Genomic DNA, 115,343 nt, shown 5'->3' with positions numbered 1-115,343 from the left:
CGAAGGTTTCAAAGACACCGCTGACTTCGTATTCGCTCAGGCTGTCATTCACAATATCGCCCACCAGTTCGCGGACAAATTTATCAGCAATCACCAACGTTTTTTCCGCTAATGGTCTGATGTATTTACCCACATGGTAAAGCGCGTCCGGACCCTGAATGTATTTGGCCGGGGATTGGATCACTTTTAACATACTCAAACTCCTGAATGCATTCGCGTTATGGTGTCAGTGAGGGATATTCCGTCTGAATCAGACTAACAGTTACAGTAACGGATATGTGAGAGCTGACGCACTGTACGGGCCGGGAGCACGGGGGCAGATCGGGAAAATGTGATACAGACGACAGCGCAGAGGCAGGATAGCGCCTCTGCGTGTCAGAAAAATGAACAATCAGTGATGCGCGGGCAGGGAGCCGTCAGCGCGTTGCGCAAAAAAAGAGCGCAGGATCAGATTAAGCAGTACGCCGTAAGCCGGCAGGAAGAACAGCATGCAGATAGTGACTTTGAAACTGTAATCCACCAGGGCGATTTCCACCCAGTTTGCCGCCATAAACGGATCGGTACTGCGCCAGAAGGCGATAAAGAAGAAGGCCAGGGTATCGATCAGGTTACCGACAAACATCGCGGCAGCCGGTGCCACATACCAGCGGCGGTTCTGACGCAGGCGGTTAAAGACATTCACATCCAGAATCTGTCCGAGGGCATAGGCCATAAAGCTGGCGGCGGCAATCCGCGCCACAAACAGGTTGAAGTGTGACAGTGCCTCAAAACCGGCCCATTCCCCCTGAAAGAACAGGGCGGAGACCACATAGGAAATCGCCAGAGCCGGGATCATCACCGAGGTAATAATCCGCCGTGCCAGCGGTGCGCCGTAGATACGGACGGTCAGGTCAGTCGCCAGGAAAATAAACGGAAACGTGAAAGCCCCCCAGGTGGTATGGAAGCCGAAAATGGTGATCGGCAACTGCACCAGGTAGTTACTGGAGGTAATGATCAGAACATGAAAAAGTGATAACCAGATAAGCGCAGTGCGCCGCTGGCGGGCAGATAAATCAAACATATTGTACCTTTTTGGTGGTTGGGGTGAGGGAACCCAATAATCTCAGCGCGCAATAATACGCCGTTTGCGCAACAAAAGCAAAGGACTCTCCCGGAGGGAAAACGGCCCGGAAGATTAAAAACACAGAAGCGGCGCCGGGCTTTTATTTCCGGTATAATTCCCGGATTCGTTACTTAACAGGACAATCATGATGTCTGATACTTTTTCCTGTGCCGATAAAACACTCGACACACTCGGGCTGCGCTGCCCGGAGCCGGTGATGCTGGTGCGTAAAACCATCCGCGGGATGAATACCGGTGAAGTTTTGCTGGTGGTGGCGGATGATCCGGCAACCACGCGGGACATTCCGGGGTTCTGCCGTTTTATGGAGCATGAGCTGGTGGCCCAGGAGGCTGAAACCGCGCCGTACCGCTATCTGATCCGCAAAAAAGAGAGTGCGCTGTAATCCATCTTTCAGGGACTGAACCATGCTTGACCGCTTTGATACCTTTCTGCTGGCGCAGAAACGCTCGTCTCTGACCGGCTGGCGCCGGTTTATCCTTGAATTCTGGTTTTTTGGTCTGAAAGAGGCACGGGCGTGCCTGTTTGCCGCCTTCTTTTTCCTCGCCCTGTTTCTGGTGCCTGCCGCCGGTGTCGCCGGGATCCCCCGTTATGATTTTCTGCTGATCCTGGCGGTCCTGTTTCAGGCTGCTATGGTGTGGAAAAAGCTGGAAACCACGGATGAACTGAAAGCCATCTGTATTTTCCATGTGGTCGGTTTTGTCATGGAGTTGTTTAAAACCTCATCCGCTATCGGTTCGTGGAGTTATCCTGATGAGGCGTATACCAAATTATGGAATGTGCCGTTATTCACCGGGTTTATGTATGCGGCTGTCGGCAGTTATGTGATTCAGGCGTGGCGCTTCCTGAACGTCCGGATTGAAAACTTCCCGCCGTACTGGCTGGCGACCCTGATTGCGCTGGCGATTTATGTGAATTTCTTTGCTCATCACTTCACCGGCGATTACCGCTGGTATCTCACCGCCTTTATTCTCGGGCTGTATGCGCGGACCATGGTTTATTACACGCCGTATGATAAAGAGCGCAAAATGCCGTTGTTACTGAGTTTTGTGCTGATCGGCTTTTTTATCTGGCTGGCGGAAAACTTCGGTACCTTTTTCGGTGTCTGGCAGTATCCGAACCAGATCGGGGCGTGGGCGACCGTGCATGCCGGAAAATGGGCATCCTGGTCGCTGCTGGTGATTGTCACCTTCACGATTGTGGCCTATCTCAAGCATATTAAAGCCACGATCCTGGTGGTGAGATAAAAAAAGGGATGCCGCAGCATCCCTTTTCAGTCAGTAACCCGTGGTTATTTTTTCATGACCCGCAGCAGGCGGACAGCGTTGGCGGTCACCAGTGCGGTCGCACCGGAGTCAGCCAGAACCGCAACCCACAGGCCGGTCAGCCCCATCAGGGTGGTGACCAGGAACACGGCTTTCAGACCCAGAGCGATAGTAATGTTCTCGCGGATAATCTTACGGGTGGCCCGCGACAGCGTGATCACTTCGGCAATGCCGGTCAGGCGGTTGTGAGTCAGTGCGGCATCGGCAGTTTCCAGTGCCACATCGGTCCCGCTGCCCATGGCAACCCCGATACTGGCTGCTTTCATTGCCGGGGCATCATTGATACCGTCGCCGACCATCATGGTGTGATGTTCATTATTCAGCGCCATCACCGCTTTGACTTTATCTTCCGGCATCAGTCCGGCACGGAAATCCATGCCGATGGTACCGGCGATAGCAGCGGCTGCACGCGGGTTATCCCCGGTCAGCATCACGGCGCTGACACCCATCGCTTTCAGCTGGCTGATGGCTTCAATGGCATCACTGCGCAGCGTATCCTGCATGGCGATAAGTCCGGTTAGCCGGTTACCTGCAACCACAGCAACGACCGTTTTCCCTTCATTTTCCAGCCGGGTCACTTCTGCTGCAGCGGCATCGGTCAGCAGGCCGTCTGCCAGTTTACCCGGTGCGCTGACCAGGATGGTCACACCGCTGAGTTCACCTTCAACCCCTTTACCGGCATGGGCTTTACGGTTTTCCGCTTCGGTGATAGTCAGCCCCAGAGCTTCAGTGCGCTCCAGAATCGCTTTGGCTAACGGGTGATGTGACCCGCTTTCCACGGCGGAGGCAAACGTCAGCACATCCGCATCACTGTGGTTATTCAGGGCAACAATATCAGTCACCTGCGGTTTACCCTCTGTCAGCGTACCGGTTTTATCCAGCGCGACAGTGGTCACGGTACCCAGCTGCTCCAGTGCGGCACCGCCTTTGATCAGCGCACCACGGCGGGTGGCGGCGGCCAGCGCGGAGGTGATAGCCGCAGGGGTGGAAATTACCAGTGCACACGGACAACCAATCAGCAGCAGTGTCAGACCACGGTAGATCCACGGATACCATTCCTGGCCCATAAACAGCGGCGGAATAACAATCACCAGGGCGGAGAACAGCATAATCATCGGCGTATAGTAGCGGCTGAAACGGTCGATAAAGCGCTCGATTGGTGCACGGCGCTCTTCCGCTTCCTCAATCAGTGTCAGAATACGGTCGATGGCGTTCTGACCCTGCTCGGAGACCACTTTCATCTGCACTGCGCGATCCACTGACAGCGAACCGGCAGCCACTTTTTCACCCTGTGCCCGCTCAACCGGGACGGATTCCCCGGTCAGGGCGCTTTCGTCAAAGCTGGCAAACTCACTGAGAAGTTCGGCATCTGTCGGCAGGCGTCCGCCAGGTGCGATTTCAATAATGTCGCCGGGACGCAGCTGTGCAACCGGCACGGATACTTTCTGCCCGTCCTTAATCACCACCGCATCTTCCGGCACCAGCGCCATCAGCGCGCTGACTCCCCGCCGTGCACGGCCTGCCGCATAGGATTCCAGCATTTCGCCCAGCAGGAACAGCAGGATAACCATGGCCGCTTCTTCAGTGGCGCCGATAATTATGGCGCCGACTGCCGCGACCGTCATCAGCGTTTCAATCGCAAACGGGGTGCCGGAGCGGATAAGACGCAGCGAGCTTTTGGCGATCGGGAACAGCCCGATCAGCGTTGAGGCGATAAAGGCGTATTTGCCGAACTCCGGGTTCACAAACTCCAGCGCGTAGCTGAGGGCAATCAGCACCGCCAGAATCAGCATCGGCGTTGCCTGTTTCAGCAGGCTCTGCTCTTCTTTTTTCTTCGGTGCGGCACTGCTGCCGTTCAGATCCCAGAGGACAAATCCGGCCTGCTGAACAGCACTGGTCACATCCGCGCGGACATCCCCGGCGGCATCCACCACCAGTTTTTCGGTGGCAAACATCACTTTTGCCTGGGTGACCGCCGCAATTTTCAGAACGGCAGTTTCAATCTTGCGCGCACAGCTCGGGCAGTCCATCCCTTCCACCTGCCAGTTGTAACGCTGGCTGCCGCTTAATTCAGGCAGTGCGGTATCATCCGGGGCGGCGTGATCGTGTGAACAGCAGCTGCCGTGTGCGTGTTCATGACCGGCGTGGTCATGGTCATGTTCAGAATGCGCATGATCGTGCGGGGCATGACCATGCGCACGGGACTCATCGTCGTCGTGTTCCGGATGTTCATGCTCACTGTGATCGTGTGCGGTATGGTCGTGTGACTGATGAGCCTGTGACTCACTTTTTCCGCCGGTGGTGCAGGCAGATTTGCTGCCGCAGCAGTTGCTGGTATGAGTATGCTCATGATGTTCTTTGTTCGGGTGCATAAACACCTCCCTGTTCAACGGTGAGTTGATGTTAATTTTTCTCATTAACAGGAAGTGTACACATTGGAGTCTACTCCAGAGTCAACAACAGGGGCGCATAATTATTGGCAAATTGTGCGCTCCTGTTGTCAGGGGCAGAATTACATCAGCGTGATAGCGCGGACAATCAGGAAATGCCCGAGGAAATAGAAGGTGGAATACACCGCTTTGGCCAGTTTAAAGGTAAACAGGAAGCGGTTAATCAGCCACAGGATCAGGTTCAGCACCAGACAGAATGCCCCGATCATCAGGGAGAAGTTGTAATCGGTACCCAGCCCGAAGAACTGCTCTCCGGCAAGCCAGCCCATCACCAGCGCACTGAGCAGCGCCGTCAGCACCGGTACTTTATGATCGCCGAGTTTGTACCAGAGCAGCGCGAGTACCGCGATGGCAATCACCGGCACGGCAATCATCAGCGGAATATAGAAGGTGAAATTATTGAGCAGGGCGAAGCTCAGGGCATAGAGCAGATAAAACACGGCACTGGTATACAGTGACAGGTCGATTTTATTATCAGCAACCAGGCGGATGGTATCGGAGACAATGGCCACTAACAGCCCGACACACACCAGATACCCGGAGATATCCAGCCCGTAATCCCCGCTCCACGCCCACAGCAGCAACAGCAGCAGGGTGACGGGACGGAAAACCCAGCGCTGCCAGTTTGGTCCCCGGTAGGCGGCGTCGATATAGAGCCAGCCGGAAAAAAGTACAGCAATAAATGGCCAATTCATAGGGTGTCCTTGAGGTATGTTGATGGCGATTAACACCTGAATATTTGATAATATCCCGTATTTACAGAACACGATCAACCAGATTGCAGGAAAACAACCATACTCATGAACAAATTCGGTTTGTTAGGTTTTATTGTCGCCGCTTTGATTATTATCCTGGCGACCCGCCGCTTCTTTGAACAGCGCAAACAAAATGAGATAAACGATCATTCTGCGGTGGTGACATATCAGGTCACGGTGACAGAGAAAAAGGATTATCCGTACCCGAATATGCGTTCCCGTGAGCGGGATGTGGTTTTCCCGGAAACCTTCCGTTATGAGGTGCATTTCACGCCGCTGTCGGGGAAAACCATTGTGGTGTACATCAAAGAGGATGAATATAAAGAGATTACCCTGCATTCACGCGGAACGCTGTCAATGCAGGGGACGCGGTTTATCCGTTATGAGCCGCTGCGCTGATCAGGGTTTATCCTGATCTTTCAGTTCTGCCTGCTGGCGGCGCAGCAGGGCGAGCAGTTCAAACACACCGAATAAAAAGACACGTACTTTACCGGCGGCTGTCAGTTTCTTATCCTGCGGCTGACCGGCATTGAACAGCGACATCAGCAGCCCGTGCATCACCACCATAAAAAAGGTGGCGATATGCATAAAGATATTCAGCGGTTTCGGGAACGGATGCACCAGGCTGAAAATCAGAAAACCCCAGACGGCCAGCATCAGTATGCGGCCAATATTAATCAGGAACATACGGACTCCTGTTCAGTCGTCTGCGTCTGACGCAGATAAAGACGATACGCAACCTGGCCGGCCACCTTCTCCCGGTGGCACACCCAGTTACCCGGAACAACCAGTGTGTCTGATTCCGCCTCGGCTTCAATGTAGATCATTGCTTCCGGGCTGAGCCAGTTATTCTGCTCCAGTAAATCAACGGTTTCCTGAAGCAGCCCTTTACGGAACGGCGGGTCGAGAAACACCACATCAAACGGTGTTCCCGGCTGTGCCAGAAACTGCAGGGCGCTCTGATTAACGACAGTCGCCTGTTCACATTTGAGCAGACGCGCATTGGCGCTGATCTGAGCCGCAACAGCGCGGTTGAGTTCCGTAAATGTCACGGCGGAGGCATAGCGGGAAAGCGCCTCAAAACCGAGTGCGCCGCTGCCTGCAAACGCATCAAGACAGCGTGCGCCGTTAATCACCGGCATCAGCCAGTTAAACAGGGTTTCGCGCACGCGATCAGTGGTCGGGCGCAGGCCGTCATGTGTCAGAACCGGCAGTTTACGTCCGCGCCAGAGACCGGCGATAATGCGGATCTGCCCTTGTGGTGCGGTTTGAGCTTTTTTAACCATAACCTTCGTAACTTATTAATTCTGAAATTATTAATTCAGAAATATGAATAACAGACGGGAAAACAGCGGAATATTATACGCAGGTTTTGTAAAAATTCGTTTAAATTTAATATGAAATTACGGAAAGCCGATGCGCAACCATCCTGTGAAATGATAGACTGCGTCTGATTTGCAACTAATGATGATAAAGACGCCATATCTGCTCAGGATTTTCCGGACATACCGTGCCGGAAGGTGACGGGTGGCAGTATGCAAGGAGTATAGTGGCTGTGGCAAAAGAGAAGAAAAAAGGTTTTTTTTCCTGGCTGGGTTTTGGCCGTAAAGAAGAAGATGAACAGGCGCAGCAGGAACAGGCGGCTCAGGAAGAACAGGCACGTTTAGCCGAAGAGCAGACTCGTCGTGATGCAGAGGCGGCTGAACAGGCGCGTTTAGCCGAAGAACAGGCCCGTCGTGATGAAGAAGCGGCTGAACAGGCGCGTTTAGCCGAAGAGCAGGCCCGCCGTGATGCGGAAGCGGCTGAACAGGCGCGTTTAGCCGAAGAGCAGGCCCGCCGTGATGCAGAGGCAGCGGAACAGGCTCGTCAGGCAGAAGAACAGGCCCGTCGTGATGCGGAAGCCGCGAAACAGCAGCGTCTGGCAGAAGAAAGACGTCAGGCGGAAGCCGCGAAGCAACAGCGTATCGCGGAAGAAAAACGGCTGGCCGAAGAACAGGCTACAGAGCAGCAGCGCGCCGAAGAAGAACAGCGCCGTCTGAAAGAGCAGGCACTGCGTGACGCGGAAGCCGCGAAACAGCAGCGTATCGCGGAAGAAAAACGTCTGGCCGAAGAGCAGGCCGCAGAGCAGCAGCGTGCGGAAGAAGAACAGCGCCGGGCTGAAGAGCAGGCACTGCGTGATGCGGAAGCGGCAAAACAGCAGCGCATCGCGGAAGATAAACGCCGTGCGGAAGAAGAAGCCGCAGAACAGCAGCGTTTAGCACAAGAGCAGAAACAGCGTGATGCCGAAGCCGCTGAACAGGCGCGTCTGGCCGAAGAACAGCGTCTTGCGCAGGAGGAAGAAGCCCGCCGTCTCGCGGAAGCCGAAGCGGAAGCACAGGACGCGGCACTGGTTGAAAATGAATCCCCGGCACCGGCGGACACGCAGGAAAGACCGGCAAAAGAAGGGTTCTTTGCCCGTCTGAAACGCAGCCTGGTGCGCACCCGTGAGAATATCGGCTCCGGTTTCTTCGGGATCTTCCGTGGCAAAAAGATCGATGACGATCTGTTTGAAGAGCTGGAAGAACAATTGCTGGTGGCCGATGTCGGTGTGGAAACCACCCGCAAGATCATCACCAGTCTGACTCAGCATGCCAGCCGCCGTGATCTGAAAGATGCGGAAGCCTTATTCGTTAAACTGCGCGAAGAGATGGGCGAGATCCTGGCAACAGTCGATAAGCCGCTGGAAATTGAAGATAAAAAACCGTATGTGATCCTGATGGTCGGCGTCAATGGTGTCGGTAAAACCACCACCATCGGTAAAATGGCGCGTCAGTATCAGGCTCAGGGTAAATCTGTCATGCTGGCTGCCGGAGATACCTTCCGTGCAGCTGCGGTGGAACAGCTCCAGGTCTGGGGCGAGCGCAACAATATCCCGGTGGTGGCACAGCACACCGGCGCGGATCCGGCCTCGGTGATTTTTGATGCCATTCAGTCCGCCAAAGCCAAAGGGGTGGATGTGCTGATTGCGGACACCGCAGGGCGTCTGCAGAACAAAGCACACCTGATGGAAGAGCTCAAGAAAATCGTGCGGGTGATGAAGAAACTTGATGAAGATGCCCCGCATGAGATTATGCTGACATTAGATGCCAGTACCGGACAGAACGCTGTCAGCCAGGCGCGTCTCTTTAATGAAGCGGTCGGCCTGACCGGGCTGACTCTGACCAAACTTGACGGAACGGCGAAAGGCGGTGTGATCTTTGCCATTGCAGACCAGTTCGGTATTCCTATCCGGTATATCGGGGTGGGTGAAGGTATTGAAGATCTGCGTCCTTTCAAAGCCGGTGATTTTATTGAGGCACTTTTTGCCCGGGAGGATTAATCATCCATGATTCGCTTTGAACACGTCAGTAAAGCCTATTTAGGCGGCCGTCAGGCGCTCCAGGGGGTGGATTTCCATATCCGCCCGGCGGAGATGGTCTTCCTGACCGGCCATTCCGGCGCAGGAAAGAGTACCCTGCTGAAACTGATTTGTGGGATTGAGCGACCCAGTGACGGCACCATTTTATTTGACGGCCACAACATCAGCCGTCTGAAAAACCGTGAAGTGCCTTTCCTGCGCCGCCAAATCGGCATGATTTTTCAGGATCACCATCTGCTGCTGGATCGCACGGTATATGACAATGTGGCGATGCCGCTGATCATTGCCGGTGCCAGCCCGGAAGATATCCGCCGCCGCGTCAGTGCCGCGCTGGATAAAGTCGGTCTGCTGGATAAGGCCCGTAACTTCCCGGTCCAGCTCTCCGGCGGTGAACAGCAGCGCGTGGGCATTGCCCGTGCGGTGGTCAATAAACCGATGGTGCTGCTGGCGGATGAACCGACCGGTAACCTGGACAGTGAGCTGTCAGAAGGCATTTTACGGCTGTTTGAAGAGTTTAACCGTGTGGGTGTCACCGTACTGATGGCAACACACGATATCATGCTGATTGAACGGCGTAATTACCGCGTGCTGACGCTGAGTCAGGGACGCATGGCGGGAGGTCATCATGGCTAAACAACCGCGTAAACCCGTAAAAAAAATGCCGTCCAAAGCCAAAGCGCTGAAAGGCGGCTGGCGGGAACAGTGGCGGCATGCGTGGGTAAACACGCTGGGCGATATGCTGCGCCAGCCGCTGTCAACACTGCTGACAGTGATGGTGATTGCAATCTCCCTGACACTGCCGAGTGTCTTTTATATCGTCTGGAAAAACGTCAGCCATGCGGCGGAACAGTGGTATCCGACCCCGCAACTGACCGTTTATCTGGATAAAGGTCTGGATGAACAGGGCGGTCAGAAACTGGCGGACGAGCTGAAAGCGCTCGACGGCGTGGAGAGCGTTAATTATCTCTCCCGCGACCAGGCGATAACCGAATTCCGCGCCTGGTCCGGATTCAGTACCGCGCTGGATATGCTGGAAGAAAACCCGCTGCCGGCAGTGGCTATCGTCACACCGAAAGTGGATATGCAGAGCAGCGAAACGCTCTCCACCCTGCGTGATCGTGTCACGGCACTGTCCGGGATTGATGAGGTGCGGATGGATGACAGCTGGTTTGCCCGGCTGGCAGCACTGACCGGCCTGGTGGGGCAGATTGCCTCGCTGATTGGCGTGCTGATGGTTGTGGCCCTGTTCCTGGTGATTGGCAACAGCGTGCGGCTCAATATTTTCAGCCGCCGCGAAACCATCAATGTGATGAAACTGATCGGCGCGACAGACGGCTTTATTCTGCGTCCGTTCCTCAACGGCGGCATGCTGCTCGGGGCGTTCGGCGCAATATTGTCACTGGTGTTATCCTCTCTGCTGGTCTGGAAACTGGGTGATGTTGTGACCGATGTGTCCAAAATTTTCGGCACCACATTTGCACTGACCGGGCTGGACTGGGACGAAGCACTGCTGATTGTGCTGGTGTCAGGTATGATTGGCTGGGTTGCCGCCTGGCTGGCAACGGTCCGCCATTTACGGAATTTTATGCCGCAGTAACTGTCTCACTATCCGGCGGGGCATTATCCCGCCGGGTATCCCGCATCACCGGTTTACATTCAACCAAATGACAACGCCGGCACTAAGTGATAGGCGTAACTCTGTCCTGTGTTGTACACTATTCACCATTACCGTCTGCCGACGTCATTTTTATTTGTACTGAGGACTGAATGACTAAAGATACGCAATTCCCTGTTTTAGTTCCGCAAGGGAGCATTGAGGCCTATATCCGGGCAGCTAACCAGTATCCGATGCTGACAGCCGAAGAAGAAAAAGAGCTGGCTGAGCGTCTGTATTATGACGGCGACCTTGAGGCCGCGAAAAAACTGATCATGTCGCATCTGCGGTTTGTTATCCATGTCGCCCGCAGTTATTCAGGTTATGGCCTGCCTCAGGCGGATCTTATCCAGGAAGGCAATATCGGGCTGATGAAAGCGGTGCGCCGTTTTAACCCGGAAATGGGTGTGCGCCTGGTGTCGTTTGCGGTTCACTGGATCAAAGCTGAAATTCATGAGTATGTGCTGCGCAACTGGCGCATCGTTAAAATCGCCACCACCAAAGCACAGCGCAAACTGTTTTTTAATCTGCGCAAATCCAAAAAACGTCTGGGCTGGTTTAACCAGGACGAAGTGGAAATGGTGGCGAAAGAGCTGGGGGTAACCAGCAAAGATGTGCTGGAAATGGAATCCCGTATGGCGGCGCAGGACATGGCATTTGATATGTCCGATGACGACGACGGCGATCACCCGGTGGTGGCACCGGCACTGTTCCTGGAAGATAAATCCTCTGATTTCGCGGATGAAATCGAGGAAGATAACTGGGATAACCATGCCACGGACAAACTCACCCTGGCGATTGATTCACTGGATGAGCGCAGCCGTGACATTATCCGTGCCCGCTGGCTGGATGATGACAGCAAAACCACCCTCCAGGAACTGGCGGATAAATACGGCGTTTCTGCAGAGCGCGTCCGTCAGCTGGAAAAAAATGCCATGAAAAAACTGCGCGAGGCGATTGAGGGCTGATAACAATGCTCCCGTTTCCGCCGCAATCTGTTATGGTAGCCATAGTATTTTCTGATAATCACTGACGGGGATATTATGGCTTTTTCGTCTGAAGACAAGGCAGTTTTACTGGCGGTAAAGGGCGTGGGCACGAAAGTTATCGAACGCCTTGAACAAATGGGTTTTTCTGATCTTAATCAGCTTGCTGCCGCAGATGCCCAATCCCTGCTGAGTGCCGGTGCGGCACTCACCGGCTCCACCTGCTGGCGCAACAGTCCGCTGGCCAGAAAAGCCATTGAGTCTGCCATTGCGGCAGCACGCCAGGCACAGAATCCGTCCTGATATGACACCGGTTCAGCTTGATCAGCGCACTGCTCGGCTGATTGTTCAGCGGGCGATGCAAATCCTCAGTTACTCCGTGAATGTGATGAATGCGCAGGGAGTGATTATTGCGTCCGGTGACCCGCAGCGGGTCAATCAGCGTCACGAGGGCGCGGTGCTGGCGCTGACAGAAAACCGGATTGTGGAAATTGATGAAGCCACCGCTGCCACGCTGAAAGGCGTGAAACCGGGCATTAATCTGCCGGTGATTTTCCGCGATACCATGGTGGGTGTGGTCGGGATTTCCGGCAAACCGGATGAAGTGCGCAACTACGCCGAACTGGTGCGCATGGCGGCGGAGCTGGTGCTGGAGCAGGCCGATCTGCTGGAGAAATCCCAGTGGGATCGCCGTTACCGTGATGAGCTGGTCAGCCAGCTGATAAGCCCGGAGCAGCAGCCGCAGTCAGTAAAATCCATCGCCGCCTATCTCGGGATCTCCCCCGATAAACCCCGTATTGCCCTGATCCTCGCACTGCCAGCGCCTGATCACGAGCAGTTTCACCGTCTGGTGGACTATATTGATAATCTGAAAATGGATCTGCTGGTCAGTATCCGGGGAATAAATTCCCTGGTGGTACTGAAACCGGTGGCCTGTGATGCGGATTTTCAGCCGCTCTCTCCGGTGCAGAAGCAGTTACAGGCACTGCGCCGCCAGCTGCCGGATCTGCTGATGTATGTCGGCGGTTTTTTTCACGGACACAATGGCCTGCACCGCTCCTGGCAGAGTGCCTGCGCTGTGCAGCAACTGGGGCAGACCCCGGCGTACAGCCGCCAGAAAACCATTTTTTATGATGAAGTCAAATTACCCGCGCTGTTACAGGGATTTCAGGATAGCTGGCAGGCCGCTGAACTGGCTTCTGCCTGGCAGAAACTGAAAGCGGCGGACAGCCGCCGTGTGTTGTGTCATACCCTGAAGACCTATTTTGATCAGAATTGTGATCTGTCTCAAACCACAAAAACGCTGCATATTCACACAAATACCCTCCGTTACCGCCTTCAGCGTGTTGAATCGATTACTGGCTTAAATATCAATAGATTAGAATCAATGATTCAGCTTTATTTCGGTATTCTGACTGATCTGTGATTTGTACGTTTGTACAAAATACGCGGTTTCAGCCCGTTCTTTTTTGTCGGAACCTCTCAAGCTTAAGCTGATGGCTGCCGCCATAATGCATCCTGTTCTGTCCGAATAATCATAACTACAGCAGGAGTCTGCACATGGTGACTGTTTCAGCTTTGGGCGCAATGGTTGCGCTGGTCGTGGCGATAGGGTTAATACTGAAAAAAGTACCGCCGGTATACGGGATGATGGCGGGGGCACTGGCCGGAGGATTGGTCGGCGGCGCGGATCTGGTGCAGACGGTGACACTGATGGTGACCGGTGCCCAGGGGATCACTAACGCGGTGCTGCGTATTCTGGCGGCGGGTGTGCTGGCGGGGGTACTGATTGAGTCCGGTGCGGCAAATACTATTGCGGAAACCATTGTCCGCAAAGTGGGTGAGAAGCGGGCGCTGCTGGCGCTGGCGGTAGCCACTCTGTTACTGACAGCCGTCGGTGTGTTTATCGACGTAGCGGTTATTACGGTTTCACCGATTGCACTGGCGATTGCGCACCGCGCGGATCTGTCCAAAATGGCGATTCTGCTGGCGATGATCGGCGGCGGTAAAGCGGGTAACGTGATGTCACCGAACCCGAACACCATTGCGGCGGCAGATAACTTTAACGTGCCGCTGACATCACTGATGGCGGCGGGGATTATCCCGGGTATTTTCGGGCTGATCGTGGCATATTTTCTGGCGAAACGTCTGGTTCACCGTGGTTCAAAAGTGACACAGGAAGAGCTGATTGCGGCTCACCATGACGGCAGATTGCCGGGATTTTGGGCAGCGATGAGTGCACCGCTGGTAGCTATTTTTCTGCTGTCACTGCGTCCGATCGCCGGTATCAGCATTGACCCGCTGATCGCGCTGCCAGTCGGCGGCCTGGCCGGTGCGCTGATTATGGGGCGTATCCGTCAGTCCAACCACTTTATTACCTCCGGGCTGAGCCGGATGGCACCGGTGGCGATTATGCTGCTGGGGACCGGAACCCTGGCGGGGATTATCGCCAACTCCGGCCTGAAAGATGTGTTAATTAACGGCCTGACGGCGTCCGGTCTGCCATCCTATCTGCTGGCACCGATTTCCGGGGCACTGATGTCAATGGCAACCGCGTCCACCACAGCAGGTACGGCGGTGGCGTCTGCGGTATTCAGCTCCACGCTGCTTGATCTGGGTGTGAGTGCGCTGGCCGGGGCGGCGATGATCCACGCCGGTGCGGTGGTGCTCGACCAGATGCCGCACGGCAGCTTCTTCCATGCGACCGGCGGCAGTGTCAATATGCAGGTTCATGAGCGTCTGAAATTACTGCCTTACGAAACCATGGTGGGTCTGGTGATCGCTATTGTCTCCACACTGATTTTCGGTGTCTTCGGGTTTGGCGGGTAAAAGGAATTAAGTATGAAAATAGTGATTGCTCCGGATTCATTTAAAGAGAGTCTGACCGCCCTTCAGGTCGCCGATGCGGTGGAAGCGGGTTTCAGAACCGTTTTCCCGGATGCGCAGTACATCAAGTTGCCGATGGCGGACGGTGGCGAGGGCACAGTGGTCTCCATTATTGAAGCCACACAGGGAACACTGAAAGAAACCGAAGTTACGGCCCCGCTGGGGAATAAAGTGACCGGGTTTTACGGGCTGTCCGGTGACGGTAAAACGGCCATTATTGAGATGGCCGCAGCTTCCGGGTTACATCTGGTACCTCCTGCACAGCGGGATCCGCGTGTGACCACCACCTTCGGCACCGGGGAACTTATCCTGGCAGCACTGGATGACGGTGCGGAGAAAATAATCCTCGGCATCGGCGGCAGTGCCACCAATGACGGTGGTGCCGGGATGATGCAGGCGCTGGGGGTGGTATTCCGCGATGAACAGGGGAATTCACTGCCGTTCGGCGGCAGTGCGCTGGCAAAACTGGCTTCCGCGGATCTATCCGGGCTGGATCCGCGTCTGGCGAAAACAGAGTTTGTGGTGGCCTGTGATGTGAATAATCCGCTGTGCGGGCCGAAAGGAGCATCCGCCACCTTCGGGCCGCAGAAAGGCGCGACACCGGCGATTGTCAGCGAGCTGGATGCGGCGCTGCGTCATTACGGGGAAGTGATTGAATCCCTGACCGGTAAATCACTGAGTGATGTCGCGGGGGCCGGAGCAGCCGGCGGCATGGGCGTTCCTTTGATGGCATGGCTTGATGCGCGGATGCAGCCGGGAATTGAGATGGTGATCGAAACACTGGATCTGAATTCAGTGGTGAAAGATGCCGACCTGGTGATCACCGGGGAAGGACGGATGGACAGCCAGACGATTCAGGGAAAAACCCCGGCGGGTGTGGCGAAAGCCGCAAAAGCGCGGGGAATTCCGGTTATTGCGCTGGCAGGCGGGATGAGCGAGGACTATGCGGTCGTGCATGAGCACGGTATTGATGCCGTGTTCTCCGTGATCCCGCGGATTTGCTCTCTGGATGAGGCACTGGCACAGGCGGCGGTTAATATTGAAGTGGCCGCCCGCAATATCGCTGCTGTACTGGCGATGAAAATAGGATAAATCAGTAATATTCGTAGCGGGATTCCGGCGTGATCCCGCTGCTTTGAATGGCGGCGGAGCCTTCCAGCTGAATGGCCTTGATCATGGTTTGTAATTCACAGTTTCCGTACAGATCCCATTTATAGCAGGTGTAGGCGAAACCAGCCGGTTATTCTGATAGCGGTAGCGGGTTTCTGATTGCCGGGATTGGTTATCCGGTATTGTTTTATAGGATTCTGTCAGGCTGACGATCCGGTTTTTCCGGCACGATCTGCGTGGTTTGCGTAATCGTAATCGGCACCTGACCTTCTTCTATCGCCATTTCCCGGTATTCATAATCATATTGTGTCAGATTGCTGCACGGACCGAAGTGCAGTTTTTCTTTCACCCACAGGATAAGCCCCATCGGGTGGTAAGACGTGATAGTGATTTATTTTACCGGCCCGTAATATTTCGCGCCGGTAATAATAAATGTATTTTGCCGGTTAATATCCTGTGCCGCATCATCACAGCGGCCGGGGGGCGGCCGCAGCGGTCAGCGGCAGCGTAAAAGTGAGCAGGAGCATGCCCGTTAGTTTATTCATGTCGCGGACCATTCCATCAGTCATAGTGAACAGAAAACCCGGATCAGGATAAATCAATCAGTAAACTGAATCAGATAACGGGTTAATACTTCGCCGGATGAATCTAATAATAAAGAGAGATAATTGCTATCGGAATAGTGGGGAAAACTATTTTTCCGGCGGTGAATTTCCGCATTAAGTTATCCTTAACGAATCATTAACCAGTTTATAACACTGTTTTTTGCCGAAAAAACACCCGATTGCAACCGGATATTATCCTGTTAATGATGCAATAATCTCCTTTTCTGATTTGCTTTTCAGAATAAAAATCCTGTTTAATGAACTGAAAATAAAGAATTAATTAATGTAATACGACTCATTATAACGGAATTCCGAAAATACCGCACATGCTGACCGTCCGGTCACTGCAAAGCTAACCGATGGGGATGTTCTGATGAAAAAAACAATGAAAATGGCAATCATTGCCGGAGCTGTATCCTGTGCATTAAGTGCAGCGGCGTACGCTGAAGATATTAAAGTTGCGGTGGTGGGCGCTATGTCCGGACCGGTCGCACAATACGGTGATATGGAATTTACCGGAGCCCGCCAGGCGGTTGAGGACATCAACGCCAAAGGCGGGATTAACGGCAATAAACTGGTGATCACCGAATACGATGACGCCTGTGACCCGAAACAGGCGGTGGCGGTGGCCAACAAAGTTATCAATGACGGCATGCGCTATGTGATCGGGCACCTCTGCTCCTCCTCCACACAACCTGCGTCAGATATTTATGAGGATGAAGGGATCCTGATGATCACCCCGGCGGCAACCAATGCGGATTTAACCACGCGCGGTTACAACCTGATCATGCGTACCACCGGCCTGGATTCTGACCAGGGCCCGACCGCAGCAAAATATATCCTCGAAAAAGTGAAACCGCAGCGCATTGCCGTGGTGCATGACAAACAGCAGTACGGTGAAGGCCTGGCGCGTTCCGTGAAAGACAATCTGAACAAAGCCGGGGTGAAAGAAGTGCTGTTTGAAGGGGTGACGGCGGGTGATAAAGATTTCTCCGCGCTGGTGGCGCGCCTGAAGAAAGATAATGTCGATTTTGTCTATTTCGGCGGCTACTACCCGGAAATGGGACAGATTTTACGCCAGGCAAAACAGGCGGGGCTGAATATCCGCTTTATGGGACCGGAAGGCGTGGGTAACTCCTCACTCTCCAACATTGCCGGTGACGCATCCGAAGGCATGCTGGTGACGCTGCCGAAACGCTATGACCAGGTTCCTGCCAACAAACCGGTGGTGGATGCCCTGGCGGCGAAGAAACTGGATTCCACCGGGCCGTTCGTCTGGACAACCTATGCGGCATTACAGTCCCTGACTACCGCGATGCAGCGCAGCGGCAGCATGGAACCAGCGGATCTGGCCGCTGATCTGAAAGGCAAACCGGTTGACACCGTAATGGGCGAACTGAGCTGGACACCAAACGGGGATCTGAAAGGTTTCGAGTTCGGCGTATTTGAATGGCACAAAGACGGAACCTCATCACCGCTGAACTGATCCGCAGCGGTGACTGATGCGGGCAGTGTGTTTCAGGGGAGTGCGCTATGTCAGAACAATTATTATATTTTACGCAGCAATTGCTGAACGGATTAACGCTGGGAAGCACCTATGCCCTGATCGCCATCGGTTACACCATGGTGTACGGCATTATCGGTATGATTAACTTTGCCCACGGCGAAGTGTATATGATCGGCAGTTACGTCTCGTTTATTGTGATTGCCGGGCTGATGATGCTGGGGATTGATGTCGGCTGGTTGTTAATTACCGCTGCATTTATTACAGCGATAATTATTGCCAGTGCCTATGGCTGGAGTATCGAACGGGTCGCTTACCGGCCCGTCCGTCACTCAAAACGGCTGATTGCCCTGATTTCGGCGATCGGGATGTCCATTTTTCTGCAAAACTTTGTCAGTCTTTCCCAGGGCTCCCGCGATCTCGCGCTGCCCGGGCTGATTAACGGCCGCTGGACCTTCGGGGAGAGCGGTGGTTTCTCCGCCACGGTTTCTGCCATGCAGATCACTATCTGGGTGGTGACGGTGCTGGCAATGCTGGCGCTGACCCTCTTTATCCGTTACTCACGGATGGGACGCGCCTGCCGTGCCTGTGCGGAAGATCTGAAAATGGCCGGTTTACTCGGGATCAACACCGATCGCGTGATTGCACTGACCTTTGTGATCGGTGCGGCGATGGCGGCGGTGGCCGGGGTGCTGCTGGGGCAGTTTTACGGCGTGATCAACCCGTACATCGGCTTTATGGCCGGGATGAAAGCCTTTACCGCAGCGGTTCTCGGCGGGATCGGCAGTATTCCGGGGGCGATGATCGGCGGGGTGATCCTCGGCGTATCAGAAGCCATGACCTCCGCCTATTTCAGTACGGAATATAAAGATGTGGTTTCATTCGGCTTGCTTATCCTTGTGTTACTGGTGATGCCGACCGGGATCCTCGGGCGTCCGGAGGTTGAAAAGGTATGACTAAATCTCACTGGATCAACGCCATTGTCGCCACCGCAACGCTGTTTGTGCTGGCCTCCGTGATGATGGGGCTGCAATTGTCCCTCGATGGCACCCGTCTGATTGTCCGCAACGCCGATGCTGTCCGCTGGGAGTGGATCGGTACCGGCTGTGTGATTGTCTTTATTTTTCAGCTGGTGCGCCCGTCACTGAAAAAACTGACGGCGCGTCTGCCGAAAAGCAGCTGCTCATTGCCGGGTTTTGACGGTTCCACCAATACGCAGAAAATTATTGCCGGGCTGATTATTCTCGCTGCCATTATCTGGCCGTTTATGGTGTCACGCGGCAGTGTGGATATCGCCACCTTAACCCTTATCTATGTGATGCTCGGCCTCGGGCTGAATGTGGTGGTCGGGCTGTCCGGCCTTCTGGTGCTGGGCTACGCCGGATTCTACGCCATCGGTGCCTACACTTACGGGCTGATGAACCACTATTTCGGCTGGGGGTTCTGGCAGAGTCTGCCGCTGGCCGGTATTGCCGCGGCGCTGTCCGGGCTGCTGCTCGGCTTCCCGGTGCTGCGGTTGCGCGGGGATTATCTGGCGATTGTGACGCTCGGTTTCGGGGAAATTGTCCGTATTCTGCTGCTGAATAATACGGAGTTTACCGGCGGGCCGAACGGCATCAGTCAGATCCCGAAACCGACCCTGTTCGGGCTGGAGTTCAGCCGGACCGCCAAAGAGGGCGGCTGGGATACGTTCCATAATTTCTTCGGCCTGGCGTATGATCCGGGCGATCGTATTATTTTCCTGTATTTGGTCGCATTGCTGCTGGTACTGGCAACACTGTTTATTATCAGCCGGTTACTGAGGATGCCGCTGGGCAGGGCCTGGGAAGCGCTGCGTGAGGATGAAATCGCCTGCCGTTCGCTGGGACTCAGCCCGACACGTATCAAACTGACGGCATTTACCATCAGTGCCGCCTTTGCCGGGGTGGCGGGCACTTTATTTGCCGCCCGTCAGGGCTTTATCAGCCCGGAATCCTTTACCTTTACGGAATCAGCCTTTGTGCTGGCTGTTGTGGTGCTGGGAGGGATGGGCTCACAAACCTCGGTGATTCTGGCCGCCGTTATCCTGGTGGTTTCCCGGGAAATGATGCGCGATCTGAATGCTTACAGCATGCTGTTGCTCGGGGCGCTGATGGTGCTGATGATGGTCTGGCGGCCGCAGGGATTACTGCCGGTGTCGCGCCCGCACCTGAAAGTCAGCACAACGGATGCGGAAAAAACCGGAGGTGCGCAATGACCGATACCTTATTGCAGGTCTCCGGCCTGACCATGCGTTTCGGCGGGTTGCTGGCGGTGAACAATGTGTCGCTGGAACTGAACCGGGGCGAGATAGTCTCTCTGATCGGACCCAACGGCGCGGGAAAAACCACGATCTTCAACTGTCTGACCGGCTTCTACAAACCGGCGGACGGGCAGATCCTGCTGCGCGGAAAACCGGTGCAGGGATTATCCGGACAGGCGATTGCCCGTCTCGGCATGATCCGCACTTTCCAGCATGTACGTTTATTCCGGGAAATGACGGTGATTGAAAACCTGCTGGTGGCACAGCATCAGCATCATAAAAGCGGATTACTCGCCGGGCTGCTGACGCTGCCCTCGTTCCGCCGTGATCAGCGTGAAGCCACGGAACGCGCGGTGATGTGGCTGGACAGAATCGGGCTGACGGCACTGGCGAACCGGCAGGCAGGTAATCTGGCGTACGGTCAGCAGCGGCGGCTGGAAATCGCCCGCTGTATGGTGACCCGGCCGGATATTCTGATGCTGGATGAACCGGCGGCCGGGCTGAACCCGAAAGAAACGGACGATCTGGATGCACTGATCGCGGAACTGCGGGCGGAGCACGGCGTGTCTGTCCTGCTGATCGAACATGATATGAAACTGGTGATGGGAATTTCAGACCGGATCTATGTGGTGAACCAGGGAACGCCGCTGGCAAGCGGCACCCCGGCGGCGATCCGCAATCATCCGGATGTGATCCGCGCGTATTTGGGGGAGGCATACTGATGCTGGAATTTATAAATGTCTCCGCGCAGTACGGCAAAATTCAGGCACTGCATGAAGTCAGCCTGTCGGTGCGCAAAGGGGAAATAGTCACTCTGATCGGCGCGAACGGTGCGGGGAAAACCACACTGCTGAGCACGCTGTGCGGGGAACCGCGGGCGACCACCGGCGAGATCCGCTATCTCGGGGAAAACATCACTGCACTGCCGACGGCGCAGATCATGCGCAAAGACATTGCACTGGTGCCGGAAGGGCGGCGCGTGTTCGGGCGGATGACGGTGGAAGAGAATCTGGCCATGGGCGGATTTTTTGCATCCAAAACGCAGTATCAGGCACGGATTGCTCAGGTATATGAGCTTTTCCCTAGGCTTCAGGAGCGGCGTCATCAGCGGGCGGGAACAATGTCCGGCGGTGAACAGCAGATGCTGGCTATCGGCCGTGCGCTGATGAGCAGCCCTCAGCTGTTACTGCTGGATGAACCGTCCCTCGGGCTGGCGCCGATTATCATCATGCAGATTTTCGATACCATCCGTGAACTGCGTGATGTGGGTATGACTATCTTCCTGGTCGAACAGAATGCCAACCAGGCGCTGAAACTGGCAGACAGAGGTTATGTGCTTGAAAACGGGCGGGTCGTACTGGAGGATACCGGTCAGGCACTGCTGGTGAATGAAGCGGTCAGGAGTGCCTATCTGGGCGGCTGATCGGATGACGGTTTTCCGGAAAAAATCTGACGGAATTTGTCCTCATTTTCTGTCAGATTTCTGACCCACGGGCAGGCTTCCGGCTCACCGTTTTCACAGGAGGCTTTCATCAGTGCCACACCTTTTTCGTAATCCTGCGCCACGCCGTGTCCCCGGAGATACATCATCGCGAGGTAAAACTGAGCGGAGCCGTGTGACTGTGCTGCCGCTCTCTCATAAAAACTCCGGGCAATGGCGCAATCACCGCGTTCACAACCTTTTCCGCGATAATACATCACCCCCGGCTGATAAAGCGCATCCGGCTGATTCTGTGATGCGGCTTTCTCGAACCAGACTCTGGCTTCCTGTAATGCTGTCACGGAGTGATTGCTGAGCAGGATCAGTTTTCCCGGCTCATTCTGGGCATAAGGATTGTTCTGTTCCGCCGCTTTCCGGTACCAGTATTTGGCCTGCACAATATCCTGTTTTGTGCGGAAGGTATCGGCCAGCGTTATCTGCGCGGTAATATTGCCGCTCAGTGCTCTGGCTTCGGTCTGCTGTATTGCTGCCTGTTTTGCCTGAAGCGGGGCGGCGGCAAACAGTACAGCAAACAGGAGTCCTGCGGTTATAGCGGTTTTTATTACACATCCTGTTATTGATTTTCCTGCGGATATTACGCCCTGAACGTGATCAGTGTAAGGGGCGGATAAGTCCGGGTAAATCAGTCCGGGACTACGTATTTATGGGCGGATGCTCTCTGATGGTGCACTGCAATGGTGCAGGGCGGTATTTTCCGCAACGGAAACCGGCGGATCCGGCGGGCAGCAAAAGCGGAATGATTATTGCAGCAATGATAACTGACAGCCGGGGCTTTCCCGTTTGCAGCGATAAGAGGCACTGATGACTGAATATGATTTTGTAATAAAAACGGATGATTTATCCTCACCACAAACCGGCGCACTGATTACTCTGCATTTACAGGGAATGGCACAGAATACACCGCAGGAACATGTTTATGCCCTGGATAAAAGCGGCCTGCGGGCGGATAACATCCGTGTCTGGAGTGTATGGGCCGGTGACCGTATCGCAGCGGTCGGGGCGCTGAAACAAATTTCCGCCGCACAGGGAGAAATAAAATCAATGCGGGCTCACCCGGATTTTCGCGGCAAAGGAGCGGGTAAACTGCTGTTGCTACATATTATTGCACAGGCAAAACAGAGCGGCATGACGTGCCTGAGCCTGGAGACCGGCTGCCATCCGGATTTTGAACCGGCACTGGCACTGTACCGGCGCTGCGGTTTTCAGGCCGGATCGGCGTTTGGTGATTATCAGACCGGTGAACATAATCAGTTTTTCCATCTGGATCTTTGATAACAGGGCGGGTTTACGGAAACCCGCATTTTTATACTTTTTTTATACCTTTCCCGCCGAATTTTGCGACATCTTTGCACCCGCTTTTCTAGACTCAATGATGAATACCTCACACATGTAAGGACAAGTTATGAGTCTGGCTCTTATTGCAGGCATCGCCGGTACATTACTGCTGCTGGCATACCTCCTTTATGCCCTGATTAATGCGGAGAAATTCTGATGGCCGCGAATGCCTTTTTACTTATCGCCGGGTTTCTGATTGTTTTGCTGATTGCGGCAAAACTGCTCAGTAACCTGCTGGTCTGCTTTATTGACGGTACACCGCTGCCGGTTCTGCGCCGTGTGGAAGGTGTGCTGTGGCGCTTTGCGGGGATTGGCCGCGACGAGATGCGCTGGCAGGGATATCTGACAGCACTGCTGCTGTTTAATGCGCTGGGACTGATTTTCCTGACGGCGATCCTGATGCTGCAGGCGGATTTACCGCTCAATCCGCGTCACTTCCCGGGGATGTCATGGGATCTGGCGCTGAATACAGCGGTCAGTTTTGTCACTAATACCAACTGGCAGTCTTACAGCGGAGAATCCGCAGTCAGCTATTTCAGTCAGATGGCCGGACTGACAGTACAGAACTTCCTGTCTGCCGCCACCGGTATTGCTGTGGCGTTTGCCCTGATCCGCGCTCTGTGCCGCCGTTCTGTGCAGACACTCGGCAATGCGTGGGCGGATCTGACCCGCATCACGCTGTGGCTGCTGCTGCCGCTCTCCGTGATTATTGCGCTGTTCTTTATTTCGCAGGGCGTGATTCAGAACTTCCATGACTACCAGACCATTATCACCCCGGAAGGCGTGCAGCAGGTGCTGCCGATGGGGCCTGTGGCCTCCCAGGAAGCGATTAAACTGCTCGGTACCAACGGCGGCGGCTTCTTCGGTGCCAACTCAGCGCATCCGTTTGAAAACCCGACCGCACTGACCAACTTTGTGCAGATGCTGGCGATTTTCCTGATCCCGGCGGCACTCTGTTTTGCATTCGGGCGCTGTGCCGGTAACCCGGGCCAGGGCAGTGCACTGCTGGCCGCGATGACCATTGTCTTTGTTGCCGCCGCTGTGGCGGTGATGTGGAGCGAAACTCACGGTAATCCGGCTTTTGCGGGGATGGGGATCGACAGCACCTTCAATATGGAAGGGAAAGAGAGCCGCTTCGGTATCCTTGCCACCGGGCTGTTTGTGGCCGTGACCACCGCCGCCTCCTGTGGTGCGGTAAACAGTATGCATGACTCCCTGACTCCGCTGGGCGGTCTTGTGCCGCTGTGGCTGATGCAGATCGGTGAAGTGATCTTCGGCGGTGTGGGTGCCGGTTTCTACGGAATGATGCTGTTTGTTTTCCTCGCCGTTTTTATCGCCGGACTGATGATTGGCCGCACGCCGGAATACCTCAGCAAAAAAATCGAGGTGCGGGAGATGAAACTGACCGCGCTGGCGATTCTGGTCACCCCGGCGCTGGTTCTCGGCGGCACGGCGCTGGCTATGATGACGGAGGCCGGACGCGGCGCGATGCTCAATCCGGGCGCTCACGGCTTCAGTGAAGTGCTGTATGCCCTCTCATCCGCTTCAAACAATAACGGCAGTGCCTTTGCCGGGCTGAGTACCAACACCCCGTTCTGGAACCTGCTGCTGGCATTCTGCATGCTCGCGGGCCGCTTCGTGGTGATTGCGCTGGTGATGATGCTGGCAGGCTCGCTGGTCAGCAAAACCATCCGGACCGCCGGGGCAGGCACACTGCCGACAACCGGGCCGCTGTTTACCGGGCTGCTGATCGCCGCAATATTGCTGATCGGCGCACTGACCTTTGTTCCTGCACTGGCACTGGGGCCGGTGGCGGAATTTCTTGATTTACTTAAGTGATTGACGGGAGAACACCATGAGTCGTCAGACACAGCGATTATTTGAACCCGCACTGGTGCGCCGCGCACTGCCGGATGCATTCCGCAAGCTCTCGCCGGTAGTGCAGTGGCAGAACCCGGTGATGTTTATTGTCTGGTGCGGCAGCCTGCTGACCACACTGCTGGCCGCCGGGATGTTCAGCGGATTTATCAGCGGTAACGGCGGATTTACCCTCACCGTCGCCCTGTGGCTGTGGTTTACCGTGCTGTTTGCCAACTTCGCCGAAGCGCTGGCGGAAGGGCGCAGCAAAGCGCAGGCCGACAGCCTGAAAGGAATGAAAAAAACCAGCCGCGCACGGCGTCTGCATGCGGCACAGCGCGACAGCGGTTTTGATATGGTCTCCGCTGATACCCTGCGCAAAGGGGATTTGGTACTGGTGGAAGCAGGGGATCTGATCCCGTGTGACGGTACCGTGCTGGAAGGCGGTGCATCTGTGGATGAGAGCGCCATTACCGGTGAATCCGCGCCGGTGATCCGCGAATCCGGCGGCGATTTTGCTTCTGTTACCGGCGGTACCCGGATTCTGTCCGACTGGCTGATTATTGAGTGCAGTGCCAACCCGGGTGACAGCTTCCTTGACCGCATGATCAGCATGGTCGAAGGTGCGAAACGCAGCAAAACGCCGAATGAGATTGCCCTGACCATCCTGCTGGCCGCACTGAGTATTGTGTTCCTGCTGGCGGTGGCGACACTCTGGCCGTTTACCGCCTATACCGGCCATCCGGTCACTCTGACAGTGATGATTGCCCTGCTGGTCTGTCTGATCCCGACTACCATCAGCGGCCTGCTTTCAGCTATTGGTGTGGCAGGGATGAGCCGTATGCTGGCCGCCAATGTCATCGCCACCAGCGGCCGTGCAGTGGAAGCTGCCGGGGATGTGGACGTGCTGTTGCTGGACAAAACCGGCACCATCACACTGGGTAACCGCCAGGCCTCTGCTTTCCTGGCTGCACCCGGTGTGGATGAAAGAACGCTGGCAGATGCAGCTCAGTTGTCATCACTGGCGGATGAAACCCCGGAAGGACGCAGTATCGTGGTGCTGGCAAAACAGCGTTTCAGCCTGCGGGCGCGTGATCTGGAAAGCCTGAATGCGACTTTTATCCCGTTTACCGCCCAGACCCGCATGAGCGGCATCAATGTGGACGGGCGCACTATCCGTAAAGGTTCCGTCGATGCTATCCGCCGCTATATTGAGGCTAACCACGGTCATTTTCCGGCACAGGTCGACAAACTGGTGGAAGAGGTTGCACGCAGCGGCGGAACCCCGCTGGTAGTGGCCGAAGAACATCGTGTACTCGGGGTGATCGCCCTGAAAGATATCGTAAAAGGCGGGATCCGCGAACGCTTTGCACAACTGCGCCAGATGGGGATCAAAACCGTGATGATCACGGGGGATAACCGGCTGACCGCCGCTGCCATTGCTGCCGAAGCCGGGGTGGATGATTTCCTGGCAGAAGCTACACCGGAAGCCAAACTGGCGCTGATCCGTCAGTATCAGAAAGAAGGGCGGCTGGTGGCAATGACCGGCGACGGCACCAATGATGCCCCGGCTCTGGCACAGGCGGATGTCGCGGTGGCGATGAACTCGGGCACCCAGGCGGCGAAAGAGGCGGGGAATATGGTCGATCTGGACTCCAACCCGACCAAGCTGATTGAGGTGGTGCATATCGGTAAACAGATGCTGATGACACGCGGCTCGCTGACCACGTTCAGTATCTCCAATGATATCGCCAAGTATTTTGCCATTATCCCGGCGGCGTTTGCGGTGACCTATCCGCAGCTGGATGCACTCAATATCATGCGTCTGCACTCGCCGGATTCCGCCATGTTAAGTGCGGTTATCTTCAACGCCCTGATTATTGTCTTTCTGATCCCGCTGGCGCTGAAAGGGGTGCCGTACCATGCCCTGAGCGCCGCACAGATGTTACGCCGTAATCTGTGGATCTACGGACTGGGTGGCCTGGTTGTACCGTTTATCGGTATAAAATTGATAGATATGTTACTGACCCTGACAGGGTTAGTATAAGGATAAACAATGAGTCAGATACGTCCCGCAATCATAATATTTCTGGTTCTGGCACTGGTAACAGGGGTATTTTATCCTCTGCTGACCACCTCGCTCGGGGAGTGGTGGTTTGCCCGCCAGGCCAACGGCTCACTGATTGAAGTGAATAACGAAGTCAAAGGCTCGGCGCTGATCGGCCAGCAGTTCACACAGCCCGGTTATTTTCACGGACGCCCGTCAGAAACAGCAGAGCATCCGTATAACGCCCTGAGTTCCGGCGGCAGCAACCTGAGCACCGGCAACCCGGAACTGTTACAGCGGGTGGCGCAGCGGGCAGAAACATTAAGGGCGGAAAACCCGGATGCTTCCCGCCCGGTGCCGGTTGACCTGGTGACCGCCTCTGCCAGCGGGCTGGATCCGGATATCTCTCCGGATGCCGCTTACTGGCAGGCCGCGCGGGTGGCCAAAGCGCGTAATATGACACAGGCGGAGGTGGAGAAACTGATCCGCGAACATATCACCACTCCGGTGCCTGCGTTTACCGGTGTGCCGGTCGTGAATGTGCTGGCACTGAATCTGGCGCTGGATGCACATGCGGCGGACAAAACCAGCCTGAACTAACGGAAGGACAGCATTATGTATGATGAGCCACTGCGTCCCGATCCTGACCAGTTACTGGCACAGGTCACAGAGCGCCCGCGCGGGAAACTGAAGATTTTCTTCGGTGCCTGTGCGGGTGTCGGGAAAACCTACGCCATGCTGAAAGAGGCGCAGCGGCTGCGTGAGCAGGGCATTGATGTGCTGGCCGGGGTGGTGGAAACCCACGGCCGCAGTGAAACCGCTGCCTTGCTGGAAGGGCTGCGCATCCTGCCGCTGAAAAAGCATAACTACCGGGGGCGGCAGGTGGCGGGGTTTGATCTCGACCGCGCGCTGGCGATCCATCCGGCGGTGATCCTGATGGACGAACTGGCGCACACCAACATCCCCGGCGCCCGCCACCCGAAACGCTGGCAGGATGTGGAAGAGCTGCTCAATGCCGGGATCGATGTCCTCACCACCATCAATGTGCAGCACCTGGAAAGCCTGAACGACATTGTCGGCGGCGTGACCGGTGTTCGTGTGCGCGAAACCGTACCGGACCCGGTGTTTGATGCCGCCGATGAAATCGTACTGGTGGATTTAACGCCGGACGACCTGCTCGACAGACTGCGTGAGGGAAAAGTGTATCTCCCTGCTCAGGCGGAGCGGGCGATCGAGCACTTTTTCCGCAAAGGCAATCTGCTGGCACTGCGTGAACTGGCGCTGCGGCGGACCACTGACCGTGTCGATGAACAAATGCGTGCCTGGCGGGAGCGGAAAGGTCAGGAGAAAGTCTGGCACACCCGGGATGCGATTCTGGTCTGTCTGCGTCCGGACGGCGGCAATGAAAAACTGGTGCGTGCCGCAGCCCGGCTGGCGGCACGGCTCGGCAGTGACTGGCATGCCATTTTTGTCGAAACCCCCGCACGGCATAAGCTGCCGTCACCGCAGCGGCGTACTATCCTCACCACCCTGTCGCTGGCGCAGCAACTGGGGGCCACCACGGCAACGCTGGCGGAGCCGGAAGAGAGCCGCGCGGTGATCCGCTATGCGCGTGAAAATAACCTCGGCAAAATTATGATTGTCCGCCATGAGCGGACATCCTGGTGGCGGCGCGACAAATTACAGGAACAGCTCAGCCGCAGTGCCGCTGATCTGGATGTGGTGATGATCGCCCCGCAGGACCGGCAGCCGGAAAACCGTGAGAAATTCAGCGACAACCGGCCGTTCCTGGATAAACACAAAACCGATTTACAGGGTTGTGTTGTCGCGGCACTGATTTGCGCCGTCACTACCCTTATGGCGCATCACTGGCTGATGGCCTTTGATAACGCCAACCTGGTAATGCTCTATATCCTGGGCGTGGTGGTGGTGGCGCGGTTTTACGGGCGCTGGCCTTCTGTGTTTGCCACCATTATTAACGTTATCAGCTTTGATATCTTTCTTATCAACCCGAAAGGCACGCTGGCCGTTTCGGATATGCAGTATCTGCTCACCTTCGCGGTGATGATGACCGTCGGGCTGGTGATCGGCAGCCTGACTGCCGGTGTCCGCTATCAGGCCAGGGTGGCACGTTACCGCGAGCAGCGCACCTGGCATCTGTATGAAATGTCGAAAGCGCTGGCGGTGGCGCGGGAATCTGATGATATTGCCTCTGTCAGTTGCCACTTTATCAGCCACAGCCTGCATGCCCGCTGTGAAATGCTGCTGCCGGATGAGCAGGGTAACCTGATCCCGGCAGGGGGCGGGGTGGCGGATAACGGCCGTGACGATGCCATCATCCGCTGGAGTTATGACAAAGGCCAGCCCGCCGGGTTCGGCACCGGTACTCTGCCCGGTGTGCCGTATCAGATCCTGCCGGTCTGCACGACAGAAAAAGTATACGGCGTGGTGATTGTGGAGCCGTATAACCGCCGTCAGCTGCTGATCCCCGAACAGCAGCGGCTGCTGGAAACCCTGATCCTGCTGGCAGCGGGGGCGCTGGAACGCCGCACGCTGACAGAACGCGAGGCGCAGTCGCGGCTGGTCAGTGAACGCGAGCAGGTGCGCAACTCGCTGCTGGCGGCGCTGTCCCATGATCTGCGCACGCCGCTGACTGTACTGTTTGGTCAGGCGGAGATCCTGACGCTGGATCTGACCAGCGAAGGTTCACCGTATGCCGCGCAGGCCAATGAGATCCGCCAGCATATCCTCAGCACCACGCGGCTGGTCAATAACCTGCTGGATATGGCGCGGATCCAGTCCGGCGGCTTTAATCTCAATAAAGAGTGGCTACCGCTGGAAGAGGTGATCGGCAGTGCCCTGCAAATGCTGAAACCGCGTTTTGATACGGATTCGGTGCAGATTGACCTCAATGACCCGATGCAGCTGATTTGCGCGGATGGCCCGCTGTTTGAACGGGTGTTGATCAATCTGCTGGAAAACGCGATAAAATACGCCGGGCCGCAGGCGCAGATTGGCATCCGCTCGCGGTTGTCGGACAATATGATTGATATTGAAGTGTGGGATAACGGCCCGGGCATCCCGGCCGGACAGGAAGCACAGATATTTGAGAAATTTTCGCGCGGCCAGAAAGAATCCGCCATTCCGGGGATCGGCCTCGGGCTGGCTATCTGCCGGGCGATTGCGGAAGTGCACGGCGGCACTATTTTAGCCGGAAACCGTGACGGGGGTGGCGCAAGCTTCCATATCCGTCTACCCTGTGAAGACCCGCCCGTGATTGATGAAGATGATAACCCGTTGTGACCACTGTACTGATTATTGAAGATGAAAAAGGGATCCGCCGCCTTCTGCGCACTGCGCTGGAAGGGGATTCTGTGCGTGTGTTTGAAGCGGAAGACCTGGCTCGCGGGCTGGTGGAAGCGGCGACCCGCAAACCGGATCTGGTGATCCTTGATCTGGGTCTGCCGGACGGTGACGGCATCACCTTTGTGCAGGAATTCCGTCAGTGGAGTTCCGTGCCGGTGCTGGTGCTTTCCGCCCGTGACAGTGAGCATGACAAAATTGCCGCCCTGGATGCCGGGGCGGATGACTATATGACCAAACCCTTTGGTGTCGGGGAGTTACAGGCGCGGCTGCGGGTGCTGATGCGCCGCTATCCCGGCAGTGAAAAAAATGATCCCGTTTATGAGTTCGGGGATATCTGTGTGGATATTGCCGGGCGTCAGGTCAGGAAAGGCGGGGAGGAAGTGCATCTCACACCGATTGAATTCCGCCTGCTGACCATTCTTATCGGCCACAGCGGCAAAGTACTGACTCAGCGGCAGCTGCTCAATGAAGTGTGGGGGCCGAATGCCGTCGAACACGCCCACTACCTGCGTATTTACATGGGACATCTGCGCCAGAAACTGGAAACGGATCCGGCTCGTCCTCAGCATTTCATCACCGAAACCGGTATTGGTTACCGGTTTGTATCCATCCCCTGAATACCTCCCCGGCGATTTTTTTACCCCCGTCACTGTTATAGAAAAACTGTTCTGTTTTCCGGCAGTTTTTATTGTTTACATCAAAAAATTGTTATTTTGTGCGCTTTATAGTGAAACCAGGTGATACAGACCCACGGATTTTTAAGTACCTAAAAGGAGTTAGTTATGGATTTTGCTATCCAGCTTGTCGTGGTATTGATCTGTCTGTTTTACGGGGCGCGTAAAGGCGGGATTGCCCTGGGTTTGCTGGGCGGGATAGGCCTGGTGGTGCTGGTTTTTGTCTTCCACTTAAAGCCCGGAAAGCCGCCGGTGGATGTGATGCTGGTGATTATTGCGGTCGTGGCGGCATCGGCTACGCTGCAGGCTTCCGGGGGACTGGATGTGATGCTTCAGATAGCAGAACGTCTGCTGCGGCGTAACCCGAAATATGTCTCGATTGTGGCGCCGTTTGTGACCTGTCTGCTGACTATTCTGTGCGGTACCGGGCACGTCGTCTACACCATCTTACCTATCATTTATGATGTCGCGATTAAAAATAATATCCGCCCGGAAAGGCCGATGGCGGCCAGTACAATAGGCTCCCAGATGGGGATAATCGCCAGCCCAGTGTCGGTTGCGGTGGTCTCCCTGGTCGCCATGCTGGGGGATGTGACCATCAACGGCAAACATCTGAGCTTTGTTGACCTGCTGGCGATCACCATTCCATCCACCCTGATCGGGATACTGTGCATCGGTATCTTCAGCTGGTATCGCGGTAAAGACCTGGATAAGGATCCGGAATTTCAGTCATTTATCGCAAAACCGGAGAACCGGAAATACGTCTACGGCGATACCGCCACCCTGCTCAATAAAAAATTACCGGCCAGTAACTGGCTGGCAATGTGGATCTTTCTGGCCTCTATCGCGGTCGTTGCATCACTGGGGGCATTTTCGTGGCTGCGGCCGGTTTTTGACGGCAAGCCGCTGTCGATGGTTTTGGTGATTCAGATCTTTATGCTGCTGGCAGGGGCATTAATTATTATCTTTACCGATACCAAACCGGCATCTATTTCGAAGAATGAAGTATTCCGCTCGGGGATGATCGCGATTGTGGCGGTTTACGGTATCGCGTGGATGGCGGAAACCATGTTCGGTGCTCACCTTGAGCAGATTGAGGGTGTGCTGGGATCGCTGGTCAAAGAGTATCCGTGGGCTTACGCAGTGGTGCTGCTGCTGGTGTCCAAGTTTGTCAACTCGCAGGCGGCAGCTCTGGCGGCAGTGGTTCCGCTCGCGCTGATGATCGGGGTCAATCCGGCTTATATTGTGGCATCCGCACCGGCCTGCTACGGCTACTATATTCTGCCGACCTACCCGAGTGACCTGGCGGCTATCCAGTTCGACCGCTCAGGTACCACCAAAATCGGGCGCTTTGTGATTAACCACAGCTTTATTGCGCCGGGACTGATCGGTGTCGGGGTTTCCTGTGTGTGCGGCTGGTTCTTTTCCGCCATGTACGGTTTTCTCTGACAGCCGTCCGGAACAGTGATAACGGGCAGTCATGCCCGTTATCTGCCCGTTAATCATTAAGATACTGAAGACGGCGTTCCGGCAAGCTGAAAGACACCAACCATCTCATTGAGTGTACCGGCCTGCTCATTCAGGGAGGAGGCTGCGGCAACAGACTGTTCCACCAGGGTGGCATTCTGCTGGGTAGCGGAATCAATCAGCCCGATAGCACTGTTGATCTGAGTGATCCCGTCAGTCTGTTCATGACTGGCGTGGCCTATCTCATGCAGTAAATCAGCCATCTGGCTGACGTTACTGACAATACCGCGCAGTGATTCAGCGGCTTCCTCCACCAGTTGCAGCCCCTCGCGGGTCTGACCGGCAGAGTTTTCAATCAGGGTGCGGATCTCACCGGCTGAATCGGCACTGCGCTGTGCCAGCAGGCGGACTTCACCGGCCACCACCGCAAAACCGCGTCCGTGCTCACCGGCTCTGGCGGCTTCCACAGCGGCATTCAGCGCCAGAATATTGGTCTGGAACGCAATAGAATCAATCAGATTGATAATATCTGACATCCGGGTGGCCGTCGTGTTGATCATACGGATTTTATCCGTCACCTGCTCCATCATTTCGCCGTTGTGTTTCACCACCCCGGCGGTATCCGCCGACAGTGCGGTTGCCTTAAGGGTATTGGCGGCGGTATTTTTCACTGTCGCGGTGATCTGCTCCATTGAGGCGGCAGTTTCCTCCACTGACGCGGCCTGTTCTTCCGTGCGGGCGGCCAGGTTCTGGTTACCGGCAACAATCTGCTCTGCGGTGGCAGACAGGCTGACTGCACCGTTTTTCACCTCTGTTACGATATCCTGCAAATGAACCTGCATTTCAGCCAGGGCATTAAGCAGCACCCCGGTTTCATCATGATGTGTGACATTGACCTGCTGTGTCAGATCCCCCTGTGCAATGGCGCGGGCAAGCGTGACGGCTTTATCCAGCGGACGGGTGATACTGACCACAATAATCCGCGCCAGTACGGCACTGATGATGGCACTGATGATAGTCAGAGCGATCAGCAGGAGGCGGTTGGTTTTGAAATTACTTTCCACCTGATTTCCCGCCTCTTTCATATGCGTATCCTGAATGGCGATTAACTGCATCACATTGTCGCGGTAAGCGCGCTGAATACCGGCGGTGGTATTCACCATCTCATTGATTGCAGAGGCTTCATCTCCGTTTTGTGAAAACTGAACCATGCGGCGCTGTGAGGTGAGGTACTGCTGGCGGACTGAGCGGATCTCTTTCAGGATGTTCTGAGATGCCTCATCCTTCAGCGTCTCATTAAATTCATCCAGAATCAGGGTGATTTTTTTACTGGTTTCAGAAGCACCGGCGGCCAGCTGACGAATCTGAGGATTTTTATCATCCAGCAGCAGGAGTTGCTGAATGCCGACAAAATCATGAAAATAATCAATCAGTAAGTTTGCTTTTACCGTGATCGGATAATCCTCATCCAGGATATCGCGAATACCGTCATTGGCGTTATTCAGGCTGACAACCGACAGTGTGGCGCTGATGACCATCAGCAGAATGGAAAAGCCAAAAGCCACGAAGAGTTTCGTACTGATTTTAATGCTGCGCAGAAGCATCATTCCTCCGGATACTCAGTAAATGACTGGTTATCGGAAACTATAGAGAAAACTTTATCAATTAATTAAATTAATTTATAAGCACATGACAATAACAGCAGAGATAACAACGGGTTGGTTTGGTTATTTTTCTTCGGGAGTGATCTTTCCGGGGGATTATTTCAGTGCTTAAGACCTTTGTTTTACGCTTTGTTGATGTTTTGTGCTGAGTTTTTATGTCAGTACGGCGCAAAAAATGAGGTAAAAACGCGCGGATTTCTTATTTTTTCCTGTCAGAAATCACGGGATATTTTGCTGAAAAATAAGAATTATTTTCTTTTTTATCCCGGAAGGGAGAATAAACGTGTTTTTTTCCCGGAAAATGAGATGGATTTTATGCTGCCGATTTACAGGTTGATTTTATAATCAGATTATAATGTACTGTATAGTACATTTTTGATATTAACCAGAGAGGCCTGCATGGAAAAGAATAAAAAAATCATTCGCGGCGGCACAATCATCACAATGGATGATGCCACCGGCGATATTATCAACGGCGCGATACTGATCGAGGGCAACCGGATCAGCGCAATCAGTGCGGATATACAGGCATTTGATCACCACACCGATGCGCAGGTGATTGATGCACAAGGGGCGATTGTCACTCCGGGCATGATCGATGCGCACCGCCATAACTGGATGGCACTGTTCCGTGGTGTTTCGGCGGAAGAGTCGTTACCGGCATTTCTTATCAATACCTTCCATGCATTCGGCGCAATGATGACGGCAGACAATATGTATGCGGCGGTTCTGAACGGTAATATCAGCGCTCTGAATGCCGGTACGACAACGGTTTATGAGGTGAATGACTGTGTTAACTCACCGGAACATGCCGCTAATGCTGTTGCTGCTATGAAGGACAGCGGCATCCGTGGTGTCTACGGCTATGGTATGCAGGTGTATGATTTTAAACCCGCCGGTTTTGCTTCCATGGATGCACGGCGTGATTGTGCCCGTGAGATCTCTGAAACCCTGTTCCGCGACCAGGATCGGCTGACAGCCGGGATGCTGATTTCCGATCCCGGTACGGTGCCGTTTGCTGAATCGGCAAAACAGATCCGTCTGGCGGATGGTCTCGGCCTGAAACACGCCTCACACACCGGGGCGGCCAAAACCTCGGTTCTGCTGCGTGGTTTGCGTGAACTGGACGACCACGGTTTACTGCTGCCGGGACATATCCACGCCCACAGTAACGGGCTGACCGGCGAAGACTGGAAACTGATCGCCAAAAGCGGCGGCCATGTGGCGAGCACGCCGTCCAGCGAGTTACAGATGGGGATGGGGTTCCTGCCTTATCAGCCTTGTGCGGAGTATGGGATCCCGTTTGCACTCGGAACGGATTTCACCGGTGTGACAACAGATGATCTGTTCACACAGATGAATATGGCACTGCAGATTGAACGTGCACTGGCGAATGAAAAAGTACATCAGCGCGATACTATGCCGTTTGAAATTACCCCGACTGTCCGCGAGGCTCTGCACTGGGCGACTCTCGGCGCAGCACAGGTGCTGGGCATGGAAAACGAGATCGGCTCGCTGGTGGCCGGGAAAAAAGCGGACATCATTATTATCCGCCACAGAGATGGTTTTGTGGCACCGGTGCACGCCGCAGGCAGTGTGGTGCAGATGACACATACCGGTGATATCGATACTGTGCTGGCCGACGGTGTGATCCGCAAACAAAACGGCATGCTGACCGGTTTTGATCTTCCGGAAGTGACCCGGTTATCCCGTAACGCTCTGGCTGAGCTGGAAACACGCATCCGCGACCGGAAAATCCTCAATGCACAGGAAGTGGAAGCGTTCTTCCGTCTGGCTGAGCGGATGGCCTCCTTCCACTTCGCACAGGCTTACAGTGATGAATTTTTTACTCAGGCGATGAATAAGGCCTGATGTGCAGTGCGCTGCGGCGGGCAGCGGTCTCTCTTAGTGATCCCGCCTTTTCGGGGATTCCGGTTTATTGCGGAATCCCCCTTTTTTATCTGTTTTACCAGTGAAGGGTCAGTGTGGTGGTTATCTGCCGGTCATTGCCCCAACTGCATGCTGCATCCGTAAAGCAGGCAGATACATAGTGTTTATTGAACAGGTTATTGATATTTAGCGCGATCTCCGCATCTTCAAGAGCCGGGAGGTTATCAAGCCGGTAGCGCAGCATCATATCCGCCACGGTATAGGCGGGAACAGTGAAGCTGTTGGCATCATCCCCCTGTGTTTTGCCGTTATAGCGTACGCCGCCGCCGATAGTCAGGCCGCTGAGCGGCGTGGTGTCAAAGGTATAATCTGTCCACAGAGAGGCGGTATGCGCCGGTACCATCGCGGGGTGATGATTGGTATTCTCCGCCTGCTGACGGAAACGGGTATCGGTATAAGCATAGCCGGCGATCAGGTTCCAGTTGTAGGTCAGCGCCGCTTTGGTTTCCAGCTCAATCCCCCGCGAACGGATTTTTCCGCCCTGCACACTGAAAAACGGATTCAGCGGGTCACGGTGCAGGTTATTGTCTTTGGTCAGCTCATAAACGGCGAGTGTGGCAGACAGCGCGGCATTTTCCGGCAGGTATTTCAGCCCGGCTTCATACTGTTTACCCCGTGACGGATCCAGCGGTTTGCCGCTGACCGTGGCCGCAGTACTTGGCTCAAAGGATTCGCTGTAGCTGAAATACGGAGCGAAACCATAAGGCAGCTGATAGTTCACACCGCCGCGCCAGGTAAACTCGTGGTCAGTCTGGTGATGAGTGGTATCACCGCTGATGTTATCGCGGCCGCGGGATTTGCTGGTGTTTTCGTCATAACGGCCGCCGAGGGTGAATGTCCAGTCCTTCAGAAAGAGCTGATCCTGGGCGTAGATCCCGATTTGGTGGTTTTTATTTATTGCTTTCGAATTTATCCCCGGGATGATTGTCAGATTGCCGTATTGCGGGGATCGCAGATCCAGCGGGGCAGCAACACCGACCTCATTAACCATCCGGTTGCGCAGCTGTGAGTAATCCACACCTGTCATCAGGGTATTGCGCCAGCCGTGGCCGCTGATGTTGTGGATGACATGGGTATCAGTGACCAGACCGGACAGCCGCTCGTCATTATGTATATGGCTGCGGGCAAGCGTTGATGAGAGATCCTGCTGCGGTACGCCGTAACAGGCCGCCGGATTGCTGCTGCATAGTCCGCTGCCGTAAATAGTGCGCCAGTTGGTGCTGATCTGCTGGTAACGCACGCCCTGATGCAGTGACCAGTTATCATTGAATGTATGATCAAACTGCCAGCCGATCAGCCGCTGCTGCCGTTCAAAGCGGTTATAGCCCGGCTCGCCTTCGTTAAAACCGGTCGGCAATTTCCCGGCAGCGCCGCCGTCAACGGTACCTTCACGCGGCAGCCAGCCGTAATAGCCGTTACGCGGCGCATTCATGGCCTGGGCGGTAAGCAGTAAAGAAGTGGCATCATCCGGCTGCCAGAGATAAGAACCCTGTAAAGCATAATACCGTTCCCGCTCCCCCTGTTGCTGTTGGTGCTGGTCATGCAGTGTGCCGGTCAGGCGGTAAGCCTGTGTTTCCTCATCATTCAGGGCATCACTGAGATCAAACCCGGTCTGCCACAGGTGGTGATTCCCCGCCTGTAAGCGGATTTCCCGCAGCGGGTTCATCTGCGGCCGTTTGGAGGTCATGGTGACCACGCCGCCCGGATTGGATTGCCCGTAAAGCACAGAAGCCGGGCCTTTCAGCACATCAATCCGCTGCATAAATTCCGGCAGCATCCTGCTTTCCGCATACATATCCCCCTGAACTTTTAATCCGTCCAGATAGATATTCTGGCTGACATTATGGAAGCCGCGCATCATCACACTGTCGAAAACGGATGAACTGCCGGAGGTGCCGGTCACTACGCCGGGTGTGTATCCCAGTGCCTGTTTCAGTGTGGCAGGATTGCGGGCGGTGATTTCCTCCTCACTGATCACGGAGACCGAGGAAGGGACTTTATTCAGCGGCGTGGCCGTTTTGGTGGCGCTGTCGCTGTGTGTGGCGCGGTATGTGCCGTTATTTTCCAGCGGACTGACGGCAGGCGGCGCGGCGGTGACCACGATTTCATCTTCAGCGGCGTGGCAGACACCGGCAACCAGTAAAGCCGCCAGCGAAAGCCGGAACAGGGAAGTGCGGTAAAGTGCAGTCATACATCTTATCTCATTGAATGATAATTATTACCGTCACAAAAGGCATGTGTGCGGATGACGGCTGTGATAAATAATGAAAAAGGCTGCCGGAGCAGCCATCAGGGTTAATACAGGTGATTACGCCGCATCATTCTGCGGATGCGGTTTCTTCAGGAAGAAGGCGAAAACCAGTGATAACAGACCGAGCAGCAGGCTCAGCCAGAATACGGCATGGATCCCCGACGCCAGTGCCGCGGTTGCTGTCTGCTGTGTTGCTGCCGCATCACGGTAAAAAGACATCAGAGAGATGGCCGATGCGGTACCGACGGCGCCGGCTACCTGATAAAAGGTATTCCAGACAGCAGAGCCATCAGCATATAACCGGGCGGGTAAAGCACTCATCGCGGTAGTCTGCGCGGGCATAATCACACAGGTGACACCCAGACACAGGAGCATAAAGGCGGCGACAATCTGCCACACCGGTGCATTCTCCCCGACGGCATACAGAAACAGCGCAGAACTCATCAGCATAAACAGGGAGCCGCAGACCACAAACGGGCGCGAGTCAAACCGGTTATAGAGAAAACCGATAAGTGGTGAGAACAGTACGTTGATAATATTGCCCGGCAGCAGCAGGATCCCGGCCATTGCCGCGCTCAGCATCAGCACATCTTTCAGGAATACCGGAAGAATAATCGCGGCGGAGAGCACACTCATCATGCTCAGGATCATCATGATCAGGCCAATAATAAACAGCGGATTACGGAACACATCCGGGTGGATCATCGGCATCGCCATGTGCGTCTGACGGCGGGCAAATACGGCAAGGCAGAGAACCCCCGCCAGCAGGGAACCCCAGACAGCGGGATCACGCAGGCTGTGTTCCGCCAGGATAGCCAGCCCGTAGATGATGCCGCTGAATCCGGCGGAGGAAAGCAGGAGAGACAAAATATCAATACGCGGTCTGGTGATATCACCAATCGGCGCAATAGACTTCACGGCAAGTAAAATGATGGCGGCATAGACCAGCGCACTGAGCCAGAAAATGGCATGCCAGCTGAACAAGGTGATAATAAAGCCGGAAATTGTCGGCCCCAGCGCCGGTGCCAGGGTAATGGCAATCCCCACCATTCCCATCACCATCCCGCGCTGATAGACCGGGAAAATGAGCAGTGCGGCACTCATCATCACAGGCAATATCACCCCGGTACCGACGGCCTGAATAACCCGCCCCAGAAGCAGTACCGCAAAACCGGGGGCCAGTGCGGCAATCAGACAACCGGCGAGCGACACACACAGCGCCGTGAGGATCAGTACCCTGGTATTAAACCAGCGCACCAGAAACGCCGACACCGGCACAAACACCGCCAGGGTCAGCAGATAGCCGGTCACCAGCCACTGTGCCTGACCGGCGGAGAGAGAGAACTGGCTCATCAGATTGGTGAGCGCCATATTTAATGCGGTTTCCCCGAACAGACCGGTAAATGTCCCGGCCATCAGTACGCTCAGCATCATTTTCGGGTAGCGTACCTGTATTGCTGCCTCTGTAGTCACATTCTTATCCTATTATTTCATCAACCAGGTTGACGAAAAGGAAAGTAACGCACTTTGCGACAATGGTCAACTTAGTTGACGAAGTGTTTTTGGTATACTGCACAAAAAGGAAAGGGGGAGCGCGTGAAAATTGCATTAAACGACCTGGATTTTATTGACCTTATCAGTGAGCGGCACACACTGCTCCGTGAGCGGATTGATGCGCTCTGGAATGTCCGGAGCGAAATTCACATGAGTAATTCGGAGTGGTACATTTTATCGAGGGTGTATGACCAGCCGGTATCCATAGCCGATATTTCCGCGACAGTGACCATCTCCCGTCAGGCGATTCATAAATTCATCCGACAGATGGAAGAGAAGGGATTAATCACCATCTTTGATGTTCAGGGCAGTAAAAAGCTCAAGGGGGTGAAAATGACACCGCACGGGCAGCAATGCTATGACGCTTATGAGGCCATCAAAACCGGATTGTGTGATGAAATTGGTGCTGCTGTCGGACAAGACAATCTCGCGCTGATCGTCCGGTTATTTCAGCAGCCCTGGTTTGATGAGAAACAGTAACGCCTTTTCTGCTGCCCGGAAAAGGCGTTTTCGTTCAGGTATGGTCTGCGGCAGAGAGGCGGGTGAACAGCCAGCGGAGCAGCACATCGGTCAGTGCGGCATCATCCGCCGGGTTCAGCTTTGCGGCTTCTTTCCGGAAATGCTGCCACAACACCCCATTCTGCCCGGGAATTTGCCGGTGCAGTCGCTGTGCTGCTTCCAGCTTGCCGCTGATATCCTGCGGATCCGGAAAAAGCGGCAGCGGCTGCCCGTACAGGCACAACAGGTCATCCTGCAGCTGTGAAATTTGTGACGGTACAAAATTCAGTAATTTCCCGCTGTGTATCAATGCCGGGGAATTCTCCGCCTGAACTGCCTGTAATGATTGATGTAATGCCTGTTGCAGTGCGTTCATTTCTCTCTCCTGATATCCGGGCTGCTGTACCGGGGATAGTAGCGGACAGGAAAATCAATGCTTCGCTGCCCGGCGAAATATCTGCGGTTATCATGGAAGAGGAAAAGAAACAGAACACTCCGGTTGTTGCTTTTTAATTGTGCTTATCCCGGGGAGAGGAAAAGGGGGGATTAAAATTTCTCATATAATCATGCATATAAGAAGCTTCCATATAATAATAGATACTGATTATCCATATATAACTCCCTTTATATTCTGAACAGCGGTGCGTACAGAATCCTGTCCGCTGCGCAAGCCGTTACAGTATTATTAAACACAGCGGGGAAGTGAAAAACAATGAGGTGGAATTACTTATGATAAAGGCAACAAAAAAGCCCTTTCAGTTATCCTGAAAAGGCTTTTCGATTCAATGCATTAAACGGTATTACTTAGTTCATGCCGTATTTTTTCAGTTTTTTACGCAGAGTACCGCGGTTGATACCCATCATCAGGGCAGCGCGGGTCTGGTTACCACGGGTGTATTGCATCACCATGTCCAACAATGGCTGTTCAACTTCAGCCAGTACCAGCTCATACAGTTCATTAACATCCTGACCGTTTAATTGAGCAAAATAGTTCTTCAGTGCTTGCTTAACTGAGTCACGTAACGGCTTTTGAGTTACCTGATCTTGTGAATTTACAGTAGCAACGGTTAGTACGTCAGAATTTACGCGTTGTTCGAACATAGTTCTGTCAGCTCTTTTCTTTATTTACGCAAAAAATTTTCAAAATATGCCTCCAACGCCTCCAGCTGTTCGCCGGCATCCTCAATGGCGTTGAATGTGCGCCGAAACTGAACATCAGGTGCATGTTCCTGCATATACCAGGAAACGTGCTTGCGGGCTATGCGGGCTCCCTTGCTTTGACCGTAAAAGTCGTGCAATTCCCGCACATGCTCACACATTATGCGTTTCACCTCTGCACCGGGCAGGGGCGGCAACAGTTCGCCTGTGTCCAGATAGTGCTGGATTTCCCGGAAGATCCAGGGTCTTCCCTGAGCAGCACGACCAATCATCAGCGCGTCTGCGCCGGTGTAGTCCAGTACTGCTCTGGCTTTAAGCGGGTCAGTAATGTCGCCATTGGCAATAACCGGGATGGCAACAGTCTGCTTAACTGTCCGGATGTTGTCGTATTCGGCTTCACCATTAAACAGACAGGCGCGGGTCCTGCCATGGATCGTAAGAGCCTGAATACCGCAACGCTCGGCCAATTGGGCAATCGTGACACAGTTCCGTTCTTCCGGTGACCAGCCGGTGCGAATTTTCAGTGTGACGGGCACGTCCACCGCATTAACCACCGCTTTCAGAATCTCTTCCACCAGCGCCGGATAACGCAGCAGGGCGGAGCCTGCCAGCTTACGGTTCACTTTTTTTGCCGGACACCCCATATTGATATCGATGACCTGCGCACCACCGGCAACATTAATCTTTGCCGCGGCCGCCATTTCACCGGGATCATTACCGGCTATCTGCACAGAACGGATACCTGGCTCATCACTGTGTACCATGCGTAATCTCGATTTGTCCGTCTTCCAGACCTGAGGGTTGGAAGAGAGCATCTCTGAGACGGCCATACCCGCGCCCATTTCATAGCACAACGACCGGAAAGGCCGATCGGTGATGCCTGCCATAGGGGCCGCGATAAGGCGGTTTTTCAACTGGTATTGTCCGATACGCATAGACGAAGAAGTGTGGCCATACTGTGACTGCAAGGGCGCGTATATTACGCATTTTTTCAAAGATATGAAAGGACAAACTTTGAGCAAATCGACCTTTACGGCGAAATTTTTTTTATTGCTTTTTTCAGATTTTATTAATTAATGTTTTGTAACAATAAGTTAGCGTAAAATAGCATACAGTGCGGTTTTCTGATTTAATTTTCAGAATAAAATGCGTTTGCGTGAAACTGCTTAAAATATATTCACTGAATCACGCAAATGCACGATTTATATACCAAAAAGTAAGAATATCAGCCGCGTTTTGTCGCGGTAATCCGGCACCATTCTTCTTTTTCGGCAATCTCATCAATCTCAAAGACGTCACGGTAAGCATCTGCCACACCTTCTGCCTGAGTGGCGAGCACACCGGATAACCCGAGTAATCCGCCGGCCTGCGGCAGTGCGCCGATCACCGGCGCCAGTTCACGCAGCGGACCGGCCAGGATATTGGCCACCACAACGTCCGCAGAGAGCGTCTGAGGCTTTTTATCAGAGAGGTAAAGGGTCAGCCTGTCTGAAACGCCGTTGCGCTCTGCGTTGTCCCTGCTGGCCTGAATCGCCTGCGGATCGATATCGATACCGATAGCTTCTTTCGCACCCAGTTTCAGGGCGGCGATCGCCAGGATCCCGGAGCCGCAGCCGAAATCGATCACGGTTTTACCGTTCAGATCCAGCCCGTCGAGCCATTCCAGGCACAGAGAGGTGGTAGGGTGGGTACCGGTGCCGAATGCAAGGCCGGGATCGAGCATAACATTGACCGCATCCGGGTCAGGGATTTCACGCCAGCTCGGGCAGATCCACAGGCGCTGACCGAAACGCATCGGGTGGAAGTTATCCATCCACTCGCGTTCCCAGTCTTTGTCTTCAATCTGTTCGATCTTATGGACAAAGTTTTCGCCGAGCAGCGGGTGCTGCTGTAATTGCGCAACAACGGCTTTCATGTCCGTTTCAGCGTCATACAGGCCGATCACGTCGGTGTCGCCCCACAGGCGGGTTTCCCCCGGCAGCGGTTCAAAAATCGGGGTGTCGTGGCTGTCCTGAAAGGTAACGGAGACCGCACCGGTTTCAGTCAGTTCATCACCGATAACTTCGGCATCAGCACCGGTGGAATTTAATCGTATTTGGATCCAGGGCATAACATACTCTTTATAAAAAGCTCTTTATAAAAAAGCCCCTGTTTGACAGGGGCCTGAGAAAGAAAAGCGACAGAAAATCAGACCTCGTGCAGGCCGAGTTTCTTCTCCAGATAATGGATGTTGGTGCCGCCTTTACAGAAGTTCTCATCATTCATAATCAGCTGGTGCAGCTCGATATTGGTTTTGATACCGTCGATAATCAGTTCCGCCAGCGCATTCTTCATACGGGCGATAGCAATTTCGCGGGTTTCACCATAGGTGATGAGCTTACCGATCATTGAATCATAATACGGCGGTACAGTATAACCGGCGTAAATATGAGACTCCCAGCGGACACCGAAACCACCCGGAGAGTGGAAGCGGGTAATTTTGCCCGGGCTCGGTAAGAAGGTGTGCGGATCTTCGGCATTGATACGGCATTCGATCGCGTGACCTTTTACTTTGATATCTTCCTGTTTCACAGAGAGCGGCAGGCCGGATGCGACACGCAGCTGCTCTTTGATCAGGTCAACACCGGTGATCATTTCAGTAACCGGGTGCTCTACCTGAATACGGGTGTTCATTTCGATGAAATAGAACTCGCCGTTTTCAAACAGGAACTCAAAGGTACCGGCACCACGGTAGCCGATATCGATACAGGCTTTGGCACAGCGTTCGCCGATGCTTTTGCGCAGCGCCGGAGTGATACCCGGTGCAGGGGCTTCTTCCACCACTTTCTGGTGACGGCGCTGCATGGAGCAGTCGCGTTCCGCCAGATAAACAGCATGGCCCTGACCATCCGCCATAACCTGGATTTCAACGTGACGCGGGTTCTCAAGGAATTTTTCCATGTAAACCATGTCGTTGTTGAAAGCCGCTTTGGCTTCGGCTTTGGTCATTGCAATCGCTTCTTCCAGATCTTCATCATTGCGGACAACGCGCATACCGCGTCCGCCGCCGCCGCCGGAGGCTTTGATGATGACCGGGAAACCGATACGTTTGGCAATGGTGTGGTTCAGCGGCATATCGTCGCTGAGCGGGCCGTCAGAGCCCGGCACACACGGAACACCGGTTTCTTTCATCGCGCGGATAGCAGAAACTTTGTCGCCCATCAGGCGGATGGTTTCAGCTTTCGGGCCGATAAAAGCGAAGCCGGAGCGTTCAACCTGCTCGGCAAAATCAGCGTTTTCAGATAAGAATCCGTACCCCGGGTGGATGGCCTGTGCGCCGGAAATTTCAGCAGCAGAGATAATGGCCGGGATATTCAGATAACTTTTCGCAGAGGCTGCCGGACCGATGCAGATGGTCTCGTCAGCCAGCAGAACGTGTTTTAAATCACGATCCGCAGAAGAGTGAACAGCAACCGCTTTGATCCCGAGCTCTTTACAGGCCCGCAGGATCCGCAGTGCAATTTCACCCCGGTTGGCAATAAGGATTTTTTCCAGCATGATTCGCCCCGTTATTCGATGACGACCAGTGGCTCGTCAAATTCGACAGCATCGCCGTCTTTTAACAGAATTGCTTTAACCACACCGGCTTTGTCAGCTTCGATCTGGTTCATCATTTTCATGGCTTCGACGATGCACAGGGTGTCACCGACATTGACCTGTTTACCGACTTCAATAAAGGCTTTCGCATCCGGGCTTGGTGAACGGTAGAACGTACCCACCATCGGAGAGCGGACCACATGGCCGGCAATCTCTTTTTCCGGCGCCGGATCAGCAAGACCTGCGGATGGTGCAACAGCGGCTGCCAGGGCAGGCTGCTGAACAGGTGCGCTGTATTGCTGTGGTACGGCCATAGCCTGAACCGGTAAAGCGCGGCTGATGCGTACTGACTCTTCGCCTTCAGAAATTTCCAGCTCAGAAATACCGGACTCTTCGACCAGCTCGATCAGTTTTTTTATTTTACGAATATCCATGAGATGATTCCGTACTCTTAGTGTTGAGTTAATTGTGACAGACGGTGAACCGCTGCCTGTAAAGCATAACGGTAGCCTTCCGCACCCAGCCCGCAGATAACGCCGGTGGCGATATCAGAAAGATAAGAGTGGTGACGGAACGGCTCCCGTGCGTGTACATTCGACAGATGGATCTCGATAAACGGGATGCTGACGGCCAGCAGGGCATCACGCAGAGCCACACTGGTGTGAGTGAATGCGGCCGGGTTTATCAGAATAAAATCGGTGTTTCCCCGTGCAGCATGAATTCTGTCGATGAGTTCGTGCTCGGCGTTGGATTGCAGGTGGCTTAGTGTAACGCCACACTGACCGGCATCGCGGGTCAGCGTTGTAACGATATCCGCGAGAGTGAGCGTCCCGTATTTATCGGGTTCCCGCGTGCCCAGCAGGTTAAGATTCGGGCCGTTCAGTAACAATATATGATAACTTTCGGTCATCCTGCTGCCATCTCCTGCAATCTAACGTAAACGCACAAGATAACGCGATGTTAATGTGTTGTCACCTTTTTCTCACCACCGGTAATATTAATTATTACGGAGGAAGGGCGACATTATAAACATTTCATTGCAGTTCGCAGCAAAATACTGGTCTGAACAGACCGGAACCGGCACAAGGCTGACCAGTTAATCATACGTATTATCTGTCTGCATCCTGTATCCGTTTGCTGATAGTAGTCTGCCTGCCGGTCTTTTAACAGGTACGCCCGGAGGTCAGGATGCTTTTCTGCCGGTGTGCTCACATAACCGGCATTCCGGAGGCGGATCTTACGTAAGATGAACAGCGCAGGAATAAGCCGTTGTGAATAGTTGTCTGCCGTTGTGGTGCGTTATAGTGCATCCGCACCGGCAGATTGGCAAGTCCCGGAAATATTATGGCGCTGAATACGGACAGAACGGGATATAACGGGTCTGTATCCGGGATACGGATATTTATATTTCAGGTTATTTTGAGATTATTCTGAGTAAAGGGTGCTGCTGATTCATCATAATCCGGTGAATAACCCGGTATTTTTGCCGTCTTATCTGTGATTAAGCGGATGGTTTTAATGCGAAGATAGAGGTAGCGGGCGTCAGGCCGATTGTAAGATTGCGTATATTATATAGAATCCGGTTGAACTTGATGCATAGTTACAGGTCAACTGTTCGGAAGTTTGCAGGAATTAATGAAAAAAGAGGGCAACTGCCGGATTTTTTACATTAATTTTAATCTGCCTGCGCGTATTTCCTCAAATATGTGAAAAAGTCTGCGTTTTTATGCAGCTTTATACTGCGCAGTATATAAAAATTATCTAGAATAGACCGCTCCCTGATGTGATGTGGACACGCTGTTGGCAAGGTGCAATCTGTGGCTTGTCGCAAAGAAACGTGGTTGGTAAAGTAGACGGGTTTTTCCCCGTCCCCGGCTTGCAGGATTATCCTTTTGTATGTTTAAAAAAATTCGTGGCATGTTTTCCAACGACCTGTCGATTGACCTGGGTACAGCCAATACCCTGATTTATGTCAAAGGACAAGGCATTGTTCTGGATGAACCGTCTGTCGTGGCTATCCGCCAGGATCGTCCGGGTTCAACCAAAAGTGTTGCTGCTGTTGGTCATGAGGCCAAACGCATGCTGGGTCGTACCCCCGGCAATATCGCAGCAATCCGTCCGATGAAAGACGGTGTTATCGCTGACTTTTTTGTGACCGAGAAAATGCTCCAGCATTTTATCAAACAGGTTCACAGTAACAGTTTTATGCGCCCGAGCCCGCGTGTTCTGGTGTGTGTGCCGGTCGGTGCAACCCAGGTTGAACGCCGTGCCATCCGTGAATCCGCGCTCAGCGCCGGTGCACGTGAAGTTTATCTGATTGAAGAGCCGGTTTCGGCGGCTATCGGTGCCGGTTTACCGGTATCAGAAGCGACCGGTTCCATGGTGGTGGATATCGGCGGCGGTACTACCGAAGTGGCGGTTATCTCCCTGAACGGTGTGGTTTATTCCTCCTCTGTCCGCATCGGCGGCGACCGTTTCGACGAAGCTATCATTAACTATGTGCGCCGTAACTATGGTTCACTGATTGGTGAAGCAACCGCAGAACGCATCAAACACGAAATCGGTTCGGCTTACCCGACTGACGAAGTGCTTGAGATTGAAGTCCGCGGCCGTAACCTGGCTGAAGGGGTTCCGCGCGGTTTCACCCTGAACTCCAACGAAATTCTGGAAGCTCTCCAGGAGCCGCTGACCGGTATTGTCAGTGCTGTCATGCTGGCGCTGGAACAGTGTCCGCCGGAGCTGGCATCCGATATCTCCGAACGCGGAATGGTGCTGACCGGTGGCGGCGCTCTGCTGCGTAACCTGGATCGCCTGCTGATGGAAGAAACCGGGATTCCGGTGATCGTCGCGGAAGATCCGCTGACCTGTGTCGCCCGCGGCGGCGGCAAAGCACTTGAGATGATCGACATGCACGGCAGCGATCTTCTCAGTGAAGAATAAGCGGACTCCCGTCCGTTCAATACTGCAGGCCGGGGGAGTCCGCTCCCCCAGCTCGCCGGATACACACTCTGTCTTCCCGGACGGAATTACTGTAGTGCCTGATATCGCATCCTATGAAGCCGATTTTTAGCCGGGGGCCTTCCCTTCAGATTCGCATTGTTGTTGCGGTTATTTTTGCCATCGGACTGATTGTGGTTGATAACCGGATTGATGCTTTTACCAAAATCCGTAACTATCTGGATACGGCGGTTAGCCCGTTCTATTTTTTAGCCAACGGCCCGCGTCAGTTACTGGACGGTATCTCTGATAACTTTGCCACCCGCGAGCAGCTGGAATTTGAAAACCGCGCTCTGCGCCAGGAATTGCTGGTTAAAAGCAGTCAGAATCAGCTGCTTGAACAATTTAAGCAGGAAAATGCCCGGCTGCGTGAACTGCTCGGTTCACCGCTGCGTCAGGATGAGCACATGATGGTCACTCAGGTGATGGCGGGAGCCAACACCCCGTACCGTGACCAGGTGGTGATCGACAAAGGCAGCCGTGACGGCGTGTATGACGGCCAGCCGGTGATCAGTGATAAAGGCGTGGTGGGACAGGTGATTGCCGTGTCTCAGTTAACCAGCCGTGTTCTGCTGATCTGCGATACCACCCACGCACTGCCGATTCAGGTGCTGCGTAACGACATTCGCGTCATTGCATCCGGCACCGGATGTACTGACGATTTACAGCTTGAACCACTGCCGAACAATATTGATATCCGCGTGGGGGATGTGCTGGTCACCTCCGGCCTAGGCGGCCGTTTCCCGGAAGGTTACCCGGTCGGGATTGTCTCTTCGGTAAAAGTGGATAATCAGCGCGCTTATACCATTATCAGTGCCAAACCGACGGCTGACCTTCAGCGTCTGCGTTATCTGCTCTTATTATGGGGCGGAGACAGCAACCCGCGTGAGCCTTCCGGCCCGTCTGAGGTGTACCGCGCGGCCAACGAACGTATCATGCAGGTTATGCCGCAGGTGATCCCGTCTGTTCAGACGCCGGAAACTGACCCGGCTGCGGCAGCCCCGGACGCACCTGCCGCTCCGGCACCTTCCGCCGGTACGACTCCGCCGAAACCGGCCGGGCCGAAGCCTGCACAGCCAAAACCGGCAGACACACCGGCCACTGCCGCACCGGCCGCTCAGGATCCGGCTGCTGATTCCGCACCGGCCCGGCCGCTGAGGATGAGGCCGCAACAATGAATACCTACCGGGGACAAAACCGGATTATTGTCTGGCTCTCCTTTCTGATAGCACTGGTATTGCAAATCATGCCCTGGCCGGAGCAGATTCAGTTTTACCGTCCGTCGTGGGCGATGCTGTTTCTTATCTACTGGGTGATGGCGCTGCCGCACCGGGTCAGTGTCGGCTCCGCTTTCTTTCTCGGCATGATCATTGACCTGATTGAAGGTTCCACGCTCGGCGTGCATGCCCTGAGCCTGTCTATCGTCACCTATCTGGTCTCATTCAGACATCAGCTGCTGCGCAATATGGCGCTGTGGCAGCAGTCGCTGGTCATTATGGTGCTGTCAGTGCTGATGCAGTTCTTTGTTTTCTGGTCAGAATTTTTATTGTCCGATATTGTGTTTCATCCGGAAGTCTTCTGGAACAGTCTGGTCAATGGTATCTTATGGCCATGGATTTTTTTATTACTGCGTAAGACCCGCCGTCACTTTTCTGTTCATTAATCAGGGAACGGCGGCGTGATACGTTAACAAAACGTCAGGACCCCTGAATGCTGCCGATTTACCTTGCTTCAACCTCTCCCCGCCGCCGGGAACTTATCCGGCTGCTGAATGTTCAGTGTGAAACACTCTCCCCCTGTATCGATGAAATCCGCCGTGACGGTGAACCCGCTGCGGATTACGTGGAGCGCCTGGCGCGGGAGAAAGCACAGGCCGGGGTGGCGCTGGCAGCGGAAGAGAGGCCGGTTATCGGCTCTGATACCATTGTGGTGCTCGGTGGTGATATCCTGGAGAAGCCCAGTGATGCGGCACATGCCTTTACCATGCTCAGTGCACTATCCGGCTGCACACATCAGGTGATGACGGCGGTCGCGGTTTCTGACCGTTTCCGGACACTGAGCACACTGATTGTGACGGATGTGACATTCCGCCGGTTATCAGATGACGAAATAAACGAGTATATTCAGACAGGTGAGCCGATGGACAAAGCCGGTGCTTACGGCATCCAGGGCCTGGGCGGACGCTATGTCCGTAAAATTAACGGTAGCTATCATGCTGTGGTGGGATTACCGTTAGTGGAGACCGAAGAATTAATTAAACGGTACACGGATACCCTGAACGGGGTTGTACCGGAACATATTGACGGGAAAGAAATACCATGACAGCCGAGCTTTTAGTCAACGTGACCCCGTCTGAAACACGGGTCGCTTATATTACCGGCGGGATCCTGCAGGAAATTCATATTGAGCGCGAGGCTAAACGCGGTATCGTCGGCAATATCTATAAAGGGCGTGTGAGCCGGGTGCTGCCCGGTATGCAGGCGGCCTTTATCGATATTGGCCTGGATAAAGCAGCCTTTCTGCATGCCTCGGATATTATGCCGCACACGGAATGTATTTCCGGGGATGAAAAAGAGAAATTCCGCACCCGCGATATCGGGGAACTGGTCCATCAGGGGCAGGATATTATTGTGCAGGTGGTCAAAGATCCGCTGGGCACCAAAGGTGCGCGTCTGACCACCGATATCACGCTGCCGTCCCGCTACCTGGTGTTTATGCCGGGCGCCTCTCACGTAGGGGTTTCCCAGCGCATTGAGAGCGAAGAAGAGCGCGAGCGCCTGAAAAACATTGTGGCGGGTTATTGTGATGAGGACGGCGGTTTTATTATCCGCACAGCAGCGGAAGGGGTCGGGGAAGAAGAACTGACTTCTGATGCCGCGTTCCTGCGCCGGTTGTGGACCAAAGTTATCCAGCGCAAAAAACGCAATACCACCCGTACCAAAATCTACGGTGAACTGGCGCTGGCACACCGCATTCTGCGGGATTTTGCCGGTGAGTCACTCGACCGCATCCGGATTGACTCCCGCCTGAGCTTTAAAGAGTTACAGGAATTTGTGGATGATTACATCCCGGAAATGACCGCCAAACTGGAACTGTACCAGGGCAGTCAGCCGATTTTTGATCTCTATGATACCGAAAATGAAATCCAGCGGGCGATGGAGCGCAAGGTCGAAATGAAATCAGGCGGATACCTGATTATCGACCAGACGGAGGCGATGACCACCATCGATATCAACACCGGTGCGTTTGTCGGGCACCGCAATCTGGAAGAAACTATTTTCAATACCAATATCGAGGCCACCCAGGCGATTGCGCGGCAGTTACGTCTGCGCAACCTCGGTGGTATCATTATCATTGATTTCATTGATATGACCGATGAGGATCACCGTCGCCGGGTGCTGAGTTCGCTGGAACTGGCGCTGGCCAAAGATCGCGTGAAGACCACTATCAACGGTTTTTCACAGCTCGGACTGGTGGAGATGACCCGCAAACGCACGCGGGAGAGCCTCGAACATGTCCTGTGCGAGAAATGCCCGACCTGTCAGGGGCGCGGCAGTGTCCGCTCGGTGGAAACGGTCTGCTATGAAATTCTGCGCGAGATTGTCCGCGTGCACCATCTGCTGGATGTTGATCGCTTCCTCGTCTATGCCTCACCGGCAGTGACTGAGGCATTGCAGGGGGATGAATCCCATGCCCTGGCAGAGGTGGAGATTTTTGTCGGTAAACAGGTTCAGGTTCGCGCCGAACCGCTCTACAGCCAGGAACATTTTGATGTCGTCATGATGTAATTCATTGGCGGTATACTGCCGGATATAAGCGGATATCCGGTTCCGCCGGCCTTGACAGCTGCAGGAGAAGGAGAGCCAGTGAGGCGACTGCCCGGGATTTTACTGACATGTGTGATTGTGATGGTGATTGCTGCAGCACTGGTGCTCGGCGGTCTGCGCTATCTGTTGCCTCAGATTAATGAATACCGCCCGCAGATCGAACAAAAACTCTCACAAATGACCGGTGCCACGGTCAGAATCGGTGAAATCAGCGGCCGCTGGCAGGGATTCGGCCCGGCGCTGACACTCCGTGACCTGACTGTTACCGCTCCGGACGCGGACATTTCAGCCGAAAAAATCGACCTATCCCTGGATATCTGGCGGACGTTATTCCGTTTTCAGGTCAGTTTCCGTGATCTGACATTCTGGCACATGAAGCTGGATTACAAACAGCCGCTGAGCAGTGACGGCAGCAGTATTGAAACCGATGATGCGATGTCCGGTCTCTGGCTGGAGCGCTTTGATAATTTTGATCTGCGCGACAGTGAAATCCGTTTTCTCACACCGTCCGGCGATCCTGCCACTTTGCTGGTTTCCCGTCTGTCATGGCTCAATCAGAGCAAACGCCACCGCGCTCAGGGGGAGATCAGTCTCTCCTCGGTGAATAACCCGCGCGGCTGGCTGCAGGTGCGTCTGGATCTGCGGGATGTGAACGGTCTGCTGGATGAGGGAACGGTCTACCTCCAGGCGGATGATATTGATATGACGCCGTGGTTCAGCCGCTGGCTGCGTGATAACACCGGGCTGAACAAGGCCGGTTTCAGCCTGGCCGGCTGGATGACGGTGGAGAAAGGGACGATAACCCGGGGCCTGGTCAGACTGAACTCCGGCGAGGCGGACTGGCTGGTCGGCAAGGACACGCACACCCTGGAAGTTCAGGATCTTCTGGTGCAGATGCGCCGCCAGGGGGAAGGCTGGCTGTTTAATATCCCGGATCTGCTGAATCTGAAAACTGACGGGCAGCAGTGGCCGGAGGGCAGTCTGTCACTGCTTTATATCCCGCCGTCGGCCAAATACGGCGGCAATCCGCATCTGCGTATCCGCGCCAATGATATTGAGCTGGCGCGTCTGAGCAGCATTGTGCCGACGTTCTCTTTCCTCACCAATGATATTGTTAAAGCCTGGCAGGAGCGCGAGCCGTCAGGTCTTATCCGCGATTTTGCCCTTGATATCACCCCGGCCGCCCCGGAAAACCTCGAACTGGATGTTTCCTGGCAGGATGTCAGCTGGAAAGCACGGGAGGAATTACCGTCGGTATCTCATTTCAGCGGCGTATTACGCGGCGGACAGGCACGCGGCATTCTGCGTTTTGCCCTCGATGACAGTGTGCTGGACTACCGCCCGATGTTTACCGCACCGTTGGCGGTATCAGAAAGCCGCGGACAGGTGCAGTGGAATAATACGGACGGCAACTTCAGCCTCTGGAGTGATAATTTAGATCTGCAATCCGGCGCGCTGCGGGCGAATGGCAACTTCCGCTATCAGCATGATAAGGACCGGCCGCCGTCTCTCGGGATCCTCGGCGGCGTGACCCTGACGGATGCCGGGGAAGCCTGGCGCTATTTCCCGGTACCGCTGATGGGGGAATTCCTGAGCGAATACCTGACACAGGCACTGATTGCCGGGAAAGCGGAAAATGCCACGGTGATATTTCAGGGTAACCCGGCAGACTTCCCGTTCCGCAAAAACGAAGGGCAGTTCCAGATTTGGGTACCGCTGCGTGACGCCACCTTTAAATATGATCAGGAATGGCCTGCCCTGATAAACATGGATGCGGATCTGAACTTCCATAACCAGGGTCTGTGGATCAGTGCACAGGAAGCAAAACTGGGCGAGGCCACCGCCCGCAATCTGAAAGCGGATATTCCGGATTTCATGGTTGAGCGCCTCTATATTCAGTCTGATATTGAAGGCAAAGGCGAATCACTGGGTAAATATTTTGATCAGACACCGATGAAAAGCTCTATCGGCAATACCCTGGAGCAGCTGAAAATCGGTGGTGAGGTTAAGGGTGATCTTAAACTGGAAATCCCGCTTAACTTCAATGAGATGGTGCGGGCGACCGGGCATGTTAATCTGAAAAATAATGATATTGATGTGGTGCCGCTCGGCAGCACACTCAAAGGTGTCAGCGGACAATTCCGCTTTGATAACGGCGACCTGGAAAGTGACCGCATCACGGCGCACTGGTTCGGTCAGCCGCTGAATATCCGCTTTACCACTAAAGAAAACCCGTCTGATTTTGCCGTCAATATCGATCTGGACGGTAACTGGCAGATGAAGGGCATCGACGGCATACCGGCGGCCATAAAACAGCACGTAACCGGTTCGTTCCCGTGGACAGGGGTGGTGAACATTGCCCTGCCGCAGAAAGGGGAAATGAGCTACACCGTGGATCTGGAAGGTCAGACCGGCAAACTGACCAGCAGCACCTTACCGGCTGTCCGGCGCTGGGCGGCGGAGAGCGGCACACTGAATGTGCATGCCACCGGGACAGAACACACCCTGAAAGCCGGGGGAACCGTCGGCAAATCGTTCAGCGTCCTGACGGACTGGCGGCTCGGCGATATTCTCACGCTTAATGGTGCGGCAATCGTTCCGGGCACAAAAGTGCCGGAGAAAGTCACGCCGGATGTTATCAGTATTGCCCTGCCGCCGATCAGCGGTGAGGAGTGGGTCGGTGCGCTGGCCGTTGCCGGTCAGAATCACCAGCAGCCTGCCTCACTGAAACTGCCGGGAAATATTGATATTTCCGCCCCGTATGCGGATTTTGCCGGACAGCGCTGGAATCAGGTGAAACTGCGTATTCATCCGCAGGAAAACGGCTGGCTGCTCAGTTCGGACAGTCAGGAGCTGCGCGGGGATATCCGCATTCCGGCTTCCGGACCGTGGCAGGCAAGTATTGATTATCTCTACTATAATCCGGAGTCGATTCAGAATGCGCTGCCGGAATCGCAGCGTAATCAAACCACCAAAACGGATTACCGCGTCGGCAGCTGGCCTGCGGTCACACTGCGCTGTGAAGCCTGCTGGGTGAGCGGCCTGAATATCGGTACGGTGAATGCGAAAGTCTGGCCGGAAAATAACTCTCTGGTGCTGGATGCGGCAACCGTCAAAAACAGTGCCAGTGAACTGACACTCAGCGGCCGCTGGGATGCCGGTCCGGAGCCATTGTCGCACTTTAAAGGTCAGTTTAAGGGGCCGGTCTTTGATAATATGGCCGCCTATTTCGGGGTACTGGTGCCTATCACCGGCTCACCGTTCAATGTGGATTTTGACCTGAGCTGGCGGGATGTTCCCTGGTCGCCGGATGTGGCAACCCTGAACGGTATTATCAGCACGTCGCTCGGCAAAGGGGCGATTGAACGGATGGGCGGCGGTAATGCCGGTAAACTGCTGCGGCTCGTCAGTTTTGATGCATTACTGCGCAAATTACAGCTCGATTTCACGGATACTTTCAGTAATGACTTCGTTTTTGACAGCATACGCGGTAAAGGCGTGATAAAAGATGGTATTTTAAAGACAACCGATACCCGCGTGGACGGATTAATGGCGGATATCAGCTTTAGCGGTTCAGTTTATCTTGTGGAGCGTCGTATTGATATGTCGGTGGTTGTCACACCGGAACTCTCTGCGACGGTCGGGGTGGCGACAGCCTTTGTGGTTAACCCGATAGCCGGAGCGGCAGTCTTTGTGGCCAGTAAGGTGCTCGGCCCGCTCTGGAGTAAAATTTCGGTGATACGGTATCACCTGAGCGGCAGTTTAGAAGAGCCGAAGATAGATGAAGTTTTGCGTCAGTTAAAGGAGACCCGGGAATGAAAAACGCAAATGTGGCTTTATTGCAGCTGTGCAGCGGCACAAATATTAAACACAATTTGGCGCAAATCGAACAACAGATCAAACAACTGCCTGATAATATCAAGCTGGTGATGACACCGGAAAATGCGCTGATTTTTGCATCAGGCAACACCTATCAGAAGTATGCGGAAGTGCAGGGCGAAGGCCCGCTGCAGTCAGCGGTGGCTGATATGGCGCGCCGCTACGGGGTGTGGATCCTGGTCGGCTCAATGCCGATGATCAGCCGTGAAGACCCGGCGCGTATCACCAGCAGCAGCCTGCTGTTTGATGATAAAGGGGAAATCAAAGCCCGTTACGATAAAATTCACATGTTTGACGTGAATATCGATGATGAGCAGGGTTCATACAATGAATCAAAAATCTTCCAGCGCGGCGAGCACATCACCGTGGTGGATACCCCGGTGGGTCGTCTCGGTATGACCATCTGTTATGATCTGCGTTTCCCGGGCCTGTTTCAGGCACTGCGTGAGCAGGGCGCTGAGATTATCTCTGTTCCGGCGGCCTTTACCCGGCTGACCGGCAAATCTCACTGGGAGCCGCTGCTGCGCGCCCGTGCGATTGAAAACCAGTGCATTATCCTGGCACCGGCACAGGTCGGTGTACACGGTACCCGCCGCACATGGGGACACACCATGGCCGTTGACGGCTGGGGCAAAGTGATGAAGAAAAATACGGATGCGGTGGCCGCCATCGGCGTGGATATCCGTCCGGACAGCTTAACCTCAATGCGTGAGCAGATCCGCGTGGTGAAACATAACCGTTTCCGCCCGCAGCTGACTTCACTGATTGAGAAAAACACCACAGGTAAAGAGTAAATTATGAGTTTTTCAACTGTCAGCAATCATCTGCTGACCGCCCATGATCTTGATGAACAGGATCTCTTTTCTGTCCTCACACAGTTAGCGGATCGCCATATTGATTATGGCGATCTGTACTTCCAGAGCAGTTTTCATGAAGCCTGGGTGCTGGAAGATAAAATTATCAAAAACGGCTCTTACAATATTGACCAGGGTGTCGGGATCCGCGCTGTCAGCGGCGAGAAAACCGGCTTTGCCTATGCGGATCAGATAAGTCTGACCGCATTACAGCAGAGTGCATCCGCCGCCCGCAGTATTGTCCGTGAGCAGGGTAACGGTAAGGTGCAGAGCCTGCACCGTGTCAATAACACGGCACTCTATGCTGCACTCGATCCGCTGCGCGCAATGCCGCGTGAGGAAAAAATCGCGCTGCTGCACCGCCTTGACCGTGTGGCCCGTGCGGAAGATCCGCGAGTGCAGGAAGTGAATGCCAGCCTGACCGGTGTCTATGAAGAAGTGCTGGTAGCTGCCACTGACGGCACACTGGCGACGGATATCCGTCCGCTGGTGCGCCTGTCTGTCAGTGTGCTGGTGGAAGAGGACGGTAAACGCGAACACGGCGGCAGCGGCGGCGGCGGTCGTTTCGGTTATGAATATTTCCTCGGTACGGAAGACGGTGAGATCCGCGCAGACCATTTTGCCCGCGAAGCGGTGCGCATGGCGCTGGTGAATCTCTCTGCTGTTGCGGCACCGGCCGGGTTAATGCCGGTTGTGCTGGGCGCGGGCTGGCCGGGCGTGTTACTGCATGAAGCGGTCGGTCATGGCCTGGAAGGAGATTTCAACCGCCGTGGTGCTTCGGTATTCAGCGGAAAAATCGGTCAGCAGGTCACATCATCACTCTGTACCATTGTTGATGACGGTACTATCGGTGATCGCCGCGGGTCACTGGCAATTGATGATGAAGGGGTGCCTGGACAGTATAACATCCTGATCGAGAACGGTATTCTGAAAGGTTATATGCAGGATAAACTCAACGCCCGTCTGATGGGGGTTGACCCGACCGGTAACGGCCGCCGTGAATCCTATGCCCATCTGCCGATGCCGCGCATGACCAACACCTATATGCTGGCCGGCGAAACGTCGCCGGAAGAGATTATCGCCAGTGTGAAAAATGGCCTGTATGCTCCGAATTTCGGTGGCGGTCAGGTGGATATCACCTCCGGTAAGTTTGTGTTCTCGACATCCGAAGCGTATCTCATTGAAGACGGTAAAATTACCAGACCGGTGAAAGGCGCGACACTGATTGGCTCCGGTATCGAAGCCATGCAGCAGGTATCGATGGTCGGTAATGACCTGAAACTGGATAAAGGTGTCGGTGTCTGCGGTAAAGAAGGCCAGAGCGTGCCGGTGGGTGTCGGTCAGCCGACGCTGAAACTGGACAGCATTACCGTCGGCGGAACGGCCTGATGATGCAGAAATACGGCACGCTGGTGATTGTTCTGATTGTGGCGGTCTCCGCCTGGCTGGCGGGGTTACCGGGGCAGTTTATCGAAACCCGTCCGTCAGAGCCGGTACCGCAGCATACAGAACAGCCGCAGAGCATTGATGCCCTGACAGCACAGTCACGGGTGGTCAGCTATGTGCAGCAGCACCAGCGTCTGCCGGATTACTATGTGACGAAAAAAGCCGCCCGTGATGCGGGCTGGCAGCCGTCAAAAGGTAATCTCTGTGAGGTGATGCCGGGTAAAGCTATCGGCGGTGACCGTTTCGGCAACCGGGAAAAAGGGCTGCCGGATGCGCCATCACGCCAGTGGTTTGAGGCGGACATAAACTATAACTGCGGCCATCGCGGCAGTGATCGTCTGCTTTATTCCAGTGACGGGCTGATTTATGTCACCACTGATCATTACCGTTCGTTTCAGCAGGCCAATTAACCCATGACACCTGATATCAGCATTGTGCGTTTTGATTTCCGCACCATCCGGACAACAGACGATTTTTATCAGCAATTCAGTGATAAATTTCAGCTGCCGTACTTCGGGTGTAACACGGATGCACTATGGGACATGCTGACAGGCGGAATAGATCTGCCGGTGATACTGGCGTTTGAACATATTACCGCACGGCAGCGGCGGCTGTTTTCAGCCATTATCGGTACCTGCCGGGATGCGGAGGAAGAGTGGCCGGGGGATATTCAGCTGGTGCTGACCCCCCTGACCATGACGGCGGATTAAGCGCTTTCTGCCAGTTCTTTCAGATACTGGAACAGCTGGCGGTAAGCTTTCGGCGGTTTATTGCCTTCGCGCTCTTTTTTCGCGTTACGGATAAGCGCACGCAGCTGCTGGCGATCAAGGTGCGGGAACAGCGCAACGGCTTCTTCCGTCACAGTGTCATCACCGGTGACCAGGCGTTCGCGCAGATCTTCGAGTTTATGCAGCAGGACAACCTGCTGGTTATGGCGGTTTTTCAGTTTGTCGAGTGCCGTGGTAATCGGCTCCGGGTCACGGGCCCGCAGCAGTTTACCGATGAGCTGTAACTGACGGCGCAGACCTTCGCGCTTGATTTTTTGTGCAAGCAGGATGGCTTCGAGCAGTTGTTCATCCAGCGGAATACGTTCCAGCTGGGTTTTGCTCAGTGCAACCAGTTCAGCGCCGAGTTTTTTCAGGACTTCAGCATCGCGTTTAATTTCGCTTTTGCTGACCCAGATTATCTCGTCATCCTCTTCCTCCTGAGGAAGTGCATCGGGTTCTTCAAACCAGTCTTCAGGCTGCTTTGCCATAATAGTATTTCCTGTGGCGAAACACAGAGCGGCGGGTGCCGGATGATCTCTGTGTTTGTGAGTGTTAACATTTGATTATTGCGTATTGTAACCGGGGAAAAGGCCGGATAACACCTATTCAGCTGTCTGATTAGCTGACGGCCCCTTAATTTATTGAATTGGAACCTGATTGATGAATATCACTTCTCAGATTATGGCGCAGCGTACGCGCCTGGAACAAGCGGTTTCGCAGGCACTGAGTATTGCACAGAAAGGGTGTGACAGCGCCGAAGTTGCTGTCAGCAGAACCACCGGGATGAGTGTGAGCACCCGTATGGGTGAGGTGGAGAATGTCGAGTTTAACAGCGACGGCGCACTGGGGATCACTGTGTATCATAACCAGCGCAAAGGCAGCGCATCCTCCACAGATTTAAGCGAAGAGGCGATTGCCCGTACCGTACAGGCGGCGATCGACATTGCGAAATATACATCTGAAGACCCGTGTTCGGGCCCGGCAGATCGCGATTTGCTGGCTTTTGAGGCACCGGATTTACAACTGTTTTATCCGTCCGAAGTGAGCGCTGACCAGGCTATCGACTATGCCGCCAATGCGGAAAAAGCCGCACTGAGTGCCGACCCGCGCATCACCAACACAGAAGGCGGCAGCTTTAACAGCCATTACGGCATCCGTGTGTTCGGTAACACGCTGGGTATGCTGCAAAGCTACTGCAGCAGCCGTCACTCCATGTCCGCTTGTGTGATCGCGGAAGAAAACGGCGATATGGAGCGTGATTACGCCTATACCATCGCACGTAAACTGGATGACCTGAAATCCGCACAGTGGGTGGGTGAAGAGTGTGCCCGCCGGACACTGTCCCGCCTTGCTCCGCGCAAACTGGCAACACAGAAAGCACCGGTGATTTTTGCCCCGGAAGTGGCAACCGGTTTGTTCGGGCATCTGGTCGGCGCGATCAGCGGCACCTCCGTGTACCGCAAATCCACCTTCCTGCTCGATAGCCTCGGTAAACAGATCCTGCCGGACTGGCTGACTATCCGCGAACTGCCGCATGTGATCGGCGGACTGGCCTCCACCCCGTTTGACAGCGAAGGGGTCCGGACAGAAGATCGCCTGATTATCGAAAACGGTGTGCTGAACAACTGGCTGATGACCACCTACGCTGCCCGTAAACTGGGGCTGAAGAGCACCGGCCATGCAGGCGGGATCCACAACTGGCACATTGCCGGTCAGGGGCTGGGATTTGACGACATGCTCCGGGAAATGGGCACCGGTCTGGTGGTTACCGAACTGATGGGACAGGGTGTCAGCGGTATTACCGGTGATTACTCCCGCGGCGCATCCGGTTTCTGGGTGGAAAACGGCGAGATTCAGTATCCGGTCAGTGAAATCACCATTGCCGGAAACCTGAAAGACATGTGGGCCAGCATTATCGCCACCGGCGACGATATTGAAACCCGCAGCAACATTCAGTGCGGCTCAGTCTGGCTGCCGGAAATGAGTATTGCGGGACAGTAAGTGTGTCACTCCCGGAGCCGGAGTATCCGCCTCCGGGAGTGAAAATGCAGAAAACAGCAGCGATTATCGCGAAAACAGCCAGTAAGTCCCGGTTTCCGGTACAGACAGGAACCGCCGGTTCATTTCATCCAGTGTCTTCTGCGGATCAACATCAGAAAAGAGATCCGGGTGCAGTTCCCGCGCGAAAAACTCCGCTGCCAGCAGATGCCACGGGCTGAGATAAACATGATGCCAGAGTGCGGCGGTCCGTCCTTCCCGGACAGCAGGCAGTGCGGCAATCACCGGATCTTTCTGTAATTGTTCCTGCAGGCTTTGTCGGGCGGTGTCAGGGCGGAGATCCGGCCCCAGTTGTAACTGCCCCCGGTTATCCCTTCCGCCGCTGCCGGTCACCAGATAATATTCCGGATTATCCGACAATACCTTCTCCGGGCTGAGCCGTCCGAAAACACCACTGAACTTCCCTGCTGCAATGTTATCCCCGCCGGAAAAGGCCAGTAAATCGGCCAGATTTCCGGAAGCTGCAGTCGTGCAGCATTCTGCTTTTTTCCCGAGATGTAACTGCAGCAAAACTTTGGGGCGATGCGGATTGTGCATAGCCAGACGGTTGCGGATCACGTCCATATGCTGCTGATAAAACGCAGTAAAAGCGGCAGTTTTTTCCTGCCGGTTCAGAACTTCGCCCAGCGTTTTCAGTGACGGAACCGTGTTCCGCAACGGATCCACCCTGAAATCCAGGTAAATCACCGGAATACCGGCGGCTGCGGTCTGGTGTGCAAATTGCGTTTCATCAGGACGGGATTTGGCATACACCGGCATAATAATCAGATCCGGTTGCAGGGCGATGATTTTCTCAATATTAAGCTGTGAAAAATTATCGTTCCCGACAATGGTAATATCCCTGATCGCCGGAAATGCAGCCGCATATTTTCCCCATGTCTGCGAATCGAGTCGCTGTAAATCAGCCGGCCACCCGACGACACGCGCCGCCGGATTACCGGTTTCGATCAGTGCCAGGGTATAGAGCATCCTGCTTTCACCGAGTACTATCCGCTGCGGATCATCCGGAACCGTGACTGTCCGCCCGAGACTGTCCGTAACGGTTTTTGCCCCGCACAGCAGCGAAAATGCCATCAGCAGCAGCCCGGAAAAGAGATGTTTCATATCAGAAGTCCACTGAGGCATTCAGGAACAGGGTGCGCGGCTCTCCGGCGATGACACGCAGGTTTCCCGCGCTGGACGCATAGTATTCCCTGTTCAGCAGATTGTTCACATTCAGTTTCAGTTGGGTCTCATGTCCGCTGACAGTCCCGTTCCACGCGGCGAAAGCATCTGTGACGGTATACGCCGGCAGGTAAAAACTGTTTTCCGGATCACCGGCACGTTTGCCGACATAGCGTCCGCCGCCGCCGAAGCGCAGTTCACCCGGTAAGCCCGGTACAGTCAGGGTATGCGTCAGATACAGGCTGCCCATATTGCGCGGGGCATTGACCAGCTGGTTACCGACATTCTGGGGTTTCAGATTATCTTCTTTAATCTGCGTTCTGTTGAGGCTGTAGTTTGCCGCTATCTGCCATCCCGGCGCAAATTCGCCGTTAATTTCCAGTTCCGCACCTTCCGAGCGGGATTTCGGGATATTCCGGTTCAGGCCGTTCATAAAGATGGACATGTCTTTTTCATCAATACGGTAAAGGGCAAAGGTCGTCAGCATCGTTGGTGTTGTCTGCCATTTTGCACCCAGTTCGTATGTCTGACCTTTTTCAGTGGAGGCCACATTGCCGTCATCATCCACCTGTGCGGAAGGGGTGAAGGATTGGCTGTAACTGCTGTAAAGTGCCAGTTCCGGTGTGAGTTTGTAGACGACCCCGGCCTGCGGAACAAATTCAGAACCGCTGTCATTGAGTGTTGTCTGATGGTTTATCCATCCGCTGCTGCCATTTTGCGTATAGCGCTGCAGACGGCCTCCGAGCACGACAATCCACTGGTCATTCAGATGGATACTGTCTTTGGCATAGAGTGAACTGCTGTACACCGTGGCGCGCAGGTTGCTTTTTGCGTCATCGGCGGTTTTATCTGTGGTGACCGGTGATTCGCCGTATACCGGATGGTACATATTGAATTGTTTTGACGGCTTGCCGCGGAAGGACCAGGCTTTGTAGGTTTCGTTCTTTTCGTAATCAGCCCCGAGCGTGATGTCATGCCGCATACCGGCGAGTTCCGGTGTACCGCTGATATCCCAGCCGATATAGGTGGTCTGATGATTAAAGCCACGGTTGGCATCAGCACGGCGGGTAACAATTCCGGTCTCCGGGTTGATAGCCGTCGCGCGGACCTCATTACTGTCGTAGCGGCGCTGCATCCACGCATACTTAATTCCGGTTTCCCAGATGCCGTCAAATTCCTGCCGGTATTCTGCGGTCAGACGTTTATTTTTCCCGTATGCGTGATTAGCGTTGTCATCTATCCGTTCATTATAAGGAATACGGATCGGGCTGCCGCCGATAAAAGCGGTTCCGCGATCGTAAGGCACATCGAATTTATTTTCGGTATAAGCCACATTGAACGAGGCGCTGTCACCGAGCCAGCTCAGGGAAGGTGCCAGCAACGTGTGCTGATCTTCCCCGAAATTGCGCCAGTAATCTTCATGGCGGCGTTCTGCTATCAGCCGGACTGCCACGCCATTGCCGAGAGGGCCGGTCACATCAATCGTACCGGTACCGCCGCCGTTGCTGTTTGTCCGTCCGCTGATGCGTCCCTGCCACTGATACTGTGGTTTTTTGGAGATCAGGTTTATCACGCCGCCCGGATTCAGAATACCGTAAAGCAGGGAAGAAGAGCCTTTCAGAACATCAACACGTTCAGTAGTGGCATCCATCGCCAGCCCCTGGTTGCTGCGTACCCCGTCGATAAACACAGATCCGTCCGTATTGGAGCCGAAGCCGCGTTTGACAAACCCGTCCTCAATGCCGCCCAGCGTGTTGCCCTGAGTTACACCGCTGACAAACTTTACTGCGTCATCCACTGAAGTGACATTAAAGTCACGGATCAACTGCGGCGTGACAATACTGATGGATTGCGGCGTTTCATTACGCGGGGTCAGTGTTTTCAGAGTGGAATAGACATTATCCCCGCTGTAACTCCCTTCGCGGTCTTGCGGGGCGGCAGTGACAACCAGAGTATCATCGGCGGCAACCGCATGAAAAACAGAAATAAAGATAAAGGGGAATGTCAGCACAAACCGGGAACAGCAATGCGGTCTGCGTAAATGCGCAGCAGATTTCATGTGTGAGTCTCAATATCAGAAGAATAAACAGCCAAAATAAAAACGGAATGATATTGATAATGATTACTATGCGCAATAATTTTTTGTGATAATCATCCGTGAAGGGCGGGGCGGAAATAAAAATGCCGCAGCGGAAGAAGCCGCTGCGGCATGATTAACTTGCGTTATTGAATTGTGCTGTACGGATGATATTCAGACTGCCAGCAGCATAAAGCCCCGCCACAGTAATAACAGCTGCTGTTCAAAACCCAGAATGACCGGAAATCCGCCCGGAGCTCCGCTCATACCAAACAAAGATGTCAAAGAATAGGCAGCCATGATCAGTTTCCTTCAGGAAATAAAGAGAGAAACATCATGCAATAAAGGTGTGAAGAAAGGAACCCCTGAGGAAGCTGCGCCCGCAGATTGCCTGAAACGGACGCAGAACCGGCTTAAAGCGGATTAACGGTGTAACTCACCGGCAGCTTCAGGCTGATAGATAATTTCTGATACTTTTACGCGCGTTGCTTCACCGTTCGGCAGTTCCCATGAGATCTCATCACCGACAGAAAGCCCGAGTAACGCAGCTCCCAGTGGTGCCATCACAGACAGCTGTTCAGCACTGTCTTTCAGTGAAGCCGGGTACACCAGGGTACGGATACTCTCTTTCCCGCTCGATAAATCTTCAAAGCGGATGCGGCTGTTCATCGTCACGACCGTGGCAGGCATTTCTGCCGGCGGCAGGATTTCCGCGCGATCCAACTCTTCATTCAGGGCTTCGGCAACCGGACTGTCAGCATAAGCCGGCTGTTCCAGCAGCATATCCAGACGCTCCGCGTCCAGTTCATTAATAATTATATTGGGCTTTTTCATACCACACTCCAAATCATTTCCAATACAAAAGAACACCCCCACACCAGAAGGAGGGGGGTGCTCATTTGATAATTAATCTGATAGTAGGCTGTTCTCCTCCGAAAGGAAAGAGATCAGGATCACGAACCGCCGGGCTGCGTGAACGAAACAGCGTATCAGTTTTCTTTAAGTAAAATATTTCGGTTAGTATAACTAATCTTCATCAAAACCTGAATCAAAAAGGGAAATAATTGCCTCAATGGCAGAATTTTCATCAGGTCCTGTTGCTTCCACTTCAATAAAACTGCCCTGTTCGGAATCCAGCATCAGCATGGCGAGCACACTGTCTGCCCGGGCTTCCTCATTTTGCTTATTACGGAATACCACCGCTGACCGGAAGGTCTGGATCAGTTCAAACAGTTTCATGGCCGGCCGGGCATGCAATCCCAGCCGGTTTTTGATTTCAACCTGACAGCGGATAGTCATGGATTATTTCCGTTTTTCCAGTGTCCGGTGGCGCGACTGCACGTTTTTTCCGCGTGAGCGGAAGTAATCCGCCAGCTGCTCCGCCACATAGACAGAACGGTGTTTGCCGCCGGTACAGCCGATAGCAACGGTCAGGTAGCTGCGGTTGTTGGTTTCCAGCATCGGCAGCCACAGTTCCAGATAACTGCGGGTCTGGTAAATAAAGTTATGTACTTCCGTATGGCGGTCGAGGAACGCCGCCACCGGTTTATCCAGACCGGTCATCGGACGCAGTTTCGGATCCCAGTGCGGGTTCGGCAGGAAGCGGACATCAAACACATAATCCGCGTCAATCGGAATGCCGTGTTTAAACCCGAACGATTCGAACACCATGGTCAGCTCGCGTTCGCGCTTGCCGAGCAGACGGGTTCTCAGCATTTCTGCCAGTTCATGCACTGACATTTCAGAGGTATCGATAATCAGATCCGCACGGGAGCGCAGCGGCTCCAGCAGATCGCTTTCCTCATCAATGGCGCTTTCCAGCGAGAGATTTTTACTGGAAAGAGGATGCAGACGGCGGGTATCACTGTAACGGCGGATCAGGGTGTTGCGATCCGCATCCAGGAACAGCAGCTGGGGTGAGAAACTGTCCGGTAATCTGGTCAGGGCTTCCTCAAACACCTCCGGAGACTCCGGCATATTGCGGACGTCAATACTCACTGCGGCAGAGGTATCGCGTGTTGCCAGGGTAGCGGCAAGCTCCGGCAGAAGAGTGACCGGCAGGTTATCAACGCAGTAGAAACCCATATCTTCCAGCGCCCGCAGGGCAACAGATTTACCCGAACCAGAGCGGCCGCTGACAATCATCAGCACCATGAGGGGACTCCCTATCGTTTCTCTTTCAATGGCAATACGCCATTATCCGTTGTCGTCAGCCGGTTATCATCACTCAGTGATGATACTGTACAGCTCTTCATCGCTTTGCGCCTGACGCAACCGGCGGCAGAGCGCTTTGTCAGCCAGTTTTTTGGCCACTAACGACAGTGTGTGTAAATGCGTCTGACACTGATCAGACGGAACAAATAACGCAAACAGAATGTCCACATTCTGATTATCAATCGCATCAAACGCGATAGGTTGCTCCAGGTGTAAAAATACGCCGCAGGCGGTTTGCGCCTCGCTTTTGTCCAGTTTTCCGTGGGGGATGGCAATCCCGCCACCGATACCGGTTGTCCCGACTTTTTCCCGTGTAAGGAGTGCCTCAAACAGCGTGTTTTCCGGCAGCGCCAGCGCGGTGGCAGCCAGTTCACTGATAATCTCCAGCGCGCGCTTCTTACTGGTACAGTGAATATTATTGCGTGTACAGCTGATACTCAGTACATCGCTCAGGGACAAATTTGCTTCGTTATTCATTTCATTGTTCACTTAGGATCAGAATCCCGGCAACCACCATGGTAACCGGGATCAGAGCACTGCTTTTTCCTGAGAAAATTCAGACTGTTAATTCAGTCATGCACCCGGGTGCAGAAAATTTACCGGTTTCTCAGTTTTTCTTTGTGTTTGGACAACTGACGGCCGAGTTTTTCTGCCATCTCATCAATTGCCGCGTACATATCCTCTTTTTCCGCTGAGGCGTGAAGATCCGCACCGTTTACCTGAGCCGTTGCCTCCGCAATTTTACTCACCTTTTCAATCCGCAGGATCACCTGAACGCTGTTAATTTTATCGAAAAACTGCTCCAGTTTCTTACACTTGGCTGTCACAGTCTCACGTAATGCGTCTGTAATTTCAACGTTGTGGCCGGTAATTTGTAATTCCATAGTGTCTTCCTTCTCAATGTGTATCAAATCAGCTGTTTACGCTGATTTGAGGGCGGGATGGATAACGACTCACGATATTTCGCGACAGTACGTCTGGCGACCTGAATGCCCTGTTCGGCAAGCATATCGGTCAGTTTGCTGTCGCTGAGCGGTTTCGCCGGATTCTCGGCTGCAACCAGTTTTTTCACCAGTGCACGGATGGCTGTGGAGGACGCCTCGCCCCCGCTGTCAGTACTGACGTGGCTGGAGAAAAAGTACTTCAGTTCAAAGATCCCCCGCGGACTGTGCAGAAATTTCTGTGTTGTCACCCGGGAAATGGTTGATTCATGCATCTCAACCCGCAGTGCGATATCAGCCAGCACCATGGGCTTCATATATTCTTCGCCCTGTTCAAAGAACGCCTGCTGCTCTTCCACAATACAGGTCGCGACTCTGAGCAGAGTATCGTTCCGGCTTTCCAGACTTTTAATGAGCCACTTTGCTTCCTGCAAATTGTTGCGGATAAACTGACTGTCGCTCTCACTGCGGGCCCGCGAACCCATTGCGGCATAGTGATTATTGACCCGCAGACGGGGAATGCTGTCGGAATTGAGTTCCACTACCCAGCGTTCGCCGTGTTTTTTCACGAGGACGTCAGGAATAACATACTCTGATTCTCCGGTGTTGACTACCAGGCCCGGACGCGGTTCCAGCGACTGGATCAGATCAATAGCGGATTTCAGCGCCTCTTCTTTCAGTTTGGTCACCCGGCCCAGGGTCCGGAAATCCCGGTTCCCCAACAATGCCAGATGCTGATCAACGATAGCAAGGGCTTCTTTCAGGCTCGGGGTTTCCGGCGGCAGAATTTTCAGCTGCACCATCAGACACTCCCGCAGGTCGCGGGCGCCCACACCCACCGGATCAAAACGCTGGATGCGCTTGAGTACGGCTTCCACATCTTCGGTGGTGACTTCATCGTCACCGATACTCAGGCGGATATCATCGACAGAAACGGTCAGATAGCCGGTTTCATCAATCGCATCAATGATTGAGAAGGCAATCGCGGCATCGGTTTCGGTAAAGGGGGTCAGGCGGGCCTGCCAGATCAGATAATCCTGTAAGGTTTCGGTGGTTTCACCCTGATAGAGCGGCAGTTCATCGTCGCCGTAATCATTGCCGGTGCCGGACGGTGTACCGGCGGTGTAGATTTCTTCCCACTGTGCATCCAGCGGCAGATCATCCGGCATGGCGGTCTGTTCGAGAGCCTCGGCGCTGTCCAGCTCTTTCTGTGGTTCAGATTCAGCCGGCGTGTCAATTTCCTGATGGTTATCATCAAGTTCCAGCAACGGGTTAGATTCCAGCGCCTCGCGGATCTCCTGCTGGAGTTCAAGCGTGGAAAGCTGCAACAAACGGATAGCCTGCTGAAGTTGTGGCGTCATCGCCAGTTGCTGGCTGAGTTTAAGCTGCAGACTCTGCTTCATTACGGACACGGGCTCCTTACGGCATTACAGGCGGAAACCTTCGCCTAAATAAACACGTTTAACCTGCTCATTATTCAGAATGGATTCCGGGCTGCCGTGGGCAATCATATGGCCCTGGCTGACAATATAAGCCCGTTCACAGACATCCAGTGTTTCGCGGACGTTGTGGTCAGTGATCAGGACGCCGAGCCCGTAATCACGGAGGTGCTGAATAATCTTTTTAATATCAATAACAGAAATCGGGTCAACACCGGCAAACGGTTCATCCAGCAGGATGAATTTCGGGTTGGCGGCCAGCGCGCGGGCAATTTCCACACGGCGGCGTTCACCCCCGGACAGTGATTGCCCCAGGTTATCGCGCAGATGGCTGATATGGAACTCTTCCATCAGCTCTTCCGCCCGCTCCCGGCGTTCATCATTGTTCAGATCTTTGCGGATTTCAAGCACCGCCATCAGGTTCTGCCATACCGTCAGACGACGGAAAATAGAGGCTTCCTGAGGCAGATAGCCAATCCCTTTGCGGGCACGTTCATGCAGCGGCAGCAGGGAGATATCTTCATCATCGATGCTTATCGCACCGGCATCACGGGGAACAATACCCACGACCATATAGAAGGTCGTGGTTTTCCCGGCACCGTTCGGGCCGAGCAGCCCGACGATTTCGCCGGAGCTGACTTCAAGCGTCACATCTTCGACGACTTTGCGCCCTTTGTAGGCTTTGGCTAATTTGCTTGCAGTTAATTTTGCCATAAATCGTTACTTACCTTTCTGGCCGGTTGCCGCCGGGCCTTTTTCCTGAAGTTGTGACGGCAGCAGTACGGTAGTCACCTGTTTGCCTTTGTCACTGAATGCCTGCATCTGCTGTGTCGGCACCACGTAGGTAATCTTGTCACCGGTGATATTGCTGTCCAGCTGTTCCAGATAGGCATTACCGGTCAGCGTGACCAGTTCATTGGCCATTTCGTAACGCAGTTTGCTGCCGCGTCCTTTGATTGGCTTACCGTTATCCTGCATCTGGTAGAAGGTCACCGGATTACCGAATGCTTCGATCACCATTTTATTGGAATCGCCGCCCGGACGGGTGACCACCACTTTGTCAGCGCGGACATCAATTGTTCCCTGTTTTACCACGACATTGTCAGTAAATGTGGTGATATTTTTTTCTAAATCAAGGGCTTGTTTTAATGATGTTACCGTCACCGGCTGCTGTGTATCTTCTTTTAACGCCAAAGCAGGGACACTGACGGCCAGAATTGCTGTTGCAATCAGAGTATTAAGGATGTTTGCTTTCATTTGGGATCTCATAGTAAGTCTGTACATCTTTGATCAGTTCCGCATTACGATTGCGTAAATTACCCCGCATCTGCAATCCGACGGAACGCAGTCCTGTTCCCGTGATGGTGACTTTATCGTCAGAACTCACATCCTGGGTTGTCAGATTGACTTCGGCGTTATCCGTGGTGATCTGCCTGAGCTGTGTATCGGTGGTCAGGCTGTCAACCTGCACATCACCGTATAAATATAACATTCTGTCATTGGTTAATTTGGCCCGCTTTGCACGAATCGTCCAGGTGGCGGTTTTATCAGGGTCGTAGGTGGTCAGCACCGGATTAGTAAACCAGGTTATTTTTTCCTGAGCAAAGTTCTGCACATCATCCGCATTCAGCCGGTACGCCAGCAGCCCTGTCGGCTCGTAAGCCAGGGTTGAGGACGTTTGGGTTTTATACGTCGGCGTACCGTCTTCCACAATCTTACCGTCGGTGTCACCTGAACGGGTGACCGACAGGTTCCAGCCGAGCAGACCGAGGGCGATAAGCGCCAGAATAATGATCAGCCAAAGCTTAAATTTACTCATGAGATCCCTGATAAAGCCATTATAACCAATGAAATTCTCTTCAGACGGACAGGCCTCTGGCCGCATCCAGCTTATTTTGTGCCAGCAGAATCAGATCGCACAATTCGCGGACAGCCCCGCGGCCGCCTGCAATCTGTGTAACATAATCCGCTTTGGGTAACAATAACGGGTGGGCATCCGCCACTGCGGCGGATAAACCGACCTCTGCCATGACCGGCCAGTCAATCAGGTCATCGCCGATATAGGCGACTTCGCCGGGGCGAAGTACCAGTTTATCTAATAGTTCGCGATACGCCAAAAGCTTATCGCTCTGTCCCTGGTAAAGATGTGTAATTCCGAGTGTATTGGCACGATCTTCCAGTAATTTGGCTTTACGACCGGTAATTATCGCCACCTCCACTCCGGAGGTCAGCAGGCAGCGGATACCGTAGCCGTCACGGACATTAAATGCTTTCAGTTCTTCACCGCTGTTGCCCTGATAAATCAGGCCGTCAGACATCACGCCGTCCACATCACAGATAAGAAGCCGTATTTTAGCGGCTTTTTCCATAACTGTTTGCGCTATCGGGCCATAGCAGGTGTCAATAGTGGTAATTTGTGTCATCGTCAGTCCTTACACCACTCCGGCCTGGAGCAGATCATGCATATGCAGTACGCCGAGCAGTTTATCACCTTCTGTGACTAATAAAGAGGTGATATGACGGGACTGCATTAAATTCAGTGCCTCAACCGCCAGGGTATTGGCTTTGATGCGGATCCCGCCCGGGGTCATCACATCGGCAATCTGGCAGTTATTGAGGTCTGTGCCCGCATCGAAAATCCGGCGCAGGTCACCGTCAGTGAAAATGCCCTGAATAATCATGTCATCGTCACAGATAACCGTCATACCCAGTTTTTTACGGGTGATTTCCACCAGTGCTTCGCGCAGTGAGGCGGTTTTCGGCACACGCGGGATATCATCCCCGGTGTTCATCAGGTCGGAAACCAGTAACAGCAGTTTGCGGCCGAGCGCGCCGCCCGGATGTGAGAGGGCAAAATCTTCAGCGGTAAAGCCGCGCGCCTGTAATAAGGCAATCGCCAGCGCGTCACCCATCACCAGTGTGGCGGTGGTGCTGGTGGTCGGCGCAAGGCCGAGCGGGCAGGCTTCCTGCGGGACTTTAATACACAGATGAATATCCGCTGCTTTTCCCATAGTACTGTCCGGGTTGCCGGTCATGCAGATAAGCGGGATGTTCTGACGTTTGATAACCGGGATCAGCGCCTGAATTTCTGAGGATTCACCGGAGTTTGAAATTGCGATAACCACATCTTTCTTTGTGACCATCCCCAGGTCGCCGTGTGCGGCTTCACCCGGATGCACAAAGAAGGAAGGGGTACCGGTGCTGGCAAATGTCGCGGCCATTTTGTGGCCGATATGACCGGATTTTCCCATCCCCATGATGATCACTTTGCCTTCACAGCGGAATATCAGTTCACAGGCTTTATCGAAATCATCATTAATATACTGTTCGAGTGACGCGAGACCTTCACGTTCAATCCGGAGGACACGTTTACCTGTTAGTTGAAAATCAGTTCGGGACATCAGTTTTTTCTCACTTTCAGTATCTGTCTGTGTATTAATGGCTGACGCTTATCAGCCGGTAAAAAGGCTTATCAGCCAGGCGGTGAACGCACTGAGCAGAATAATGCCTTTCAGCCGGTTTAGCCGCTGGTTCCGGCCGGCCGCAAAGAAAATAAATAACACACCGGCCGCGATCATCACGGCGAAATCGGTCATAAAACTGTCTGCTGCCATCGGCGCTGTGGCTAATAACGCCGGGATCCCCGCAACGACCGTGGTATTAAACAGTGTCGCGCCGATAAGATTCCCCAGCGCGATATCTTTTTCACCTTTGACCGCCGCCGCAATCGTGGTGCACAGTTCCGGCAGACTGGTACCGACAGCCAGGATAGTCAGTCCGGTGATACGCCCGCTGATCTCCGCATAGCGGGTGAATGCAGAGGCGTTATCGATCACAATCCGGACCGCCACCGGCATAATCAGCAACCCAGCGACCAGCCACAATAAAGCAACCGGCAAATTATTTTCCTGCGGCAGTTCATGGTTTTGTTCAGTAGTGAAGCCGTCATACTGATCACGCCGCGCCATTGCGGCAATTTTCACCACCAGCCAGAGACTGGCGAGCCCCGCAAGCACCAGAAACCCGCCCTGAACCCGCGTGATACCGCCGGACCAGATAAACAGCCCGAACAGCGCCATTACGGCCAGCATCAGCGGAAGCTCACGGCGCAGCACCGCCGACTGCACACTCAGCGGGCGGATAAGGGCGGCGAGGCCTGCAATCAGCAGTAAATTGGTAATATTGGATCCGATAATGGTGCCGAGCGCCAGATCCGGCTGCCCTTCAAGCACCGCACCGGCGGAGGTCAGCAGTTCCGGCAGCGACGTACCGGGACCGGCCACAAGAATACCGGTGATAAACGGGGAGATGCCGAGAGAACGGGAGAAAACCGCCGCGCCGTACACAATCCGGTCAGAGGCATAAACCAGCAGAATCAACCCGGTCAGTAAAAGGATGCTGGTGAGTAACATGGCTCTCCTCCGGGCTGAAAAACAGTCAGAAATAATGAAGTACGGGAAATTGAGGGTATTGTACGGGCTGAGGCGCAAAAGTAAAACAGACGTTTTGCGCCCGGCGGGAGCGTTAATGTTAAATGCTGATATACTTGTGTATCACGCTGTTTATACCCCGTTACTCAGGGGTGATAAATAATTCAGACAGTAACACCCGCATTTAAAGGCGAAAACTGCCGGATTTTTTTATATTATGATGGGTCAGTCCTGTATGTGTTGCAGAAACACAAAAAACATAACGTTAAGGTTGTGAGGTCATGAACCGACAGACGGAAAATATTATTGAGATCCGGAACATGTGCTTCCGGCGCGGTTCGCGCATGCTGTTTAATGATATCAGCCTGGATGTGCCGCGCGGCAAAGTGACCGCGATTATGGGGCCGTCCGGGATCGGGAAAACCACACTGTTACGCCTGATTGGCGGGCAGTTACGCCCGGACAGCGGCGAGATCTGGTTTGACGGCGACAATATCCCGGCACTTTCCCGCAGCAGACTCTATCAGTCGCGCCGCAAAATGAGCATGCTGTTTCAGTCCGGCGCATTATTCACGGATATGACAGTCTATGACAACGTGGCGTTCCCGCTGCGCGAGCATACCCGTCTGCCGGAATCCCTGATCCGGACAACCGTGATGATGAAACTGGAAGCGGTTGGTTTACGCGGGGCGGCAAACCTGATGCCGTCAGAACTCTCCGGCGGGATGGCACGGCGTGCGGCACTGGCGCGGGCCATTGCTCTGGATCCGGATCTTATCCTGTTTGATGAGCCGTTTGTCGGCCAGGATCCGATTACCATGGGTGTGCTGGTAAAACTGATTGATGAACTCAATCAGTCGCTGGGTGTAACCTGCATCGTGGTCTCTCACGATGTGCCGGAAGTGCTCAGTATTGCGGATAAGGCTTATATCGTCGCGGAGCAGTCCGTTATTGCACAGGGCACCGCAGAAGAGTTGCAGGAGAACACCGAACCGCGTGTGCGCCAGTTCCTGGATGGTATTGCTGACGGACCGGTTCCTTTCCGCTATCCGGCGGGTGATTACCAATCAGATTTATTAGGATAAACGAGACATGTTGACACAGGCACTTGCTGCTTTGGGACGCCGCGCGTTAGCGACATGTGCGTCTTTCGGGCGGTCAGGATACATGCTGTTCCGTGCGCTGTTCGGCAAACCGCAGTTTGCCCGGCAGTGGCCGTTGCTGCGCAAGCAGCTGTACAGCGTCGGTGTGCAGTCCCTGCTGATTATTTCAGTATCCGGGCTGTTTATCGGGATGGTTCTGGCCTTACAGGGATATCTGGTTCTGAAAACCTTCAGTGCGGAAGCCAGCCTTGGCATGATGGTGGCGCTGTCGCTGCTGCGTGAACTGGGGCCGGTGGTGACCGCACTGCTGTTTGCCGGACGCGCCGGTTCTGCGCTGACCGCGGAAATCGGGCTGATGAAAGCCACAGAACAGTTATCCAGCCTGGAAATGATGGCGGTGGATCCGCTGCGCCGTGTGATTGCACCGCGTTTCTGGGCCGGTTTGATCAGTATGCCGTTGTTATCCATGATTTTTGTCGCCGTTGGTATTCTTGGCGGGGTCATGGTCGGGGTGGACTGGAAAGGGATCGATGAAGGTTTCTACTGGGCTTCCATGCAGGCCAATGTGGACTGGCAGAAAGATGTGATGAACTGCATTTACAAGAGTGTGGTTTTCGCCTTCACCGTCACCTGGATTGCCCTGTACAACGGGTATGATGCTATTCCGACGTCTGAAGGGATTAGTCGGGCAACAACACGCACGGTCGTTCATTCATCGCTTGCCGTGTTAGGGTTAGATTTTGTGCTTACGGCACTGATGTTCGGGAATTAAACAATGCAAAGCAAGAAAAATGAAGTTTGGGTCGGGCTTTTCGTCTTAATTGCCATTGCGGCGATTATCTTCCTGGCACTGAAAGTGGCGGATATCCGCTCTGTCGGCAGCGAAAAAACCTACCGCGTGTCTGCCACCTTTGATGATATCGGCGGCCTGCAGGCACGTTCACCGGTAAAAATCGGCGGTGTGGTGATTGGCCGCGTCAATGACATCCGTCTGGACAAGGACTATAAACCGGAAGTGACGCTGGATATCTACAGCCGGTATGACCAGATTCCGGACACCAGTTCGTTGTCTATCCGCACCTCCGGTCTGCTGGGTGAGCAGTATCTGGCGCTCAGTAAAGGGTTTGAGAATACAACCGATCCGGATCTGCCGATGACTGAAATGCTGAAAGACGGCAGCCGTATTCAGGACACCAAACCAGCGATGGTGCTGGAAGATTTAATCGGTCAGTTCCTGTATAAGAGCGGCGACGGCGAAGGGGGTAATACCCCGGCACCGGCTGCACAGCACTGATACGAAAAGTAATGTAAAAACGGATGTTTTTGCCCGCAGAGGCAGACATCCTGCATAATACTGTTTACCGAAGACACCTTCACGGCGGAAAGTGCCGGTGATTAATCAGGAGTTGATTATGTTTAAGCGTTTACTGATAGCGGCGATGCTGGTGGTGATGGCCCCGTTTGCCGGAGCTGTTGACCAGACAAACCCGTATACACTGATGAACGATGCGGCGGCGAAAACCTTCAGCCGTCTGAAAGCCGAACAGGCGCAAATCCGGCAGAACCCGGACTATCTGCGCACTGTTGTTCAGGAAGAATTACTGCCGTATGTGCAGATCAAATACGCCGGTGCACTGGTGTTAGGCTCTTACTACAAAGATGCGACGCCGGCACAGCGTGATGCTTACTTCAAAGCCTTTGAGGCTTATCTGGCACAGGCATACGGCCAGGCACTGGCAATGTACACTAACCAGACTTATCAGATTGATCCTGCACAACCACTGGGTGATAAAACCATCGTGGCTATCCGTGTGACACTGACAGAGCCGGCAGGGCGTCCGCCAATCCGTCTGGATTTCCAGTGGCGTAAAAATACCAAAACCGGTAACTGGCAGGCTTATGACATGATTGCCGAAGGCGTGAGTATGATCACCACCAAACAGAATGAGTGGGCATCTATTCTGCGTCAGAAAGGGGTTGATGGTCTGACTGCGGAGCTGGAACGCAGCGCGAAAACCCCGATTACCCTGGATCAGAAATAATGACGGCTGCGCTGACGTGGGAAAAACAGGGTGAAACGCTCGCCCTGAACGGGGAACTGGATCGCGATACACTGCTGTCGTTCTGGAATGCACGTCAGCAGCAGATGAGCGCCGTGCAGACGGTGGATGTTTCCGGTCTCAGTCATGTGGATTCTGCCGGGCTGGCCATGCTGGTCCGTCTGCGGGGAGAGCGCCCGGAAGCGCCGTTTGTGTTATCCGGAGTAAGCGCTAACTTGCAGATGCTGATGTCACTCTACGGCGTTGAGTTTGAATTCAGTCAGAACGCGTGAATTTAAAATAATGTAAATAACGGCGCGACAGATACATATTTGCCGTTATTTTCCGTAAGGTAACTGCCTCCGGTTGTGTCACCACAGCCGGAGGCATTTTTAATGGTTTAAGAGCGGGGCATATTCGATTACGATAGTGCCTATAACACACAATCTGATAACCAATTTGAGAAATTATGGATACGAATGAAATCAAACAGGTGCTGATGGATAAGTTAGCACTTACTGACGCAATTGTGACCGGTGACGGCAGCCATTTTCAGGTGATCGCGGTCGGCGATCTTTTTGACGGCATGAGCCGCGTTAAACAGCAGCAGGCCGTGTATGCGCCGCTGATGGAATATATTGCGGATAACCGTATCCACGCGTTGTCTATCAAAGCCTATACCCCGGCTCAGTGGGAACGGGATCGTAAACTGAGCGGGCTGTAACCGCGGCGGCTGACAATGCAGTGACAAGTAACGCGGCAGCAATTAATGATAATGAGAGTGTCTACAGATGGATAAATTTCGGGTAAAAGGTCCTTCCGTTCTTCAGGGCGAAGTGACTATCTCAGGGGCAAAAAATGCAGCATTGCCTATCCTGTTCGCTGCAATTCTGGCGGAAGAACCGGTTGAATTACACAATGTGCCGGAACTGCGGGATATCGACACCTCTGTGAAGCTGTTAACGCGGTTGGGTGCAAAAATTGAGCGCAAAGGAACCACACTGCGTGTGGATGCCTCTGCAATTAATGAATATTGTGCACCTTATGATCTGGTCAAAACCATGCGCGCATCTATCTGGGCGCTGGGGCCGCTGGTGGCCCGTTTTGGTCACGGTCAGGTTTCTCTGCCGGGTGGCTGTGCTATCGGTGCCCGTCCGGTTGATTTGCATATCACCGGTTTAGAGCAGTTAGGGGCGAAAATCACCCTCGATGAAGGGTATGTCAAAGCGGAAGTGGACGGTCGCCTGACCGGTAACACTATCGTGATGGACAAAGTCAGCGTGGGTGCCACCATCACGATTATGTGTGCGGCAGTCCTGGCGAAAGGCAAAACCGTTATCGAAAACGCGGCCCGTGAACCGGAAATTGAAGACACCGCTGCATTCCTGAATGCGCTGGGTGCCAAAATCACCGGCGCAGGGACTGACCACGTGGTGATTGAAGGTGTTGAACGCCTCGGCGGCGGCTCTCACACCGTTGTGCCGGATCGTATTGAAACCGGGACATTCCTGATCGCAGCGGCAGTTTCACGCGGTAAAATTCTGTGCCGTAACGCCAAGCCGGATACGCTGGATGCGGTACTGGCCAAGCTGCGCGAAGCCGGGGCGGAAATCGAAACCGGTGACGACTGGATAAGCCTTGATATGAAAGGGCAGCGTCCTAAAGCGGTCACTTTCCGTACCGCGCCGCATCCGGGCTTCCCGACAGACATGCAGGCGCAGTTCAGTCTGCTGAATCTGGTGGCTGAAGGCTCCGGTATGATCACGGAAACCATCTTTGAAAACCGCTTTATGCACATTCCGGAACTGATCCGTATGGGTGCTCACGCGGAAATCGAGAGTAATTCTGTGCTGTGCCACGGCGTGGAAAAACTGTCCGGTGCTCAGGTGATGGCGACCGACCTGCGTGCATCGGCAAGCCTGGTGCTGGCGGGTTGTATCGCGGAAGGTACCACAATCGTCGATCGTATTTATCATATCGATCGCGGTTATGAGCATATTGAAGAGAAATTACGCGGCCTGGGTGCGGATATCGAACGCATTCATTCAGCGGAGTAATTCTCTGATGTAAGCCATAAACAGAAAAGAGCGGATATCCGCTCTTTTTTTGTGTCTTATTCCTGTCCGCCGGGGGAGGGAGTGAACTCCTCGATGGTCACATCGACAGACCGCATCTGACCATTGCGTAACAGGGTGACCGGCACAACACTGCCCGGGCTCAGTTCCGCCACCTGATCCATCATTTCGAGTGGTGAGGTGCTCGGTTTGTTATTGACGCTGGTGATGATATCCCCGACCTGAATCCCGCCTTTATCCGCCGGGCCGTCACGGGCAACCTGAAAGACCCGCAGACCGGTTATCTGATTGATATCACTGTTGTTAGTCCGGATCGGCGGCAGCTCTTTGGAGGTGATGCCGATATACCCCCGGATCACACGGCCGTCTTTTATCAGTTTATTCATAATGCGCAGGGCAAGCTCTGCGGGGATCGCCAGCCCGATGCTGTCACTCATCCGTGACGGATCATTGCTGTCGTAAGACATGGTATTGATGCCGACTAACTCGCCTTCGGTATTGACGAGTGCGCCGCCGGAGTTACCGGCCATAATCGAGGCATCAGTCTGGAGAAAATTCTGGCGGCGGGTCGGACTCAGCCCGACACGGCCCATTGCACTGATAATGCCCTGGTTAACTGTCTGCCCGACATTAAACGGGTTGCCGATCGCCAGCACCACATCACCCACATGAGACTGACGCTTCGGGTTGATCGGGATCACCGGCAGTTTATCGGTGGTATTGATTTTCAGCACCGCGAGGTCGGTCAGATCATCCGCGCCGATCAGCATGCCTTCATACAGGCGGCCGTAATTACCGTATTGCAGGGCGATCAGGATCTGATCGGCGTTTTTAATGACGTGCTGGTTAGTCAGGATATAACCCTGATCATTCATGATCACACCGGAACCGAGGGAGGTCATTTCGGGACCCTGCTGGGAGAGGCTGCCCATATTACTGCTGTAAACATTGACCACGGCAGGCGCGGCGCGGCGTACCGCTTTGTTGTAGCTGACCGGTTCGTCATTATTAAACAGATGGGTAAACCACTGGGTCACAAATTGCGGGCGAATAGACGGGACACTGACCAGAAGCAGGGCAGCCACGAGAAGTCCCATAAAAACGGAGCGCAATAATTTAAACCACATAGTCCTTAACCGGTGTTGTGAGTACGGGAAGCAGATACTTCCGGCAGAATAGCATAATCCGGGGAAATTATATGTGTGTAATTGCGGTATTTTATGATGTGGTACAAATAAACAGGTGCGGTATCAGACGGTTATTTATCACTGACGGTTATGAGTCTGTCAGCCGCCGGTCACTGACAGTCTCATGCGGTACAGCCGGTTAAACAGGTTTATCCCCCATCACCGTTGCTCTGTGCATAATGCGGTGAAAATCGCCGTAATCAAAACTGGCGAGATGCTGGGTGCAGCGGTTATCCCAGACCGCCACATCGCCGTCCTGCCAGTGCCAGCGGACAAAATACTTCGGCTGTGTGCTGTGTTTAAACAGGAAGGTCAGCAATGTATCACTCTCTTCCGGGCTTAATTCACAGATACGGCTGGTAAAACCAGCGGTCACAAATAAACCTTTTTTACCGGTGACCGGATGGGTTCTGACCAGCGGATGACGTCTCGGCGGGAAATCGCGGCGGGCTTTTTCCAGCGCGGCTTTGGCTTCCCCGGTCTGCGCAAAACGGCTGTCCGGAAAAGAGAGGCTGATATCATGTTCCGCCGTCAGGCCGGATAAAAATTCCTGCAACGGCGGTGATAAATCATCATAAGCCCGGGTCAGGCTGGCCCACAGAGTATCGCCGCCGAAAGGGGGAACCTGTACCGCGGATAACACACAGCCCATGGCCGGTTTTTCCAGAAATGTCACATCAGTGTGCCACAGTTCGTTATCCTTCAGATCAAGCAGGTGGCTGTCGAGCACAATCAGTTCCCGCACATTTTTATGTGAAGGAAAAACCGGATGTATATGCAGTTCTCCCAGCGCAGCGGCAAAGTCCCGCTGAGCTTCCGGTTTGATATACTGCTGGCGGAAAAACAGCACCTGATGTTCCAGTAAGGCATCCTGTAATACGGCCAGCGTGGCGGCATCCGGTGTCAGGTTAAGATCAATGCCGCTGACGTGCGCGCCGATAGCGGGTGTTAATTGTCTGATATCCATATTCATTACCTCTCTGTCGGTTAAGATTCTTTGCCGTACCACGGCACTAATGCCTGCTGCAAATGACGCAATGCCAGTTCGATGGCGAGTGCCACCACGGCAATCACTGCGATACCGGTGATGACAATACCGGTGTTAAGAAACTGCGCGGCGGACTGCACCATAAACCCGAGCCCCTGCTGTGCCGCGACCAGCTCTGCCGCCACCAGGGTTGACCAGCCCACGCCGAGACCAATCCGGATCCCGGTCAGCATCTGCGGCAGTGCTGACGGCAGGATCACATATCTCAGTACCTGAAGCCGGTTTGCTCCCAGTGACTGCACGGCGCGGATCCGGTTTCCCGGCGCGGCCATAATGCCCTGCATCGTTGAAATCAGGACCGGAGCGAGAATCGCTAACCAGATCAGCAGGATCTTGGTGGTTTCCCCGATCCCGAACCAGATAACGATCAGCGGCAGATAGGCGAGCGGGGGAACCGGGCGGTACAGTTCAACCACCGGATCCAGTATTCCGCGTATCCGTGAACTCAGTCCCATCAGTACCCCCAGCGGGATCCCGGTGATAACCGCCAGAAGCAGCGCTTTGAGCATGCGATCCAGGCTGGCCGCCAGGTGCTGCCACAGCGTGGCATTCATGTAACCGGATTCGGATAACGCCAGAAACTGGTGTCCTATCTGAGACGGGGCGGGTAAATAGAGCGGATTAACCCACTGAAATGCGGTGATCAGCCACCAGCCGGTAATCAGCACGGATAAACTCACAGTGCTGAGTAATAAACGGCTGTGGCGGGGTTGTTTATTTCCGGTTATATCTGCCATTGATGTCACTCCGTGTCCGTTAATTAACCACGCTGATACGCCATTATTTTGTCTGACAGTGTGTCGCGGTGATGAATAAACGCCGGATCCGATTTAATCTCACGGATACGCCGTCCCTGCGACCATTGTTTATAAAACGGGGGTTCTTCTCCGGATATTATCCGGCCGGGATACGGCGCCATTAATATCAGCTTTGTGGCCATTAACAGTGCCTCTTCAATATCATGAGTAATAATAAAAAAGGCACTCTGCTGTTTTTGCCACAGCGTCAGAATTAAGGATTGCATCTGTTCCCGGTTGGCGGCATCGAGTGCACCGAAGGGTTCATCCATCAGAATAAAATCAGACTTTACAGCCAGTGCCCGTGCAATACCGACCCGCTGACGCATTCCGCCGGAGAGTGACCAGATATTGTCGGTGATAGCATGCAGTAATCCGACTTTTTGCAGGTTTTCTTCGACAATCGCTTTTTCTTCCTGCTTACCGAGCTTTTTAATTTTCAGTCCCAGTGCGATATTTTCATAGACATTCAGCCAGGGCATCAGTGCGTCATTCTGAAATACCACGGCTCTGTCAGAGGCGGGATGCTGAATTTCGTTTCCGTTCCGTGTTATTTTTCCGCCGGAGGGCGTTAAAAACCCGGCAACAATATTCAGCAGCGATGTTTTTCCGCAGCCGGAAGCGCCGAGAATAACGGTAATACCGTTATCCGGAATGGTTAAATTAATACCGGATAAGGTTGTCTGCGGCTGACCGTGATAAACCAGATCAATATTCTCCAGTACGATATCCGCCATTATTATTTCCCCGCCGCTGTGGTGACGGCCTCCGTATTGATATTTCCGGCATAGGAATCTTTAACCGAATCAATACTGCCCTGCTGCTGTAAAAACAGCGCGGTATTGTGGATATCATCTGCCAGGGTGGTCGTCAGGATCTGTTTCTGTTCTTTCAGAACGGGATAATCACTACCCGCCATCACGCCTGGTACATCTTCCGGGCGGGCACCGGTCAGTCGTGCAATTTTGCCTGTGATGTCAGGAAAGTCCGCAATAGTATTTTTGTTCCGCTGATACCACTGAACCTCAATATCAGTAACGGCGGCAAACTGCGCCAGCACATCAGGATGCTGTGCAGCAAATTTGCTGTCCGCGACCCACAGGTCATAGGTTGGTTTACCCCATGCCCGTACGTCGCGGCCGGAAATCAGGATCTGTCCGTTTGCTTTCAGCTGACTTAAGGCCGGTTCCCAGACATAGGCCGCATCAATATCACCTCTCTCCCATGCTGCGGCAATCTCAGCAGGCCGCAGATTAATCAGCTGTACCGATTTTTCATCAATATTCAGGTTCTCCAGTGTCGCAAGCAGGCTGTAATGGGCCGTGGAGGTAAAAGGTACGGCAATTTTCTTACCGGCCAGTCCGCCTGACGGATTACGGTCATTGCGGACAATCAGTGCCTCGGCGGTGTCAGGAATGCCGGAAATATAAAAAACCTCCACCGGCAGTCCGCGGCTGGCGGCAACAGTAAACGGCGCGGAGCCCATATTGGCGATATCCGCCTCACCGGCAGCCAGGGCGGTCAGCACATCCGCGCCGCTGTCGAATTTTTTCCAGATAATCTGTTTACCGGTGGCGGCCTCATAGGCGTGGTTTGCCTGTGCAATTTTGCCGGGATCGATAATCGCCTGATAAGCGATCACCACCGGTTTTTCAGTGGTTGCCTGTGGTGCAGGCGCTTTCTGGCTGTAAATAAATGCGCTTATCACCGCCAGCGCCGCCAGTAAGGACAAAATGACCTTTAATTTATTTTTTTTCTGAGGCTGATATAACGACATTATTTTCTTCCGTTATGAAGTCATGAGTAGTTATCTATTTAGTGTCAGAGAATATATTCCGGGAAAGAATTACTTTTTATATTGAAATGTCTTTTTGTTATACATGAATAATATTCCCGCTGAAGATCATTTTTCAATTAAAAGGAAGGGTGAGAAATTCGTTATTTTTTACGTGTAATTCATTGTTTGTCTAAGTGTGAATTCCGAAAATATACGATTAATGAATAATCGTCATGATATATCAGATTATTTAGTTATGAGTTATGGCTTTATTTTCTTATTCTCAATAAGCCGTAATACGATAACCTGGGAAATAACGGAATAATAACCACAATGAGCAATGCGGGAGTGACAGGACTATGGCAGCACAGATATTACCGGAACAGGTATTTCCGGTTTCTGCGGAGCAGCTTGCGGCTTTGCAGACAGTAACAGCAGATTTTACCTCTCAGCAACTGGCCTGGTTATCCGGTTATTTGTGGGGACGGGGAAATACGTCTGTGCAGACAGCTATTCTCCCGGCATCAAATACAACAGACAGTGACATTATTACCATTATTTCCGCGTCACAAACCGGTAATGCACGTCGCGTATGTGAAGAATTAAAAACGCGTTTTCTCAGTGAAAAATTCGCGGTTAATTTGGTAAACGCCGGAGAATATAAATATAAACAGCTCGCCCGGGAGAAGATTGTCATTATTGTGACATCCACTCAGGGGGATGGTGAACCACCGGAAGAAGCGGTGGCGTTTTATAAATATCTGCATTCGGCAAAACGGCCGGATCTCAGCGGCGCGGTTTATGCGGTTTTTTCGCTGGGGGATTCGTCATATGAGAAGTTTTGTCAGGCGGGAATTGATTTTGATACTCAACTGGCGGCGGCGGGTGCAACGGCACTTCTGCCGAGAACCGATGCCGATGTGGACTATCAGCCTGCGGCTGCGGCATGGGCTGATGCACTGACACAGGTGCTGAAAGCGCGGGGAGTTTCTGCGGGAAACCCGCAGCAGACGACCGTTCCGGCGGCCACTGTTACTGAAAACCGTTACAGCAAAGAGGCACCGCTGACGGCATCTCTCTCCGTTAATCAGAAAATTACCGGCCGCAATTCCCTGAAAGATGTGCGGCATATTGAAATTTCCGCAGGGGATTCCGGCCTGCATTATCAGCCCGGCGATTCCCTCGGCGTCTGGTTTGAGAATGATCCGGCACTGGCCGATGAGATTATCAGTCTGCTGCATGCCGATGCGGCAGCGGAGATTACCGTGTCCGGTCACACCTGCACATTGCGCGGGGCGCTGATCCGGCATCTGGAGCTCACACAGAATAACGGGGGAACGGTCAGCAAATATGCGCAGTTATCGCAGCATGATGCGTTATCCGCGCTGATCAGTGATAAGCAGGCCGCGCTGCATTATGCGCAGAAAACACCTGTCGCGGAAATGCTGCGTCAGGCACCTTCCCGGCCTTCAGCGCAGGCTTTCGCTGATATTCTCCGGCCGCTGACCCCGAGACTCTATTCCATCTCATCATCACAGGCAGAAGCGGACGATGAAATTCATCTGACCGTCGGCGTGGTGCGTTATGACACAGATGGCCGGGCACGGACCGGCGGGGCTTCCGGGTTTCTCGCCGATCATATACAGGAGGGCGGGGATGTGCGGGTTTTCATTGAGTCTAATGATAATTTCCGACTGCCTGCCGACCCGGATGTGCCGGTCATTATGATCGGTGCGGGCACCGGTATTGCGCCGTTCCGTGCCTTTATGCAGCAACGGGAAAATGACGGTGCCTCCGGTAAAAACTGGCTTTTCTACGGCAATCAGCATTTTACCGAGGATTTTCTGTATCAGACCGAATGGCAGCGCTATGTGCGTGATGGTGTGCTGACCCAGATCTCGCTGGCCTGGTCGCGGGATAAACCGGCGAAAACCTATGTTCAGGACAAACTGCGCGAGCAGGGAGCGGACGTGTGGCGCTGGATTGAGGACGGCGCACATATTTACGTCTGCGGTAATGCGGGCCTGATGGCCAGTGATACCGAAGATGCATTACTGGAGATCATCAGCCGGTACGGTAACCGGGATCATGAATCAGCCGATGAGTTTTTAAGTGAGCTGCGCACAGCGCGCCGGTACCAGAGGGATGTCTATTAATGAGCGATAAATATAACGGGCCTTTAATCGTGGAAGGCAAACTGAGCGACAGCGAAAGAATGAAGCGCGACAGCAACTATCTGCGCGGCACCATCAAAGAGGATCTGAAAAATGGTCTGACCGGCGGATTTGAAGGGGATAACTTCCTGCTGATCCGCTTTCACGGCATGTATCAGCAGGATGACAGGGATATCCGGGCGGAACGCACAGAACAGAAACTGGAGCCGCGTCACGCCATGATGCTGCGCTGCCGTTTGCCGGGAGGTGTGATCACACCGGAACAGTGGCTGAGAATAGACAAATTTGCTGCAGAACAGACGCTGTACGGCAGTATCCGGATCACCAACCGGCAGACCTTTCAGTTCCACGGCATTCTGAAAGGGGATGTCAAACCGGCGCATCAGATGCTGCATGAGGCGGGGCTGGATTCACTGGCAACCGCCAATGATGTGAACCGCAATGTGCTCTGTACCTCGAACCCGGTTCAGTCCGGCCTGCACCGTGAAGCGTATGAGTGGGCGAAAAAAATCTCTGAGCATCTGCTGCCGCGCACCCGCGCTTATGCTGAAATCTGGCTGGATAAAGAAAAAGTGGCGGCAACCGATGAGGAACCGATCTTAGGTGAAACCTATCTGCCGCGTAAATTTAAAACCTCAGTGGTGATCCCGCCGCTGAATGATGTTGATCTGCACGCTAATGATATGAATTTTGTGGCGATTGAGGAAAACGGTAAACTGATTAGTTTTAATGTGCTGGTGGGCGGCGGCCTGGCGATGACTCACGGTGATACCGCGACTTTTCCCCGTCTGGCCAGTGAGTTCGGCTTTATCCCGCTGAAAGATACCCTGGCGGTGGCAGAGGCGATTGTCACCACTCAGCGCGACTGGGGAAACCGGACGGAACGCAAAAATGCCAAAACCAAATACACGCTGGAGCGGGTGGGGGTTGACACATTTAAACAGGAAACCGAACGGCGTGCCGGTATCACGTTTTCCCCGATCCGCCCGTATGAATTTACCCTGCGTGGTGATCAGATCGGCTGGTTAAAAGGGATTGATGACCACTGGCATCTGACGCTGTTTATTGAAAACGGGCGTCTGATTGATTTGCCGGGCAAACCGCTGAAAACCGGCGTGGCGGAAATCGCCAGAATCCACCGGGGAGATTTCCGGTTAACCGCCAATCAAAACCTGATTATTGCCGGTATTCCGGAGGCGGAAAAATCCCGTATCGAATCCCTTGCGCGGGCACACGGCCTTATCAGCGACAATGTCACACCGCTGCGGGAAAACTCAATGGCTTGTGTGTCATTCCCGACCTGTCCGCTGGCAATGGCGGAAGCGGAGCGGTTTCTGCCGGAGTTTGTCACAGAGGTTGAGAAAATTATGTCCTCGCACGGCGTGGGAAATGAAGAGATTGTTCTGCGGGTCACCGGTTGCCCGAACGGCTGCGGAAGAGCCATGCTGTCGGAGGTGGGATTGGTCGGCAAAGCGCCGGATCGCTATAATCTGCATCTCGGCGGTAACCGCACCGGCACCCGTATCCCGCGCATGTACCGCGAAAATATCAGCTCAGCGGTGATTTTATCGGTGCTTGATGAGCTTATCGGACGCTGGTCACAGGAGCGGACGGACGGGGAGGATTTCGGCGATTATCTGATCCGCGCCGGGGTGGTAAAACCGGTTCTGAATTCCGCCGTGGATTTTTATGAGGCAGGTGCTGCCTGAAATAAAAAACCGCGCCGTTTTACGCGGCGCGGTTTCTGTATTCACAGCAAAAATGTATCAGCGGCCGGCATTATTCAGCAGCAGATAAATATTGTCGTCGCCGCGTAAAATATTCAGTGCCAGCACGCTTGGCTTGCCGTCGATAATTTTGCGCAGTTCAACAATGGTCATCACACGCTGGTTGTTGACGCCGATAATCAGGTCTCCCGGCTGAAGGCCGGACATGGCCGCCGGAGAATCTTTCTGTACCGCGTCAATATTCACGCCTTTATTACCCTCTTTATTACTGCCGTTGCTCAGGGTTGCGCCCTGAAGCAGAGTGGTCAGGTTTTCCGCTTTGGTGGTCTGGCCTTCGCTGTCATCCAGGATCACGCTGACTTCCAGCGGTTTGCCTTTGCGCAGCAGACCGATTTTCACTTCTTTACCCGGTGCGGTGGTACCGATTTTGGCTCTCAGTTCCGCAAAGCTGCTGACGCGTTTGCCGTCAACTGAGACCAGCACGTCACCGGACTTAATCCCCGCTTTGGCAGCGGCGGATTTCGGGATCACTTCACTGACAAACGCCCCGCGCTGAGCTTCCACACTCATTGCCTTGGCGATATCTGCGTTCATTTCAGCACCGCGGATGCCGAGGGAGCCGCGTTTGACTTCACCGGTGGCAATCAGCTGTGAGGTCAGGTCTTTGGCCATGTTACTCGGGATAGCAAAGCCGATCCCGATATTACCGCCGCCCGGTGCCAGAATCGCGGTGTTGATACCGATCAGTTCACCGTTGAGATTGACCAGCGCACCGCCGGAGTTACCCCGGTTGATGGAGGCATCGGTCTGGATAAAGTTTTCCAGCCCTTCCACATTCAGACCGCTGCGGCCTAATGCTGATATAATCCCGGAGGTCGCGGTCTGACCCAGACCAAACGGGTTCCCGACAGCAACGGTGAAATCACCGACGCGCAGTTTATCGGAATCCGCCAGGGTGATGGCGGTCAGGTTCGGGGCATTTTTCACCTGTAACAGGGCAATGTCGGTCTGCGGGTCACGGCCGATTAAGGTCGCGTCATATTTGCGGCCGTCATTGAGCTGGATCTGAATTTTATCCGCATTCTGAATAACGTGGTTGTTGGTCAGAATATAGCCTTTCTGTGCATCAATAATGACACCGGAACCCTGTCCCTGGAACGGGCGGACACTTTCCTGCTGTGATGGCATATTCGGGCCGAAGAAGAATTTAAACTCTTCCGGCACCTGCTGGCGGGCAACGGCGGTACCGGAAACTTCCACGCTGACCACAGCGGGCAGCACTTTTTCCAGCATCGGTGCCAGGCTCGGCAGAGATTCACCGGTGGCCATTTTGGCCGGTAAGGCCGCATTTGATACCGCAGGCAGCGCCGCGAGGGATAACCCGAGGCTGATGGCAACAGCACTGAGCAGGTTTTTTTTCTTTTTATTCATCATTCGTTTTGTGTCTCATCAATTAATAAGCTGAATCTGCAGGCATGAGAAGCCGCAGCATACGCAGATACTCCTATGACTCTATGTGTGTGTAAAAGTTCCTCATTCAACGGAAATAAAACAACCTTTACAAGGCTTTACGTGAACTGAAGATTAGTGCGGGGAATGGTTTGAAGGACAGTATTAAGCGGCTGAATTCAGGCGAAAAAAAACCGCAGTCGCCTGCGGTTTCAATGATTAGCTTTCTTTGTTTTCGACGGGACGGAACAGGCCGGATGAGCCGTCTGAATAATCACGCGGCGGCATTTTTACCGGCGCCTGGTCATTATCGGCCTCAGCTTCCGTCAGGCGGTAGCTGAACGGATTATCCTGTGCGGACAGTTCCGGCATAAGTTCTGATGAACTTTTCGCCATGTGCTGATATAACTGGCGGTAATCTTTCGCCATATTATCCAGCAGTTCTGCACTGCGGGCAAAGTGGCTGACCAGCTCTTTGCGGTACTCTTCCAGTTCGGCCTTGTTTTTTTCCAGGTCCCGTTTCATGGCTTCCTGCTCTCTGAACTTAGAACTGCCCAGACGAACGGCCAGCGCACCAATGATTAAACCAACTGCTAATCCGATGAGTGCATATACCCAAATCATGGCTACTCCTTTAAGTGCATCATGCGCGTTAGAATCTGTTGTCACTATAACCGGATTTGCTGTCCGGGGGGAATAGTGAAGGTAAGGCTTTCCGGCATTATCCCGGATTTCCGGGTATAATACCCGCCGCTACATCATAAAAATCTCAATAAAAACCTCTGATAATATTAAGGGATTACCGTTTATGAGCACAACACCGCGTGAGTTGTATCAGCAGGCACTGAACGGCAGCGGATTTGCGCCGGACGACGTGCAGCGGCGTACCGTTGACCGGCTGACAGAGATGCATCAGGCGCTCCTGATGCGCACACCATGCTCCCCTGAGCCGGAAAAAGGGCTGCGCGGCACCCTGAACCGCTGGCTGAAAAAAGCCCCCGCGCCGGTGAGTTGTCCGCCGGTGCAGGGTATTTATATGTGGGGCGGGGTCGGGCGCGGCAAGACCTGGCTGATGGATCTGTTTTATGACAGCCTGCCCGGGCCGCGTAAGCTGCGGCTGCATTTCCACCGCTTTATGCTGCGGGTGCATGAGGAGCTGACGGCGCTTCAGGGACATGAAAATCCGCTGGAGAACATTGCCGACGGCTTTGCACAGGAAACGGATGTTCTCTGTTTCGATGAATTTTTTGTCTCCGATATCACGGATGCCATGATCCTCGGCACTCTGCTGGAAGCCCTGTTTCAGCGCGGTATCGCGCTGGTGGCGACCTCCAATATCCCGCCGGATGATCTGTACCGTAACGGATTACAGCGCGCCCGGTTTCTGCCGGCCATTGATCAGATCAAAAAATACTGTGATGTGCTGAATGTGGATGCGGGGATTGATTACCGTCTGCGCACGCTGACTCAGGCCCATATGTGGCTGACCCCGGCGGATGCGGAAACGTCAGCGGCAATGGACAGCATGTTCTCCCGGCTGACCGGCGGACAGAAAGCCGGTCAGGCGGCGCTGACCATCAATCACCGTCAGCTGCCGGTGGTGCGGGAAACGGATGGTGTGCTGGCGGTGACTTTCCGGACACTGTGTGAGGATGCGCGCAGCCAGCTCGACTATATTGCGCTGTCGAAAATCTATCACACCGTGCTTTTGTATGAGGTTCCGGTGCTGACCACGGAAAATGAGAATGCGGCGCGGCGTTTTCTGGCGCTGGTGGATGAGTTTTATGAGCGAAAAGTAAAACTGATTATTCAGGCGCAGAGCGGGATGGATTCTCTCTATCAGGGGCAGTTATTGTCCTTTGAGTTCGCCAGATGCCTCTCCCGGCTGCAGGAAATGCAAAGTGAGGAGTACCTGAAACTGCCGCATCTGGTATAATGCGCCCCCCTGAAAAGGGTTTCGGGGAAATTTTTTTAATTTGGGGTCGATTTTTTGCAGGGACTTCTCTATAATCTTGCGACCCCACGTTACAGCGGTTTTCTTTATTTCCCAAAGAAGACTGCAACTAGCGCCAGATGATTCTGCTCGAAGGGGTAGGTTTACTGGACAAGCGTCGTGTGAGCCTCAGTTTCTGAACATTGGTTCACCAACATGTAACTTATTTATTGGGTAAGCTTTAATGAAAACTTTTACAGCTAAACCAGAAAGCGTACAACGCGACTGGTTCGTTGTTGATGCAACCGGCAAAACTTTAGGCCGCCTTGCAACTGAATTAGCCCGCCGTCTGCGCGGTAAGCACAAAGCGGAATATACTCCTCACGTTGACACCGGTGATTACATCATCGTTCTGAACGCAGAAAAAGTTGCTGTAACCGGCAACAAGCGTACAGACAAAGTGTACTATCGCCACACTGGCTACGTTGGTGGTATTAAGCAAGCGACCTTCGAAGAGATGATCGCACGCCATCCTGAGCGCGTTATTGAAATCGCTGTGAAAGGCATGTTGCCGAAAGGCCCTCTGGGTCGTGCAATGTACCGTAAACTGAAAGTTTACGCAGGTAACGAGCACAATCACGCGGCACAGCAACCGCAAGTTCTGGACATTTAATCGGGATTATAGGCAATGGCTGAAAATCAATACTACGGCACTGGTCGCCGCAAAAGTTCATCCGCTCGTGTCTTTATTAAGCCGGGTAGTGGTAACATCGTCATCAACCAACGCAGCCTCGAAAACTATTTCGGCCGCGAAACAGCACGCATGGTAGTTCGCCAGCCGCTGGAACTGGTTGAAATGTTAGAAAAACTGGACCTGTACATTACTGTTAAAGGTGGTGGTATCTCTGGTCAGGCAGGCGCAATCCGTCACGGTATCACCCGTGCTCTGATGGCGTACGACGAATCTCTGCGTTCTGAGCTGCGTAAAGCAGGCTTCGTAACGCGTGATGCACGTGAAGTTGAACGTAAAAAAGTGGGTCTGCGCAAAGCACGTCGCCGTCCACAGTTCTCCAAACGTTAATCACTGGTTTCGTTGGAATACAAAAAACCCGCCATCGGCGGGTTTTTTTATAACCGTATAACTGCCGCAAATTATCCCGACATAACCTGTAATTTCATGTTTATTTCATGAATCTGTCCCTGTTAACCCCCATTTTTAGTGTTTTTGAATGATTTTTTGCCCTGACTCACCCTAAGTTGAGCAAAATCTGGTAAACTGGCACAAACATTTTTCTCGCCCCTGAACACACTGCCGCGCGCCCGGATTGGCCCGCTGTGGTTTTCTTTCCCGGATTCAGTGAGAGATTACAGGTAGGAATGGCGTAGTGCGCTGTTCATTCCTTTATTTTGATAAACTTGGAGGTTTTCATGGCTGTCGCTGCCAACAAACGTTCGGTAATGACTCTGTTCTCCGGCCCGACCGATATTTTCAGCCACCAGGTACGGATTGTACTGGCGGAAAAAGGGGTAAGTTTTGAAATTGAGCATGTCGAAGCAGGCAATCTGCCACAAGACCTGATCGATCTGAACCCATACCAGACGGTACCGACACTCGTGGATCGCGAGCTGACCTTATATGATTCACGTATTATCATGGAATACCTTGATGAGCGTTTCCCGCATCCGCCGCTGATGCCTGTTTACCCGGTGATGCGTGCGCAGAGCCGTGTGATGATGCACCGCATCGAGCAGGACTGGTACTCGCTGATGAATAAAATTGAAAAGGGCTCTGCCCAGGAAGCGAACCAGGCCCGCAAACAGTTAACGGAAGAGCTGGTTGCTGTCTCGCCGGTATTCAAAGAATACGCGTATTTCATGAATGAAGAATTCAGCCTGGTGGACTGCTATCTGTCTCCGCTGTTATGGCGTCTGCCGGTACTGGGTATCGACCTGTCCGCACGTCCGTCTTCTGATACCAAACACCTGCAGTTCTACATGCAGCGCGTGTTTGAGCGTGACTCTTTCCTGGCTTCCCTGACGGAAGCTGAGCGTGAGATGCGTTTACAGTCACGGGGTTAACCGCTGATGGATATTCAGGAATTAACACCGCGCCGCCCTTATCTGCTGCGGGCGCACTATGAATGGTTACTGGATAATGAACTGACACCCCATCTGGTGGTGGATGTGAACACCCCTGGTGTGAATGTGCCGATGGAGTATGCTCAGGATGGTCAGATTGTCCTGAATATTGCACCGCGCGCTGTGGGTAATCTGGAAATGACCAACGAGTGGGTCGGTTTTAATGCCCGTTTCGGCGGTGTTCCGCGCCAGGTGGATGTGCCGATGGCTGCCATTATTGCGGTCTACGCCCGTGAAAACGGTGCCGGGATGATGTTTGAGCCGGAAGTGGCTTATGAGGCTGCGGAAGAAGAAGATATTCTGACTCCGGCAGTGGATAACATCACCCTGATCCACGACGAACCGGTAAAACCGGCGGAAGAAAGCACCGACGGGGATGACCCGGAGCCGCCGAAACCACCGCGTGGCCGTCCGAACTTACGTGTCGTGAAGTAACAGACCGATAAATAAAAAAGACCGCGAAAGCGGTCTTTTTTGCATTTAAGGCAGCATGATCAGGTAATTACTCTGCTCATACGTGCAGATAATCGAGAATACTTTCTGCCGCCCGGCGGCCTTCGGCAATGGCGGTAACCACCAGATCCGAGCCGCGTACCACATCCCCGCCGGCAAAAATACCGCTGACGGAGGTTTCAAACGGATAAGTTGCCTGTGCCGGGGCGCTGATCCGGCCCTGCTGATCCCGTGTGACACTGAGAGCGTCCAGCCACGGCATCGCGTGCGGCCGGAAACCGAACGCGATAATGACCGCATCGGCATCAATAACAAAGGCGGAATTATCATCCGTTTCAATCTGACGGCGGCCGCTGCTGTCCGCATCACCCAACCGGGTGGTTAATACGCGGACACCACAGGCGTTACCCGTTGCATCGGTTTCAATGGCGGATGGCTGACAGTTAAAACGGAAATTAACCCCTTCCTCTTTAGCATTTTTCACCTCACGGCGCGAGCCCGGCATGTTCTCCTCATCCCGGCGGTACACACAGGTCACTTCTGCAGCACCCTGACGGATGGCGGTCCGCAGGCAATCCATTGCCGTATCTCCGCCGCCGAGTACCACGACGCGTTTATTCTTCAGGTCAATAAACGGAGCGGAATCATCATCCGGCAACCCCATCACCTGACGGGTATTGCCGATCAGATACGGCAGGGCGCTGTACACCCCGGCGGCATCTTCATTTTTCAGCCCGCCGCCCATCGACTGATAGGTGCCCGCACCAATAAAGACGGCATCATAATTCTGCTGTAACTCACTGAGCGTGATCTCTTTTCCGATCTCGGTATTCAGCTGAAACTCCACACCCATCTCTGTGAACAGCTCACGGCGGCGCTGCATAATGGATTTTTCCAGCTTAAACGACGGAATACCGAAGGTGAGAAGCCCGCCGATTTCCGGGTGTTTATCAAACACCACCGGGGTTACGCCGTTGCGGATCAGCACATCGGCACAGGCCAGCCCGGCAGGACCGGCGCCAATCACCGCGACCTTTCTTCCGGTCGGACGGACAGCGGAGAGATCCGGTTTCCAGCCCATCTCAAAGGCTTTATCGGTGATATAACGTTCAATATTGCCGATGGTGACCGCGCCAAACTCGTCATGCAGGGTACAGGCACCTTCGCACAACCGATCCTGCGGACACACCCGGCCGCACACTTCCGGCAGGCTGTTGGTCTGGTGTGACAGCTCTGCGGCCTCAATAATCCGGCCTTCCTCCGCCAGCCGCAGCCAGTTGGGGATATAGTTATGTACCGGGCATTTCCATTCACAGTACGGATTACCACAGCCGAGGCAGCGGGTCGCCTGCTCTTTCACCTGCGGCGGCGAAAACGGCTCATAAATCTCGATAAATTCGGTTTTACGGAGTGCCAGCGGCAGCTTTTGCGGATCCGTACGCTGTAATTCAATAAACTGATAAACATTGCGGCTCATCTTGATTCCCCTTACTGTGCCCGGATCCGTAATTCAGTGTCTGCGTGGCGGGTTACCCCGGCAAGTGCATAAATATCCGCAGATTTCGGCTTGACGAGGATAAACCGCCCGGCCTGCTCTGTCCAATCTCTGAGAAGTGCGTCTGCTCTGGCGGAACCGGTCAGGCGGCGGTGGTCTTCCAGCATGCCGCGCAAATGTTCCTGCAGAACCGGCAGCCCGCTGATATCGCGGGTTTCCGCCATTTCAGGATTGACACGTCCGGCGGCGGTGCCGTCCTCATCATAGAGATAAGCGAATCCGCCGGTCATCCCGGCCGCGAAGTTAATTCCGGTTTTGCCGAGCACACAGACAATCCCGCCGGTCATATATTCACAGCCGTTATCACCGACGCCTTCGACCACCGCGAGTGCGCCGGAGTTACGGACAGCAAAGCGCTCTCCGGCACGGCCTGCGGCGTAGAGTTTGCCGCCGGTGGCACCATACAGACAGGTATTTCCGGCAATTGTGGTGTCGTGAGCGGCAAAGGCAGAACCCGGATGCGGATGCAGAACAATCTGCCCGCCCGCCATGCCTTTACCGACATAGTCGTTGGCATCGCCCGTGAGCGTCAGTTCAATCCCGGCGGCATTCCAGACCCCGAAACTCTGCCCGGCGGTGCCGGTAAAATGCAGTTTCAGCGGCGAAGCGGCGATCCCGCTGTTGCCGTACAGCTCCGCTACAAAGCCGGAGAGCGCAGCCCCCACTGAGCGGTCGGTATTGCGGATATCATAATAAAAGGCACGGGATTGCTGTGTCTGCACACAGGTCCGGGTATCTTCCAGGATGCGGCGGTTCAGTTCCCCCTTATCAAACGGCGGGTTAGTTTGAGAGCAGAACAGTGCCGCACCTTCATGCGGTACCGGAGAGACCAGTAAATCGGACAGATCCAGTTTCTGCTGCCGGGCAGTGGTGCCTTCAATTCTGACCAGCAAATCAGTGCGGCCGATAAGATCGGTCAGTTTTCTCACCCCCAGTTGCGCCATCAGCTCACGGGTTTCCTGTGCAATAAAGCGGAAATAGTTCATTACCCGCTCCGGCAGGCCGTGATAGTGATCGCGGCGCAGCGTTTCATCCTGGGTTGCCACGCCGGTGGCGCAGTTATTCAGGTGGCAGATGCGCAGATATTTGCAGCCGAGGGCGACCATCGGGCCGGTACCGAAACCAAAGCTCTCCGCACCAAGAATGGCGGCTTTGATGATATCCAGTCCGGTTTTCAGTCCGCCGTCTGTCTGTAAGCGGATTTTATGGCGCAGACCGTTGCTCACCAGTGCCTGCTGGGCTTCTGCCAGCCCCAGCTCCCACGGGGTACCCGCGTATTTGACAGAGGTGAGCGGACTGGCGCCGGTGCCGCCGTCATATCCCGAAATGGTGATGAAATCGGCATAGGCTTTGGCCACACCGGTAGCAATGGTGCCGACGCCCGGTTCAGAGACCAGTTTGACGGAAATCAGTGCTTCCGGATTGACCTGTTTGAGATCGAAAATCAGCTGTGCCAGGTCTTCGATAGAGTAAATATCATGGTGCGGCGGCGGGGAAATCAGGGTGACGCCGGGCACCGAATAGCGCAGCGAGGCGATATACGGCGTGACTTTATCTCCCGGCAACTGGCCGCCTTCGCCGGGTTTTGCGCCCTGTGCCACTTTGATCTGGATAACCCGCGCACTGCGCAGATACCCCGGTGTCACACCAAAGCGGCCGGAGGCCACCTGTTTGATTTTAGAGTTTTTTTCTGTGCCGAACCGCGCCGGGTCTTCTCCGCCTTCGCCGGAATTGGAGCTGCCGCCGAGCCGGTTCATGGCGACAGCCAGTGCCTCATGGGCTTCCGGGCTGAGGGCACCGATAGACATGGCGGCGGTATCAAAGCGGGAAAACAGGGATTCCGCCGATTCAGTTTCATCAATACTGATAGGTTGTGTATCGGTGCGCAGTGCCAGCAAATCGCGCAGCATGGCCGCCGGACGGCCGTTTACCAGAGCAGCATAGTGCTGATAATCCGCATAATGTCCGCTGTGAACCGCTTTTTGTAATGTTGCGATCACATCCGGGTTATAGGCGTGATATTCACTGTTATGAATGTATTTCAGCAGACCGCCTGCATCGAGCGGTTTGCGCGGCAGCCAGGCGAGGCGGGACAGATTATGCAGATCCTGCTGAAAATCACTGAAATCCGCGCCGCCGATCCGGTTCGGTACACCCCGGAAGCAGAGCTCTGCCACAGAATCACTCAGGCCGACTGCTTCAAACAGTTTGGCACAGCGGTAGGAGGAGACAGCAGAGATCCCCATTTTGGACATGATTTTATACAGTCCTTTGTTGATACCGTTGCGGTAGTTGAGCAATACCTGTGCCGGTGAGTGCGTGAGGACGTTATCACTGCACAGTTTCAGCAGGGATTCACAGGCAAGATAAGGGTAAATGGCGGTGGCACCGAATCCGAGCAGCACAGCAAAATGATGCGGGTCACGGGCACCGGCGGTTTCGGCGATGATATTGGCGTCACAGCGCAGGCTCTGGCTGACCAGCCGTTGCTGTACCGCGCCTACCGCCATCGGTGCCGGGATCGGCAGGGTGTCCGGGGAAATCTGCCGGTCACTCAGTACCACCAGTACAGTACCGGCGCGGACAGCGGCTTCCGCATTATCACACAGGGTGCGGATCGCCTGTTCCAGTGTGGTTTCCCGCGGATCAAAACAGAGTGACAGATGTTCTGCACGGTAATAATCCGGATCACGGCTCAGTAATTGTTCGAAATCCGTGTGCATCAGCACCGGTGAGGCCATACTCAGCCGGTGTGCCTGGCCTTCCGCTTCGCAGAAGACATTCATTTCCCGGCCGATGCTGGTGGCGAGCGACATAACATGGGCTTCCCGCAGCGGATCGACCGGCGGGTTGGTTACCTGGGCAAACTGCTGGCGGAAATAGTCATAAATCAGGCGCGGGCGGGCGGAGAGTACCGCAAACGGGGTATCATCCCCCATTGAGCCTACCGCTTCCTGGCCGTTTTCCCCCAGCACCCGCAGAACCTGCTCCAGCTCTTCCAGGGTGTACCCGAACTGTTTCTGATACACCGCCAGTTGTGCATCACCGAAGGCGCGCTGCGGCGGTGTTTTATTCATCAGATCCTGATACGGCGTGAGCCGCACAACATTTTTCTCCAGCCACGCTTTGTACGGATGACGGGTTTTGAGATCGTTATCGGTCTCGCGGGTATGCAGGATACGGCCTTCCTGTGTATCAATCACCAGCAGTTCGCCCGGCCCGACACGGCCTTTTTCAGTGACTTCATCCGGCTGATAATCCCAGATACCGATCTCAGAGGCGCAGGTGATCAGTTTGTCTGTGGTAATGACATAACGGGCAGGGCGCAGCCCGTTGCGGTCGAGGTTACAGGCGGCATAGCGCCCGTCAGAGATAACAATTCCGGCCGGGCCGTCCCACGGCTCCATATGCATGGAGTTAAAATCAAAAAAGGCGCGCAGATCATCATCCATATCCGGGTGATTCTGCCAGGCAGGCGGCACCAGCAGCCGCATGGCACGCACCAGATCCATCCCGCCGTTGAGAAACAGTTCCAGCATATTATCCAGCGAGCTGGAATCCGAACCGGTTTCATTAACAAACGGGGCGGCGGTGATGAGATCTGGGATCAGCGGTGTGCGGAATTTATAAGCACGGGCACGGGCCCACTCGCGGTTACCGGTGATAGTGTTGATTTCGCCGTTATGGGCGAGATAGCGGAAGGGCTGTGCCAGCGGCCAGCGTGGAACGGTATTGGTTGAAAAACGCTGGTGAAACAGGCAGATAGCGGATTCCATTCTTAAATCGGCCAGATCCGGATAAAAACGCGGCAGATCGGCGGCCATGCACAGCCCTTTATAAATCGTCACCAGATTGGACAGGCTGCAGACATAAAAATCCGGGTCGCTGATGCGCTTTTCAATCCGGCGGCGCGCCATAAACAGGCGGCGTTCCAGATCCCGTGCCCGCCAGCCTGCGGGAGCATTGATAAAGACCTGCTCAATCTGCGGCATACCGGCGAGGGCGATTTCGCCGAGGATCTCCGGTCTGACCGGCACTTTACGCCAGCCTGCGATAAACAGTGTTTCGTCCGCCAGCTCTTCTTCGATAATATCGCGGCAGGCTTGTGCAATGACCGGATCCTGACTGAGAAACAGCATCCCGACTGCATAATTACGCGCCAGCCGCCATTCATTCTCCGCAGCAATCATCTGAAAGAAGCGATCGGGTTTTTGTAATAACAAACCGCAGCCGTCCCCGGTTTTGCCGTCGGCGAGGATCGCACCGCGGTGCTGCATCCGCGCCAGCCCGCTGATGGCAGTACGCACGACTTTGTGGCTGGGTTGTCCTTCGAGGTGGGCAATCAGGCCGAAACCGCAGTTGTCCTTATCCTGTGACGGGTTATAAAGCATAAGTGGCCCCTTTTGCATGTCTCACATTAGGCCGCATTTCTGCGGCAAAGCTGTTTCCGGGCCTCAGTCAGCCCTGCTGACGACAGATATCTCAGCAAAGGGTATTGTGATGTGTGTTTGTGCCGCGACCGGCAAGCGAATAATTATTATATCGGTGCTGACCACAGGTGATCCGGAACGTCGTTTTTCAACTTACCGGGAAATACGGTGACGGTCAAATATCAGGTAACTGACAGTATGTGAGCATGGTTTTTGCGATAATTTAATGAAAAAAAACTATTTTCAGGATTTTAATCCGCTGTTTCCGCAACCGGAGTACCGATTTTTTGTGTGATGTACATCACTGTTTTTTGCGGGTTATTACCGCGCAGCATGGGCATTTTTATTTATAACCTGATTTTATCTGCTCTGTTTCTGCTAATTTGCAGATAAATGTCGTGTTTTTAATTTTATTCAGATAAAAAAACAGTACCGGGTGGTAATCCGGCCATATTATCCGGCTGAGGATGCCTGTAACGCCGGCTGATTTGATTTTTTACTTAATCCGCGCCGGAAACGCTGTGATCCGCCAATTTTACGTTATGATACTAACCCTCATTCAGCGGGTGGAGCAGGTATGAAATTGCTACGCGGTTTAGCACAATATTATGTTGATTTACTGATGAAACTGGGCCTGGTCCGGTTTTCGTTATTGCTGGCATCGGGACTGGTGGTGCTGGCGATGGTGGTGCAGATTGCTGTCACCATGCTGCTTCAGGGGGAAGTACAGAGCATTGACCTGGTGCGCTCTGTCTTCTTCGGCCTGCTGATCACGCCGTGGGCGGTCTATTTTATGTCTGTGGTGGTTGAACAGCTGGAGGAATCCCGCCAGCGCCTGTCCAGACTGGTCAGTAAACTGGAAGTGATGCGCAAGCGGGATCTCGAACTCAATGAACAGCTGAAAGAGAACATTACCCAACTGAATCAGGAGATTACCGAGCGCGAAAAAGTTGAGGATGAACAGGTTGTTCTGCTGGATAAACTGAAGAAAGAGATCAGCCGCCGCGAACAGACCCAGCTCGAATTTGAACAGCAATCTGTCCTGCTGCGCTCCTTCCTTGATGCTTCGCCGGACCTGGTGTATTACCGCAATGAGAAAAATGAGTTTTCCGGCTGTAACCGCGCGATGGAACTGCTTACCGGCCGCAGTGAAAAACTGCTGCGCGGCCTGACCCCGCGCGATATTTATGAACCGGAAATCGCTGATAAGGTGATGGAAACGGATGAAAAAGTGTTCCGTCATAATGTTTCGCTCACCTATGAGCAGTGGCTGGTCTACCCGGACGGACGCAAAGCCTGCTTTGAGCTGCGCAAAGTACCGTTCTATGACAGTGTCGGCAAACGCCACGGCCTGATGGGCTTTGGTCGTGATATCACTGAGCGCAAGCGTTATCAGGAAGCGATTGAAAACGCCAGCCGTGAGAAAACCACCTTTATCTCCACCATCAGTCACGAACTGCGTACGCCACTGAACGGGATTGTCGGGCTGAGCCGCATTCTGCTGGATACGGATCTCAATCCGGAACAGGAAAACTACCTGAAAACCATTCATGTCAGCGCCGTCACCCTCGGCAATATCTTCAATGACGTGATTGAGATGGACAAACTGGAGCGGCGTAATGTCCGCCTCGATACCCAGCCGGTCAATTTCACCGAATTTATTTCTGATCTGGAAAACCTGTCCGGCCTGCTGGTGCAGCCGAAAGGGCTGCAGTTCACCCTCGACCTGATCCAGCCGGTACCGTCTGTGATCATGGCGGATGGCACCCGTCTGCGCCAGATCCTGTGGAATCTTATCGGCAACGGCGTGAAGTTCACCCGCGAAGGCGGTATCACGGTGAAAGTGTGGCGTGAAGCCAATGATATGCTCTGCTTTGAGGTGCGGGATTCCGGTATCGGCATTCCGAAGGATGAGCTGGAAAAAATCTTCGCCATGTATTACCAGGTAACGGACAGCGCGGGCGGACGCCCTGCCACCGGTACCGGTATCGGCCTGGCGGTCTCCCGCCGTCTGGCACAGGCAATGGGCGGTGATATCACCGTGACCAGTGAGCCGGGCAAAGGCTCCTGCTTCACGCTGTCGGTCTGCGCACCGGCCCAGGAGGCTCCGGAGGAGGAGGACGATGACGGTCTGCTGCTGCCGGCCCTGAATATCCTGCTGGTGGAAGATATCGAGCTGAATGTGGTGGTGGCGCGCTCTGTCCTGGAAAAACTGGGTAATACGGTGGATGTCGCGATGAACGGCCGTGACGCGCTGGCGATGTTCTCGCCGGAGGAGTACGACCTTGTGCTGCTGGATATTCAGCTGCCGGATATGAGCGGACTGGATATCGCCCGTGAGCTGCATCAGCGTTATCAGGCGGATGATTTACCGCCGCTGGTGGCACTGACCGCCAATGTGCTGAAGGATAAAAAAGAGTATCTGGACGCCGGTATGGATGACGTGCTGAGCAAACCTCTCGCTGTGGGCGCTCTGACGCAGATGATAGCGAAATTCTGGGGAGACGGTAGTGAGGCACTGCCTGCGGAGGAAAGCGGCTCAGCGGCGTCTGAGGACGTGTATGCGCAGTCACTGGATCTGGAGATGCTGAATCAGTACATCGAACTGGTGGGACCGAAACTGATTGAAGACAGCCTGGATGTGTTTGAAAAAATGATGCCGGGCTATCTGGCGATCCTCAATTCCAACATGGTGGCGAAAGACCGCAAAGGCATTGCGGAAGAGGGACATAAAATCAAAGGCGCCGCCGGGTCAGTCGGGCTTATCCATCTGCGGCAGGTTGCACAGCAGATTCAGTCACCGGAATTACCGGCATGGGACGATAACGTGCAGGAGTGGGTCGATGAACTGAATCACGATTGGGAAAGTCAGGTGGGAATTTTAAGAAACTGGCTGGCAAATCGCAGGTAAAAAATAACCCCAACCGAGGTTGGGGTGCGCGAATACTGCGCCAACACCAGGGAAACTGGTTCACCCGCGACAACTATTTATCGTTATTTAGGCGAGTGATGAAATAGGCTCTTACATCATACAGGCTTCAACATAGCAAAGATAAGTATTTTTGTTACAAGATTCATTAAAAACTGTGATGAAGATTGGTGTTTGCACCTCTAAAGGGTTAAGCATTAATCTACTACAAAAGGAGTCAGATATGAAATCTGTTGGTATCGTTTTAAGCGGATGCGGTGTTTTCGACGGTAGTGAAATCCATGAATCCGTTCTTTCGTTGCTCAGTTTAACCCAATCCGGCGCACAGGTGTATTTTTTTGCACCGGATGAACCTCAACGCACTGTTATCAATCATCTTTCCGGTGAGGAAAAATCAGAAAAGCGCAATATGCTGGAAGAGTCAGCACGGATTTCACGCGGAGAAATCCGTCCGCTGGCCGACGCGGATGCGTCACAGCTGGATGCACTGATTGTTCCGGGCGGTTTCGGTGCGGCAAAAAATCTGTGCGATTTTGCCGTAAAAGGTGCTGACTGCGAAATAGATAAATATTTTTTATTATTGACGCGTGGGATGTTATCTCAGGGCAAACCGATGGGATTTATGTGTATTGCACCGGTGATGATCCCGAAAATCGTTAATTCATCAGTACAACTTACCATTGGCAATGATTCTGATATTGCGGCGGCGATCGCGGAAATGGGCGGCGTACATGTCAATTGCACGGTGGATAATATCGTCGTAGATGAAACCCATAAAATCGTGACAACCCCAGCCTATATGCTGGCTGAGAATATCGCACAGGCACAGATCGGGATTGATAAACTCGTGAAGAAAGTGCTCGGAATGGCCTGATAAAGAATGAGGAAAATGATGGGGAGGATATTGCGGTTTCTGCGAAAAATAGTTGTTTTTGTTATGTTGTTATGGGTAACAATGATAATTTTGTTCGCGTTCCTCCCTGTCCCTTACTCTATGGTGATGCTGGAAAGGCAGCTTTCGGCATGGTCAACATTCAATTTTTCTTATGTCGCTCACAGTACATGGGCGGGTGAAGACGCTATTTCCCCGCAGATGAAGCTGGCGGTGATTGCGTCTGAGGATCAGAATTTCCCGCACCACCACGGTTTTGACTTCGGTGCTATCTCCGACGCACTGTCAAAAAGCGGTAAGAAAGGCAGGGCGGCACGCGGTGCATCCACACTGAGCCAGCAGACGGTCAAGAACCTGTTTCTGTGGGATGGCCGCAGCTGGGTACGAAAAGGGCTGGAAACGCTGCTGACGCCCGGTATTGAGCTGGTCTGGTCAAAGTCACGGATCCTGACGGTGTATCTCAATATCGCGGAGTTCGGGCCGGGAATTTTCGGTGCCGAAGCGGCGGCGCAGCACTTTTTCGGCAAAAGCGCGAAAAATCTGACGGCGGCTGAGGCTGCATTACTGGCTGCCGTGCTGCCGAATCCCCACCGGTTGCATGCGGATAAACCTTCCGCGTATCTCCGCCAGCGTCAGCAATGGATATTGCATCAGATGCAGTTGCTGGGCGGAACAACGTTCCTGAAGAAAAATAATCTGGCTGATAATTAGCCGCAGTATAATGAATTTATCTTACTGATTTGTTTTTTTACAAAAATGATAAGTAAATATAATAATGACCGCAGCTCAGACTGTTTTGGTATAATATTCTTATTATTTGTTATTTATTGATATATCCTGCATTTTATCTGCATTCAGGCGGATGAGCAGAAAGCAGGCATCCGGCACGGGCATAAAAAAACCTGACATTAAGTCAGGTTTCTTATCGGTTTCCGAAAGCAGACGGAATTAATTCAGCCAGGTAAAGGCGGTGGTGACTTTTTTCGCGCCATCCGTTTCACTGGCTACTTTCGCCGCGGCAGCCCCTTCCTGACGGGTAACCACCCCTAACAGGAAAATCTCACCGTTTTCAGTGATTACCTTGATATTCGCGGATTTTACCGCATCACTGGTCAGCAGCTTGGAACGGACTTTTGTCGTAATCCAGGCGTCTTTGGAGGCAGTCCCCAAATCAATCGGTGTTCCCTGGCGGACTTCGTTATACACCAGTTCGGTACCGTCCACTTTGGCGGCAATCTCTTTTGCCCGCCGAGCCAGAGAGAGATCTTCCGCCTGACCAATCAGCAGGACTTTCCCCTGATAAGCCACCGGAATAATCCGCTGCTGTTTGATATCTTTATCTTTATTGAGCTGGCCGCTGACACGGGCTTCCAGTGTGCCGTCATCGACCTGTGTGCCGACAGAACGGGGGTCTGATGCGGCTTTGGTCGCAACTGCCGCAGATCCGACAAGTGCTGCGCCGATACATCCCTGTAACAGTAACGCGCTGCAGATTAGTGCTGCCACGGGCACAATTCTCATAATATCTCCTTAGTCTTCCTGGTGGGGGAAAAGGGTATTGTCGATTAAATCACATAAACAATTCACCGTCAGCATATGCACTTCCTGTATGCGGACACTGTGCTGTGAGGGTACGCGGATTTCCGCATCACGCGGACCCAGCAGACCAGCCAGCTCCCCGCCGTCGTAGCCGGTCAGGGCCACAATGGTCATATCACGGGTCACCGCAGCTTCAACCGCTTTGATAATATTGCGGCTGTTGCCGTGTGTGGATATCGCCAGCAGCACATCACCGGTCTGGCCGATGGCGCGGACCTGCTTGGCATAAATTTCATCCTGCTGCCGGTTGGCGGCGATTGCGGTCATCACCACATTATCCGTATTCAGTGCCAGTGCGGGCAGGCTCGGGCGTTCGGTTTCAAACCGGTGGATCATACTGGTGGCGAAGCGCGAAGCTGTCGCCGCCGACCCGCCGTTACCGCAGCAGAGGATTTTATTGCCGTTGAGCAGCGACTGAACCATCATCATGGCCGCCCGGGAAATAGCATCCGGCAGGGCTTCTGCGGCTGCAATCTGCGTCTGAATACTTTCAGTAAAACACTGTTTAATTCTGTCTAACACGTATAAGTCCTGCTATCAGCAACGGATAACGACATTAACAAAAGTCGGCGTGACCAAAGGCATTTTTCAGCCAGTCGATATGGTCACCGGTTATGGCGCAAATGTCAAAACGGCAGTCACAGGTCAGCATACTCAGCTGTTGCTGAGATAACCAGCAGGAAGCCGCATAAAGTAAGCGGCGCTGTTTGGTTTTTGTGACACTGGCAGCCGCTCCGCCATAGTGTGCATTGCGGCGGTAGCGGACCTCGGTAAACACCCAGGTGCCGCTGTCCCGCATAATTAAATCAATTTCGCCCCGGCGGAAACGGACATTCTGCGCAACAAATGTCAGTCCCTGCTGTTCCAGCCAGCGCCGGGCAAATTGTTCATGACGACGGCCTGTCAGCCATGTAAGCATAAATACGTTCCCTGTATATCAGCAATATAAAGGTGACATCCTGTCACCTGTAAAATTCAGACAAAGACTAGTTTGCGGCACCCAGCGGGGCAAGATTACCCTGCTTAAACTCCAGCCACGGCAGGTGACGGTAAACGGTGCAGTTATCAGTGACAGTGATGTCTCCGCTGGCGCCATTCATGCGCAGAGTATGACGCTGCATATCACCGAACTGATTCGCCAGACGCCATGCATCCATGCCCATCGCATAGAGGCGGACACGGGTATAGTCGTTGCCGAATTTCCCGGCTGCCTGACTCAGTAACTGCGGATTACCGCCCGCAATCAGCGGGATATCTGTCAGTTTCAGCCCTTCCATTTCAAACTGAAAATCTTTGCCGGTTCCGGCTTTATTGCTGCGGGAGCTGGCATAAAACGCCGGGCGTCCGCGCGCACTGGTGGCAAATTCCAGCGCCGGTTTGATGTAAATCAGCTGATCAGAGGTGGCGATAATATAGACAGAGTCCACACCGCCGCTGACAGGCTGCGGCTGTACCACGGTACCGTCCGGCTGCGCTGCCGCTGATGAGGATGGCTGCACCGGCACGCCGGTCAGTGAAAGTGAACTGCCCGGATTGCCGGAGAAGGTCTGATGCAGTACCAAACCACCACCATTTTTCTGCCACTCATCGGCAAAGCTTTGTGCGATCCGGCGGCCGAAGCTGTTATCCGGTGTCAGTACCAGCGGCGCGGTTTTGTTATCCTGACGGATAAACTGTGCGGCGTTGCGGGCTTCATCTTCCGGTGAAAGTGAGAAGTAGCAGACATTCGGACGGGCGATTGGTGTATCTAATTCATTGAGCGCCAGAATGTTCAGCGGGGTGTTTGCGGTTGCCAGTGTGGCCACATCCCCTTTGAGCAGCGGCCCGACAATCAGGTCCATGCCGTCAGCCTGTGCCTGCGCCAGCAGAGTTGCCAGCGGTTTGCTGTCGGTATCATAGATTTTCACGTCAGTGACAGTGCGGGACTCGCCGCTGTACGGCAGTACCTGCGGGGCAGATACCGGACTTGCGGCGGTTGCGCCGTCTGCGGTGCTGTCATTTGACGGTGCACCGTTTGCTTCATCCGGTGCGGTGATATCTTTATCCGGATCTGCCGGGCTGAGGGTGGTCTGTGCCGGAACGGCGCTGACCGGCTGTGCGGCCGGAATATCAGCAACCCGGTAACCGGTACTGTATACCGCGCCGTTTTGTGCATCAGTAAAGCCCTGACGGATAGCATCACCCATCAGTTTCGCCTGGCCGCTCAGCGGCAGGAACAGGGCAACGCGGGCATTTTTACCGGTCTGGCCGTAGGTGCTGCTCAGGGTCTGGATAAGGTCCTGCGGCAGGGATTTGGCGGCCGGGTTATCCGGGTAACGGATTTGCCAGTCACCCAGTGCGGCGGAAAGCGCTTTCAGATCCTGCTGGTTGTTCTGATACAGAATAAGCAGATCAACCCAGCCCTGTAAGACGCTTTCATCAGCGTTAACCTGAATGTTATTGCGCTCTTCGGGGGTAAAACGTGTTAGCATCAGCCAGGTTTCATCAATATTCTGCTGATGTGCATCCGGATCAGTGAGCAGCGGCTCCTGAGCGATATAAGCACGGATTGCGTCAACGGACGGCTTTCCGGCGGCTGCATCAATAATCTTCTGATATTGCTGAACCTGTGTTTCCGGCTGGCCTTTGCCGGCTGTGCCCGCATGCCGGTTCTCAAGTGTACAGCCTGAGAGAACCAGCGTGGAAAAGAGTGCGGTACAAAGTAATTGCCTGCGGTAACGCGATAAAGTTAAGGAAAACATACTGTACCCGGTTATAGTTTTCTGAAAGCTCAATTCTAATGTGATCATCTGGACGAAACAATGAATCAACCTAATCAAGCCGTGGTTGCGGCAGCGACACTTTATGTTGTGCCGACACCGATCGGTAATCTGAATGACATCACAGCACGTGCTCTTGAGGTGCTCACGAATGTCGATCTGATTGCAGCGGAAGATACCCGGCATACCGGCTTATTACTTTCGCACTTCGGTATTAATAACCGGTTGTTTGCGCTGCATGATCATAATGAACAGTATAAAGCAGATCAATTAATTACCAAATTACAGTCCGGGATCAGTATCGCATTAGTGTCCGATGCAGGTACACCTTTAATTAACGATCCCGGTTACCATCTGGTCCGCCGCGCCCGTGATGCGGGGCTTACTGTGATCCCGCTGCCCGGTGCCTGTGCGGCTGTCACCGCGCTGAGTGCTGCCGGTCTGCCCTCTGACCGTTTTTGTTACGAGGGATTTCTGCCGGCCAAAACCAAAAGCCGGCAGGACACACTGCGGACGCTGGCCGATGAACCGCGCACGCTGATTTTTTATGAATCCACCCACCGCATTCTGGATACACTGGCCGATATGGTCACCGTCTGGGGGGAAGACCGTTATGTGGTGCTGGCGCGGGAGCTGACCAAAACCTGGGAATCCATTCAGGGGAAACCGGTCGGGGAACTGCTGGCCTGGATTAAGGAAGACGAAAACCGCCGCAAAGGGGAGATGGTACTGATTGCGGAAGGTGCTAAGCCGGTGCAGGATGAGGAATTCAGCCCGGAAATTCTGCGTGCACTGGCGATTGTGCAGAAAGAACTGCCGCCGAAAAAAGCGGCTGCGGTGGTGGCGGAACTGTACGGCGTGAAGAAAAATGCTCTTTACCGTTACACCCTGGACGGGGATTCTGCCGCAGAGTGATGCCTTTTCCGCCATCCGCTCTTCCGGAGCGGAGTTATTCTGTACATCAGCGGGAAAGCTGCTTATAATCCGCAGCGGAGTCAGCCAGGCAATCGCTGCTTTATCGTAGTCCCTCCGGGAGACGGGTAAAGGGGAGGAAAGTCCGGGCTCCACAGGGCAGGGTGCCAGATAACGTCTGGGAGGCGCGAGCCTACGACCAGTGCAACAGAGAGCAAACCGCCGATGGCCCGTAAGGGCACAGGTAAGGGTGAAAGGGTGCGGTAAGAGCGCACCGCGCGGCTGGTAACAGTCCGTGGCACGGTAAACTCCACCCGGAGCAAGGCCAAATAGGGGTTCATATGGTGCGGCCCGCACTGAACCCGGGTAGGCTGCTTGAGCCAGTGCGTGAGTGCTGGCCCAGAGGAATGATTGTCCACGACAGAACCCGGCTTAACGGCTGACTCCTCACTATCACAACCCCGCGTCTGACGCGGGGTTGTTTCATTTCAGGCCGTGTGTCAGGCCAGAATATCAATAAGCAGTGCCCGGCAGGGCGTTTTCGCCTGAAAGGTCACTTCCCGGCTGTCCTGAATAAACGCGCCGTCACCGCATTCAATTATCCCCTGTTTCTGCCCGTCATCCGCCGTCACTGTACCGTGAACCGACTGATAGAATGCCCGTTTACCGTACAACGGCAGTGTCAGGGATTCACCGGCAGGAAGCAGGATATGGGAAATCCGCACCCCCTGCTGTAAATCAAGACTGCCGTCTTCACCATCCGGCGAGGCAATCAGCTGTACCGGCTGCTGTGTCAGCATCAGTTTTTGTGAACTGCCGCGCAGGCTGCCGCGTGCAGCTTTCAGCCAGATCTGAATCCGGGTCAGCGGTGATTTCTCACAGGGATTGGTTTCAGTGTAACTGACATCCCTGCGCGGTGAGAAAAACAGACACTCATCCTGTCTGCTCTCCAGATACAGTCCGTCATTATCACGAATATCGTGCTTCCCTCTGAGGATCAGGTTTACAATATCCACATCGGGATAGGATTTGGGCTGGAAACCGGCACCGGGAGCCAGTACCTCCTGATTCAGTGCTTTCAGCGGGCCGTACCCCATAAATCCGGGGTCAAAATAGTGCCCGAAAGAGAAAGCATATTTCGCCTGTAACCAGCCATAGTCGGCGGACCCGGCCTGTCCGGCGGTTCTGTGTATAATCATAATGGTCTGCCTGTTATTCTACATGGTGAAATAATAAAGGGCTGGACGCTGAATTGTTAGCCAGTTAATCTGGTGGCGACATTCAAAATTTCTGACTGAGATAATGATGAGTAAAGACAAAGCGTTAACGCTGGAATCATTGCGCGTGATGGATGCCATCGACCGCCGGGGAAGTTTTGCGGCGGCGGCGGAAGAACTGGGGCGTGTACCGTCCGCCCTGAGCTATACCATGCAGAAACTGGAAGAAGAGCTGGATGTTGTTCTGTTTGACCGCTCGGGTCACCGGACAAAATTCACTAATGTCGGGCGGATGCTGCTGGAGCGCGGCCGCCTGCTGCTGGAAGCGGCGGATAAACTGACCAGTGATGCGGAAGCACTGGCAAGAGGCTGGGAGCCGCATCTGACCATCGTCTGTGAGGCGCTGATCCCGACGGCCTCGCTGTTCCCGCTGGTGGACAAACTGGCACAGAAATCCACCACTCAGCTGACTCTGGCCACCGAAGTGCTTGCCGGTGCCTGGGAGCGGCTGGAAACCGGGCGTGCCGATATCGTGATTGCGCCGGATATGCATTTCCGCACTTCTTCTGAAATCAACTCCCGCCCGCTCTATTCTGTGGTGAATGTGTATGTGGCGGCACCGGATCACCCGATCCACAAAGAGCCGGAGCCGTTATCCGATACCACCCGGGTGAAATACCGGGGAATTGCCGTGGCGGATACTGCCCGCGAACGTCCGGTACTGACGGTGTTACTGCTGGACAAACAACAGCGCCTGACGGTCAGTTCTATTGATGATAAACGTCGTGCCCTGCTTGCCGGACTGGGTGTGGCGAGCATGCCGTACCCGCTGGTGGAAAAAGATATTCAGGAAGGCCGCCTGAAAGTGATCGGCTCCGAATACAGCCATGAAACCAATGTGATTATGGCGTGGCGCCGCGACAGCATGGGTGAGGCCAAAGCCTGGTGTCTGCGGGAAATTCCGAAATTGTTTAGTGGAAAATAATTATTGGCGCTTACCATCAGATACCTGCCCGGTTATCCGCGGCAGGTATTTTTTTGTGTGCCGGAGGCCGGTTGCCGGGAAATGCGTTAATCAATAATAAGAACAACAGCGATTGACCGGTGATATATATCCGTTAGCATTCAGTGAATATTCACCGGCAATAAAAGGTATGTCATCAGTGTATTTGCAGGAGGCAACGTGGATCTGAAGCGGTTTATGTCGGATGAGAATTTCGCACTCGATCATAGCTTTATAGAAAAAGTCATTTATATCAATCTCGAATCCCGGCCGGATCGCAAAAACGATATTATGGAAGCACTGGAAAGTATTTAAATCCCCCACCATAAAATTATCCGCTTTAATGCGGTTAAGAAAAAACCGGGATTTCTGGGATGTGCGCTTTCTCATGCCGCTGTGATGAAAATGATCGCTGAAAATGACTGGGGACCGGTGCTGGTTGTTGAGGATGACTGCAATTTTTATTGCGATGATGAACATATTCTGCAGGCTAATCTCTTTTTATCCGCGCTTCAGAAAAGAGAGTGGGATGTTGCATTATTAGGCGGAAATTATTACAACGTTTATGAGCATGAAGCGGATATTTGTTCTCTCAGCCTTAAATATGCATATTGTGCCAATGCCTATATTGTGAACCGGGGTTATGCGGAAAAAATGATGCATATTTTTGATAAATCTGTTCAGAAACATCCGCCGGAGCGGATGTTTCACAATAGTATTATTTATTATATTGCTGTGTGGCTTTGCCTGAATGCAATTACCATTTCTTTTTCAGTAAATAATCGATACTGAATTTACCCGGGCCGGTAACAGCCAGCAGTAAATAACCGCCTGCAATGGTAAAGTTTTTCATAAACATTAACTGGTTGGCACCTTCCGCAAAATTACTGTGGAACAGCAGGGCGGTCAGCACAGTAAAACCAAAGGTGAAAATCGCGGTTGTGCGGGTTAAGAAACCAAACAGGATGGCCAGCCCGCCGCCCAGTTCAAGCAGAATGGTTAACGGCAGCAATGCCCCCGGAACACCCATTGCCTGCATATATTGCTGAGTTCCTGCATAAGCATCCCCTAATTTGCCGTATCCGGCCACAATAAATAAGACAGGCATCATGATACGTGCGACTAAAATAGCGTAGTTGTTCATTGTTAGATCCTTATTAGCTCAACAATACTGAATAGTAAATATGACGATTGAGTCACATATTCTTTTGTTTAAATGGCACGATATGCCAATCCGTTTCGTTGGGATAATAGTAAGTGCGAATGAGAAGGATTGTTAGCAAGAATTCTTAATAAACAACATCAAAAATTTTGAATCCGGGGGGCGGGATACGTCAGTTCTGCCTGTTACGGGGGAAACTGCTCTGAAGTGTGCGGAAAACACCCCACAGTCCCAGGGCGCGTTGTCCCCAGCGGATAAGTTTTTTCGGATGGCGGACAGCAAAGACGGAAAACAGGCTGACACCGGCGACAACCAGCGGACGCAGTTGTGACAATGTTTGCCAGGTGCGGTCAAATGATTCGGTTTTTTTCAGCCACTGATCCGTGGCCTGTGACAAATCGCTGCGCTGGGCAGCGATAGTGTCAATCAGTGCCTGCTTTTTGCGGGCGCGTTCAGCACGCAGATGCTTATTCATGATCCTGCTCCTGCTTTTTTCTTTCCAGCAGTTGCCTGTCGATCGCCAGCTGTTCGCGGGTTGCGCCCAGCAGGGATGAACGGCGGGCTTTGCGGACGGCCCACAGGGCGAAAATCAGTGCCCCGCCGAGCAGAACAGATGTCATGATAATCACCGCGGTCAGGCGGTACACAGGATCAACGGCCCACATAACCAGAATCATCAGGCTCATCAGACCGAATGCTGTCAGCAGCAGAGCGGCACCGGCCAGCAGAATCAGCTGGATCAGGTTGGATTTCTCTTCCTCCAGCTCAGTGGCGACAAGCCTGAGCCGGGTTTCTGCCATGCTGATAACGATGGCGGCGATACGTGTCAGTGTATCAAGGAGCCCTTTGCCGGGCCCCTGCGGACGCTCCTGATCGGTCATAACTCAGCGGCGGGCCAGTAAAACACCTAACACCACACCGACAGCGGCACCGATACCGACTCCGGTCCACGGATTTTCGCGGACATAATTATCGGCTTTGCCTGCGATCTCTTTTGTCTGCTGCACAACCTGCTCTTTCCCTTCCGCGAGACGGGTACGGGAATTTTCCAGCGCGGCCTGTGCTTTTTTCTTCAGTGAATCCACTTCTTCTTTGGATTTACTTTCTGCCGTATTCAGCACAGATTCCAGGGTGTCAGCCAATGATTTCAGTTCAGCGCGTAACTCTTCATTTGTATGATGTGACATAGGAACTCCTCGTGGTGGTTATAGCGTAACAGATTCAAAGTAACCGCTTTTTATCTGCAATTAAAGGTAAATTATAGTTTATTTTCCGGTATTGTTCTGCACATTGCGGGTGATGACGGGGTAATTCAGAGGAAATGACGCTGAAACGGCGGACAGAGAGATAATGTTTCCCGGCCGGCTGCTGTAATTGCACCGGCCGGAAAAATAGTCTGGTAATTTATTGTGCGTGAGTGTCGTCAGACGTTTTTGTCCGCTTGCGTTTCCACACCACCCACAGGCTGGCGAGTAAACCAAAGACCAGCAGTACCACCGGGATCAGCATCAGAATATTCATCAGATGATGCTCATATTTTCGGAAAATCGGGCTGATACCGAGGCAGTAACCGAGAGACGTTAAAATACCGACCCACAGGAAGCCGCTCAGCCAGTTGAAGAACTGAAAACGGCGTGAATTCAGACCGGCGATCCCCGCCAGCATCGGCAGCAGGGTACGGACAAACGCCAGAAAACGGCCGACTAACAGCGCCGCAAGGCCGTGACGGTGGAATAAACTGTGTGCCCGCTGATGGTAATGCGGCGGCAGATGAGACAGCCAGCCTTTCACTATTTTGGTATTACTGAGCCAGCGCCCCTGTAAATAGCCCACCCAGCAGCCGAGACTGGCACCGGCGGTGAGGACAATCAGGGTTGTCGGGAAATCGAGAGTATCTTTGGCGATCAGTACCCCGACAAGAATCAGCAGGCTGTCGCCGGGTAAAAATGCAGCGGGAAGCAGGCCGTTTTCCAGGAAGAGAATGGCAAACAGCATAATGTAAATCGCCCACAGCAGGGACGGGTTTGACAGGGTTTCATAGTCCTGATGCCAGAGGGCGAAAAAAAGTTGCTGCATTGTTTCCATCAATTATTCCCGGATCTGAAGTAAGCTTATTTCATGTTATGGGGCATTTCTGCGGATATGACCGGAACCCCTGATATATACACTGGTAAATCCGGCCACTTTAGCAAATTAGGGGTAGCGGAGACAGTGAATTTTTCCCGCAGCCCCGAAACAATATTAAGATTAAATTCAGCCTTTTGCAGATTATATTTTACGGGAAATCAATAAGTTCTGTAATGAAATGTCAATTACCGGTCAAACCTGCTGTAAATGAAGGATTTTTCTTAAATAATGTTATGTTGAACATCTGTTTTATTTTCCGGCTGCGGCAGTTGCAGGCGTTCACAGACGGCCTGCGCCACATTATCCAGTAACTGATAACGGCGGCGGTATTCGGCACGTTTTTTACTGGCTATTTCATCAATGGGTTTACGCGGCAGGGTCAGCGGTATTACATATTCGTGCTGCGGATTGGCGGTGCCACCGACAGATTCCCAGAACGAATTATAATCGGCCACCCATTGTGTCAGTTTTTTATGGCGGTAACGGCGGCTGCGGTAAATATGGGTCTCATTACTGGTGGCAATAATCTGCTGACACTGAAACAGTGAGGCGATAAGGCAGATAACTTCCGTCAGAATGCGTTTAGGGAATACACCGTGACAGTTTTTAGTCGCCGCCCGGATAGCATTGTGAGCCTGCTCACTGACGCCGCCCTGGAGCGCGCCGATAAACAGTGAGCGTTTTTCATTCAGGTTCAGCAGGGTGAATGCACTGCGGGCCAGGATCTCACCGGCATCATCCCGCATTTCCAGCGTCAGCTCGCCCTCTTTGTTAAATGCATCCTGCACATCCAGCCAGAGGTGACAGAGGCTCTCTTTTCCTTCAACCGGGCAGAGATAAAACTGCTCATTGCTGTAGATACGGCTGAATACAGCCGGTGGCAGAACGGCTTTGGTGATCCGGTAATGGTCGCAGATAGCCGCCGATTTGTTTTTCCGGTGAAAATTAATGCTCAGATACGGGCGCTGTAATTTGGTCGGCAGCAGCGGCTGCTTTTTCAGAATAGCATCACAGCAGGCAGTGTTTGTCAGGCCGGACAGGTATTTCATGGTGGACAGCGGCATAAACAGGCTGCGGGCCGCGAATTTTAAGCGGTTACGGGCGGAGTCCCAGTGCATACCGGGACAGCATTCTTTGGTGAGTAGTTGTTTGAACAGCAGGAGGCCGGACATAGTAGTGCCTTTAATGAATGAAATTATTACACAGTGAAACAATTCACCCATTTTAACGGCAGAATAAAGATAAAAATTAAAAAAAGCTTATCGCCGGGCAGCAGTCTTAACGGAATTTAAGGATTCCGTGGAAATCCGGCTGTTACAAAAATACAACAATTGGTTGTATTATCACCGGTAAATACGATGAAAATTAAATTATTATTTAAAATCATACTGTTATTCGTGTATTTGCTGCCACCGACGGAAAACGGGCTGCCGGGATTCATTAGTAATATTCAGGGGATTTTTATTATCCGCCGGTATTTTATCTTGCCGGAGGGAATAACCACTGCAAAAAACGGAAAAACCGGCAAAATAACCGTGGTTTTTCAGCAGAAGAGAAATAACAACAGAGAAAAATAGTAATGAAAACTAAACAATATTAATGACCCGTCTTCTTTTTTCTGTTAATAATTTGTAATTTGCTTTGTTTTGTGGAATATAAAACTGTATTTTCGCTTAATTTATGAATTTAAAAACTGAATTATGTTTATTTTACAGAGTAAAAAATTGTGATCGTATCGACATTTATGAAAAATTATTAGTCATCATAAAATGCATTGAATGTATATATATTAT

General features: G+C 53.5%; 112 protein-coding genes and 1 other RNA gene (1 of these 113 running past the window's edge). 59 read left to right on the top strand and 54 right to left on the bottom strand.

Annotated features, from left to right (window positions below; all coding sequences use genetic code 11):
• Positions 1–193: the start of a glycerol dehydrogenase gene (locus GN208_RS03555; RefSeq protein WP_004236232.1), read on the bottom strand. It extends 911 nt beyond the left edge of the window; only the first 193 of its 1,104 coding nucleotides appear in the window; its start codon is at positions 191–193; the stop codon falls past the left edge of the window.
• A 198-nt stretch (positions 194–391) separates the two neighbouring features.
• Positions 392–1,060, bottom strand: a complete 669-nt coding sequence (locus GN208_RS03550) for a 7-cyano-7-deazaguanine/7-aminomethyl-7-deazaguanine transporter (protein ID WP_004236234.1) — start codon at positions 1,058–1,060, stop codon at positions 392–394.
• A gap of 190 nt (positions 1,061–1,250) precedes the next feature.
• On the opposite strand from GN208_RS03550, the gene tusA reads away from it, so the two are divergent.
• Together tusA and GN208_RS03540 are read left to right on the top strand one after the other, a co-directional pair.
• Entirely contained in the window at positions 1,251–1,505 is a 255-nt protein-coding gene (tusA, locus tag GN208_RS03545) for a sulfurtransferase TusA (protein WP_004240576.1), read from the top strand.
• 22 nt (positions 1,506–1,527) lie between these two features.
• Positions 1,528–2,367: a DUF817 domain-containing protein gene (locus GN208_RS03540; protein WP_004236238.1), complete on the top strand. Its 840-nt coding sequence runs from the start codon at positions 1,528–1,530 to the stop codon at positions 2,365–2,367.
• 44 nt (positions 2,368–2,411) lie between these two features.
• Here the strand turns inward: GN208_RS03540 and GN208_RS03535 are convergent, their stop codons facing one another.
• Both GN208_RS03535 and GN208_RS03530 read right to left on the bottom strand, forming a co-directional pair.
• On the bottom strand, positions 2,412–4,817 hold the full coding sequence (locus GN208_RS03535; protein WP_015422986.1) for a zinc/cadmium/mercury/lead-transporting ATPase: 2,406 nt from the start codon (positions 4,815–4,817) through the stop codon (positions 2,412–2,414).
• Positions 4,818–4,957: 140 nt separating this feature from the next.
• Positions 4,958–5,590 carry a lysoplasmalogenase family protein gene (locus GN208_RS03530; protein ID WP_004236242.1) on the bottom strand — a complete coding sequence of 211 codons (633 nt, stop codon included), beginning with the start codon at positions 5,588–5,590 and terminating at the stop codon, positions 4,958–4,960.
• A 105-nt stretch (positions 5,591–5,695) separates the two neighbouring features.
• On the opposite strand from GN208_RS03530, the gene GN208_RS03525 reads away from it, so the two are divergent.
• A complete protein-coding gene (locus tag GN208_RS03525) occupies positions 5,696–6,049 on the top strand; it encodes a DUF2500 domain-containing protein (RefSeq protein ID WP_004236243.1) in 354 nt (117 codons plus the stop codon).
• On the opposite strand, the gene GN208_RS03520 is transcribed toward GN208_RS03525, so the two are convergent.
• Positions 6,050–6,337 (bottom strand): DUF1145 family protein, encoded by a 288-nt coding sequence (locus GN208_RS03520; RefSeq protein ID WP_004236245.1) that lies wholly within the window; start codon positions 6,335–6,337, stop codon positions 6,050–6,052.
• Positions 6,328–6,936 (bottom strand): 16S rRNA (guanine(966)-N(2))-methyltransferase, encoded by a 609-nt coding sequence (gene rsmD, locus GN208_RS03515; RefSeq protein ID WP_004236246.1) that lies wholly within the window; start codon positions 6,934–6,936, stop codon positions 6,328–6,330. The genes GN208_RS03520 and rsmD overlap by 10 nt, the downstream gene beginning before the upstream one ends.
• Before the next feature lie 269 nt (positions 6,937–7,205).
• Here rsmD and ftsY point away from each other — a divergent pair, with 269 nt between their 5' ends.
• The 8 genes from ftsY to GN208_RS03475 all read left to right on the top strand — a co-directional run bounded on the left by ftsY (position 7,206) and on the right by GN208_RS03475 (position 15,665).
• On the top strand, positions 7,206–9,008 hold the full coding sequence (gene ftsY, locus GN208_RS03510) for a signal recognition particle-docking protein FtsY (RefSeq protein ID WP_243828296.1): 1,803 nt from the start codon (positions 7,206–7,208) through the stop codon (positions 9,006–9,008).
• 6 nt (positions 9,009–9,014) lie between these two features.
• Complete coding sequence (gene ftsE, locus GN208_RS03505) at positions 9,015–9,680, top strand: cell division ATP-binding protein FtsE (RefSeq protein ID WP_004236250.1); 666 nt, start codon at positions 9,015–9,017, stop codon at positions 9,678–9,680.
• Positions 9,673–10,644 (top strand): permease-like cell division protein FtsX, encoded by a 972-nt coding sequence (ftsX, locus tag GN208_RS03500; protein ID WP_004236251.1) that lies wholly within the window; start codon positions 9,673–9,675, stop codon positions 10,642–10,644. Before ftsE ends, ftsX begins: the two co-directional genes overlap by 8 nt.
• Before the next feature lie 170 nt (positions 10,645–10,814).
• A complete protein-coding gene (gene rpoH, locus GN208_RS03495) occupies positions 10,815–11,669 on the top strand; it encodes an RNA polymerase sigma factor RpoH (protein WP_004236252.1) in 855 nt (284 codons plus the stop codon).
• 75 nt (positions 11,670–11,744) lie between these two features.
• Complete coding sequence (locus GN208_RS03490) at positions 11,745–11,990, top strand: hypothetical protein (RefSeq protein ID WP_004236253.1); 246 nt, start codon at positions 11,745–11,747, stop codon at positions 11,988–11,990.
• A gap of 1 nt (position 11,991) precedes the next feature.
• Positions 11,992–13,113: a sugar diacid recognition domain-containing protein gene (locus GN208_RS03485; protein WP_004236254.1), complete on the top strand. Its 1,122-nt coding sequence runs from the start codon at positions 11,992–11,994 to the stop codon at positions 13,111–13,113.
• A 134-nt stretch (positions 13,114–13,247) separates the two neighbouring features.
• Positions 13,248–14,516, top strand: coding sequence for an SLC13 family permease (locus GN208_RS03480; RefSeq protein ID WP_004236255.1), 1,269 nt, complete (start codon positions 13,248–13,250; stop codon positions 14,514–14,516).
• 12 nt (positions 14,517–14,528) lie between these two features.
• Positions 14,529–15,665: a glycerate kinase gene (locus GN208_RS03475; protein WP_004236256.1), complete on the top strand. Its 1,137-nt coding sequence runs from the start codon at positions 14,529–14,531 to the stop codon at positions 15,663–15,665.
• 205 nt (positions 15,666–15,870) lie between these two features.
• Here the strand turns inward: GN208_RS03475 and GN208_RS03470 are convergent, their stop codons facing one another.
• On the bottom strand, positions 15,871–16,032 hold the full coding sequence (locus GN208_RS03470; protein WP_155275483.1) for a hypothetical protein: 162 nt from the start codon (positions 16,030–16,032) through the stop codon (positions 15,871–15,873).
• Between the two features lie 629 nt (positions 16,033–16,661).
• Here GN208_RS03470 and GN208_RS03465 point away from each other — a divergent pair.
• The 5 genes from GN208_RS03465 to livF are packed head-to-tail and all read left to right on the top strand — an operon-like array spanning position 16,662 to position 21,496.
• Positions 16,662–17,774 carry a branched-chain amino acid ABC transporter substrate-binding protein gene (locus GN208_RS03465; RefSeq protein WP_004236258.1) on the top strand — a complete coding sequence of 371 codons (1,113 nt, stop codon included), beginning with the start codon at positions 16,662–16,664 and terminating at the stop codon, positions 17,772–17,774.
• 47 nt (positions 17,775–17,821) lie between these two features.
• Positions 17,822–18,748, top strand: coding sequence for a high-affinity branched-chain amino acid ABC transporter permease LivH (gene livH, locus GN208_RS03460; RefSeq protein WP_004236259.1), 927 nt, complete (start codon positions 17,822–17,824; stop codon positions 18,746–18,748).
• Positions 18,745–20,028, top strand: coding sequence for a high-affinity branched-chain amino acid ABC transporter permease LivM (locus tag GN208_RS03455; protein ID WP_004236260.1), 1,284 nt, complete (start codon positions 18,745–18,747; stop codon positions 20,026–20,028). Before livH ends, GN208_RS03455 begins: the two co-directional genes overlap by 4 nt.
• Entirely contained in the window at positions 20,025–20,795 is a 771-nt protein-coding gene (gene livG, locus GN208_RS03450; protein WP_004236261.1) for a high-affinity branched-chain amino acid ABC transporter ATP-binding protein LivG, read from the top strand. Before GN208_RS03455 ends, livG begins: the two co-directional genes overlap by 4 nt.
• On the top strand, positions 20,795–21,496 hold the full coding sequence (gene livF / locus GN208_RS03445; protein WP_004236262.1) for a high-affinity branched-chain amino acid ABC transporter ATP-binding protein LivF: 702 nt from the start codon (positions 20,795–20,797) through the stop codon (positions 21,494–21,496). The genes livG and livF overlap by 1 nt, the downstream gene beginning before the upstream one ends.
• On the opposite strand, the gene GN208_RS03440 is transcribed toward livF, so the two are convergent.
• Complete coding sequence (locus GN208_RS03440) at positions 21,481–21,984, bottom strand: tetratricopeptide repeat protein (RefSeq protein WP_247718816.1); 504 nt, start codon at positions 21,982–21,984, stop codon at positions 21,481–21,483. The two genes, livF and GN208_RS03440, sit on opposite strands and share 16 nt — an antisense overlap.
• A 391-nt stretch (positions 21,985–22,375) precedes the next feature.
• Here GN208_RS03440 and GN208_RS03435 point away from each other — a divergent pair, with 391 nt between their 5' ends.
• From GN208_RS03435 to GN208_RS03400, 8 genes are all read left to right on the top strand, one after another.
• Positions 22,376–22,846, top strand: a complete 471-nt coding sequence (locus tag GN208_RS03435; RefSeq protein ID WP_004236264.1) for a GNAT family N-acetyltransferase — start codon at positions 22,376–22,378, stop codon at positions 22,844–22,846.
• A 130-nt stretch (positions 22,847–22,976) separates the two neighbouring features.
• Positions 22,977–23,066: a K(+)-transporting ATPase subunit F gene (gene kdpF / locus GN208_RS03430; RefSeq protein WP_015422983.1), complete on the top strand. Its 90-nt coding sequence runs from the start codon at positions 22,977–22,979 to the stop codon at positions 23,064–23,066.
• Positions 23,066–24,748, top strand: coding sequence for a potassium-transporting ATPase subunit KdpA (kdpA, locus tag GN208_RS03425; protein WP_004236265.1), 1,683 nt, complete (start codon positions 23,066–23,068; stop codon positions 24,746–24,748). The genes kdpF and kdpA overlap by 1 nt, the downstream gene beginning before the upstream one ends.
• A gap of 16 nt (positions 24,749–24,764) precedes the next feature.
• Positions 24,765–26,813, top strand: a complete 2,049-nt coding sequence (gene kdpB / locus GN208_RS03420) for a potassium-transporting ATPase subunit KdpB (RefSeq protein ID WP_004236266.1) — start codon at positions 24,765–24,767, stop codon at positions 26,811–26,813.
• Positions 26,814–26,822: 9 nt separating this feature from the next.
• Positions 26,823–27,413 (top strand): potassium-transporting ATPase subunit KdpC, encoded by a 591-nt coding sequence (gene kdpC, locus GN208_RS03415; protein ID WP_004236267.1) that lies wholly within the window; start codon positions 26,823–26,825, stop codon positions 27,411–27,413.
• Positions 27,414–27,428: 15 nt separating this feature from the next.
• On the top strand, positions 27,429–30,116 hold the full coding sequence (gene kdpD, locus GN208_RS03410) for a two-component system sensor histidine kinase KdpD (RefSeq protein ID WP_004236268.1): 2,688 nt from the start codon (positions 27,429–27,431) through the stop codon (positions 30,114–30,116).
• Positions 30,113–30,796 carry a two-component system response regulator KdpE gene (gene kdpE / locus GN208_RS03405; protein ID WP_004240553.1) on the top strand — a complete coding sequence of 228 codons (684 nt, stop codon included), beginning with the start codon at positions 30,113–30,115 and terminating at the stop codon, positions 30,794–30,796. The genes kdpD and kdpE overlap by 4 nt, the downstream gene beginning before the upstream one ends.
• 165 nt (positions 30,797–30,961) lie before the next feature.
• Positions 30,962–32,302: an anaerobic C4-dicarboxylate transporter gene (locus GN208_RS03400; RefSeq protein WP_004236271.1), complete on the top strand. Its 1,341-nt coding sequence runs from the start codon at positions 30,962–30,964 to the stop codon at positions 32,300–32,302.
• A gap of 56 nt (positions 32,303–32,358) precedes the next feature.
• Here the strand turns inward: GN208_RS03400 and GN208_RS03395 are convergent, their stop codons facing one another.
• Positions 32,359–33,924, bottom strand: a complete 1,566-nt coding sequence (locus GN208_RS03395) for a methyl-accepting chemotaxis protein (RefSeq protein WP_015422981.1) — start codon at positions 33,922–33,924, stop codon at positions 32,359–32,361.
• A gap of 459 nt (positions 33,925–34,383) precedes the next feature.
• Between GN208_RS03395 and GN208_RS03390 the strand changes: the two genes are divergently transcribed.
• A complete protein-coding gene (locus tag GN208_RS03390; RefSeq protein WP_004236276.1) occupies positions 34,384–35,856 on the top strand; it encodes an amidohydrolase family protein in 1,473 nt (490 codons plus the stop codon).
• Positions 35,857–35,950: 94 nt separating this feature from the next.
• Here GN208_RS03390 and fhuA read toward each other — a convergent pair whose 3' ends face one another.
• Complete coding sequence (gene fhuA / locus GN208_RS03385; protein WP_004236277.1) at positions 35,951–38,125, bottom strand: ferrichrome porin FhuA; 2,175 nt, start codon at positions 38,123–38,125, stop codon at positions 35,951–35,953.
• 117 nt (positions 38,126–38,242) lie between these two features.
• On the bottom strand, positions 38,243–39,658 hold the full coding sequence (locus GN208_RS03380) for a DHA2 family efflux MFS transporter permease subunit (RefSeq protein ID WP_015422980.1): 1,416 nt from the start codon (positions 39,656–39,658) through the stop codon (positions 38,243–38,245).
• Positions 39,659–39,781: 123 nt separating this feature from the next.
• Between GN208_RS03380 and GN208_RS03375 the strand changes: the two genes are divergently transcribed.
• Positions 39,782–40,219 (top strand): MarR family transcriptional regulator, encoded by a 438-nt coding sequence (locus GN208_RS03375; RefSeq protein WP_004240547.1) that lies wholly within the window; start codon positions 39,782–39,784, stop codon positions 40,217–40,219.
• Between the two features lie 34 nt (positions 40,220–40,253).
• Here GN208_RS03375 and GN208_RS03370 read toward each other — a convergent pair whose 3' ends face one another.
• The 7 genes from GN208_RS03370 to aroQ form a co-directional block, all read right to left on the bottom strand.
• The gene (locus tag GN208_RS03370) at positions 40,254–40,613 is read right to left on the bottom strand and encodes a hypothetical protein (RefSeq protein WP_004236282.1); all 360 of its coding nucleotides are present in this window, start codon (positions 40,611–40,613) and stop codon (positions 40,254–40,256) included.
• A 428-nt stretch (positions 40,614–41,041) separates the two neighbouring features.
• Complete coding sequence (gene fis / locus GN208_RS03365) at positions 41,042–41,338, bottom strand: DNA-binding transcriptional regulator Fis (RefSeq protein WP_004240545.1); 297 nt, start codon at positions 41,336–41,338, stop codon at positions 41,042–41,044.
• Positions 41,339–41,358: 20 nt separating this feature from the next.
• Complete coding sequence (dusB, locus tag GN208_RS03360; RefSeq protein WP_015422979.1) at positions 41,359–42,330, bottom strand: tRNA dihydrouridine synthase DusB; 972 nt, start codon at positions 42,328–42,330, stop codon at positions 41,359–41,361.
• A gap of 290 nt (positions 42,331–42,620) precedes the next feature.
• On the bottom strand, positions 42,621–43,505 hold the full coding sequence (gene prmA, locus GN208_RS03355) for a 50S ribosomal protein L11 methyltransferase (RefSeq protein WP_004236286.1): 885 nt from the start codon (positions 43,503–43,505) through the stop codon (positions 42,621–42,623).
• A gap of 77 nt (positions 43,506–43,582) precedes the next feature.
• Complete coding sequence (gene accC, locus GN208_RS03350; RefSeq protein ID WP_004236287.1) at positions 43,583–44,932, bottom strand: acetyl-CoA carboxylase biotin carboxylase subunit; 1,350 nt, start codon at positions 44,930–44,932, stop codon at positions 43,583–43,585.
• A gap of 11 nt (positions 44,933–44,943) precedes the next feature.
• Positions 44,944–45,405, bottom strand: coding sequence for an acetyl-CoA carboxylase biotin carboxyl carrier protein (gene accB / locus GN208_RS03345; RefSeq protein ID WP_004236288.1), 462 nt, complete (start codon positions 45,403–45,405; stop codon positions 44,944–44,946).
• Positions 45,406–45,422: 17 nt separating this feature from the next.
• Positions 45,423–45,881, bottom strand: a complete 459-nt coding sequence (aroQ, locus tag GN208_RS03340; protein WP_004236289.1) for a type II 3-dehydroquinate dehydratase — start codon at positions 45,879–45,881, stop codon at positions 45,423–45,425.
• A 986-nt stretch (positions 45,882–46,867) separates the two neighbouring features.
• Between aroQ and mreB the strand changes: the two genes are divergently transcribed.
• The 10 genes from mreB to GN208_RS03290 all read left to right on the top strand — a co-directional run bounded on the left by mreB (position 46,868) and on the right by GN208_RS03290 (position 58,684).
• Complete coding sequence (gene mreB, locus GN208_RS03335; RefSeq protein ID WP_004236290.1) at positions 46,868–47,911, top strand: rod shape-determining protein MreB; 1,044 nt, start codon at positions 46,868–46,870, stop codon at positions 47,909–47,911.
• A 113-nt stretch (positions 47,912–48,024) separates the two neighbouring features.
• Positions 48,025–49,146, top strand: a complete 1,122-nt coding sequence (gene mreC / locus GN208_RS03330; RefSeq protein WP_004236291.1) for a rod shape-determining protein MreC — start codon at positions 48,025–48,027, stop codon at positions 49,144–49,146.
• Positions 49,143–49,631: a rod shape-determining protein MreD gene (gene mreD, locus GN208_RS03325; RefSeq protein ID WP_004236292.1), complete on the top strand. Its 489-nt coding sequence runs from the start codon at positions 49,143–49,145 to the stop codon at positions 49,629–49,631. Before mreC ends, mreD begins: the two co-directional genes overlap by 4 nt.
• Before the next feature lie 47 nt (positions 49,632–49,678).
• Positions 49,679–50,290, top strand: a complete 612-nt coding sequence (locus GN208_RS03320; protein ID WP_004236293.1) for a Maf family protein — start codon at positions 49,679–49,681, stop codon at positions 50,288–50,290.
• Positions 50,287–51,756: a ribonuclease G gene (gene rng, locus GN208_RS03315; protein WP_004236294.1), complete on the top strand. Its 1,470-nt coding sequence runs from the start codon at positions 50,287–50,289 to the stop codon at positions 51,754–51,756. Before GN208_RS03320 ends, rng begins: the two co-directional genes overlap by 4 nt.
• Before the next feature lie 78 nt (positions 51,757–51,834).
• Entirely contained in the window at positions 51,835–55,614 is a 3,780-nt protein-coding gene (gene yhdP / locus GN208_RS03310; protein WP_004240535.1) for an AsmA2 domain-containing protein YhdP, read from the top strand.
• Positions 55,611–56,468, top strand: a complete 858-nt coding sequence (gene nit1, locus GN208_RS03305; RefSeq protein WP_004236296.1) for a deaminated glutathione amidase — start codon at positions 55,611–55,613, stop codon at positions 56,466–56,468. The genes yhdP and nit1 overlap by 4 nt, the downstream gene beginning before the upstream one ends.
• Before the next feature lie 3 nt (positions 56,469–56,471).
• The gene (gene tldD / locus GN208_RS03300; protein WP_004236297.1) at positions 56,472–57,917 is read left to right on the top strand and encodes a metalloprotease TldD; all 1,446 of its coding nucleotides are present in this window, start codon (positions 56,472–56,474) and stop codon (positions 57,915–57,917) included.
• 2 nt (positions 57,918–57,919) lie between these two features.
• Entirely contained in the window at positions 57,920–58,384 is a 465-nt protein-coding gene (locus tag GN208_RS03295; RefSeq protein ID WP_170950661.1) for a ribonuclease domain-containing protein, read from the top strand.
• Between the two features lie 3 nt (positions 58,385–58,387).
• Entirely contained in the window at positions 58,388–58,684 is a 297-nt protein-coding gene (locus GN208_RS03290) for a barstar family protein (RefSeq protein ID WP_004236299.1), read from the top strand.
• Here GN208_RS03290 and yjgA read toward each other — a convergent pair.
• Complete coding sequence (gene yjgA / locus GN208_RS03285) at positions 58,681–59,229, bottom strand: ribosome biogenesis factor YjgA (RefSeq protein ID WP_004236300.1); 549 nt, start codon at positions 59,227–59,229, stop codon at positions 58,681–58,683. The two genes, GN208_RS03290 and yjgA, sit on opposite strands and share 4 nt — an antisense overlap.
• Before the next feature lie 172 nt (positions 59,230–59,401).
• Between yjgA and pmbA the strand changes: the two genes are divergently transcribed.
• Entirely contained in the window at positions 59,402–60,742 is a 1,341-nt protein-coding gene (gene pmbA, locus GN208_RS03280; RefSeq protein WP_004240526.1) for a metalloprotease PmbA, read from the top strand.
• 63 nt (positions 60,743–60,805) lie between these two features.
• Here the strand turns inward: pmbA and GN208_RS03275 are convergent, their stop codons facing one another.
• The 15 genes from GN208_RS03275 to GN208_RS03210 all read right to left on the bottom strand — a co-directional run bounded on the left by GN208_RS03275 (position 60,806) and on the right by GN208_RS03210 (position 73,046).
• The gene (locus GN208_RS03275) at positions 60,806–61,903 is read right to left on the bottom strand and encodes an ABC transporter substrate-binding protein (protein ID WP_015422978.1); all 1,098 of its coding nucleotides are present in this window, start codon (positions 61,901–61,903) and stop codon (positions 60,806–60,808) included.
• Position 61,904: 1 nt separating this feature from the next.
• Complete coding sequence (locus GN208_RS03270) at positions 61,905–64,022, bottom strand: TonB-dependent siderophore receptor (RefSeq protein WP_004236304.1); 2,118 nt, start codon at positions 64,020–64,022, stop codon at positions 61,905–61,907.
• Positions 64,023–64,214: 192 nt separating this feature from the next.
• On the bottom strand, positions 64,215–64,340 hold the full coding sequence (locus GN208_RS18050) for a hypothetical protein (protein ID WP_004240521.1): 126 nt from the start codon (positions 64,338–64,340) through the stop codon (positions 64,215–64,217).
• A 123-nt stretch (positions 64,341–64,463) separates the two neighbouring features.
• On the bottom strand, positions 64,464–64,874 hold the full coding sequence (gene rnk / locus GN208_RS03265) for a nucleoside diphosphate kinase regulator (protein WP_004236307.1): 411 nt from the start codon (positions 64,872–64,874) through the stop codon (positions 64,464–64,466).
• Positions 64,875–65,066: 192 nt separating this feature from the next.
• Entirely contained in the window at positions 65,067–65,339 is a 273-nt protein-coding gene (npr, locus tag GN208_RS03260) for a PTS phosphocarrier protein NPr (protein WP_004236308.1), read from the bottom strand.
• A gap of 3 nt (positions 65,340–65,342) precedes the next feature.
• A complete protein-coding gene (gene rapZ / locus GN208_RS03255) occupies positions 65,343–66,194 on the bottom strand; it encodes an RNase adapter RapZ (RefSeq protein WP_004236309.1) in 852 nt (283 codons plus the stop codon).
• A gap of 69 nt (positions 66,195–66,263) precedes the next feature.
• Positions 66,264–66,731, bottom strand: coding sequence for a PTS IIA-like nitrogen regulatory protein PtsN (gene ptsN, locus GN208_RS03250; RefSeq protein WP_004236310.1), 468 nt, complete (start codon positions 66,729–66,731; stop codon positions 66,264–66,266).
• A 119-nt stretch (positions 66,732–66,850) separates the two neighbouring features.
• A complete protein-coding gene (gene hpf, locus GN208_RS03245; RefSeq protein WP_004236311.1) occupies positions 66,851–67,138 on the bottom strand; it encodes a ribosome hibernation promoting factor in 288 nt (95 codons plus the stop codon).
• 23 nt (positions 67,139–67,161) lie between these two features.
• Positions 67,162–68,598, bottom strand: coding sequence for an RNA polymerase factor sigma-54 (gene rpoN, locus GN208_RS03240; protein WP_004236312.1), 1,437 nt, complete (start codon positions 68,596–68,598; stop codon positions 67,162–67,164).
• Positions 68,599–68,622: 24 nt separating this feature from the next.
• Complete coding sequence (gene lptB / locus GN208_RS03235) at positions 68,623–69,348, bottom strand: LPS export ABC transporter ATP-binding protein (protein ID WP_004236313.1); 726 nt, start codon at positions 69,346–69,348, stop codon at positions 68,623–68,625.
• Positions 69,349–69,354: 6 nt separating this feature from the next.
• Positions 69,355–69,891 carry a lipopolysaccharide ABC transporter substrate-binding protein LptA gene (gene lptA, locus GN208_RS03230; RefSeq protein WP_004236314.1) on the bottom strand — a complete coding sequence of 179 codons (537 nt, stop codon included), beginning with the start codon at positions 69,889–69,891 and terminating at the stop codon, positions 69,355–69,357.
• Positions 69,872–70,453, bottom strand: a complete 582-nt coding sequence (gene lptC, locus GN208_RS03225) for an LPS export ABC transporter periplasmic protein LptC (RefSeq protein ID WP_004236315.1) — start codon at positions 70,451–70,453, stop codon at positions 69,872–69,874. Before lptC ends, lptA begins: the two co-directional genes overlap by 20 nt.
• Positions 70,454–70,493: 40 nt before the next feature.
• Positions 70,494–71,057: a 3-deoxy-manno-octulosonate-8-phosphatase KdsC gene (gene kdsC / locus GN208_RS03220; protein WP_004240514.1), complete on the bottom strand. Its 564-nt coding sequence runs from the start codon at positions 71,055–71,057 to the stop codon at positions 70,494–70,496.
• Between the two features lie 9 nt (positions 71,058–71,066).
• Positions 71,067–72,035 carry an arabinose-5-phosphate isomerase KdsD gene (kdsD, locus tag GN208_RS03215; protein ID WP_004236318.1) on the bottom strand — a complete coding sequence of 323 codons (969 nt, stop codon included), beginning with the start codon at positions 72,033–72,035 and terminating at the stop codon, positions 71,067–71,069.
• Positions 72,036–72,086: 51 nt separating this feature from the next.
• Positions 72,087–73,046 carry a calcium/sodium antiporter gene (locus GN208_RS03210; protein WP_004240511.1) on the bottom strand — a complete coding sequence of 320 codons (960 nt, stop codon included), beginning with the start codon at positions 73,044–73,046 and terminating at the stop codon, positions 72,087–72,089.
• A gap of 299 nt (positions 73,047–73,345) precedes the next feature.
• Between GN208_RS03210 and mlaF the strand changes: the two genes are divergently transcribed.
• The 7 genes from mlaF (at position 73,346) to murA (ending at position 78,263) form a co-directional block, all read left to right on the top strand.
• The gene (gene mlaF, locus GN208_RS03205) at positions 73,346–74,149 is read left to right on the top strand and encodes a phospholipid ABC transporter ATP-binding protein MlaF (RefSeq protein WP_004236320.1); all 804 of its coding nucleotides are present in this window, start codon (positions 73,346–73,348) and stop codon (positions 74,147–74,149) included.
• Positions 74,150–74,156: 7 nt separating this feature from the next.
• A complete protein-coding gene (gene mlaE, locus GN208_RS03200) occupies positions 74,157–74,939 on the top strand; it encodes a lipid asymmetry maintenance ABC transporter permease subunit MlaE (RefSeq protein ID WP_015422977.1) in 783 nt (260 codons plus the stop codon).
• A gap of 3 nt (positions 74,940–74,942) precedes the next feature.
• Entirely contained in the window at positions 74,943–75,461 is a 519-nt protein-coding gene (mlaD, locus tag GN208_RS03195; RefSeq protein ID WP_004236322.1) for an outer membrane lipid asymmetry maintenance protein MlaD, read from the top strand.
• A gap of 118 nt (positions 75,462–75,579) precedes the next feature.
• A complete protein-coding gene (mlaC, locus tag GN208_RS03190; protein WP_004236324.1) occupies positions 75,580–76,209 on the top strand; it encodes a phospholipid-binding protein MlaC in 630 nt (209 codons plus the stop codon).
• A complete protein-coding gene (gene mlaB / locus GN208_RS03185) occupies positions 76,209–76,499 on the top strand; it encodes a lipid asymmetry maintenance protein MlaB (RefSeq protein ID WP_004236326.1) in 291 nt (96 codons plus the stop codon). The genes mlaC and mlaB overlap by 1 nt, the downstream gene beginning before the upstream one ends.
• Before the next feature lie 176 nt (positions 76,500–76,675).
• Entirely contained in the window at positions 76,676–76,930 is a 255-nt protein-coding gene (gene ibaG / locus GN208_RS03180; RefSeq protein WP_004236327.1) for a BolA family iron metabolism protein IbaG, read from the top strand.
• Positions 76,931–76,997: 67 nt separating this feature from the next.
• Positions 76,998–78,263: a UDP-N-acetylglucosamine 1-carboxyvinyltransferase gene (murA, locus tag GN208_RS03175; protein ID WP_004236328.1), complete on the top strand. Its 1,266-nt coding sequence runs from the start codon at positions 76,998–77,000 to the stop codon at positions 78,261–78,263.
• A 56-nt stretch (positions 78,264–78,319) separates the two neighbouring features.
• On the opposite strand, the gene degS is transcribed toward murA, so the two are convergent.
• From degS to GN208_RS03150, 5 genes are all read right to left on the bottom strand, one after another.
• Positions 78,320–79,408: an outer membrane-stress sensor serine endopeptidase DegS gene (gene degS, locus GN208_RS03170; protein ID WP_004236329.1), complete on the bottom strand. Its 1,089-nt coding sequence runs from the start codon at positions 79,406–79,408 to the stop codon at positions 78,320–78,322.
• A gap of 199 nt (positions 79,409–79,607) precedes the next feature.
• Positions 79,608–80,441, bottom strand: coding sequence for a taurine dioxygenase (tauD, locus tag GN208_RS03165; protein WP_032097975.1), 834 nt, complete (start codon positions 80,439–80,441; stop codon positions 79,608–79,610).
• Between the two features lie 14 nt (positions 80,442–80,455).
• Positions 80,456–81,253, bottom strand: a complete 798-nt coding sequence (gene tauC / locus GN208_RS03160) for a taurine ABC transporter permease TauC (protein WP_004236332.1) — start codon at positions 81,251–81,253, stop codon at positions 80,456–80,458.
• Between the two features lie 23 nt (positions 81,254–81,276).
• Entirely contained in the window at positions 81,277–82,050 is a 774-nt protein-coding gene (locus GN208_RS03155; RefSeq protein ID WP_004236334.1) for an ATP-binding cassette domain-containing protein, read from the bottom strand.
• A 2-nt stretch (positions 82,051–82,052) separates the two neighbouring features.
• Positions 82,053–83,090 carry a glycine betaine ABC transporter substrate-binding protein gene (locus GN208_RS03150; RefSeq protein ID WP_004236335.1) on the bottom strand — a complete coding sequence of 346 codons (1,038 nt, stop codon included), beginning with the start codon at positions 83,088–83,090 and terminating at the stop codon, positions 82,053–82,055.
• Between the two features lie 359 nt (positions 83,091–83,449).
• Between GN208_RS03150 and cysJ the strand changes: the two genes are divergently transcribed.
• Together cysJ and cysI are read left to right on the top strand one after the other, a co-directional pair.
• Positions 83,450–85,246, top strand: coding sequence for an NADPH-dependent assimilatory sulfite reductase flavoprotein subunit (cysJ, locus tag GN208_RS03145; protein ID WP_004236337.1), 1,797 nt, complete (start codon positions 83,450–83,452; stop codon positions 85,244–85,246).
• Positions 85,246–86,973: an assimilatory sulfite reductase (NADPH) hemoprotein subunit gene (gene cysI, locus GN208_RS03140; RefSeq protein ID WP_243828292.1), complete on the top strand. Its 1,728-nt coding sequence runs from the start codon at positions 85,246–85,248 to the stop codon at positions 86,971–86,973. The genes cysJ and cysI overlap by 1 nt, the downstream gene beginning before the upstream one ends.
• A 57-nt stretch (positions 86,974–87,030) precedes the next feature.
• On the opposite strand, the gene degQ is transcribed toward cysI, so the two are convergent.
• Together degQ and zapG are read right to left on the bottom strand one after the other, a co-directional pair.
• Positions 87,031–88,425 carry a serine endoprotease DegQ gene (gene degQ / locus GN208_RS03135; RefSeq protein WP_004236340.1) on the bottom strand — a complete coding sequence of 465 codons (1,395 nt, stop codon included), beginning with the start codon at positions 88,423–88,425 and terminating at the stop codon, positions 87,031–87,033.
• A 234-nt stretch (positions 88,426–88,659) separates the two neighbouring features.
• Positions 88,660–89,064 (bottom strand): Z-ring associated protein ZapG, encoded by a 405-nt coding sequence (zapG, locus tag GN208_RS03130; RefSeq protein ID WP_004236342.1) that lies wholly within the window; start codon positions 89,062–89,064, stop codon positions 88,660–88,662.
• A gap of 184 nt (positions 89,065–89,248) precedes the next feature.
• Between zapG and zapE the strand changes: the two genes are divergently transcribed.
• From zapE to sspB, 5 genes are all read left to right on the top strand, one after another.
• Positions 89,249–90,376: a cell division protein ZapE gene (gene zapE / locus GN208_RS03125; RefSeq protein ID WP_004236343.1), complete on the top strand. Its 1,128-nt coding sequence runs from the start codon at positions 89,249–89,251 to the stop codon at positions 90,374–90,376.
• A 241-nt stretch (positions 90,377–90,617) separates the two neighbouring features.
• Positions 90,618–91,046, top strand: a complete 429-nt coding sequence (rplM, locus tag GN208_RS03120; protein ID WP_004236344.1) for a 50S ribosomal protein L13 — start codon at positions 90,618–90,620, stop codon at positions 91,044–91,046.
• A gap of 15 nt (positions 91,047–91,061) precedes the next feature.
• Positions 91,062–91,454, top strand: a complete 393-nt coding sequence (gene rpsI / locus GN208_RS03115) for a 30S ribosomal protein S9 (RefSeq protein ID WP_015422974.1) — start codon at positions 91,062–91,064, stop codon at positions 91,452–91,454.
• A gap of 347 nt (positions 91,455–91,801) precedes the next feature.
• Complete coding sequence (gene sspA, locus GN208_RS03110; protein ID WP_004236347.1) at positions 91,802–92,452, top strand: stringent starvation protein SspA; 651 nt, start codon at positions 91,802–91,804, stop codon at positions 92,450–92,452.
• Positions 92,453–92,458: 6 nt separating this feature from the next.
• Positions 92,459–92,947 carry a ClpXP protease specificity-enhancing factor gene (gene sspB / locus GN208_RS03105; RefSeq protein ID WP_004240493.1) on the top strand — a complete coding sequence of 163 codons (489 nt, stop codon included), beginning with the start codon at positions 92,459–92,461 and terminating at the stop codon, positions 92,945–92,947.
• A 76-nt stretch (positions 92,948–93,023) separates the two neighbouring features.
• Here the strand turns inward: sspB and GN208_RS03100 are convergent, their stop codons facing one another.
• Together GN208_RS03100 and gltB are read right to left on the bottom strand one after the other, a co-directional pair.
• Positions 93,024–94,442: an FAD-dependent oxidoreductase gene (locus GN208_RS03100; RefSeq protein WP_004236349.1), complete on the bottom strand. Its 1,419-nt coding sequence runs from the start codon at positions 94,440–94,442 to the stop codon at positions 93,024–93,026.
• An 11-nt stretch (positions 94,443–94,453) separates the two neighbouring features.
• Positions 94,454–98,911: a glutamate synthase large subunit gene (gene gltB / locus GN208_RS03095; RefSeq protein WP_004236351.1), complete on the bottom strand. Its 4,458-nt coding sequence runs from the start codon at positions 98,909–98,911 to the stop codon at positions 94,454–94,456.
• Positions 98,912–99,527: 616 nt separating this feature from the next.
• Between gltB and arcB the strand changes: the two genes are divergently transcribed.
• The 3 genes from arcB to mtgA all read left to right on the top strand — a co-directional run bounded on the left by arcB (position 99,528) and on the right by mtgA (position 103,482).
• Entirely contained in the window at positions 99,528–101,861 is a 2,334-nt protein-coding gene (arcB, locus tag GN208_RS03090; RefSeq protein ID WP_004236354.1) for an aerobic respiration two-component sensor histidine kinase ArcB, read from the top strand.
• A gap of 241 nt (positions 101,862–102,102) precedes the next feature.
• Positions 102,103–102,753 carry an isoprenoid biosynthesis glyoxalase ElbB gene (gene elbB, locus GN208_RS03085; RefSeq protein WP_243828291.1) on the top strand — a complete coding sequence of 217 codons (651 nt, stop codon included), beginning with the start codon at positions 102,103–102,105 and terminating at the stop codon, positions 102,751–102,753.
• A gap of 6 nt (positions 102,754–102,759) precedes the next feature.
• Entirely contained in the window at positions 102,760–103,482 is a 723-nt protein-coding gene (mtgA, locus tag GN208_RS03080; protein ID WP_024474531.1) for a monofunctional biosynthetic peptidoglycan transglycosylase, read from the top strand.
• A 237-nt stretch (positions 103,483–103,719) separates the two neighbouring features.
• Here mtgA and dolP read toward each other — a convergent pair whose 3' ends face one another.
• The 4 genes from dolP to GN208_RS03060 all read right to left on the bottom strand — a co-directional run bounded on the left by dolP (position 103,720) and on the right by GN208_RS03060 (position 107,111).
• A complete protein-coding gene (gene dolP, locus GN208_RS03075; RefSeq protein WP_004236357.1) occupies positions 103,720–104,292 on the bottom strand; it encodes a division/outer membrane stress-associated lipid-binding lipoprotein in 573 nt (190 codons plus the stop codon).
• A gap of 9 nt (positions 104,293–104,301) precedes the next feature.
• Complete coding sequence (gene diaA / locus GN208_RS03070) at positions 104,302–104,892, bottom strand: DnaA initiator-associating protein DiaA (RefSeq protein ID WP_004240488.1); 591 nt, start codon at positions 104,890–104,892, stop codon at positions 104,302–104,304.
• 34 nt (positions 104,893–104,926) lie between these two features.
• Entirely contained in the window at positions 104,927–105,289 is a 363-nt protein-coding gene (locus tag GN208_RS03065; RefSeq protein ID WP_004236359.1) for a YraN family protein, read from the bottom strand.
• 67 nt (positions 105,290–105,356) lie between these two features.
• Positions 105,357–107,111, bottom strand: coding sequence for a penicillin-binding protein activator (locus tag GN208_RS03060; protein WP_004236361.1), 1,755 nt, complete (start codon positions 107,109–107,111; stop codon positions 105,357–105,359).
• 60 nt (positions 107,112–107,171) lie between these two features.
• On the opposite strand from GN208_RS03060, the gene rsmI reads away from it, so the two are divergent.
• Complete coding sequence (gene rsmI, locus GN208_RS03055) at positions 107,172–108,044, top strand: 16S rRNA (cytidine(1402)-2'-O)-methyltransferase (protein ID WP_036412939.1); 873 nt, start codon at positions 107,172–107,174, stop codon at positions 108,042–108,044.
• Between the two features lie 76 nt (positions 108,045–108,120).
• Positions 108,121–108,492: RNase P RNA component class A (rnpB, locus tag GN208_RS03050), an RNA gene on the top strand.
• Between the two features lie 49 nt (positions 108,493–108,541).
• On the opposite strand, the gene GN208_RS03045 is transcribed toward rnpB, so the two are convergent.
• Positions 108,542–109,240, bottom strand: coding sequence for a pirin family protein (locus tag GN208_RS03045; protein WP_004236363.1), 699 nt, complete (start codon positions 109,238–109,240; stop codon positions 108,542–108,544).
• A gap of 106 nt (positions 109,241–109,346) precedes the next feature.
• Here GN208_RS03045 and GN208_RS03040 point away from each other — a divergent pair, with 106 nt between their 5' ends.
• The 3 genes from GN208_RS03040 (at position 109,347) to GN208_RS03035 (ending at position 111,053) form a co-directional block, all read left to right on the top strand.
• Complete coding sequence (locus tag GN208_RS03040; RefSeq protein ID WP_015422972.1) at positions 109,347–110,243, top strand: LysR family transcriptional regulator; 897 nt, start codon at positions 109,347–109,349, stop codon at positions 110,241–110,243.
• A gap of 198 nt (positions 110,244–110,441) precedes the next feature.
• Positions 110,442–110,576 carry a hypothetical protein gene (locus GN208_RS18045; RefSeq protein ID WP_256364898.1) on the top strand — a complete coding sequence of 45 codons (135 nt, stop codon included), beginning with the start codon at positions 110,442–110,444 and terminating at the stop codon, positions 110,574–110,576.
• The gene (locus GN208_RS03035) at positions 110,577–111,053 is read left to right on the top strand and encodes a glycosyltransferase family 25 protein (RefSeq protein WP_318670397.1); all 477 of its coding nucleotides are present in this window, start codon (positions 110,577–110,579) and stop codon (positions 111,051–111,053) included.
• Here the strand turns inward: GN208_RS03035 and GN208_RS03030 are convergent.
• From GN208_RS03030 to GN208_RS03005, 6 genes are all read right to left on the bottom strand, one after another.
• The gene (locus tag GN208_RS03030; RefSeq protein WP_004240479.1) at positions 111,019–111,405 is read right to left on the bottom strand and encodes a DoxX family protein; all 387 of its coding nucleotides are present in this window, start codon (positions 111,403–111,405) and stop codon (positions 111,019–111,021) included. The two genes, GN208_RS03035 and GN208_RS03030, sit on opposite strands and share 35 nt — an antisense overlap.
• A gap of 190 nt (positions 111,406–111,595) precedes the next feature.
• Entirely contained in the window at positions 111,596–111,898 is a 303-nt protein-coding gene (locus GN208_RS03025; RefSeq protein WP_004236367.1) for a YqjK-like family protein, read from the bottom strand.
• Positions 111,891–112,304, bottom strand: a complete 414-nt coding sequence (locus GN208_RS03020) for a phage holin family protein (RefSeq protein ID WP_004236368.1) — start codon at positions 112,302–112,304, stop codon at positions 111,891–111,893. The genes GN208_RS03025 and GN208_RS03020 overlap by 8 nt, the downstream gene beginning before the upstream one ends.
• 3 nt (positions 112,305–112,307) lie before the next feature.
• Entirely contained in the window at positions 112,308–112,610 is a 303-nt protein-coding gene (locus GN208_RS03015; protein WP_004236369.1) for a YqjD family protein, read from the bottom strand.
• 217 nt (positions 112,611–112,827) lie between these two features.
• Complete coding sequence (locus tag GN208_RS03010) at positions 112,828–113,508, bottom strand: DedA family protein (protein ID WP_004236370.1); 681 nt, start codon at positions 113,506–113,508, stop codon at positions 112,828–112,830.
• Between the two features lie 263 nt (positions 113,509–113,771).
• Positions 113,772–114,722, bottom strand: coding sequence for a VirK/YbjX family protein (locus tag GN208_RS03005; protein WP_004236371.1), 951 nt, complete (start codon positions 114,720–114,722; stop codon positions 113,772–113,774).
• Positions 114,723–115,343: the final 621 nt, after the last annotated feature.

The organism is Morganella sp. HSTU-ASny43 (assembly GCF_022819185.1).
GTDB classification, from domain to species: Bacteria; Pseudomonadota; Gammaproteobacteria; order Enterobacterales; family Enterobacteriaceae; genus Morganella; species Morganella morganii.
Note: the sequence above shows the minus strand (reverse complement) of the source record. Positions and strands in the feature narration are given on the sequence as shown.

Bases quoted from the DNA above. Each gene is read 5' to 3' on its own strand.
- GN208_RS03550 (WP_004236234.1), bottom strand. From the start codon at position 1,060: ATGTTTGATTTATCTGCCCGCCAGCGGCGCACTGCGCTTATCTGGTTA.
- tusA (WP_004240576.1), top strand. From the start codon at position 1,251: ATGTCTGATACTTTTTCCTGTGCCGATAAAACACTCGACACACTCGGG.
- GN208_RS03540 (WP_004236238.1), top strand. From the start codon at position 1,528: ATGCTTGACCGCTTTGATACCTTTCTGCTGGCGCAGAAACGCTCGTCT.
- GN208_RS03535 (WP_015422986.1), bottom strand. From the start codon at position 4,817: ATGCACCCGAACAAAGAACATCATGAGCATACTCATACCAGCAACTGC.
- GN208_RS03530 (WP_004236242.1), bottom strand. From the start codon at position 5,590: ATGAATTGGCCATTTATTGCTGTACTTTTTTCCGGCTGGCTCTATATC.
- GN208_RS03525 (WP_004236243.1), top strand. From the start codon at position 5,696: ATGAACAAATTCGGTTTGTTAGGTTTTATTGTCGCCGCTTTGATTATT.
- GN208_RS03520 (WP_004236245.1), bottom strand. From the start codon at position 6,337: ATGTTCCTGATTAATATTGGCCGCATACTGATGCTGGCCGTCTGGGGT.
- rsmD (WP_004236246.1), bottom strand. From the start codon at position 6,936: ATGGTTAAAAAAGCTCAAACCGCACCACAAGGGCAGATCCGCATTATC.
- ftsE (WP_004236250.1), top strand. From the start codon at position 9,015: ATGATTCGCTTTGAACACGTCAGTAAAGCCTATTTAGGCGGCCGTCAG.
- ftsX (WP_004236251.1), top strand. From the start codon at position 9,673: ATGGCTAAACAACCGCGTAAACCCGTAAAAAAAATGCCGTCCAAAGCC.
- rpoH (WP_004236252.1), top strand. From the start codon at position 10,815: ATGACTAAAGATACGCAATTCCCTGTTTTAGTTCCGCAAGGGAGCATT.
- GN208_RS03490 (WP_004236253.1), top strand. From the start codon at position 11,745: ATGGCTTTTTCGTCTGAAGACAAGGCAGTTTTACTGGCGGTAAAGGGC.
- GN208_RS03485 (WP_004236254.1), top strand. From the start codon at position 11,992: ATGACACCGGTTCAGCTTGATCAGCGCACTGCTCGGCTGATTGTTCAG.
- GN208_RS03480 (WP_004236255.1), top strand. From the start codon at position 13,248: ATGGTGACTGTTTCAGCTTTGGGCGCAATGGTTGCGCTGGTCGTGGCG.
- GN208_RS03475 (WP_004236256.1), top strand. From the start codon at position 14,529: ATGAAAATAGTGATTGCTCCGGATTCATTTAAAGAGAGTCTGACCGCC.
- GN208_RS03465 (WP_004236258.1), top strand. From the start codon at position 16,662: ATGAAAAAAACAATGAAAATGGCAATCATTGCCGGAGCTGTATCCTGT.
- livH (WP_004236259.1), top strand. From the start codon at position 17,822: ATGTCAGAACAATTATTATATTTTACGCAGCAATTGCTGAACGGATTA.
- GN208_RS03455 (WP_004236260.1), top strand. From the start codon at position 18,745: ATGACTAAATCTCACTGGATCAACGCCATTGTCGCCACCGCAACGCTG.
- livG (WP_004236261.1), top strand. From the start codon at position 20,025: ATGACCGATACCTTATTGCAGGTCTCCGGCCTGACCATGCGTTTCGGC.
- livF (WP_004236262.1), top strand. From the start codon at position 20,795: ATGCTGGAATTTATAAATGTCTCCGCGCAGTACGGCAAAATTCAGGCA.
- GN208_RS03435 (WP_004236264.1), top strand. From the start codon at position 22,376: ATGACTGAATATGATTTTGTAATAAAAACGGATGATTTATCCTCACCA.
- kdpF (WP_015422983.1), top strand. From the start codon at position 22,977: ATGAGTCTGGCTCTTATTGCAGGCATCGCCGGTACATTACTGCTGCTG.
- kdpA (WP_004236265.1), top strand. From the start codon at position 23,066: ATGGCCGCGAATGCCTTTTTACTTATCGCCGGGTTTCTGATTGTTTTG.
- kdpB (WP_004236266.1), top strand. From the start codon at position 24,765: ATGAGTCGTCAGACACAGCGATTATTTGAACCCGCACTGGTGCGCCGC.
- kdpC (WP_004236267.1), top strand. From the start codon at position 26,823: ATGAGTCAGATACGTCCCGCAATCATAATATTTCTGGTTCTGGCACTG.
- kdpD (WP_004236268.1), top strand. From the start codon at position 27,429: ATGTATGATGAGCCACTGCGTCCCGATCCTGACCAGTTACTGGCACAG.
- GN208_RS03400 (WP_004236271.1), top strand. From the start codon at position 30,962: ATGGATTTTGCTATCCAGCTTGTCGTGGTATTGATCTGTCTGTTTTAC.
- GN208_RS03395 (WP_015422981.1), bottom strand. From the start codon at position 33,924: ATGCTTCTGCGCAGCATTAAAATCAGTACGAAACTCTTCGTGGCTTTT.
- GN208_RS03390 (WP_004236276.1), top strand. From the start codon at position 34,384: ATGGAAAAGAATAAAAAAATCATTCGCGGCGGCACAATCATCACAATG.
- fhuA (WP_004236277.1), bottom strand. From the start codon at position 38,125: ATGACTGCACTTTACCGCACTTCCCTGTTCCGGCTTTCGCTGGCGGCT.
- GN208_RS03370 (WP_004236282.1), bottom strand. From the start codon at position 40,613: ATGAACGCACTGCAACAGGCATTACATCAATCATTACAGGCAGTTCAG.
- fis (WP_004240545.1), bottom strand. From the start codon at position 41,338: ATGTTCGAACAACGCGTAAATTCTGACGTACTAACCGTTGCTACTGTA.
- dusB (WP_015422979.1), bottom strand. From the start codon at position 42,330: ATGCGTATCGGACAATACCAGTTGAAAAACCGCCTTATCGCGGCCCCT.
- prmA (WP_004236286.1), bottom strand. From the start codon at position 43,505: ATGCCCTGGATCCAAATACGATTAAATTCCACCGGTGCTGATGCCGAA.
- accC (WP_004236287.1), bottom strand. From the start codon at position 44,932: ATGCTGGAAAAAATCCTTATTGCCAACCGGGGTGAAATTGCACTGCGG.
- accB (WP_004236288.1), bottom strand. From the start codon at position 45,405: ATGGATATTCGTAAAATAAAAAAACTGATCGAGCTGGTCGAAGAGTCC.
- aroQ (WP_004236289.1), bottom strand. From the start codon at position 45,881: ATGACCGAAAGTTATCATATATTGTTACTGAACGGCCCGAATCTTAAC.
- mreB (WP_004236290.1), top strand. From the start codon at position 46,868: ATGTTTAAAAAAATTCGTGGCATGTTTTCCAACGACCTGTCGATTGAC.
- mreC (WP_004236291.1), top strand. From the start codon at position 48,025: ATGAAGCCGATTTTTAGCCGGGGGCCTTCCCTTCAGATTCGCATTGTT.
- mreD (WP_004236292.1), top strand. From the start codon at position 49,143: ATGAATACCTACCGGGGACAAAACCGGATTATTGTCTGGCTCTCCTTT.
- GN208_RS03320 (WP_004236293.1), top strand. From the start codon at position 49,679: ATGCTGCCGATTTACCTTGCTTCAACCTCTCCCCGCCGCCGGGAACTT.
- rng (WP_004236294.1), top strand. From the start codon at position 50,287: ATGACAGCCGAGCTTTTAGTCAACGTGACCCCGTCTGAAACACGGGTC.
- nit1 (WP_004236296.1), top strand. From the start codon at position 55,611: ATGAAAAACGCAAATGTGGCTTTATTGCAGCTGTGCAGCGGCACAAAT.
- tldD (WP_004236297.1), top strand. From the start codon at position 56,472: ATGAGTTTTTCAACTGTCAGCAATCATCTGCTGACCGCCCATGATCTT.
- GN208_RS03295 (WP_170950661.1), top strand. From the start codon at position 57,920: ATGCAGAAATACGGCACGCTGGTGATTGTTCTGATTGTGGCGGTCTCC.
- GN208_RS03290 (WP_004236299.1), top strand. From the start codon at position 58,388: ATGACACCTGATATCAGCATTGTGCGTTTTGATTTCCGCACCATCCGG.
- yjgA (WP_004236300.1), bottom strand. From the start codon at position 59,229: ATGGCAAAGCAGCCTGAAGACTGGTTTGAAGAACCCGATGCACTTCCT.
- pmbA (WP_004240526.1), top strand. From the start codon at position 59,402: ATGAATATCACTTCTCAGATTATGGCGCAGCGTACGCGCCTGGAACAA.
- GN208_RS03275 (WP_015422978.1), bottom strand. From the start codon at position 61,903: ATGAAACATCTCTTTTCCGGGCTGCTGCTGATGGCATTTTCGCTGCTG.
- GN208_RS03270 (WP_004236304.1), bottom strand. From the start codon at position 64,022: ATGAAATCTGCTGCGCATTTACGCAGACCGCATTGCTGTTCCCGGTTT.
- GN208_RS18050 (WP_004240521.1), bottom strand. From the start codon at position 64,340: ATGGCTGCCTATTCTTTGACATCTTTGTTTGGTATGAGCGGAGCTCCG.
- rnk (WP_004236307.1), bottom strand. From the start codon at position 64,874: ATGAAAAAGCCCAATATAATTATTAATGAACTGGACGCGGAGCGTCTG.
- npr (WP_004236308.1), bottom strand. From the start codon at position 65,339: ATGACTATCCGCTGTCAGGTTGAAATCAAAAACCGGCTGGGATTGCAT.
- rapZ (WP_004236309.1), bottom strand. From the start codon at position 66,194: ATGGTGCTGATGATTGTCAGCGGCCGCTCTGGTTCGGGTAAATCTGTT.
- ptsN (WP_004236310.1), bottom strand. From the start codon at position 66,731: ATGAATAACGAAGCAAATTTGTCCCTGAGCGATGTACTGAGTATCAGC.
- hpf (WP_004236311.1), bottom strand. From the start codon at position 67,138: ATGGAATTACAAATTACCGGCCACAACGTTGAAATTACAGACGCATTA.
- rpoN (WP_004236312.1), bottom strand. From the start codon at position 68,598: ATGAAGCAGAGTCTGCAGCTTAAACTCAGCCAGCAACTGGCGATGACG.
- lptB (WP_004236313.1), bottom strand. From the start codon at position 69,348: ATGGCAAAATTAACTGCAAGCAAATTAGCCAAAGCCTACAAAGGGCGC.
- lptA (WP_004236314.1), bottom strand. From the start codon at position 69,891: ATGAAAGCAAACATCCTTAATACTCTGATTGCAACAGCAATTCTGGCC.
- lptC (WP_004236315.1), bottom strand. From the start codon at position 70,453: ATGAGTAAATTTAAGCTTTGGCTGATCATTATTCTGGCGCTTATCGCC.
- kdsC (WP_004240514.1), bottom strand. From the start codon at position 71,057: ATGACACAAATTACCACTATTGACACCTGCTATGGCCCGATAGCGCAA.
- kdsD (WP_004236318.1), bottom strand. From the start codon at position 72,035: ATGTCCCGAACTGATTTTCAACTAACAGGTAAACGTGTCCTCCGGATT.
- GN208_RS03210 (WP_004240511.1), bottom strand. From the start codon at position 73,046: ATGTTACTCACCAGCATCCTTTTACTGACCGGGTTGATTCTGCTGGTT.
- mlaF (WP_004236320.1), top strand. From the start codon at position 73,346: ATGAACCGACAGACGGAAAATATTATTGAGATCCGGAACATGTGCTTC.
- mlaE (WP_015422977.1), top strand. From the start codon at position 74,157: ATGTTGACACAGGCACTTGCTGCTTTGGGACGCCGCGCGTTAGCGACA.
- mlaD (WP_004236322.1), top strand. From the start codon at position 74,943: ATGCAAAGCAAGAAAAATGAAGTTTGGGTCGGGCTTTTCGTCTTAATT.
- mlaC (WP_004236324.1), top strand. From the start codon at position 75,580: ATGTTTAAGCGTTTACTGATAGCGGCGATGCTGGTGGTGATGGCCCCG.
- mlaB (WP_004236326.1), top strand. From the start codon at position 76,209: ATGACGGCTGCGCTGACGTGGGAAAAACAGGGTGAAACGCTCGCCCTG.
- ibaG (WP_004236327.1), top strand. From the start codon at position 76,676: ATGGATACGAATGAAATCAAACAGGTGCTGATGGATAAGTTAGCACTT.
- murA (WP_004236328.1), top strand. From the start codon at position 76,998: ATGGATAAATTTCGGGTAAAAGGTCCTTCCGTTCTTCAGGGCGAAGTG.
- degS (WP_004236329.1), bottom strand. From the start codon at position 79,408: ATGTGGTTTAAATTATTGCGCTCCGTTTTTATGGGACTTCTCGTGGCT.
- tauD (WP_032097975.1), bottom strand. From the start codon at position 80,441: ATGAATATGGATATCAGACAATTAACACCCGCTATCGGCGCGCACGTC.
- tauC (WP_004236332.1), bottom strand. From the start codon at position 81,253: ATGGCAGATATAACCGGAAATAAACAACCCCGCCACAGCCGTTTATTA.
- GN208_RS03155 (WP_004236334.1), bottom strand. From the start codon at position 82,050: ATGGCGGATATCGTACTGGAGAATATTGATCTGGTTTATCACGGTCAG.
- GN208_RS03150 (WP_004236335.1), bottom strand. From the start codon at position 83,090: ATGTCGTTATATCAGCCTCAGAAAAAAAATAAATTAAAGGTCATTTTG.
- cysJ (WP_004236337.1), top strand. From the start codon at position 83,450: ATGGCAGCACAGATATTACCGGAACAGGTATTTCCGGTTTCTGCGGAG.
- cysI (WP_243828292.1), top strand. From the start codon at position 85,246: ATGAGCGATAAATATAACGGGCCTTTAATCGTGGAAGGCAAACTGAGC.
- degQ (WP_004236340.1), bottom strand. From the start codon at position 88,425: ATGATGAATAAAAAGAAAAAAAACCTGCTCAGTGCTGTTGCCATCAGC.
- zapG (WP_004236342.1), bottom strand. From the start codon at position 89,064: ATGATTTGGGTATATGCACTCATCGGATTAGCAGTTGGTTTAATCATT.
- zapE (WP_004236343.1), top strand. From the start codon at position 89,249: ATGAGCACAACACCGCGTGAGTTGTATCAGCAGGCACTGAACGGCAGC.
- rplM (WP_004236344.1), top strand. From the start codon at position 90,618: ATGAAAACTTTTACAGCTAAACCAGAAAGCGTACAACGCGACTGGTTC.
- rpsI (WP_015422974.1), top strand. From the start codon at position 91,062: ATGGCTGAAAATCAATACTACGGCACTGGTCGCCGCAAAAGTTCATCC.
- sspA (WP_004236347.1), top strand. From the start codon at position 91,802: ATGGCTGTCGCTGCCAACAAACGTTCGGTAATGACTCTGTTCTCCGGC.
- sspB (WP_004240493.1), top strand. From the start codon at position 92,459: ATGGATATTCAGGAATTAACACCGCGCCGCCCTTATCTGCTGCGGGCG.
- GN208_RS03100 (WP_004236349.1), bottom strand. From the start codon at position 94,442: ATGAGCCGCAATGTTTATCAGTTTATTGAATTACAGCGTACGGATCCG.
- gltB (WP_004236351.1), bottom strand. From the start codon at position 98,911: ATGCTTTATAACCCGTCACAGGATAAGGACAACTGCGGTTTCGGCCTG.
- arcB (WP_004236354.1), top strand. From the start codon at position 99,528: ATGAAATTGCTACGCGGTTTAGCACAATATTATGTTGATTTACTGATG.
- elbB (WP_243828291.1), top strand. From the start codon at position 102,103: ATGAAATCTGTTGGTATCGTTTTAAGCGGATGCGGTGTTTTCGACGGT.
- mtgA (WP_024474531.1), top strand. From the start codon at position 102,760: ATGAGGAAAATGATGGGGAGGATATTGCGGTTTCTGCGAAAAATAGTT.
- dolP (WP_004236357.1), bottom strand. From the start codon at position 104,292: ATGAGAATTGTGCCCGTGGCAGCACTAATCTGCAGCGCGTTACTGTTA.
- GN208_RS03065 (WP_004236359.1), bottom strand. From the start codon at position 105,289: ATGCTTACATGGCTGACAGGCCGTCGTCATGAACAATTTGCCCGGCGC.
- GN208_RS03060 (WP_004236361.1), bottom strand. From the start codon at position 107,111: ATGTTTTCCTTAACTTTATCGCGTTACCGCAGGCAATTACTTTGTACC.
- rsmI (WP_036412939.1), top strand. From the start codon at position 107,172: ATGAATCAACCTAATCAAGCCGTGGTTGCGGCAGCGACACTTTATGTT.
- GN208_RS03045 (WP_004236363.1), bottom strand. From the start codon at position 109,240: ATGATTATACACAGAACCGCCGGACAGGCCGGGTCCGCCGACTATGGC.
- GN208_RS03040 (WP_015422972.1), top strand. From the start codon at position 109,347: ATGAGTAAAGACAAAGCGTTAACGCTGGAATCATTGCGCGTGATGGAT.
- GN208_RS03030 (WP_004240479.1), bottom strand. From the start codon at position 111,405: ATGAACAACTACGCTATTTTAGTCGCACGTATCATGATGCCTGTCTTA.
- GN208_RS03025 (WP_004236367.1), bottom strand. From the start codon at position 111,898: ATGAATAAGCATCTGCGTGCTGAACGCGCCCGCAAAAAGCAGGCACTG.
- GN208_RS03020 (WP_004236368.1), bottom strand. From the start codon at position 112,304: ATGACCGATCAGGAGCGTCCGCAGGGGCCCGGCAAAGGGCTCCTTGAT.
- GN208_RS03015 (WP_004236369.1), bottom strand. From the start codon at position 112,610: ATGTCACATCATACAAATGAAGAGTTACGCGCTGAACTGAAATCATTG.
- GN208_RS03010 (WP_004236370.1), bottom strand. From the start codon at position 113,508: ATGGAAACAATGCAGCAACTTTTTTTCGCCCTCTGGCATCAGGACTAT.
- GN208_RS03005 (WP_004236371.1), bottom strand. From the start codon at position 114,722: ATGTCCGGCCTCCTGCTGTTCAAACAACTACTCACCAAAGAATGCTGT.